The following is a 115,343-nucleotide window of genomic DNA, read 5'->3' on the forward strand; positions in this document are numbered from 1 at the left end:
AGCGCTTCTGGTTCTGGGTAACGTTTCGATCCCATCAGCACCATGTGTTCGAGGTAATGCGCTAATCCCAGTTGATTATTGGGGTCGTCCAGCGAGCCAATAGGCAGCGCCAGTGATGCCAGCGATTTGGGTGCCTGCGGATCGGAAACCAGCAGAACGGTCATTCCATTATCCAGTTTGATCGCCTGATAGTGCCGCGGATCTTTTTCGCTTTTTCGAATCGTCTGAGCCAGCGGCTGCCAGCCCGTCTCAGCCCAACTCGCCGGAAGCCAGAATGTGAATAAAAGAAACCACCCGGTAATCCAGACCCACTGTTTACGCATGCAATTCTCCAACCTCATATCCATCACTTTTCACGTTGCAGTGCGTTATCTTCTCGCACCTCGAAATCGACTCGGGCATTACCCAAAACAAACTCATCACGCCAGATTAGAGCGGAACGGTGGCAGTAGCCAGATTTGCGCCGCTTCAATCACCTCATTCATTCGCTTTTCATCCAACTCACGGATAATACGTTGCAGGTAATAATCCTCCCCTTCACCCCGCATTCCCATGTTGCCCTGCCAGGCTTGCAGTAAACGGGCGCGCGCTTTGTTCTGCGCCTCCTCATCCGACCGCAGGCTATCGCTTTCGCGATCATAACATTCAGCCAGCCAGGCACTCCCCGCTTTATTGAGCAATAACAGCGGCTTGCTCATTCCTTGACGATAGCCATCCAGCATGACAGATAAATGTTCTCTGGCCTGCAATTCCGACAAGACAGCAAAGCGCCACGCCGTCTCTTCCCGCCCATACAGTCGACTTTCACCCTGCCCGCCCGTTGCACAGTAGGCCAGATGCTCCAACCACAGCGTAATGCCATCCTTCATCGAAAGCGTGCCGGGACGCCAGCGCAGCAAACCATCCGGCTGCACCTGATTCAGCCAGCCGCTGACGCGTACACCGTCGAGGAGAATATCCACTTCCCGACTCACCGACAGCGACGGCGTTAATTCATCACGCACACGCGCAGCCAACTGCGCCATCTCCTGCTGCTGTTCCTGCCAGTAAATTTCGCCGAACGCACCATAGGGCAACTCACCCGCGGCTCTGGCACGGCGATACAGTTTTTCCGTATCGCCTTCATTAATCAAGGTATTAAGCAACTCGCTATTCAATTGATAGCGGTTAAGACTATCAACCACAAAGGGCTCTTCATCCAACAGCTCATCGCTGTGCAGCATGAAACTCACACCAAGCCGCAGTTGAAAAAAGGCTCGCACAGGATGACGATAAAAACGCTTCAAATCGTCCAGGCTGACATCCCTATCACTCGCTCTTGCGGACAGCGCTTCGCGATCGAAATCAGGCTGAGCTTCCCCTTTTCGGTTCGCCGCCGCCAGCCACTCGGCCGCAAAACTCAACGGCTGCGGTGCAGACAGGAAGTTATTCGCATCAAAAGGCATACGGCTATGTTCGCGGCAAAGGTGCTTCACCACGCGCTCCGCGCTGCTATCGATATCCAGCGCTTCATCGCCCGGCAGAACGTAACTTTGCGCGATATATTCCGTCAGTTCGCTGACCAATACGGAAGGATAGCGGCGCGTATTATCCTGAATTGAGCGCCCGATATAGCTGATATAGAGTTTGTGCTGCGCCGACAGAAGCGCCTCAAGAAACAGATAGCGGTCATCATCACGTCGGCTACGATCGCCGCGCTTGATTTTCCGCCCCATCAGATCGAACCCGAGCGGTGGCAGCGTTCGAGGATAAACGCCGTCATTCATGCCCAACAAACACACGACCTTGAACGGAATGGAACGCATCGGCATCAGCGTACAAAAATTGATCGAACCAGCAAGAAAACGCTGGCTGAGCCGCTCCTGATCGAGACGCCGCGACAGTTCATCACGTAACCGGGAGATTGGCACCTGTTGCGGATAATGCGCCATCGTGCCCATACCAATCACGTACTGCCACTGTTTTTCAACTAACGCCAGCGCCGCTTCGGTCTCACTGTCAGCGTCAAAGAAGGTTTCGATCAGCTCTCGACATAACGGTAGCCAGTCGACAAGTACGCGCGGCTGAGATAGGCGCTGACGCCAGTGATGGATCTGCATCAGCAGTTCGGCCAGTTGACCGGCCAGTTCGGCAATCAGGCCGCTGGATTCATCATAAGGCAGTACGCCCTGCCAATCGCCGGCCTGACTGTCCATCGCATAGCCCAGCAGCATTCTCGTCAGGCCGAAACGCCACGTATGTTGCCCTGTTGGCGGCAGCATCAGATCGCGCACGTTGTCGTCATCCAGTCCCCAGCGCACACCGGATTCCACCACCCACAGACGCAGACGCCGTAGTCCTTCTTCCTGAATACCGAAACGCGCGGCCAACGCAGGCACTTCAAGCAATGCCAAAACCTGTTCCGCCGTAAAACGGCTCGTCGGTAAATCCAGCAGGCTGATTACCGCCTGCAAGGCGGGATGCACATGTCGCGCACGCTGATCGGAGATGGCAAAAGGCAGGTAGCGGTTATCTGGCGCGTTGCCAAACACCGCCTGAATAAACGGCGTATAGCTGTCGATATCTGCCATCATCACAATGACATCACGCGGCATCAGTTCAGGATCGTCAGCCATCATGGCCAGCAGCCGATCGTGAAGCACTTCCACTTCACGCTGCGGGCTATGGCAAGCGTGGAAATCGATCGAACGATCGTCGAGAGCCAGCAGGCGTTTTTGCATGCTGGTGTTCTGCGTTTCGTGACTGACGGCCACTACCGCGTGGTCTTCCAGCTCAAGAATGTCGCGCTGCAAGGTTTGCAGCAGATTTTCGCCATCCGACTCAACAAAAGCGTCGATCTCCTGCACGCTATCCAAATCAGCCAGTAGATACAGGTTATCGCGCCCCAGCTTTCCCCACGATGCCAGCAGCGGATTATTAATCGACTGTTTACCGTCGTCGTTGAACAATGCTTCTGCCTGTGAAGGATCGCGAAAGAGCGGGCGGGTTTCATCAGTCTGTTTGCCATCAAAGCGATGTAAGCGGCGGTTGCGGGCTTTTAGCTTCGCCAGAAATTTATAATCCTGAATGTCACTCCAGTAATGGCGACAAGGATTGGTAAATAGCAGGTGCACATCAATATGACGCGCCAGCGCGTTCAACGCCTGTAAATAGATGGGGGGTAACGCCGAAATACCGCAGATAAAAACGCGTGGCGGCAGGCCTTTCGGGCACGTTTTTGCCTGTTCTAACGCAGTAATAAAGCGTTGATACAGAATCGCATGGTGCCATTCGGGCTGCGCCAGTTCACGCGTGTAATCTACCAGAGCGCGCCACAGCGCGGACTGCCACAGCTGGTTACCACCAAGATCGTCAACCTGTTTCCCTTCTTGCCATGCCTTGATCCATTCCGGGCGATAAATCAGATATTGATCGAAAAGATCCGCTACGCGTCCAGCAAGCTGATGCAGCTTGCGCTGGTTATCGTCATCCTGCAAATAGTGGTTAAGGGCCGCAAAATCAGGCTGAGCCAACAAATCGGGCAGCAAATGCATAAGCTTCCACGTCATCGCATCCTTGCTGAAGGCACTTTCTTTTGGAATATCCGGCAGCACATGGCGACACATATTCCACAAAAAAACACCGGGCAGCGGGAATTGAATATTGGCAGCAATCCCGAAGTGTCCAGCCAGTTCAATTTGCAGCCACTGCGCCATCCCCGGGCTTTGAACTAAAATCACTTCCTGCTGGAAGGGATCCGCAAGCGGCTGACGTTTTATCAGCTCAACCATCAGTCTTTTCAAGATATCTAACTGATTAGAGTGATAGATTCTAAACATTCTGGCTCCTGCTCGCCGCGGCTTACGATTTATAGTTCATAGTTTACCCAAGTATGCCTGCCCAACAGGCGATGACAGGCAAAACCAACGGTTTAGTGTAGCCTGATAGCGGCGTGGCGTCATGACTCTTGCCATTACCTGACGGCATTCTCCATTCTGGAACTGCTCTGACATACTAAACTGCCAGTTTTTGCTAAGAGATTCTTCATGACCAAGCGCGAACGGATCATACGACACACCCGCTTCATAGGCTTCCAACTGCTGCATCGCAAATCGCCAGGCCTGACGCTGCTGCAACTGGTGTTGAAATGACTGCTGCAAGATTTGGTGATATTGCAGTAGCCCCATCAGCGACACGGCAAACAAAAGCGCCGCCACCAGTGTCTCCGGCAGGCTAAAGCCAGATTGATGGCTCACAATCCTCTTGTTCAGCGCGTTATTCCGTTGCATCACAGCGTGTCACCTCCTTATCAGGACAAAAATCTAGCCAGCCATTACCCAATGGTTGAATCGCAATCTGGTTCGACGACAGTGCCGAAAAGGATACCCGTTGGTACAACGTCAACGGTCGCGCTGAAGCGGGAAGCGTTCCTTCGCCACGCAGTAATCCTTGTTCCCCATCCGAGGCCGCACGCAGACACACCACAAGCTGTTCTGCCGACAGCCGCTGACACTGCCAGTTTTCTGTTAGCGTTCCCCAACGCTGCCCCCTTCCCCAGTTCAGCGAGGACAATGCCTGATTGAACGCGCGCAGATAGTGCCGTTCATCGTTCCCCACCTGAATGGCAGCATCAAGCTGGCGTTGCAAACCGGACATCAACAGCAGGCCAATAATGGCGATGAGCAGCACCATAGCCAGCGTTCCACTTCCCTCCTGGTGTCCTTTTCTCATTGGTTACGACCCAGAATAAGGCGGGAGGTATGCTGCTGAACGGCAGGACGTTTGGCCCAATAACCAGCGAGCTGTAATTCATATAACGCCGCATCATTTTGTCCAGACAGGCGCTGTAACCGGAACACCGTGAGCACCACCTCTTGCGGATCAAACAGCTTCTCCCATCTGTCGCCCTGACAGTTATGCGCCCCGCTCTGAATTTCCAACGACCGACCGCGCAGGCGATAGCCAAAAGACTCGGCATCCTGCTGTTCCCCACCATCCCAAACCCCATTTCGGTTCAGATCGTAAGAAACATTCAGACAGCTGTTTTCCGCCTCGCCCAGATACTTCCCTATGCTAATTGCCTTTCCCTGACAGGTTCCCGCACAAAAACCGGCCCGACGAATATCTTTCTCAACCCCCATCGCCACCTGACTGAACAATTGCTCCAGCCGGAAAAGCTGTGCGCTGTCCTGGCTTTGACTGCGTAGCAGAGGATACAACTGCGCCGCCGACAGCATAATCAGGCTCCCTAAACTCAGTGCAAGCAGGATTTCCGGCAGAGTGAATCCACGCTGCTTACACTTCGGCTTTGGTTGCCTCAATTTTGTTCGTGTCAACACGAGCGGTTTCAGCATAGGGGAATCGCCAGGACAACCTGCGCCTCGCTGCACAGACGTATCCGCCCTCTTACCGAGATGATGAGGCGTAGCTGACCCGCAGAATTCGACAACGAGATATGTCCGGCCTGTGCCGCGTTGCGCAAGCCAAAGAACGTAAAAACGTTGCTTGTGAACTTTGTCAGCACAACATCCTGCGTGCGGCGAACGAACTGCCCCGGATGATTCTCACGGCACGTCTCCTCTGCCTGCTTTTCATTCTGCCCTGCCACCATGCACCATAGCTCTCCCTGCGATATGAGCTTCGCTGTGCGGGTTTCGTTATGCCAGTAGGCATTCGCCTGAACCCGCCCCAAAAAGTCCAGCAGTTGCTGCGCACTCTGCTCCAGACGGATTGCCTGCTGATACTGAATCCAGCCATGCAGGCCGCTCCCCGCCATTAGCGCCACAATCGTCAGCACCACCAATAATTCAAGCAAGGTGAACCCTCGCCGTTGTCGATTCCCTGTTTTCATGGCGTCAGGATAGTGAATCTTATCTGTAAAAACAGCGTGTTAACCGCGTTATACGCGGCGGCCCGCAATGTTTTACTGCAACGGTGTAACAACAGAAAAAGCGTGCGGGGAGGTAGGGAAAATACAATGAAAAAACGGCGCCTGCTTGTATGGAAGACGCCGTCTGATAGGGTATATCGTTAAATCAGTGCTCGATACGCATCCAGTTCTTTTACCGTCATAGGTAACCCCTGACGCAGGAGACAATCCAGATACTCGTCCACATCAAATGGAGGCTTTCTGAAAGCTGTGCGTGAAGTTCGAACGGCTTTAAGTACCAGTGCAGAATTGAGATCAAATAAATCGGCAATAAACTCGTCTGGGTGCATGGCTTCCACCGCAAACTCGGAAAGTGCCGTTGCTGGAAAATCTTTCAGATTTGCCGTGACGATAACTTCTGCATTAGCGCGTATCGCAGCGGCCAATACATGTCGATCATCCGCATCAGGTAAAACCAGAGCAGGGATAAGTTGTTCGAAACCAGTCACATTGGCATCAGGTAATGCCTTATTCATCAAATGCTCAATGTTCCTGAGCTTATCCATCGTTACGTCTGCATTATTTAGCAACAAATTTCGCTGCCACTCTTCCTGAATTAGTGCCGTCCACTTTGGCTGATATAGCCCTGTTAAACCAAGATGCATGAGCAAATCCCGTAGCAAAGATGGATAAATGACACACGCATCAAGTACCACGGGATAGGGGGAGTGATTCATTAGTAAAACCCGAGTTCCTGACTTCGGTCTGTCAGTTCCTGCATGGCTTGCATACTTTCACTTTCACGCTGTTCTTTGTATTGCATCAAATCAGCAAAAAGCACGCGGCGATGACGACCTGTTTTATGGAAAGGAAGATGCCCTTCTTCCAAAAGCTTCACCATATGTGGCCGTGAAACATTCAGAATATTTGCCGCTTCTTGTGTCGTTAACTCAGCCTGCACGGGGACAATCTGGACAGCATTACCCGCCGCCAGTTCGCCAAGGATGCTCATCAAAAGCGTGAGTGCTGAGGTAGGCAACTCGATCCGATGGGCAATATCATGTGCATCCTGAATCGAAATTTCCTGTGTTTCCAGCTTCGTAGACAAGTAGGTTGCAAGCTGCCTTTGTCCACGAATAGCGGCCTCCATTTCTTTTGGAGCCGGAAGGCTCAAACTATTTAGAGGAGTATTTTTCATCAAGTATTCCAGCGTTCTTCGGTTCGTAAGTTTCAGAGTAGCAATATCAGCCCCAAGGACTGACATCGTTAAAACAAACATTAATCGAAATAAACGAAAATCGCAATATTCGAAACGATTGATTTTCACATACGGTAGATTCAGGAAGCAGTATGTCCGCTGCACGAAGAGCAATAACAAAAAGGGCCGCATGACGCGGCCCTCGAAAATAGAGAGAGGCTTTAGATCGCAACCGATGCTTTGATGGCGGGATGTGGGTCGTATCCCTCGATTTCAAAGTCCTCGAAGCGGTAGTCGAACAGCGTATCCGGACGGCGCTTAATCACTAGTTTAGGCAGCGCGCGCGGCTCACGACTCAGCTGCAATTGCGTCTGTTCCAGATGGTTGTTGTACAGATGCGTGTCGCCGCCAGTCCAGACGAAATCACCGACATCCAGATCGCACTGCTGCGCCACCATATGCACCAGCAGCGCATAGCTGGCGATATTGAACGGCAGACCGAGGAAGATATCGCACGAGCGCTGATAAAGCTGGCAAGAGAGTTTGCCATCCGCCACGTAGAACTGGAAAAACGCGTGGCACGGTGCCAGCGCCATTTTGTCCAACTCACCCACGTTCCAGGCAGACACGATAATACGGCGAGAATCTGGATCTTGTCTCAACTGGGTCAGAACATTCTTCAACTGGTCGATCTCACGACCGTCGGCAGCGCCCCATGAACGCCACTGTTTACCGTAAACCGGCCCCAAATCACCGTTCTCATCCGCCCATTCATCCCAAATACTGACCTTATTTTCATGCAGATAAGCAACATTGGTATCGCCGTTCAGGAACCAGAGCAGCTCATGAATAATCGAACGCAGGTGGCATTTTTTGGTGGTCACCAGCGGAAACCCGTCCTGCAAGTTGAAACGCATCTGATGGCCGAAAATAGAACGCGTGCCCGTGCCGGTACGGTCGGCTTTCGGCGTGCCCTCTTCAAGCACTTTTTTCATCAGATCCAGATACTGTTTCATACTACCTCACCACAAATATTAAAGAAGGACGGCGGATTATTGCTGTGCAGGCTGACGGCGGTAGGCCCAGACCATCATCAGAATACCAGCGATCACCATCGGCAGAGACAGAATTTGCCCCATGCTGAACAGGCCGCCGAACAGCCCCAGTTGCGCATCCGGCTGGCGGAAGAATTCAGTAATGATTCGGAACATGCCATAACCGATCAGGAAAAGCCCTGAAACGCTGCCCATCGGCCGAGATTTACGAATAAAGAGATTCAGAATGATAAACAGCGCCACACCTTCCAACATCATTTGATACAGTTGGGAAGGATGACGCGGCAGCATGCCGTACTGATTGAAAATCGCCTGCCATTGCGGGTTGCTGACGGCCAGCGCCATATCTTCGCCGCGCGAGCCAGGAAACAGCATGGCCCACGGCGTATCCGTCGTCACGCGTCCCCACAGTTCGCCATTGATGAAGTTACCCAGTCGGCCAGCACCCAACCCGAAAGGAATCAGAGGGGCAATAAAATCAGCAACCTGGAAGAAATGGCGTTTAGTGCGATGAGCGAACCACAGCATGACGCAGATGACGCCCATTAAGCCGCCGTGGAACGACATGCCGCCATCCCAGACTTTGAAAAGATAGAGCGGGTTTTCAAGAAATGATGGGAAGGCATAAAACAGGACATAACCCAGACGCCCGCCGACGAAGACCCCAAGGAACCCCATATACAGCAGGTTTTCGACTTCATCTTTGGTCCAGCCGCTACCCGGTTTATTCGCCCGACGCACCGCCAACCACATGGCAAATACAAAACCCACCAGATACATCAGCCCATACCAGTGCAGCGCCAGCGGGCCGATTGAGAAAATCACGGGATCAAACTGAGGAAACACCAGATAGCTTGTCGTCATCATTCACCACATATTTTATTGTGTTATCCCTACTTTTGGGATCGTCATTGATAGGCAAAAGGCAGGAGAATGAATCTGTTCCTGCGAACCGCGGTGGCGAATCATAGCATACGCGCCCACGCTCGTTGATCGCAGAGGGGAAAAGTTCTGTAAAACATTGAGTCGTTGTTAAACATTTACTCGCAATTAAATCTTGATGTCTCCGTCAATACCGCACCGCGACGAATTAGCGTCCGCCGCGAATCAAGCCGCCCAGCCCGCGCTCTTCCATGAAGATCGCCGCCCACTGTCGGACTTCCGTCGCGCTCTGCGCACCGAGCAATTGCTTCACCAACGCCTGCGATTCCGCCAGCGTAATTTGGCGCAGCAGATATTTAATTCGTGCAACGCTACGTCCGTTCATACTGAGCGAGCGATACCCCAGCCCGGTTAGCAGCAGTGCACCAAGCGCTTCACCCGCCATTTCACCACACACGGAAAGTGGAATATTATGCCGCTCACACTCGACGGCGATCATATTCAACGCCTGCAACATGGAAGGATGCAGACTGTCATAAAGCGATGCCACATGAGCGTTGTTACGATCTACCGCCAGCAGATACTGTGTCAGATCGTTCGTACCAACCGAAACAAAATCGATGCGGGAAGCCAGATGAGGGAGCAGGAACAGCATCGACGGCACTTCGATCATGATCCCGATTCGCGGCTTGGGCTGCGGGAAGCCCAGCAATTCTTCTACTTCGCTCGCGGCCTGATCGATCAGGCGACGCGCTTCGCTGATTTCATCCAGACTGCTGACCATCGGCAGCAGGATGTTGAGGTTGCCAATATGTGCGTTAGCACGCAGCATCGCGCGAACTTGAATCAGAAAGATTTCAGGCTGATCGAGCGTAATACGAATACCGCGCCAACCGAGACATGGGTTCTCTTCGCTAATAGGCAGATAAGGCAGCGGTTTGTCTGCACCGATATCCAGCGTGCGCAGCATCACGGGACGCGTAGGGTAAAGTTCCAACATGTTTTGATATTGCGCCATCTGCTCATCTTCGGACGGAAATCCGCTTTGCAGCATAAATGGGATTTCCGTCCGATACAGCCCCACGCCATCAACCTGATTGATAAAGCGTTTTTCGTGTTCAGCGCTTAGGCCAGCATTCAGCATGACCTGAACGCGTTCGCCGCTTTTCAGTACGGCAGGCTGTTCCATTTCGCCTTCGGCCAGGCGAGTCAGCTCATTTTCTTCCGTCAACAGACGCTGGTATTCCTGTACCAACACGGGTTCAGGATCGACCAGCAGCTCACCGCGATAGCCGTCGATAATCAGCTGTCGCTGATGCAGCATGTCAGGCTGAATGTCCGCGCCTACCAGCGTCGGAATGCCCATGGCACGGACGAGAATCGCCGCATGCGAATTCGCGGCACCGTCATAGACAACAACGCCCGCCAGACGCTCCGGCGGCAGTTCCGCCAGCAGCGTGGCGGTTAATTCATCCGCTACGAGGATAAAGCGCTCAGGCCATTGCCCCATGATTTGCGCGTTATCGTCGAGGTGGAACAACAGTCGTTGCCCCAACGCACGCAGATCGCCCGCCCGTTCGCGTAAATAAGTATCCTGCAAGTTGGTGAACTGCGCGGCAAAGCGCTCGATCACCAGCTTCACGGCCCACTCGGCGGCATTGCCCGCATCCACTTCCTGAAAGAGTTCTCGCTTGAGCCGCGCATCGTTCAGCAAGTGCGAGTACAAATCGAAAATCGCCGCACTCTCTTTCTGCGCGCTGGCGCTAAACCGCTTGCTGAAGCGACGGAATTCCGCCGTTGCCTCTTCCAGCGCCTGCGTTAAACGGGAGCGCTCACGCTCGCTGTCCAGACTCGATGCGGGGAAAACCTGTTCCAGAGAAGGCTGAGTACAATCCTGCCAGCCGGGGGCAATCGCCACGCCGGGTGCAGCCACCAGCGCCTTAACGCGCGTCTGACGGTATTGACCGAAGAGCGTTTTTATCTGTGAAAGGGAAAGAATAGCGGCCATCTGCGTGGCCAGCGTCACCATGAACGATTCTTCGTTTTTATCAAACTGACGATGTTCACGCTGCTGCACTACCAGTACGCCCAGCAGGTGGCGACGGTAGATAATGGGAACGCCAAGAAAAGAGCGAAAATGTTGCTCTTTCACAGCGGGGATATATTTGAAACTGGGGTGTGCACGCGCGTCAGCCAGATTGATGGGCTCAGCACGTTGCCCGACCAGCCCGACAATACCTTGCCCAAAAGCCAGCGTAACCGTACGCCCGCGCGGCTTTTTCAACCCGCGCGTTGCCATAAGGTAATAACATTGACGATCGTGATCGGCCAGATAAATGGAACAGACTTCCGTGTCCATAGCCTGACAGGTCTCATTGACCAGAATGTCCAGCGCATCACTAAGGCGGGCCGTTGCCGCAACGTTTTCGACAATTTCTCGCAAGCGCGTGAGCATAATGTGCCTAAATTACCCTCTTTTTCGCCGAAGACCGGATGGCGTAACCACTCGAGCTGCAACACTCTCCTGAAGCAGTATCACCGGATTGATAAATTCCTTCATCACGCGACGATAGACATCTCGCTTAAAAGAGACGACCTGACGTACCGGATACCAGTAACTCACCCAGCGCCAGCCATCAAACTCCGGCGTGCCGCTGCTCTGCATATTGATATCCGATTCATTACACATCAATTGTAGCAAAAACCATTTCTGCTTTTGGCCGATACAGACCGGTTTTGTATCCCAACGCACCAAACGCTTTGGTAATTTATAGCGTAACCAGTTACGGGTAGATGCCAATACGCGCACATCCTTTTTTCTTAACCCGACTTCTTCAAACAGTTCGCGGTACATCGCCTGCTCAGCACTTTCACCGGGGTTAATTCCCCCCTGAGGAAACTGCCAGGAGTGCTGACCATAGCGCCGGGCCCACATCACCTGCCCCTGCCGATTACAAATTACAATACCAACGTTTGGGCGGTAGCCATCATCATCGATCACCGGACTACCTCGATAAACATCAATGCAAAGATGGCCTGATTGTTTCACACTCCCGTCAGGTGGTAAACCACTGCTTAGAAAGCATGTGATACGAATAAAAGTAAGATAACCCACAGATAAGATCAAAGTTATAAACATGTGAAGACAAGAATCGGCAATTTATTCACTTTTTCTGTGGACATCTTTGTGCAGAACCCATGAAGAAGTGAGTAAAACTCATTTTTAATGAAGAAAAAATATTAATGCGAATTAAAAATTAATGCTTTTTATTCATAAAATTACAAACCATTTTACTTGAAATGCCGCTCCCTTATTTTTTGTTCAAATGACATACAATACAAGGTTGGCGAAAGATCGCACTATGCCGATTTTATCCACAGGCAATACCTCAAAGTCAGGCAATAAATAGGCAAAAACAGCAAAAAGGCCGAGCGTCAAGGCTGTAAATCGAACCAGTAATTCATGTTTATGTGGGTTATCCAAGAAATCTGTGGATAACCTAGTGTAAGATCCTGTTTATTGTCGGTGGCTATACGTGCACAATTTGCAAAACGGAGTTAAGTGATCGTCATCACACTAAAAAAAAGCACTACGAATCATGCTATTATTGTTTTTCTCCACAGTCTTGCAGGCTGTGTATGGGTATTTTCTATCTATTGTATTTTTTTTGAGCGGAAAAACATCGGGCTATACGCTATGAATTCACCCACGGTTCACACGACTGTACCACCAAGTGAGCACACGTTGCTGGAGCGCGCGCAATCCCTCGCGGGCTATAATCTCGCTGAATTAGCGGACATCGCTCGCCTGCGCCTTCCTGCCAACCTGAAACGTGATAAAGGTTGGATTGGTATCTTGCTGGAGCGTTTTCTCGGCGCAAGCGCAGGTAGCAAGCCCGAGCAGGATTTCCCCGACATCGGCGTTGAGCTAAAAACTATTCCTATTGATGAACAGGGCAAACCGCTGGAAACCACGTTCGTCTGCGTCGCGCCGTTAACAGGCAACAGCGGCGTGACATGGGAAAGCAGCCACGTTCGGCATAAGCTCGCGCGGGTATTGTGGATTCCGGTGGAAGGCTCACGCCATATCCCGCTGGGAGAACGCCGCATTGGCACACCGCTGATCTGGAGCCCCAATGAAGAGGAAGAGGAACAGTTGCGCTGCGATTGGGAAGAGTTGATGGACCTGATCGTGCTTGGCCGGGTAGAAAGCATCACCGCCCGACATGGCGAAGTACTGCAACTACGCCCAAAAGCGGCAAATAGCCGAGCATTAACCGAGGCAATTGGCGAGTTTGGTCAACCGATTCTGACCTTACCACGCGGGTTCTACCTGAAAAAAACCCTCACCGCGCCGCTACTCGCCCGCCACTTTATGCAGCTAAGCCGCTGAGTTTCATTCGTATCGTGTTTCATTAGCACGATGCTTCATCATCGCCCCGCTTCATCGTACACTAGCCTCATACGCCGCACGCTATTACGCAGCAATAGAGCGGCAAAGGAAACAACGGGGAAAGGCCTGACGCCAACCCAGAGCAAAAGGGACGCCAGCACACGGCCGCAATGCGAAGCCTGACGAGTATATTTCTACGACATCACACTTTCGCTTGCCTACGCCCCGAGCTGGCAGAGTATAATATCGTTTACGTTTCGTTTAAGGTGTATTGATATAATGTTTGATTGGATTGTTGATCCGAACGCATGGTTGGCATTGGGAACGCTGACTATTCTGGAAATCGTTCTTGGGATCGATAACATTATTTTCCTGTCTCTGGTTGTCGCCAAACTGCCTAAAGCCCAGCAAAACAAAGCTCGCCGCATCGGGCTGATGGGCGCGATGTTAATGCGTTTGGGACTGCTCGCTTCTATTGCCTGGGTCATGCGTCTGACCGACCCGCTATTTACCGTCGCTAGCAATGAAATATCCACACGTGATCTGATCCTGTTCTTCGGGGGACTCTTCCTGATCTGGAAGTCGAGTATGGAAATTCACGAAACCGTCGAAGGCGGTTCAGAAGACCATACTTCCAGGGTGTACTCTTTCTTTGGCGCGATTGTACAGATCATGATGCTGGATATTATCTTCAGCCTGGATTCGGTGATCACTGCTGTCGGCCTGTCTGACCATCTGTTTATTATGATGGCAGCGGTTGTTATTGCCGTTCTCGTGATGATGTTCTCTGCGCGCCCTATCGGCGAGTTTGTCGAACGCCATCCGTCCGTCAAAATGCTGGCCTTGTCATTCCTGATCCTGGTCGGGTTCACCCTGATTCTGGAAAGTTTCGACATTCACGTACCGAAAGGCTACATCTACTTCGCCATGTTCTTCTCGATGTCCGTCGAGGCGTTGAACCTGCTGCGCAGTAAAAAAGAAAAAGCAGCGCACTGATCGCCGCATAGCGAGTGCTCACGATAAAGACGTCATAATCAGGCGGCGACCTGTCGCCTGATTACACAATATTAATTCCCTCCAAACACACTTTTTCCATTATTCCTACGTTATCCCCCACAACCATTTGCTAGACTCACTTTAAGATTTTGCATTTATGAACGGGTTAATAGGATGAAAGTACGGATTAAAATGGCAATCACACTAGCGTTATTATTCACTCTGGCAGGCTGTTCCAGTGACTACGTGATGGCGACAAAAGAGGGGCAAATGCTCCTGACGCAGGGAAAACCCGTGCTGGATAAAGATACCGGGTTGCTCAGCTATACCGATGAGCAAGGTAATCAGAAACAAATCAACAGCGATCAAATCTCCCAGATCGTGCAGCGCTAGCCTCAGCTTTAGCCCGATATTCCCACCATCGGGCGACGTCTTCCAGCAAAATCCTGCTAACGGCAATAGAAGAGACTTCCCCACTCGCCACGGCTTCGTTATAGTCGAATTCAGGTGTGTCTTCCCAAAATCATTGGAATCGCAGCAAATCATGCGGAGATGACGGGAAATGCGCCTGCTATTTTCAGACATAAGGAAGCTGGCAATGCAATATCACCGTATACCTCATAGTTCTTTAGAAGTAAGCGTGCTGGGCCTTGGTACGATGACCTTTGGCGAACAGAACAGCGAAGCAGACGCTCATGCCCAGTTAGATCACGCCATTGCCGCAGGTGTTAACCTGATTGACACAGCAGAAATGTACGCCGTTCCTCCGCGCCCTGAAACACAGGGGCTAACCGAGAGCTATATCGGTTCCTGGCTGAAATCCCGTGGCGGACGTGAAAAATTGATTGTGGCCAGTAAAGTCTCCGGCCCCGTGCGCGGAAACGATCACAGCATCCGGCCACAGCAGGCGCTGGACAGAAAAAACATCCGTGCCGCGCTGGATGCCAGCCTGCAACGCCTGAACACCGACTATATCGATCTCTATCAGTTGCATTGGCCACAGCGCCAGACCAACTGCTTTGGCAAACTGAACTATCAGTATACGGATGACAAACCGCAATATACTGAAGATAAATCGGTCGTGACGCTGCTGGAAACGCTGGAAGCACTAAATGAACAGGTGCGTGCCGGTAAGATCCGCTACGTTGGTGTATCCAACGAAACCCCGTGGGGCGTGATGCGCTATCTGCATCTGGCGGAAAAGCACGACCTGCCACGTATCGTGTCGATTCAGAACCCCTACAGCCTGCTGAACCGCAGTTTCGAAGTCGGATTAGCGGAAATCAGCCAGCATGAAGGCGTGGAACTTCTCGCCTATTCATCACTGGCATTCGGTACGCTGACGGGGAAATACCTGAACGGCGCAAAACCGGCCAATGCGCGCAACACGCTATTTAGCCGCTTCACCCGCTATACCGGCCCACAGGCTCAGGCAGCCGTTGCCGAATATGTGGCACTGGCGCAAAAGCACGGTCTGAATCCGGCGCAAATGGCATTGGCGTTTGTGCGTCAGCAGCCGTTCGTCGCCAGTACGCTGCTGGGCGCGACGACACTGGAACAGCTGCAAACCAACCTCGACAGCCAGAACCTGACGCTGGACGGCGAGATCCTCGACGAGTTGGAAGCCATCCACCGTCGTTTTACGTTTCCGGCACCATAAACGCAAAACCGGGCAATGCCCGGTTTTCTTTAATGCATGCACAAGAACGCTGAACAATTACTTCAGCGTCTGCAACAGACTCTTGCGCTGGTTTTCCAGCGATGTGACGCGGCTACATACGTCATTGCCGAAGCGCTGGAACTCCAGTTCCTGATTGTTCCATTCGGCCTGAATCGCTTTCTGCAAACCACCAAGGTTGCCCATCATCGCCTGTAGCGGGTTGCCGCCGCTGGACATCTGTTTCACGCCCATTTCGTTCAGGCTGTCCTGCAAGACGCCGCCCATGCTTTGCTGCACGAGCTGCTTGCCGTCTTGCTCAACTTGCTTAATTGCCTGATGGTGAAACGTCAGGCCATCGGTGCGGTGTTCGATAATTCGATTCATCTGCTGCTTGAGCTGTTTATCCAGCGTAGTCAGACGATTGCGCACATTGCTGTCGCTGCCAAGCTCCTGCACGATCACGTTATCCAGCGCGACTCGCGCTTTTTCAAGATGCTGCTGCGCGCCCTGATCGATCCACGGCAGTTGCTGGCGTAAATCTGCCTGATAGGCTTTGGCCTTCTGGCGCTGTTCGGCATTCAGAGTCAGTGGCGTACCGTTACGGACGATATCGCCCTGCGGGGAGAGTTGTAAATTGCCGCTGGCACCCACGACCTGTACGTGCTGCGGACTGATAATGATGTCGTCCTGCGGGTTCACGTTGCACTGGTAGGCCGCCTGCGCTTGCCAGGACAGCAACATCAATAAACCCAGGGTTATTTTACGCGACATATTTTCTCCTGAAGAAAACAACGGCAGTAGCGGGAGAGCGGTAATCCGCCCGTTGAGGAGGCGGATAACGCCTGAGCCAGAATCAGCTCAGGCATGCCTTGATAAGACCAAGGATTACAGCAGGTGTTCTGGCAGATCCCACCAGATATCGAACAGGTTGCTGACTTTCACGTCCGTCAGTTTCTGCTCTTCCAACCAGCGGCTAACCAGTTGACGATGCTCTTCGGTGCAGTGACCAATTTTTTGCAGACAGATCAGACCTTCCCAGAGCAAATAACCGCTGCCTTCAAATGCCAGTCCTTGTGGTTCAATGACGTCGTCAACGAACTTATCCATCAGTTGATCGATATCTTCTACGCTAGTGCCTTCTGGAAAGCGGAAGCTGACAGAAAAACCTAATTCCTGAAACTCATCGATATGAAGCTTTTTACGTAAACGACGGCTACGAGCTTGTGCCATTTTATTTTATCCTCTCAAACATCAGATCCCACACGCCATGCCCCAAACGCTGGCCACGTGCTTCAAATTTCGTCAGCGGACGGGACTCCGGCCGCTCAACGTACTCATTATTATTGGAAAGATTACGGTACTCGGTGACAGAGGTCATCACTTCGAGCATATGTTGCGCATAAGGTTCCCAGTCTGTTGCCATATGGAACACGCCGCCGACTTTCAGCTTACTCTGTACCAGTTGGACAAAAGGTACCTGGACGATACGGCGTTTATTATGGCGGGCTTTATGCCACGGGTCTGGGAAGAAGAGTTGAACCATGGACAGTGAGCCATCTGGGATCATATTCATCAGCACGTCAACCGCATCGTGACACATCACGCGCAGATTGCTGATTCCCGCCTCCTGTGCGGCAGCGAGACAGGCACCTACGCCCGGCAGGTGAACTTCGATACCGAGGAAATTCTGCTCAGGATGCTGTGCCGCCATCGTCACCAGCGAGGCGCCCATCCCAAACCCAATTTCCAGCACTACCGGCGCGTCACGACCAAATAGCGCGTTAAAATCGACCAGCTCGGTCTGATATTCCATGCCCATCACCGGCCAATAGTTATCCAGCGCCAGCTGTTGCCCGTTCGTCAAACGCCCCTGACGGCGGACAAAACTGCGGATACGACGCATCGGGCGCCCATTTTCATCAAATTCCGGTGAAATGACGTTGTTAATCATAAAGAGTGCTTACTTGCTGTCCGATTTCATTAAGGAAACGCGCATTATGCAAGGATACCGTGGTTTAGCAAGCCCACTGCCTCGGAAAGTTCCGGTTTACAGCACATTCACTCTGTGCTGGAATCGCTGTCAAACTTTTTATCTGTCGGATAGTGACCCCATTTTATGATGCAAGCGCAACAGTTCGCCCATCAGGTGCTGGACTGGTATCAACGCTATGGCCGCAAAACCCTGCCGTGGCAGCTTGAGAAAACTCCCTATAAAGTATGGCTATCCGAAGTGATGTTGCAACAAACGCAGGTCACCACGGTTATTCCCTATTTCCAACGCTTTATGGAACGCTTTCCGAACGTAAACGCACTGGCGGCAGCGCCGCTGGACGAAGTGCTCCACTTGTGGACCGGGCTGGGCTACTACGCCCGCGCGCGCAACCTGCACAAAGCGGCACAAACTATCGTGTCACGTCACGGCGGCGAATTCCCCACCACCTTTGATGAAGTCGCGGCATTGCCAGGCGTCGGACGCTCCACCGCCGGCGCGGTGCTGTCGCTCGCTCTCGGCCAGCATTACCCCATTCTCGACGGTAACGTGAAGCGCGTGCTGGCACGCTGCTACGCCGTTGACGGCTGGCCGGGCAAGAAAGAGGTCGAAAAGAAACTGTGGGCGCGGAGTGAAGACGTCACGCCAGCCGAGGGCGTCAGCCAGTTTAATCAGGCGATGATGGATCTCGGTGCGATGGTCTGCACCCGCAGCCGTCCCAAGTGCGAGCTGTGCCCGCTGAACACCGGCTGCATTGCCTATGCCAACCACAGCTGGGCGCAATACCCTGGCAAGAAACCGAAGCAGACGCTGCCGGAAAAAACCGGCTGGTTCCTGCTGATGCAACAAAGTTCTCAGGTCTGGCTGCAACAGCGACCTGCCGTCGGCCTGTGGGGCGGGCTATTTTGCTTCCCACAGTTCAGCGAACGTCGGGAATTGGAACTCTGGCTGCAACAACGCGGTCTGAATCCTGATGGATTGCAACAGCTTGTCGCGTTTCGCCATACCTTTAGCCATTTTCATCTGGATATCGTTCCGCTCTGGCTAGACGTATCGCAGACCGACCGCTCACAAAACCGGTCCTGCATGGATGACGGTGCAGGTCTCTGGTATAACTTAGCGCAGCCGCCGTCTGTCGGACTGGCCGCCCCGGTAGAACGCTTGCTGAGGGAGTTGGCTCACCCGCAGTCAACACATTTGAAAGCCTGCGAAATTGATGAGGAAGAAGCATGAGCAGAACCATTTTTTGTACTTTTTTACAACGCGACGCCGAAGGACAGGATTTCCAGCTCTACCCCGGCGATCTGGGCAAGCGCATCTATAACGACATTTCCAAAGAAGCCTGGGCGCAGTGGCAAACCAAACAAACCATGCTGATCAACGAGAAAAAACTCAGCATGATGAATGTTGACGACCGTAAGCTGCTGGAACAGGAAATGATCAAATTCCTGTTTGAAGGGAAGGACGTACACATCGAAGGCTATACGCCTCCGAGCCACTGAGATTGCGGGCTTTCGGGCCCGCTTACGTCCCCATTCCGACACGGCTTGTTATATGAAGAAAATGTTAGCGCTGCTGGTGATTGCACCACTGCTGGTTTCCTGTTCAGGAAACAAAGGGAATGCCAACGACGAAGAGTTTCTCAAGGATACCAACGCCTTCGATATTTTGATGGGCCAGTTCGCCAACAACATCGAAAATATCTGGGGGATGAATGAAGTACTGATCGCCGGCCCGAAAGACTACGTCAAATACACCGATCAATATAAGACGCGTAGCCACATCAACTTTGATGCCGGTTCAATCACGATCGAAACCATTTCGGCCACCAATTCCGTTGCCAGCCTGCGCCAGGCGATTATCACGACCCTGCTGATGGGCGATGACGCCAGTAACACCGATCTGTATTCCGACGCTAACGATATTCAAATCAGCCGCGAACCGCTGCTGTACGGACAGGTGCTGGACAACACCGGACAGCCGATCCGCTGGGAAGGCCGTGCCGCCAGCTTTGCAGATTACCTGCTCCAGAACCGTCTGCAAAAACGCACCTCCGGTATGCACGTTATCTGGTCGGTCACGATGCAGCTTGTCCCTAACCATCTGGATAAGCGTGCGCACAAATACCTGCCGCTGGTGCGTAAAGCCTCCGAGCGTTACGGTATTGAAGAGTCGCTGATTCTGGCGATTATGCAGACAGAATCGAGCTTCAACCCTTACGCCGTCAGCCGTTCCGATGCGCTGGGTCTAATGCAGGTGGTACAGCACAGCGCAGGACGTGACGTCTTCAAGATGAAAGGGAAATGGGGACAACCGAGTCGCAGCTATCTGTTCGATCCAGAACAAAACATCGACGCAGGTACCGCCTATCTGTCGATTCTGAAGAACAGCTATCTGGCCGGCATCGAGAACCCGACGTCGAAACGCTATGCCGTCATCACCGCGTATAACGGTGGCGCAGGCAGCGTGTTGCGCGTCTTCTCCAGCGATCGCGATCGCGCCGTGGGCATTATCAACAACATGTCACCGAGCGATGTCTACCAAACGCTGACGACGAAGCACCCGTCTGGTGAATCACGTCGCTATCTGTACAAAGTGAACACGGCACAGAAAAATTACCGCCGCTAATTCACGCGCACCACAGAACGCCGTGCTACCGGGTTTACTCCGGTAGCACGGTTTCATCAGACCAGATATCTACAATAACGTTGTTGATAAACACGATGACCGCGATCCCTTTACCGTTGATTACCGCACTTCTGCTGGTTATTTTGTTTTTTCGCATCCAGTTTCTGGCTATTCACAACCATTCCCATAACAAGAACACTAAAAAACGCAGTGCAACGGCAGAAGCGATACTCATCGGCGTAAGCTGTCTTGCCCTGACGCTGGTGGCGTTACGCTGGGGCAGTCATGTTGCCTTACCCGCGTTTATTCAACCCGCGATTGCCGCATTAATTCCGCCGCTGCTATGGCTGTGCCTTTTCCCCCACGGCGACAAGGCATCTGAGGACATAACCCGCAGACGCCGACATTCTCTCTGGCATCTGTTACCGCCTTTACTCATCCTTGGCGCAGGCGCGATCCAGAACAGAACACCCGTTCCGCTTATCGATCTGATGCTGGTGAGTATTTACTTCGGTTATGGGGCAGCGCTGATTTACCGCGCTCGCCGTCTACAAACGTCATCACCCAGATGGAAAAGCGCGCCGTTTATCGCCGGGCTGTATGTGCTTATCTCCGGCGCTATCGACACCGTCATTGCTCTGGATATCGCGTTCTACAGCGGCAATAGCGCAGCAACCATCATCACCGCATTCCACATCATCATGCTGGCGATATTGACCCTGCTGATCGTCACATACCGCACGTCTGCGCAGGCAGGGCTTGTCGCGCCGCCTGACCAGAAGCATGAAGCCATACCCGCCACCGAAGACGAGCACCAGCTCGCGAAAGCGTTAGATGATTTCATCCGCACTCACGCGCTGTACACCGATCCGAGCATGACGCTTCAGCGTCTGAGCAGGCGCATGGGCATACCGCTCAGACGCTTGTCCGAAACCATCAACCGCGTTCACGGTCGTAATTTCTCGCAGGTGATGAACGAATACCGCATCGAGGAGGCTAAGCGCCTCCTCGGCCAAACGGATGACCGAATCACAGATATCATGCTGGCCAGCGGATTTCAGACTAAATCAAACTTCAACCGCGAATTTTTGCGGCTAACGGGGATGAGCCCCAGCGTCTGGCGTAGTCAGTACCCACTTCAGGAACAGACTACGACTTCCGCCACGCCGCCTGAAGAAAATCGCTGACATCCTTCCCAACTTCCTGATGGATCTGCTCACGCGAACGCTCACCGCCGTCGAGACAAATCATGCCGTCGCCCGGGTTCTCGGCGTTGATAATCTCAACGGCGCCCGGCTTACAAAGCTGCATAAAACTAAAATGCGTTGCGTCGGCAATTTCTTTATACGCTGAATGCGCTGGCGACAGCTTCTGCGCCAGATCGTGGGATTCCAGCTTGGCAGGCAGCTCGTCATTGGGATACCCCGCCGCCATAATCAAGATAGGAATGTTTATCGCCGCCAGACTCTCTGCGGTAAACCCTCGCGCCAGCCCCATATCCAGCGAAATCACGGCGCTAATACGTGGATCCGCGAGTGCTTTATCAAGCTGCACACGCGATGCGGCATTTTTTTCGACCTGCATCTTTTCATACACCTTGCAGGACGCCAGCCCAGCGTGCGTCAGACAATCCTTCTCAAATTGCTCCGTACTAAAGCGCCCACCAGCCAGCGCCAGCACCGTCCATCCCCCCAACGAGTGACCCACAGCGGCAATGCGCTTCGCATCAACCAGCCCCGTTTTTTCTGGCGTGGCGAGTAACGCCGTAATCACGCGACTGAGGTCATGAGGCCGTTGCCATAGTGCCTGAGCCTTCTCGGTCCGCATATCTTTAAAGGTGGTTCCGGGGTGGTTGGGCGCAGCGACAATATAGCCTTGTTTAACCAACACCTGCGCCAGCCAGAATTGATTAAACCAACTCCCGCCATAGCCGTGTGAAACGACAATCAAGGGATGCTCACCGGACTCAGGCACGGCATTTTTACTCACGGCGATGCCGGGAAAAACGGCATTGTCACCCATGGTCGTGGTCTGTGAGGATGACGATGCAGGATAAAAGACGGCGACGTCTAACGGCCTGTTATTGCCTTCATCCGCTAACGTGATGTGTTGAAAGCCAATGCCAGTGTTTGCCATAACAGCAAAACTGAGTAGTAAATTCGTTATCAACCCTATCGTGATACGCCATGTCATACCTATTTCTCCGAAGTTTCTGCACTGTGAAAAATAGCATTTATAACAATGACTTTATGACCAATGCGACCTAAAACGCTATTTAGTACCTCTGTTTAATACACAAAAAACTGCGGCCAGCATGTGCTGGCCGCATTCCCTGATAGTGGCGCAAAATTTACCTGCCTTCTTCCTACTTTTGGACATCAGCTTAGGTATATAGCCAAAAAAGTCTGTTATCGCTTAATTTTTTTGAATTGCTGTGTAGTCGCCGTTAATGCGGTTTCTGTCGGCAGCCGCTCCATAGAGCTGGCACCGTAAAAACCATCGCACTGCGGGCAGTGATCCATAATGAACTGTGCGTCCTGCGGTGTTGAAATCGGTCCGCCGTGGCACAACACAATCACATCTTTACGGATGGATTTCGCTTCATCCGCCCAGTGATTAATCAACGGAACGCAATCTGCCAGATTAAGCGCGGTTTCCGCGCCAATGTTGCCGCCGGTGGTTAACCCCATGTGTGGCACAATAATATCCGCCCCTGCTTTCGTCATCGCGACGGCATCTGCCGCACTGAACACGTAAGGCGTGGTCAGCATGTCTTTTTCATGCGCCAGACGAATCATGTCCACTTCCAGCGCGTATCCCATGCCGGTTTCTTCCAGATTGGCGCGGAAATTACCGTCAATCAGCCCAACGGTTGGGAAGTTCTGCACGCCAGAAAAACCCAGCGCTTTCAGGTCATCCAGAAACTTATCAAACTGACAGAAAGGATCGGTTCCGTTTACACCCGCCAGTACCGGCGTGTGCTTCACAACGGGCAGCACCTCTTTCGCCATATCCACGACAATCTCATTCGCGTTGCCGTAAGCCAACAGGCCAGCCAGCGAACCTCGTCCTGCCATGCGATAGCGTCCGGAGTTGTAGATCACGATCAGATCGATACCGCCCGCTTCTTCACATTTCGCGGAAAGGCCTGTTCCTGCACCACCGCCGATAATCGGTTCGCGGCGCGCGATCATGTCGCGGAATTTTGCCAGCAATTCCTGACGATTCATGCCTGACTTCATACTTTTTCCCTTCTTATTTCACTAATTCCCGAAACGCATCGACAGCGGCATGGGCAAATAAAGGATCGTTAATATGGAAAGGCAGACGAATAATCTGTCGTCTTGCCGTTTGCTGCACGACGCTCTCCAGCGTGCTGATAAACGCGTCGCGTGCTTCCGGGTGCCAGAATGCTTGATCCGGTGCATCCAGCGCGGAGAAGCCGCCTTCCGGAATCAGGAAGCGCACCTCGCCTTCACAGCGGTTCAGCTTCTCCCCAATCCAGCGCGCCATCGCGATATTCTCGTCTATCGTGGTCCGCATCAGAGTGACCTGCGCGTTGTGGTTGTAAAACAGGCGATGCGCGTATTTCTCCGGTATGCTGGCTGGTGCACCAAAATTCACCATGTCCAGCGCGCCGCAGGACGCCACATAAGGCACCTGCGTCTTGGCGATCGCATCAAACCGTTCCGGCCCGCAGGCCAGCACGCCATCAAACAGTAAATCGCACACCTCAGTCGTGGTGAGATCGAGCACGCCAGTGAGCAAATGGCTGTCCACCAGCTTTTCCATCGCTTTCCCACCGCTGCCCGTCGCGTGAAAGACCAGACAGTCAAACTCCGCTTCCAGTAATTTACTGGCTTCCTGAATGCACGGCGTCGTGACACCAAACATGGTCAGGCCAATCGCGGGCTTATCGTCATGATGTTCCTGAATATGAAACGTCACGGCGCCGGCGATCTGGTGCGCGGCGTTGCCAAGAACCTGACGAGAAATGCGGTTCAGACCCGCCACATCGGTAACGGAATACATCATGCTGATATCGCTGGCACCGATATAACCGGAGATATCGCCGGAGGCCATCGTCGAGACCATCAGCTTCGGCATACCAATCGGTAACGCCTGCATCGCGGGCGTAATCAGCGCGGTTCCGCCGGAGCCGCCGAGACCCAGCACCCCAGCAATATCCTCGCGGGACAGCATGAAGTGCTCAAACGCAACGGCCATGGCGCTAATCGCCCGACCTCTGTCATGGCAAAACACCGCCGATGCGCCCTGTGGGTGGTACGATGCCACCGTTGCGGCGCTGATATCTGTCGCCTCTGACACGCGTGTATCTGCCGACGGCGGTGTCGTTGACAGATCGACCGTGACAGTTTTTAAGCCCGTAGCGGCAATCAGATCGCGGACGTAAATCTGTTCTTTTCCTTTAGTATCAGCGGTACTTGCAATATAAACGCTGCCAATTTCACTTCCCACCTGGTATCCCTCCCATCGTTAGCGAAACAATTAATAGATTGATATAATTGGAAATTAAGAGAGCCAAAAAACAGAAAAGATTAATTTACCACCATATTGAGACTTAAGTATCATAAAAACAAATCATTAAATATACAAATGAGACAAAAGTCTCAAAATGTTATGTATGGCATTACATTAACAGTAAGAAAGCTTGACGTGGCACAAGAATCACTCAATTTGCTATAGTTCAGGCGACAACGCCGTGCTGCCCGATAGCGTCCGGCCCGAAAATTCAATGAGGTCTATGTGATTGAACGGGATGAAAAACTGACATCAACACGGGCGAAAACCCGTCGTTTACTGATTGATACTGCCATGAATATGTTCGATCAAGGCATATTCCCTTCCATTACGGATGTTGCCGCTGCGGCTCAGCTTTCACGCGCGACGGCCTACCGCTATTTTCCGACGCAAAGTGCGTTAGTCTCCGCTGTTGTCGGCGAAAGCCTGGGGCCGATTCTGGCGTGGCACCCGGCACAGCCGGATGCCAGCGAACGCGTGTCTGAACTGCTGCGTTTTGCTTACCCGAGAATGCTGGAGCATGAAGGTGCGCTGCGTGCCGCGCTGCATCTGTCACTGCAACAATGGGCCGATCGCCGCTCCAACCGCCTGCATACGGATACGCTGACGCGCGGCAATCGTAAACGCCTGCTCAAGATTGCCACTGAACCACTGGAAGGAAAAATCACGCCGGAAGCACAACAGCGGGTAATTTATGCCTTATCGCTTATTTATGGTTCGGAGGTTTTCCTGGTGCTGAAAGATATCTGGCATCTGGAAGAAGACGGCATTCAGGGTGTCACGCAGTGGGTCGCCAAAGCCATTTTACGGCAGGCAGAAGAAGACGCTGCACAGGCAGCTTCACAGAAAACCTAACGAACACATCTATGCTGCGTCCCGCCCTGTCACCGGATACGCAGCAACGGAAGAACACACGTTGCCAAGGGAACACATGATGCTGAAAGGTAAACGCGCGATTGTCACCGGCGGTGGCCGCGATTTTGGACAAGCGGTATCCGTCTGGCTGGCTCGCGAAGGGGTGAAGGTCGATCTTTGCGCCCGCAAACTGGCCGATGCACAGGCCAGCGTCGACATCATTTATCAGGAAGGCGGCACAGCACGCGCGTATCAGTGCGATATTGCCAACCCTGATTCGGTTAGAGATTTTTCCGCACAGCTGCTGGAAGACAGCACGCCCGTCGATATTCTGGTGCTCAGCGCCGCCCAATGGCTGGAAGGCACATTGGGGGAAGAAGACACCGATACGGATATCGTCAGTACCATCAACTCCGGTCTGACCGGTTCTATCCTGCTCACCAAAGCGCTATTACCAAGCTTACGCCGTTCACAGGGTGCCGACATTCTGGCGATGGTTTCCGTCTGCGGCATCCCGCAGTTCCACGACTCTATCGCCCACCCCGCCTTCTTCGCCGCCAAGCACGGCATGAGCGGTTTTAGCCAGAATCTGGCACATCATGTCGCGCAGGAAAACATTCGCGTGACGGGGTTTTATCCACCAGATTTTGAGGTTACCGGCCTTGATGACAATCCCGCTAGCGGGGAAAAAATGGGCGAGCATCTACTGAATGCCCGCTCGATATGGGAAGCCATGCGTTTCGTGCTCATCCAACCGCGCAGTTGCCATATCAACGCCATCCATTTTCAGGGGCCGACGCGCGCAGATATCGGCGTGTAACCCATCGCCTTTTGTTCTCCATCCCGCTCCGGTATTTATCATATAACTGGGGCGGTGAAGGGTTTTCCCCGACTAATGCCCCACGTTCCCCCACGCATCATGCTCTGACACACTTTCCTTCTCTCCATTTTTTGCCACAGAACACAGGAAAAGGTAGCATCGCTGCCGTTGTTTTCTGCCATGCGGCTTACCGCGCTCAGCGCACTATAAAAAAACTCCGGGAGCGTTTTTCAACGTTGCGTAGCAACGGCCCGAAGGATGGCGTACAGGGATGTACGACATAAAAAAACGCCACAGGCAAAAACATAACCAGTTGAATTAGAAATAATCATATCAAACGCATCATCACAAGATGCGTGACAGACAGGAAAACACGGACACCAATGACACAACATTCCTCCCCTCACGGCAAGCGTCATGCCGCTGAACAGCGTCTCCACGAAAAGGGTTACCACCAAAGTCTCGGCAATCGCCATGTGCAGATGATCGCCATTGGTGGTTCCATCGGCACCGGGCTGTTTCTTGGCGCGGGAGCCCGTCTACAAATGGCGGGGCCTGCATTGGCGCTGGTCTATCTGGTTTGCGGCATCTTCTCTTTTTTCATCCTGCGCGCGTTGGGCGAACTGATCGTGCATCGCCCCACCAGCGGTAGCTTCGTGTCGTACTCGCGTGAGTTTCTGGGGGAAAAGGCCTCCTACGTTGCAGGCTGGATGTACTTCCTGAACTGGGCGATGACTGGGATTGTCGACATCACCGCCGTCGCGCTCTACATGCACTACTGGGGCACGTTTGCCGACGTTCCACAGTGGCTGTTCGCGCTGAGTGCACTGTCCATCGTCACGCTGATGAACCTGATTGGCGTGAAGTGGTTTGCCGAAATGGAGTTCTGGTTCGCGCTGATTAAGGTTGCAGCTATCGCCATTTTTCTGGTGGTCGGCACGGTCTATCTCGGCACGGGCAGCCCGCTGGATGGCAACACGCCAGGCCTGCACCTGATTACCGATAACGGCGGCCTGTTCCCACACGGCATTCTGCCTGCGCTGGTGCTGGTTCAAGGGGTGATATTTGCCTTTGCCGGTATCGAGATCATCGGGACGACGGCAGGCGAATGTAAAAACCCAGAGCAGGTGCTGCCGAAAGCGGTCAACAGCGTCATCTGGCGTATCGGCCTGTTCTACGTCGGCTCGGTCGCGCTGTTGGTCTGCCTGCTGCCGTGGAATGCGTATCAGGCCGGACAAAGCCCGTTCGTGACCTTCTTCAGCAAGCTGGGCGTTCCTTATATCGGCACGATCATGAATATCGTGGTGCTGTCCGCCGCGTTGTCCAGCCTGAACTCCGGTCTGTACTCAACGGGGCGCATCCTGCGCTCGTTGTCGCTGGGTGGTTCGGCTCCCGCTTTCCTGTCGAAAATGAGCAACCAGTCCGTACCCTATACCGGTATTTTAGTCACGGTCGGCATCCACATTATCGGCGTGGTGCTGAACTACGTGGTGCCGTCGCAGGTGTTCGAGATTGTCCTGAATATCGCTTCGCTCGGCATTATCTGCTCCTGGGCATTCATCATTCTGTGCCAAATGCAGCTGCGCAAAGCGATTCGTCAGGGGAAAGCCAAGCCGGTGGCGTTCAAAATGCCTGGTGCGCCTGTGACATCATGGCTGACGCTGGCTTTTCTGGTGAGTGTGCTGGGATTGATGGCGTTTGATTACCCGAACGGCACCTGGACGGTTGCAACAATTCCGGTACTGGCGATCATGCTGATTATCGGCTGGCGTGGGCTGAAAAAGCAGCGAGAAGCCGTGAAGCTCACCGACCAGCAGGAATCCAGCCTGCGTTAAGGTTAAGACAGAAAAAACGCAGGCTCGTTTCCGAGCCTGCGTTTCTTAGCCTATCTACATCCGTAATTACTCTTCTACTACGTAACCATACAGACGCTTGCTGCCATCTTCTTCTGCGACGCTGTAAACGCCCTGCAATTCTGGGGAAAAGCCCGGCAGCAGGTTAATGCCCGCTTCCAGCGCCAGAAAATAGCGCTGTACCGCCCCGCCCCAAGTTTCACCCGGCACGACACACAGTACGCCCGGCGGATAAGGCAATGCCCCTTCTGCCGCGATACGCCCTTCTGCTGCGTCGATAGGAATCAGCTCGATATTCCCGCGCACAAATTCCCTGTTGGCATCCTGCGGCAACATCACCACGGACGGAAACTCGGTTTTGCGGAACATCGCTTTTTGCAGATCTTTCACGTTGTGTTGAGCATAAAAATCATGCATTTCCTGACACAGCCGACGCAGCCGGTAACCGCGATAACGCTCTTTATATTTCTGATACAGGCTAGGCAGCACTTCACTCAGCGGTGCATCGCGGGCGATCAGCGTTTCGAAATGCACCAGCGCATTCACCAGCTCCTGCATTTTTGCAGCGTCTTCTGCTGGCGTTAGCAGGAACAGGATCGAGTTCATGTCGCATTTTTCAGGGATGATGCCGTGCTCGCGCAGGTAGTTGGCCAGGATCGTCGCCGGAATACCAAATTCGGTATAATCGCCGCTAATCGCATCAATACCCGGCGTGGTCAGCAGTAACTTGCAAGGATCGATAAAATACTGATCCTCCGCGTACCCTTCGAACGCATGCCATTTCTCGCCCGGCTCAAAGTTGAAGAAGCGCACGTCCTGCGCGATCGTCTCCGTATCGTGATCCTGCCAGAGCGCGCCGCCCACCGTCACAGGCACGAACGGTTTGATGAGCGAACAACGCGTCAGCAGTTGCTTACGTGCTTCAATGCCCAGCTTCACGCAGTCCATCCACATCCGACGCCCACTTGCTCCTTCGTGCATTTTGGCATTGACGTCTAGCGCGGCGAACAGCGGATAAAACGGGCTGGTCGACGCATGCAGCATAAAGGCGTTATTCAGCTGTTTATGGTTGCAGAAACGGCGCTGACCTTTGATGTGCGTATCTTTCTTGTGGATCTGCGAAGTCTGGGAGAATCCCGCCTGCTGCTTATGCACCGACTGCGTCACGAAAATCCCCGGATCGTTCTCATTCAGATCCAGCAACAGCGGCGAACACTGCTCCATCATCGGGATAAACTGCTCATAACCGACCCAAGCGGAGTCAAACAGAATGTAGTCGCACAGGTGCCCGATGCTATCGACCACCTGACGCGCGTTATAAATCGTGCCGTCATAGGTGCCAAGCTGGATAACGGCCAGACGGAACGGGCGCGGCTCGTTGGCGCGTTCCGGCGCGACTTCCGCGATCAGCTTGCGCAGATAGTCTTCATCAAAACAGTGCGCATCTACGCCGCCGATAAAGCCGAACGGGTTGCGCACGGTTTCCAGATAAACCGGCGTCGCGCCCGCCTGAATCAGCGCACCGTGGTGGTTGGATTTATGGTTGTTGCGGTCAAACAGCACCAGATCGCCGCGCGCCAGCAGCGCGTTCGTCACCACTTTGTTCGCCGAGGAGGTGCCGTTCAACACAAAATAGGTTTTATCGGCATTAAACACGCGCGCAGCGTGCTTCTGCGCCTTCTTCGCCGCCCCTTCGTGGATCAGCAAATCGCCCAGTTTGACGTCCGCATTACAGATATCCGAACGAAACACGTTCTCACCGTAAAACTCAAAAAACTGGCGCCCCGCCGGGTGCTTGCGGAAGAACTGGCCGCCCTGATGCCCCGGACAGGCAAAGGTCGTGTTTTTCATGTTGACGTATTTGGTCAGCGTATCGAAAAACGGTGGCAGCAGCGTATCCTGATAGGCTTTCGCCGCTCGCTCCAGCACGTTGGCGTGCTCGCCGTCGTCATCAAGAAACAGCCATTCGCTGCCCGCAGGCAGAACATCTAACTCTTTATCTTCATCGGGCTCTTCGACAAACGCCGGAATGCTAAAACCGGTGTGCTGCAATATCGACAGAATGCCGCTACGGGCTTCCTCAATAGAAACCACGACCGCCGCCACATCCGTGAAGTCAGTCTGACTCAACGCGACAATCTCGCGCGTTGTGGTTAAACGGGTGGCAACCGCTGCATTCGCCGCAATTTTTAACTGTTTCATGTAACCAAACCCAAACGGTTAAAGGTAAGTGTACGTGCCTGGAAGACACCGTTCAGGGATAACAATCCCGACCAATCACAATGCCAATCAATAACGACAAGCGTATGATCCCTACAGGTAAACTGTAGGCTAAGAATGGAAAAACTGGAGCCAGCACCATCCGATAGACATCAGTAAAAGCAGAGCCGTACTCTATTTTTACTCATGCCTAACAGCGAGCGAACGAACGCCTCACCGCATGGTGAAGGAGGATAATCGACGGGGAGAAAAGTAAACCGCGCAGCGGTGATAAGAAGAAACGCGCAGCGACGTCATCAACGAACTGGCGCGAGCATACGACACCATGAGCAATGAATCTGACATATCGGCGATCCTCTTTAGCTAACGCTAACTACGCTTAAAGGGGCGTTCAGGTGAACGAGACGTTAAAAACCGCGCAATAGTGGCATTATTCTTCATCAAATTCAACAATCCAGCCCGCACTCAAGGTGGTAAAAAGTGCAACGAAACATGCCGCGCGAATCAGGAATAAACGTTACCACGCTAAGCGTGCTGAAAGGATCGCCAGAAACTGGCTAGCAAATAATACAATTGCCTGAAAATAGCGCAGGTGCTCCGCTTTGTGACAGAAACCCGTTGACGCCACGCGGCCAATACGGTTTAATGCGCCCCGTTGCCCGGATAGCTCAGTCGGTAGAGCAGAGGATTGAAAATCCTCGTGTCCTTGGTTCGATTCCGAGTCCGGGCACCATATTTTTGTTTTGGGACGTTCCTATGCGTCCGGGAACACAGAAAAATCAGTGAGTTGATGAAAATCTGGAGTACCTCAAGGTACTACCAGATTTTTTGACATCCGTAGTTTTTGGGGGCTTAATTGGGGCCTGTCGGTTCGATAAACTACGGAGCCCCCACCATGCCTCTGACTGATACCGCCATCCGCAACGCCAAGCCGCTCGATAAACCTTACAAACTCAGCGACGCGCAGGGTCTGTACCTGCTGATTAAACCTAACGGTTCCAAGCTCTGGCATCTCAAGTACCGCTTCGGCGGCAAGGAGAAAAAGCTGGCGTTTGGCGCTTACCCAACGGTATCGCTTGCCAGTGCCCGTAAACTGCGTGAAGAAGCCCGAACTATTCTCAGCGCAGGGGACGATCCCAGCGTAAAAAAACAGCACGACAAACAGGCGAAGAAAAACGGCAATACCTTTGAAGCCGTCGCCCGTCAGTGGGTGGCCGCGAACATTCGCTGGAGTGAGGCACATGCTGCCAAAGTCATGCGTTCACTGGAACTGCACGTTTTCCCGCTCATCGGCAATGTCCTTGTCACCGACCTGAAAACCGCCAACCTGCTGATCCCGCTGAGGGTAGCGGAGAAAAAGGGTTGTCTGGAAACGGCTGCACGGATACAGCAACGCACGACAGTTATCATGCGTTACGCCGTACAGGAAGGACTAATTGCCAGCAATCCGGCCAATGACCTCTGCGGCGCAATCACCCCGCCGCCGAAAAACCATTACCCTGCCCTACCGCTGGAAAAGTTGCCGGAACTGCTGGAAAGAATAGAAGGCTATTCCGGCAGACTGCTAACAAGGTTGGCGGTACAGCTTAATTTGCTGATCTTTATCCGCTCCAGTGAATTGCGTTTCGCCCGTTGGGTAGAGATCGATCTGGATAACGCCATGTGGACACTTCCCGCACAGCGGGAGCCCATTACGGGTGTGCGTCACTCAGAGCGTGGGGCAAAAATGAAAACACCGCATCTGGTGCCGCTGTCAAAACAGGCGGTAACGGTACTGAAGCAGCTAAAACTACTATCCGGCAACGGGGATTTGCTCTTTCCGGGCGATCACGATGCGTGTAAACCAATGAGTGAGAACACCATCAACAAGGCGCTGCGAACGATGGGGTACGACACGCAGGCAGATATCTGCGGGCATGGCTTCCGCACGATAGCATGTAGCGCGTTGATTGAATCAGGTCGATGGTCAAAAGATGCCGTGGAGCGGCAGATGAGCCATCAGGAGCGCAACCACGTTCGCGCCGCCTATATTCACAAAGCGGAACACCTCGACGAACGGACTCAGATGATGCAATGGTGGTCAGATTATCTCGATGCCTGCCAGCATCAATTCATCCCGGCTTATCGCTTTGAGAAGTCGATTAAGGTTGCCTGAGCCAGACTGATACACCGATGGAATAAGTCACTTCTAATCGAACAGAGGCGGCTTATCTTGTTTCTCTACGCCGCTGTTGTATCAGGGCTGAGGCGGAGCGCAGCAGAGCGAGCACCGAACATCCCTGATACAACAGCGGATTTTTCACCATCGCAATTACCCGTGTTTACAGGGACAAACGATATGACAGGCCGCGCTTGTATGGCTTTTTAATGGGTGCGAAAAGCAGAAATTAAAAAGTGGCGTAAGGCGAGTAAATTCCATTTCGCAGAAATGGCTAATTTGCGTCGCCCGAACCCACCGGCGAGCGTTTCCCCCAAGGGAAACCGAGCAGGCCGGGGGGAGCCGAATAAATTTTGCCGCCCCAGCGAGCAAAAAGACGCGCCCACGCGTCGGTTTATTTGGGGGGCTTGCCCCGCACACCGTCGCCGCTAAGTCTCCGGCCACAAGCCGGTAGCGAGGCGCGACTACCCGCTTTGAAGGCGTTTTCCCATTTTTTCGCTGACCGGCACGGGCAAAAGAAAAAGTGGGCTAAAAACGGCGTCTCAAAGGGGGTAGTCGCGCGTAGCGTGCGACGGTGTGCCGCTGTTGACGTTGGGGGTTTTGGCGTGGCGTCCAGCCGCGACATTACCCCCATGCGACAGGCAATAAGGGCGTCCAGCCCGCATGAACTGGCGCACGCCGTTTTGTGCCGGGAAATGTATTTTCCGGCACAGGGCTGCATTGCTGCCACCGCATTCGCCTCATGCGCTCGCCGCATATACTTGCCCCATACCATGGGGCGAAGTCACGGGGTGAGAGCATGGGGCGAACAACAAAAGTAAACTGTCGCGCTTCGCTTGCCTTCTCCCGAACCGTTACCAACCTAGGTCGATAACGGTTAGGGAGATCCTGTTTTACTTTAACGATCTTCTGATTTGCGGTAACGGGAAGGCCAGATTTCCGCAGGTGAAACCCCCAGCGCTTCCGCAATCAGCTTTTCCCCTTTCGGCCAGTGTTTTGTTAACGCGTTTGCCAGCGTGGAAGAAGCTAATCCCGCTTCTCGGGAAACGGCTGCCAGTGTTGTTCCCTTCTTTCTTAACCCGGCGATGATATCTGCCGGGTGCCAATCCTTATCAATCATCTCCATGATCCTTATTTTGTGGCCTCACATTAAACATCATTTGTTCAGATAGTCTAAACAACCACAATGTTAAGTAATGCTAAACACTAAGTCAATGTATGATCATTGATGGTGTAATGAATGCTGCCTAATCGTCTCAAAGCCGCCCGACTACGGGCTAATCTAACTCAGGAAAAATTGGGAGTTCTTGCTGGCATTGAGGAAGAAACTGCGCGTTCCCGCGTGTCTCAATATGAAGGTGGGATACATCGTCCAACGTTTGAAATGATGTGCGCATTTGCAAAGGTACTTAATGTGCCGGAATGCTACTTTTACACCGTTAACGATGATTTTGCTGAGATGGTTCTGGGGCTTTACCTTAAATATCAGAGTCATTCTTAACGAATGCAAATAAATCCCCTCCTCTATTGTTCAGGAAGTCTAAGCAACCTACATGTAAAGTAGTGCTAAACATGCTATCAGTATCCTTATTGATGGTGCCATCATGTTGCCCATTCGTCTTAAAACGGCTCGCTTACAAGCCAATCTCACTCAAGAAAAGCTAGGCGTGCTGGCTGGCATTGAAGAAGCCACTGCACGATCACGCATATCCCAATATGAAAGCGGTATACACCGCCCAACATTTGAGATGATGTGCGCGTTTGCTAAAGTGCTTAATGTGCCGGAGTGTTATTTTTATACGGTTGATGATGATTTTGCTGAAATAATTTTAAAATTACATAATGGTGAAATGGTTCAATGGAAAAAATAAATTAATCTATATAATGATTTTAAAAATTAAACTAATCATATAGCAAATAGTAGAATACAGAAAATAAACGCTACTTACCAATAGCCCCCATTTTATTCATTCAGTAACCTAAAATATAATCCAGAAAACACATCTTGAGGATCTGAATATGAGGATCACCGCGACCCAAATCGAACAGTGGGCGGACACAAGAGACGCTCAGGGAATATTGCCCATTTTGATCCGGCGATTAATCAGTGCGACCACAACAATAACAGCATTGAGTATGCCCGGCGGTGATTCTGTTTCAGGCAGCGGCTGGGATGGTATTGTCCAGGCTGACAAAGGCAATATCTGGGTTCCTGGTGGTTCCTCTTTCTGGGAAATGGGCTGTTCCTCCGACATCATTACTAAAGCCCGCTCAGATTTTCGGAAACGAAATCAACAAATTTCACCACAGGAAGCGGCTCAAAGCCGCTTCGTTTTCGTATCACCACGTCGGTGGCCAAAAAAAGATAACTGGCTCAAAGAAGCCCAAGCTGAAAACATCTGGTCCAACGTTTATGCATTTGATGCTGACGATCTGGAAACGTGGCTGGAAAACGCACCGGCTGTAGCTCTCTGGTTCGGTGAACTAACGGGCCATACTGGCGCAGGCATTGAATCCATTTCCCATTTCTGGGAACGATGGCGCAATCAGTCACAATTTCCGTTAACAAAAGAAACCTTACTGACGGGTAGAGAAGAAGAAAAAAATACGCTGAACGGCTTTCTGTCAGAGAAAAAAGAACAAATTATTATCCGGGCAGACAGTCAGGAAGAGGCTATCGCTTTTGCCTGTGCCAGCCTAATAGAAATGGGTCATGAAAATATAGCAGCCTGTATAACTACTGATGATGGATGGCGCTTTATTGATAAAAATCCCTCAATTCAACTTTGTCTGGCGATGAACAGTGATATTTCCAGACAAAGCCGATGCCAGCCTGAACGAACTGTTTTTATTCCATTTTCCCTGGGCGATCACAATACGACAGGCAATAAACAAAACGATACCATTACACTGGAGCGTCTTACCCGAAGTGATTTTGAAGAGAAGCTCATTGCTTTAGGAGAAGAAGAATCCGATGCAAGGCGGTTATCACGAACAACCGGGCGGTCCTGGTCAGTTTATCGACGCCTTAGGGCCAGAAACCCGACAATTTCATCTCCCGTATGGCTGACCACATCGCCAGCAAAAGCGTTAATCACGTTGACCCTGGTGGGATGTTGGAATGGCAAAAAGGAAGGCGATAAATATTGCGTTGAAACTATTGCGCAAAAAGATTACGAAGAACTGGAACAGGAACTACGCGAAATATCTCTTCGGGATGACTCTCCGGTTTTACAGATTGGTGATGTATGGAAAGCAAAATCTCCCATTGAGCTACTGTATCAGCTTGCCCCCCGACTAACAGAAAGTCAGCTCGAACGTTTCTTCTTGGTTGTAAAACAGACGCTACTTAAACCCGATCCGGCCCTGGAGCTTAAAAACGAAGATCGCTGGATGGCATCTATCTATGGAAAAGTTCGTTCAGAATCAGATTTTATTCTGAAATCAATCGCTGACTCACTGGTGAAGCTCAGAATCTACGCTGAAAGCAGTGAAGGGATTAATTCAGACTTCATCATTGCTGCCATCGACAATCTGGTTAGAGATCTGCTGATGGATGCCGATGGTGAGAGATGGCTGTCATTAACAGATGTATTATGTTCATTAGCTGAAGCATCACCAGAGGTGTTCTTAAAATCCATAGAAACAAGCTTACAGTCAACAGAGGTTGCCGTTACTCGCCCACTAACGGAAACGAGTGAAAGCACTGGCTTTGGTATGCGTTGTTGGCATGCTGACTTATTACATGCGCTGGAAATCCTGGCATGGAATCCAAGGCGATTATTCAGAGTCAGCCTTATTCTGGCAACGCTATCATCATTAAGAATTCAGGGAAACTGGGCCAACACGCCGGAAAATACCCTGAAATCGTTGCTCAGGCCCTACTGGCCTCAAACAATGGCTACTGATGAACAAAGACTTATCGTACTTGATATGCTTATCAAAAAACACGAGAGCATTATCTGGCGTTTTCTCTATGAACAAACCGATCCTATGGATGGTATGTATATGGAAAATGCCAGACCAAAATGGCGGGATGATGATGCTGGCAGTGCGCAAATGAGAGGGATTTTTCTTAGTGCATATTATTCTGCACTGGGTGAGCGAATACTGAATCTGGCAGAAAATAATGCTGAAAGAATAGCAGCTCTTATCAGGCGAATAGATCATTTTGAAGGTGCCTACCAGGAAAGGCTTATTACATTAATTAAAAGCACAATTTCTTTTTCCGATGGAGATAAGGAAATTGTGAGAGAAGCACTGTATCACTATCTGAACTGGCATAATTCGTATAACACAGATGGAGATAAAAAAAGCAGAGCGGTCGCAGAAAACCTCATGGCATTTGTCAGTTTATTTACTCTCCAGGATATTATTCTTGATAAACGTCGATTGTTCACTTCTCAATATCCCGTATTGGCCGAAGGGAGTGAGCGAGATTATGAGGTTCACAGCAAAGAAATAATAAAAATGCGAACCAGTGCAATAGAAGAGATATATTTCCAGCAAGGATGGGATGGAATATCATCTTTACTTTCATTAGCACAATCGCCGTCTGTAATAGGTGAGTCCCTGGCTACCTGCAACTTAAATTTGATTGAGTCATTCTCATGGATTGTTGAAAAATTTAAAGACAATGGTTTCCCATTTCACGATCCATTGATAAGTTCATTTTATACCTGGCTCCCTGAAGAAAAACAACTTATTCTGTTAAATTCTCAAGAGTTCGAAAATGAGATGGATAGTGATGAGAAAATTGCCGCATTCCACTCAATACTCCCACCCAATATGGCTACATGGCACAACCTTGCGAGTTACCCCGAGAGCGCCCAAGCCCTGTACTGGAAAAGGATAAATTATCCACATATCTGGAGTGATGATGCTGATGAAATTGACTACTTTATCGGAAAAATGATGCTTTCTGAAAGGTATATATCGGCATTTAATCTCGTAAAACATCGTATGGAAAAAATTTCCTGGCAAAACATCTTGAAACTGTTACATGGATTCAGAACTAGCACCGAAAAAGATGTACCAATACCAAATGGCTGGCATTTATCCAAGGCTATAGAATACCTTGAATCATCAGGCCAGGTTTCACGTTTAGATTTGGCCTTACTGGAATTCTTTTTTTTCTCAGCATTCAGAAATTGTGAAAAAGGAGCGAAAAATCTTTACGCTGAGTTACTTTCCAATCCACCACTCTTTATTCAATTAATATATCTTGCTTATAAACCAGAATCCGAGAAAGAATATAAACAGGATGAATCCTTAATGGCTGCGGCACAACAAGCAGGCAGAGTTCTGAATCAAGGAAAAGGGATCCCCGGTCTGAAACCAGATAATAATATTGATGAATTCGTATTTAATAACTGGATTAAGGAAGTAAGGAAACTGGCGACAGAAAATGACAGAAGCAATACTACCGATTATATAATCGGCGAATGGATATCCCGCTCAAAAAATATAAATAATGCACCATGGCACAGCATAATAATCAAAGATTTACTGGAAGAAACAGAACGGGATGAAATCAGAGAAGGTTTCTATTTTGGCACTATTAATAGCCGTGGCGCAACAGTAAGAGCTTATTATGAAGGCGGTGATAAAGAACGAAAACTAGTTGACCAGTACAAAGAAATTGCCAACCAGTTATATTTTTCTCATCCCAAACTAGCAAGTGTCTTTGATGATCTTGCTTCACATTATGATTTTGATGCTGCAAATAATGATCGGCATGCAAAGTTAAGACTTGAAGGATATTAAATCCAGCATATCGATACACCTAGTTCTCAAAAGGATTTTAAAATGGGAAAGAACAGCAAGGCAAAACGAGATTTAAAAAAGAAAAAAAGCAATAACAAATCCAGAGAAAAATCTCCTGGCAAGGGAAATAGAAACTATGAAGACGTTATGCCAAAAATAAAATATAATTTAACATCTGTTTATAAAGAGTATAACCTTGCAGAACTTTTTCTCACATTAAGTATTTCCGAATTATGGCTACCTAATATCTCATCACCTGTAAAACACACTATAGCTTTCAACACCTTGCTCTCCATGGATGTTAGTATGTTTGATAACCAAAAGGAACTTAAAACATATCAACAAGCAAGCGAATTTTTTAGCATTATTTATAAGATATTACCTGACATTCCTCAAATGGAAGACTTTGTCCCTGAACAAGACTGGGGAAAAATAAGAATACCATGGGGAGATAATATTTATAGAATTTTTTACGGTAGCTCAGTCGAACGCTTATATGATTATATTCAAGCTTTTGGAATTAGATACGCGAAATATCCAATTATTCTTAAGCAAATGGAAAATGTTCTTATTTTACAGGATAAATTTTTATCAAGCATAAATCCAGTTGATACTCTCTCAGAGCAAGAACTCTCGCCCGGCCATGTCGAAATCCCCCCAGAAACGTTCTGGAAAGCTTGCCGGCAGGCTTTAACGGATACAAGTCATGCGTTTGAACAATTAATAAGTCAGACAGAAAAAATATTTATTAAAAAATCCGGGGAGTTTAAAAGCATTAACTCCCTCTCTGAATTATCAAATATAATAATGGAAGGTGTAGCACTCCCTGCTATTGGCGTCAGCATTGATAATCATGTTTATCCATTGTCATTCAGGAATATGGCAAATGTAATTATTGAGCACTACGCTTCCAAAAAAATGGATATCGATTGTTCTGATGCCATTTCAAATTTCATATCACAGTGTTTTGAAAGCATAATTGAGGGACCATTTCTGCTCCTGAGCAAAAAAAAGGTCCTACCTTATAAATTCTCAGGATTATTACAGGGTAATGATAAGTTTTATTTATTTGCTCTTTTTGATATTGATTCAGCAAGTAAGTTAAAAAATATAGAAGAAGACGTTTTTGAACTTTTTAATCAAGGTAAGTGGGCTTTATCACCGATTTCATCATCACAATTGTTAGGTATTCGAAATGGCTCAGGGGAACAACTATCAATTAATGATATTGAATTTATTTTCATAAATTCTAATCTTACTACTGCCATGCATTTTTTTGAGCCACCGCGACTAAAATATAGTTACCACATTCTCTTTTTGACAGAATTTATTGCATTATTTGACTCAATAGATAATCTAAATGAACTATCATTGTTTTTTTCATATTTAGATCAAAATAAATCAAAAACAAATCCGTTCCTTATTTCAATAATAGATAAGTTTGCATCATTCAAAGGAACTCATTCTGTATTAGAAGATGGTGCCATAAATTTTAACATGATTACTCTTGATCCTCATTGGGGTTCTAATTGGAGATATGAAGAACTGGAAAAATACTGGTCACAGGTTCCCTCAAATTTCCCTGATGCCAATGTGAAATGGAACATCAGTAGTAGTTACCAAGGAAATATTTCATTAATATCGAAAAGTCATTTCTATGTATCCTGGTCTACAACGATTAATAATTGCACAATTCATTTTTGTGCCGATTGCAAGCCATTACTAAACGAAGATCATCTTAACGGTCAGCTTCTGACATTATTTTTAGAATGTGCCAGTGATGCTTTATCGCAACGAAAAGATATTTTTAAAAACATATCATTCCAGAACATAGACAGAATCACTGTTCATTGTGCTGTTGACAAAAAATACCTGGTAAATAGTAATTCTGATATTGCAGAACATGTTTCCCCTGAGCTGTTCACTCATACATCGTTAATTAATAATTATAATTCTTCTGCGAACATACAAATTTGCATTAATTTACCTTTCATGCAATATCGTCTTAACAGACCACAAAATGCCAGTTTCCAGGCTGATGTCTGCATTACATTCTTACAATTGCTATCCAAAATACTTAATATCGAGTTCTCCGAAGACATCAGGCAACAAATAGTCAACACAGGTAACAGACCTGCCAGGATGGCAATATCCAGCGAAGAGCGCACCTTTGATACTCTAGAAATAAAACCCAATATTCCTGAAGCCAAACACTTTAAACTAGCCAGAAAAAAATTAGCTAACTTAATTAAAGAGTCTGGAATTAAGGAAGGTAGTTATGAGCTACAAAATGCCAAGGACATCATTAACCCTTTAGCCGATTTTTTCAGAGAAAAAATCCACGCAACAATACTCTCTATGAACAGAGAGCACTTGCTACAATTTGTAATTGAAAACTATGATGCTTATGTAGCCGAAGACCATAGAAAAAAGAAAAACATTATGTTAAGCCTTCAACATGAGGTTAATTATAATAGAACAGAAAAATTAGCAAACCAGAGTAATGAATTCAATCGTATGTCAGCAAATTATAGATACTTGCTTGAATGCACTTTAAGTCTTAACTCAAAAAATGAAACCATACCTACTACCGATGATATCTTACAATTACTCGCTGATATCGATTGGTTAATCGTACTTTATAATGCAAGTGACATCTTGCATAATGATATTGATGTAGGCGGTTTGAATATAGATAATTTTTACATCCCACAAGTATTTTTTTCCGAAGATCGTGAAATTAAAGAAGATAAGTTTAGTGAAGAACAGGCTGGCTATAAGTTAGGTTATAATTTAAACGACACTGACTCTGTAGACTCCGATATTATAAATGAAAAAGTGGATGTTCTTGATCGTGCATTTCAACAAGATCTAGGCTTCAAATACTCTAGTTTACTTTCTGTTTTCTCTATTCTGTTTCAATGGGCCAGATTTAACCAAATTGAATTAAATCCTTCATATCAGACGACAAGGGCTGATATGGTAAACATATTGCTTAAAAACAATACAAACTTGGTTAATGACGAAGTAGAGAAGATAATAGACTTTCTTATTCTCAATCCCAATAAGATAAGAAAGTTACTTGGTACTGATTCTGAATGTTTTGATGTTCCTATATCCGATCACAATAAACGAGATCATCGATATAATATTCGCCCACTAATAGAAACAAGCAATAGTAATATAATCTGGGGCGCTGCGGCAGCTTATCGAGCTGGGACAATATGGATTGCTCATACTGCAAATGGATATCTTCCTGCCGAGTTTGAATGGAGCCACATTTCACATGAGGTTGGCAAGATAAAAGAGGGTATTGAAAAGCAATTAGAAATAACCACTTTTAATATTGTAAAAAGGTTCGCAACCCAAATTGAACTTGGCATCGAATTTAAGAAACGCTTTCCAAAGAAAAAATTCCCTGATGTAGGTGATTTTGATACTTTAGCCTATTTTCCTGATAGCAACACTTGGTTGAATATAGAGTGTAAGTATAATCAGCCCTACTATTGCATTAAAGATATGCGTCGTTTACGAGAGAAAATATTTGGTAGAGGTGATAAAAGAGGACAGATTGGGAAAATAGAAAAAAGAATTAATTTTCTAGCGGAAAATTATAATGATATTCTTACCCTACTAAACTGGAATAACTCCAGAGATAAGCATGACGTCAAATTCATTAATTTGTACATTAGTAGACAAATTTACTGGTGGTTGAGATATCCACCCTATGAAACTAATATTAACTTTGTACAAGTAGATGCGTTAGAATCTTGGTTACAAGAAAATTTATAGCATATTAATTAACATATATTAAATTAAGGTGGTTTGGGAAATAACCACCTTAATATTTATAGAAGACAAAAACATGGAGCCTGTAATTTAATTTACTCATTAAGATTATAGGTTAGGAATAAACCCTTCTTCCCGCAAAACCCTAATCACCCCACGAATCAGATATGAGTTAGAAAACTTCGCCGTATAGGAACGAGCACCTTCTTCCACTGGTTGGAGCAGTCCCCGGTCAATCAATTTACCGAGCTGATAAGTCACCTGCGCTGGTTTCATGTCAGGTAAAGCGGTACGGAGATCACCCGCTTTTATCGTCCCTAGCTCGACAGCGCGTTTAAGAACTTTAGATTCCAACGGGTTTATTAGCCCTCTTTCAGATGAAAAGTCGATCGCCGGATACAGTATTTTTGTACTCAAAAAAGCATGGTTTGTCAGTTGATCGACTTTCTTCAACTCAGATGAAATTCCCGAAAGTACATATAAACACCATTCTTCTAAGCCCCGCTCTGTTCCCTTATCCGCTAACGAAAGCATGGCGTAATAACGCTCACGATCATTACAGAATACCGCTGTCGGATTAAGAACCCGGCCACCTGCCTGCACATTAAAACCATACTTGATCAATAACGCATAGGTCAGCAATCTGACCGTTCTGCCATTACCGTTGCCAAAGGGGTGTATCCAGCCGAAGCGGTGATGCACCAGCGCAATTTTCATCAGATCATATTTTGGTTTATCAGCACGGTTAATAAAGGCGGTCAGTTCTGACATATAGTCAGGAACATGGATATGATCCGGTGGTAAATGGTCAGACTGAGCGATGCTGACGTTATGCTGCCGATAGGCACCGGGAGTTTTATCACCTTCCTGTTGCAATCCGACAACCGCCAGACTATGTAGCTCGCGGATAAAATATTCCGTTATCTCATCACCATTATTTAGATGCTCGTCGATGAATTCCATCGCAGCTTCAATATTATTGATTTCTTTGAGCTGATCCGTTGAACTCTGTGTTCCTTCAACTTTGCTTTCAACATAGTCGGCAAGCGTGGTGTGGTTTCCCTCAATCCTCGCAGAGCCCAGACTCTCCAGCATGTGGAAAACGGCTTTCAACTGCGCAAACAGAATAGGGTGAACATCCGTTTCCAGCTTCAGATGCCGGAGTAACTCCAGTTCCGTCAGCGCATCGACCAAAGGGGAGTCAAAACTGGGATTCAGGAGCGAGAGTTCAAAGTGATTAAATTGAGCCATGATATGTAGTTATCTCAAATCGAGAATGAGAACATCTCAAAATAATAGCAAAAATACCAATATAATCCATATATTATAAATCACACTTTTTATGATTATCTCAAAAATTAAAAATCCAACATATCAAATCTACGTTTAGAAGATATTCAATACAGAGAGCTGTCGACTGTTGCCTGCATAGGAGATGGAACGACGTTTTTAGCGCCGTTAGCCGCTAAAACACCGATTCATCATGACAACCATCACAAAAACAAAGCGATTTTTTATGGGGGCTTTCGTGGGGGGCGCTGCTTACGATAAATATCAACAAAATAGATAATTAACAGCAAGTTAATCGTGAGTACGATCCCGAGTCCGGCACCACCTTTCCTTTTTTATGCTTCCTTATCAATCCCTATGTTGTTGCGATTCAATAGGTTGGCGTGAAAATCTTTTCCGATGCGTTTTGATTTATCCCTTCGTATCGGGGAATTTGTGGGTCAGATTGCGGGTCATTCAGTTCGATGAACGGGAGTGACCCTCATATGTTAACTGACAGCAAAGTCCGATCCGCGAAACCTCTCGCAAAATCTTATAAGCTCACTGATTCGCAAGGCCTGTACCTCACGGTATCACCCAGCGGCGCTAAGCTATGGTATTTCCGTTATCGCTTCGGCGGTAAAGAGAACCGTCTGGCCTTTGGCCACTATCCTCAAACCACACTGGCAGAAGCCCGCGAAAAGCGCGATGCAGCACGTAAGCTACTGGCGTCTGGACTCAGCCCTTCTCAGCTTCGTAAATCGAACAACCCCGCCGTTGAGGAATCCCGCACCTTTCAGTATGTCGCTCAGGCGTGGCACACCAGCAGTCTCAAGCTCTGGTCGGACGCCCATGCAGATAAAATCCTCATCTGCCTGAAACGCTACGTTTTCCCCGCCATTGGCGCGATGGATATTGCTCAGGTTGAAACCCGCCATCTGGCGCAGTTGGTTAAGGCGATTGACGATAAAGGCGTGCATGACGTCGCCGGACGGGTGCGCCAGCATCTGACTAAAATTATGCGCCACGCCGTGCAGCAGGGCGTCATCAAATACAATCCGGCTTACGATTTAGATGGCGTCGTGACCCCGGTGGCGACCCAACATCACCCCGCCCTGCCGCTTAAACGCCTGCCTGAGCTGCTGGCTAAGATTGAGAACTACAAAGGCCGGATGCTGACCCGTCTGGCGCTGGAGCTGAATCTGCATGTTTTTCTGCGATCCAGTGAGCTGCGTTTTGCCCGCTGGGATGAATTCAACCTGAAAGCGCATATCTGGAGCGTGCCTGCCCAGCGCCAAGCGGTAGACGGCGTGCGGTTTTCAGAGCGTGGTGCAAAGATGAAGGATGAACATCTGGTGCGGCTGTCACGGCAGGCGGTCGCCCTGCTGAAACAGATTCAGGCGATTTCCGGCGAATCGGTCTTCGTTTTTCCCGGCGCACATACCCTGAACAAGCCGATGAGTGAAAACACCATTAACAAAGCGCTGCGCGTGATTGGCTATGACACCAAAACCGAGGTCTGCGGCCACGGTTTCAGAACCATGGCCTGTAGCGCCCTGAACGAGTCCGGACGCTGGTCAAAGGATGCCATTGAGCGGCAGATGAGCCACAAAGAACGCAACGGCGTGCGGGCTGCTTACGTGCATAAAGCGGAGCATCTGGAAGCCAGAATCGAAATGATGCAATGGTGGTCAGATTATCTGGACGTCAACCGCGAGGGCTACGTCGCGCCGTATATTTATGCGCGAAGTTATACGGCTGGCTAACGCGCTACGCTTGTTGGCTCCTGACGGGCTTTCTATGTGATAGAAAACCCGTCAGGAGCGTAGTCTTAAAACCATCTGGGCATTCGGCCAACCGCCTTTTGCTACGCCAGGATTTGCTACATCGACTGACTTTAACCACCGCTCAGCCTTTTGGTTCAATACCGCGCGTCTGGAGTTCCTTACGCAGAACACGCTTTATCCACGTAGCCAATGTCTTGTCGCCATCCTTATGGGCTTGTTCTTCTAATTGCGCACGAAATTCGTGGGATAGCCGAATTTGATACTGGTCTGTTTTTGATTTTTCACTTGACATTGTAATTACAAATTCCATAGCATGGTATAGTTGTAATTACACCGCAATTACATGGTGCTTTGCAACAGTAAAGAACGAAGCCCGGCAGTGCTAGGAACACTCACCGGGCCTCTGACCACAACATTAAGGAGACTAATGCTATGGCTGACACCGATAGTAACACGGGCTCGTCTTATCAATCACTGCCGGATTATGAGAACCGTTACTCAGCCATGAGTGCCGCGCTGACGCGTCTGGACTTTTCAAATATGGACAATGACGAACTCTCGCTGGTCACAGAGTATTGCGCCGAAACACAGGCCGGACTTTGCCATTGCCTGAATTTCATTGGCGATGCGCTGATTACTTTTGCCGATAATGACGTGTGTGAATCGACACCAGAAAGTTTGTGCCAATTGGGACATGGGCTCACGGCAATCAGTTTACTCATCCCTGCCCTTACCGATATGCAAAAACGCGCACATTCACTCACCGCCAGATAGCCATCTGAATATAGCCTGCCTGATTAAAGCTCTGCCGTTAGGTCAGAGCTTTTTTGCTTTCATGGCTCAATAACCATAATTCTCCCTATCCGATATTGAGTTGTTTGCAGGCAACACTGTCCTTTCCCGATAGCCTTCCCTACTGGCTAATTCCAGCGTGGGAGAAGACATGCCAACACGTTTTATTTTCGCAATGCTGACAGCGCTCAACAGACCATTCAGGCACAACGCAGGACGCGACGGGGTTAGGCGGGTGAATGCCTGCGCCTCGCGGGCATTCATCCGTGGTGTGAGGCGAGTAAATGCCCTTTCGCAGAAAGGGCTCATTTGCGTCGCACGAACCCACCGGCGAGCGCTTCCCCCAAGGGAAACCGAGCAGGCCGGGGGGAGCCGAATAAATTTTGCCGCCCCAGCGAGCAAAAAGACGCGCCCACGCGTCGGTTTATTTGGGGGGCTTGCCCCGCACACCGTCGCCGCTAAGTCTCCGGCCACAAGCCGGTAGCGAGGCGCGACTACCCGCTTTGAAGGCGTTTTCCCATTTTTTCGCTGACCGGCACGGGCAAAAGAAAAAGTGGGCTAAAAACGGCGTCTCAAAGGGGGTAGTCGCGCGTAGCGTGCGACGGTGTGCCGCTGTTGACGTTGGGGGTTTTGGCGTGGCGTCCAGCCGCGACATTACCCCCATGTGCCAGGCAATAAGGGCGTCCAGCCCGCATGAACTGGCACACGCCGTTCTGTGCCGGGAAATATATTTTTCGGCACATGACCGCATCGCGGTCACCTATTTATCCCCACAAGATCGCCTCATGACGTCGACTCATGCCAGTGGGCGAAGGTATTCCCCCATGCAATGAGGCGATAAAACCGAAAGAGCAAACACCCAGTAAAATGCGAAGGAGGAACCATGCTGATTTCTGATTACCGTGAACGCCGGGCGCGTAGTCACGAAAAAATGCAACGTCTGCTCACCTTTCTGAAAGAAGAAACCTACAGCGATTTTAAAACCCTGATGCTGCTTTTTGATTATAAAAATCACAAGCCGCTGTATCTGTTGCTGGCAAAAGCCATCGACATGGGATTGATCCAAAAGCATGAAATAAACACCAGAATGGTGAAAACCTCTCTGTGGGGTATCACCAATGACGGATTAGCCGTTGTCGTCACACCCCATGAGGATGGTTTTCCTGCACGGTTTGAGCCCTCGAAAGTCACTGGCTGGACGCTGATGCAGCGCCTTGATCGTCAGCTAGCACGGCTCCTTCTTGAGAAGAAAGGCGCTTATGGGTGGATCAGCGGCGCTGATTCAACATTCCGCAGCCGCTATGAGGTATATCATCGCCCGGCCGGGGTGATAACGTTACCAGACGGGACAGTTATCGCTGTTGAGACTGAGCGCCGTCTGAAAACCAAGGCCCGTTATCAGGCAATTATCACCCAGCATTTGATAACTCGTACTCAAAAACTTTGGATGTATATCTTCTATATCGTGCCCAATCCGCGGATAAAGCGAGCTATTGAACGGATGCTCAATAGCGTGAAATACGCCATCGTGGATCATCAGCACATCCCGCTGGAAACTAAGCACCGTAATGTTTTTCGGGTTTATACGGTTGAGGAGTTGAAAGGGTTGGATTTGAATCTTGGCTAATTGTTGAACAATCATTTGAAGTATATACTCAAAGTATGTACAAGAGAGGGGCACCATCATGAAACACCGCGTCAGCGTTACCGTGGACAAAGACAATTATCAGGTTCTGAGTGCTGCCGGAGTCAATATTTCCGGGCTGGTGAATGATGCCATTGGCAAAGAAGCCCGCCGCATCAAGGCTGAGGAGTGGAAGAAGGAAAACCGCGAAGGGATGGAAGAAGTCGCCCGATTTATCGCACAGCATGGCTCCTTTGCGGATGAAAACAGGAACTGGTGATCATGCAATTCATTGTTTATCAATACAAACGAACCAGTCACTATAAAATGTTTGTCGATGTGCAAAGCGATCTTGTCGAGACGCCCAAGCGGCGCATGGTCATTCCGCTTATCGAATCACATCACTTGTCTGAGAAAGTGAATAAAACATTGTTCCCTCAGCTCCGCATCGACGGCGAAGATTATCGGCTGATGACCACTGAGCTATCGAGCGTTCCCGTTGAGGTCATTGGTGAAGTGATTGCGGATCTTGGCGACTACGCGGATGAAATAAAGGATGCTATTAATCTGATGTTTTGGGGGATTTGAGAGGGGTTTAGAGTATTCGCATCTAGCCTTACACCTAGAGCCATCCGCAGCGTCAAACCAAAGAAGTACACAATTTTTCCAATAAATTATTTTCTAATGAAAATATTGAGTGACTAGAGAAAATTACTTACTATGATCTTACCCATCCCCCTGGGATCCTTAGCCTCCACACGATAGTCATGCTCGTACGAGGTGTACGGGGCTCGCTGGCAGCTTGTCGGCGTCGAAAGAAAGGAGCCCGGAATGAAACAGAAAACTGTGCTGGTTCACCAGTATATGCGTTTCCGTTTTGGTCGCTGGGAGCACGTGTGCCAGCACATGCGCTCTTTGCCGAACTGCTAACGGTTAATCCCAGGGGTGATGGTCTTTTCACTTTATTTTTAGCTTGTTCTCTCCGTCTTTTCCATCATCAAAGAGTAATGTTCTTCATCCTGCGCTGCCTCAAAGACTTTCTTGAACCAGACAAGATAGCGCTCTACAGAAACGCTATCATGTAGTTTTATATTACGGGCATCGTGATGAGAGTGTCGATTTAGGTAGCGAGCAAAAATCCGAAATCCCGGCTCCCCTTCTGAACCACTGGCGAGCGTTTCAAGCGCCTTATACAACGTTTCACTTTTTCCTGAAAATCCAAAGTAATACTCAAGAATCTGCCTCATCGTATTTGGGATCACGACACTTGCAACATCATTTTCCTTAGAGTGGCGCAGTACGTACCACAATGCTTGATAGTCATTTAGTAACTCTTTTTCAGATACTGGAGCTACCGTACTGTGCTGCGATTTGGAGATACGGTAAAGCGCCCAGTCAGAAGGGCAACTCCCTACAGGTTTTTTCCCAGAAGACAACAACAGCTCCTGAAAGAAAAACAAACTGTGTGTCAGAATGATAATTTTAGCGGCTATAGTTTTACGTATAACTTGGTGTTGGATAAGCGAAGCTATCTCAAATACGTAGTTTTGTGACAAGCTGGAGATAGGGTCATCAATGACGATTAAGCGCTCTCGACGGTCTTCATCATTACGGCTTTGACGTCCACGGCAAGTTTCCAAAAAGTAAAGAAAAGCAATCAAAGTCTTTTCCCCCTCACTCAGACTACTAAACACAAGTGCATTACTACCTTGCCCCTCTCGGACTAAACAGTAGTCATCTTTATCATCATATGGTGCAATGTAAAAACCAGTAATTCCAAGGCTAATAAGGGTTTCGTTGATTCGATCAATAGTCTCTTTCGTATTAACAATTTGGCTGGACTTATCTTGGATCATTACAACCAGATCTTTAAGCCGTCCCGTTATTTCTTTCTGAGAAGTCATCAAACTCGCAGACTTTTCGGCTAATTCAACTAACTGTTCATCATGATTAACTATCGTATCCGTAGCCAATTTTCGAATATGACCACGAAGCCGTTGTTCCAGTTTTTTTCGCTCGGCCTGATAGTTCTCCGACTTTCGATTATGCTCATTGATCGTCGCATTAATATTAGATATCTGAGTAGAAATACTATCAACCAACAGAGAAAGATCTTCAATTACGGTCAATTTAGAGGGGGCTGCTATTTTCTCATCAATGAGAACATTGTTTCTACGATACGCCTGTTCTAATTCGAGTAAGCTTAGATAAACGGGATGTTCCTGACCGACGAGTGGACATTCATTCACGGCTTGGCGTAGACCTTCAGGTACTTCTCGCCACTGCTGGTGCCGACCTTGAAGTTCCCGTAAATCGCATATTGCCTTTTCCCATGAGGTATCAAAAAGCGCAGCAATTTCCTGCTGAAGGTGTTGTCCATCCACTGAGCTCTGACAAAATGGGCAAGTATCATTTGTTAGCCATTTCTGTCCTTGTGCCACCCAATCTATATTGCCTAACTGATTAATAGCAGCGGCTAGGCGGCTGTCACCAGTCGGGATAAGAGGTTGTTTCAATAATTCAATGTCACTTTCATTCAGTGGAAAAACTGGAAATGGTGCAATCAAAGGATATGGATTTCCTTTACTAGATTCCAGAGTATGCAATTCCTCATTCAGTTCCTGAGTGGAGGTGTCTTCAAATTTAGGATGGGTAAGAATAGCCTGATAAAGGCTGCTTGTTTGTTTAGACCCTGCCATTAAATCCCATAAATCTGTTCTCCTGATCTCAGCCGCAGTGCTATAGATCTGTCTCGCACATTCAGTTTTAACGAGCTCTACCATCCTGTCAGTTTCATTTATTTCTGCATCTAGATTCCTTATTTCGGAATTTAATCCTTCCCGCCTCTCCTCTAGAGCTTCAATTTCTGCTTTTATCTCAGAATTTTCGCTATTTAAAGAAAAAATACCCGGTTGAGATGGCTGAGTGAAAATATCATTAACATATTCTTGATTGAAAACCAGATAATTCATATCCAAAGGAGGTATAAGCCTACATTGATAATATTCTGGTCTACCATGTTTATAAAAATATCCAGAAATTGTTGATTTACCTGAACCGTTCTGTCCATAAATGAGAGTAACGTATTTATTCAGATCTAATTGAGCGGGATTTTCACCTTGGTAACTACGAACGGCATTAATAGAGAGAATCGACATACAATACCCTTAGTATATTGTTTACACTGTTCCGAGCTATCTTATCCTTAATGACGCAGACGACAATAGAAGAGGCCACAACTCGGCTATCTTTTTTCTATTACGATTTTAAAAAACATAGAGTTGAAAAATGATATTTACTTTTTAACAAAAAATCTTAAACACTCCCCACCAAATCCCCCAACGTCACCATCAGTATCATCGGATCTATCGGCGAAGGCTCAAACCCCACCCGCAGGTAAAAATCTCGAGCTTCGTCGGACAGCGCATGAACCAACATCCCGCGAATGCCGATAGTATCAGCAACCTGAATCACTCTTAGCCCAGCATCACGTACCAGAGCACGGCCAACACCCTGACCATGCAATGATTTATCTACTGCCAGACGACCCAGCACCACGACCGGGATCGGATCGGGCATATTGCGGCGAAAACGTCCGGGAGCGGCATTCGTTGCCACGGCGCTGGAAGCCAATGAGTAATACGCCAACACTTTTGAATCATCGCAACTAACGAAAGTCCGTGATGCGCCAGATACCTGATTTTTCATCGCCCGTTGTTTCAGCCAGTTGTCCATAGACTCCACGCCGCAACAGAATGAGGACAGTACATGTTCGGCGTGGAGAGGCTCAGGGGCGGAGATCATTTTTTCTGTTCCCACGGTGCAGGTGTTTGCATGGTTTTTCGCAGCGCAGCATTTGGTGCAGGAGCCTGATCCAAACGGGCGAGGAATTCCTGATAAGCATCGGGATCTGCCATGATGATACGTTGATCGATCAATGCTTCCTCTGCGGCAGCACGCGCGGCCTCAAGGACAAAATCAGTGCGATTTTTTCCCCTAGCCTTTGCTGCACGATCAATAAGATCGCGTTCGGCGGGTTTGATGCGTAAATTCAATGTTTCGCGTTTAACAGAAACGCTGTTCGTCGCTGGCATGATGTTATCCTCCGGCTCACTCTCTGGATATTAATCATACAGCAAACGTAACGCTGATGTCATTACGATTTATTAGTACTACGGGGAATCGAACCCAAGGAACGAACCGGAAATTTCTTTATCGCATGTGACCCATCATTCTGATCTATCAATGAAAATACGGGTCAACCTTCGGGTCTTGACAATAGGCAAGAATAAAATTTATGCTACATTTCAACTTAATAGAAAGCTGAATGATTCCGAGTCTGGGCACCATATTTTTGTTTTGGGACGTTCCTATACGTCCGGGAACATAGCAAAATCAGTGAGTTGATGAAAATCTGGAGTACCTCAAGGTACTACCAGATTCTTTTACATCCGTAGTTTTTGGGGGCTTAATTGGGGGCCTGTCGGTTCGATAAACTACGGAGCCCCCGCCATGCCTCTGACTGATACCGCCATCCGCAACGCCAAACCGCTCGATAAACCTTACAAACTCAGCGACGCGCAGGGTCTGTACCTGCTGATTAAACCTAACGGTTCCAAGCTCTGGCATCTCAAGTACCGCTTCGGCGGCAAGGAGAAAAAGCTGGCGTTTGGCGCTTACCCAACGGTATCGCTTGCCAGTGCCCGTAAACTGCGTGAAGAAGCCCGAACTATTCTCAGCGCAGGGGACGATCCCAGCGTAAAAAAACAGCACGACAAACAGGCGAAGAAAAACGGCAATACCTTTGAAGCCGTCGCCCGTCAGTGGGTGGCCGCGAACATTCGCTGGAGTGAGGCACATGCTGCCAAAGTCATGCGTTCACTGGAACTGCACGTTTTCCCGCTCATCGGCAATGTCCTTGTCACCGACCTGAAAACCGCCAACCTGCTGATCCCGCTGAGGGTAGCGGAGAAAAAGGGTTGTCTGGAAACGGCTGCACGGATACAGCAACGCACGACAGTTATCATGCGTTACGCCGTACAGGAAGGACTAATTGCCAGCAATCCGGCCAATGACCTCTGCGGCGCAATCACCCCGCCGCCGAAAAACCATTACCCTGCCCTACCGCTGGAAAAGTTGCCGGAACTGCTGGAAAGAATAGAAGGCTATTCAGGCAGACTGCTAACAAGGTTGGCCGTACAGCTTAATTTGCTGATCTTTATCCGCTCCAGTGAATTGCGTTTTGCCCGTTGGGTAGAGATCGATCTGGATAACGCCATGTGGACACTTCCCGCACAGCGGGAGCCCATAGCTGGCGTGCGCCACTCAGAGCGTGGCGCAAAAATGAAAACACCGCATCTTGTGCCGCTGTCAAAACAGGCGGTAACGGTGCTGAAACAGCTAAAACTGTTGTCCGGCAACGGGGATTTACTTTTCCCCAGCGATCACGATGCCCGTAAGCCAATGAGTGAGAACACTATCAACAAAGCGCTGCGCACGATGGGTTATGACACACAGGTGGACATCTGCGGACATGGGTTCCGCACGATCGCGTGTAGTGCGTTGATCGAATCAGGTCGCTGGTCAAAAGATGCTGTGGAGCGGCAGATGAGCCATCAGGAGCGCAATCACGTTCGTGCCGCCTATATTCACAAAGCGGAACACCTCGACGAACGGACTCAGATGATGCAATGGTGGTCAGATTATCTCGATGCCTGCCAGCATCAACTCATCCCGGCTTATCGCTTTGAGAAGTCGATTAAGGTTGCCTGAGCCAGACTTGGAATAAGTCGCTTCTAATCGAACAGAGGCGGCTTATCTTGTTTCTCTACGCCGCTGTTGTATCAGGGCTGAGGCGGAGCGCGGCAGAGCGAGCACAGAACATCCCTGATAAAACAGCGGATTTTTCACCATCGCAATTACTCGTGTTTACAGGGACAAACGATATGACAGGCCGCCCTTGTATGGCTTTTTAATGGATGCGAACAGCAGAAATTAAAAAGTGGCGTGAGGCGAGTAAATTCCATTTCGCAGAAATGGCTAATTTGCGTCGCCCGAACCCACCCGCGAGCGTTTCCCCTAGGGAAACCGAGCAGGCCGGGGGGAGCCGAATAAATTTTGCCGCCCCAGCGAGCAAAAAGACGCGCCCACGCGTCGGTTTATTTGGGGGGCTTGCCCCGCACACCGTCGCCGCTAAGTCTCCGGCCAAAAGCCGGTAGCGAGGCGCGACCAACCCATTTAAAGCAGCGTTTCCCGTTATTTCGCACCGAGCTTGCGAGAAAGAGAAATAACAGGCTAAAACGCGCGTCTTAAAGGGGTTGGTCGCGCGTAGCGTGCGACGGTGTGCCACTGTTGACCTTGGGGGTTTTGGCGTGGCGTCCAGCCGCGACATTACCCCCATGCGACAGGCAATAAGGGCGTCCAGCCCGCATGAACTGGCGCACGCCGTTTTGTGCCGGGAAATGTATTTTCCGGCACAGGGCTGCATTGCTGCCACCGCATTCGCCTCATGCGCTCGCCGCATATACTTGCCCCATACCATGGGGCGAAGTCACGGGGTGAGAGCATGGGGCGAACAACAAAAGTAAACTGTCGCGCTTCGCTTGCCTTCTCCCGAACCGTTACCAACCTAGGTCGATAACGGTTAGGGAGATCCTGTTTTACTTTAACGATCTTCTGATTTGCGGTAACGGGAAGGCCAGATTTCCGCAGGTGAAACCCCCAGCGCTTCCGCAATCAGCTTTTCCCCTTTCGGCCAGTGTTTTGTTAACGCGTTTGCCAGCGTGGAAGACGCTAACCCCGCTTCTCGGGAAACGGCTGCCAGTGTTGTTCCTCGCTTTTTCAGCGCCGCAATAATATCGGCGGGATGCCAGTCCTGTTGATTCATGCCGCCTCCTCATTAATACACTTCACACCATCGGCAGTACGTATCCAGCGGGGGGCTTTCAATTCAGCGGCGAAATAATCAACCAGTTCCGCCAAGAGCCAGCGTAATTGTTCTTCCTCTTGTGGCGGAAACATCCGGCAAAGCAGAAGCTGAGTCAGGGTAAAGCAGTAATCGCAAAGCGTATCCGCATCGGGGGCAAAACGAGGAGAGTTTTTGGGCAGCGTATCTACGGTCAGGCTGTCTATCAGGTGAGGCGGAATGGGATCGCTTAGGCCCGGTTTCAGCAGCGCAAGACCGGCGGCAAGCCGACCACAGAGAGCCATCGTCAGTACAGGATCGTAGCTTTCCGCCTGAGTATCTGCGCACTTTTCACAATGTTCGGCCAGTACGGTGAAATCTGTAGCGGTGCTAAAGGGAATGGTAAGTAACGGGTGAGTCTGGGTGAGGGTTGTAGCCATAGTAGCAGCCTCCGATGAGTAAGGAATATTACCACCACCGAAGAGACCAATCTTGCGGGTGGTGGACTGAACGGAGTTGGTCTTACCGGCCTCATCGGACACCGGCGCACCTTGCGGTGCCCCCGCCCAGCCCACCATAATTCGGCATAGCTAAGCATACGACATAAAAAAAGACGCTGGCGCGTCCTATGTCGCCGATGAAGTATTTCAGGAGACCAATCCCGGCACCTGATTTTGCAGGTGCGGATAAAAGATATCGCGATTAGCGGTTAACAGCAAGGATGTTTTATAGAATGCAGATCGCAGATTGATATAAATAATCGATATATATAATTGCAAAATCAAATGTTATGCTAGTGCGGCTCAGATAGCTAAAAGTGGTCATCAATGGACATGAAACCAGTTAGGCACAGGAAAGATAAACACCATACAACAATTATAGACTCAAACGCTCAATGCTATCCTGTTAAGATTATAGCGATTTTTTTGAAGAGTAGTTATTTACCATGACTGGCATAGTTATATCCATTCTTATTATTACATATAACAACTACGATTCTGAAAGATTTAAACTTATTATTTAAAAAGGAGATCACATATGGCTAAACATAATGTCTTTATTAGCTATCATCACGATAATGATCAGTACTATAAAGAAGAGCTTTTAAAGCTAAATAAAGAGTATCAAATCTTTATTGATAAGTCTGTTTATACGGGCGATATTGCTGAAAATCTTGAAGATCAGGTTATTCGTGAAAAAATTCGTGATGAATATCTTAGAGACTCAACAGTGACAATATTACTGGTTGGTACAGAAACAAAAAAAAGAAAACATATTGATTGGGAACTGTATTCGAGTATGTATGATGGGAAAATAAACAAAAAATCAGGCATATTAGTGATAAATCTACCAACCATTTCAGGTAATATCTTCGCCGCGCATGATGAACAGCAAAGTTACTCTGGAATCAGTTGGACAACATATAGCTCCCGATCTGAATACGAAGAAAACCATCCCTACTTACCGGCAAGAATAATAGACAATATGTTAAGATCACAAGTAAAAATATCAGTAACTAATTGGAACAACATTGAATCCAACCCAGACTTCCTGTCAGAGCTAATAGATAAAACATGCAAATCAAAGATTAACAATGATTATGACTTATCCAGAGAAATGAGAAAAAACAACTCTTAAGAGATATCATATATGTCATCAAAGCAAAGTATTGCAATATATTTCATCTATCATAATAAAGACCGAAACGAGAATGTTGATAATGGTATAGATTATAGTTTTAATTTACTGAAGAGAGATATACAGAGGCCATTTTCCAGAGCACTTAACTTACCTGTATTCTTCAGAACATCTCTGGATGAAAGTCCTCCATCAGATACCCCCGAGACGGCAGATAAAACGCTAGTATTTGCTTTCATTGGCAACTATCTATTAACCAATAATGATTGGGTTAGTTATCTATCAAAACTTCAAAGCAAAAAAAACCATTACGTTATCCCCATCGCGATTAACCCACATGCTTATAATATAACCAACAATCTAAACTATGTAAACTTCATAAGAGCATACGATTTTCCCATTGGTTTTTTTAATGAAAATTTATTTATATCTATTGCTCATGAGATTTACCGTATAACGCTAAATGAGAACTTCGAAGAAATAAAAAAAGGAACAGATACAACTATTGAATTTTTCCTTAGCCATACAAAAGACGGTAAACAAGGAGAAAATATTGCTAAACAGTTGAAGCAATTTTTAGATCAAAGTCGATTATCGTGTTTCTTTGATGCTACTGATATCGCTCATGGATATGAATTCTCAACAGAGATAGAAAATCATATTAAAAACTCATCTTTAATAGCGATTCATTCAGATCCTTACTCCTCTCGATACTGGTGTCAGAAAGAGTTAGAATACGCCAAAAAACATAATCGTCCTATTATTGCAGTAGATTGTCTTGAAGAGTACGAAGATCGGCGTTTTCCATTATTCTCTAACATCCCAGCTATTCATGTCCCACACTCTCAGGAAAATAAAATATCAGATAAAGACTGTTATAGAATAATCATTACTGCTTTATTAGAAACGATTAGGTTTTTTTATTCTAAAGTTCAGTTCAAAAAATACAAGCAAAGGGGATGGATAGATAGCGATATCACAGGACTATATCGACCACCTGAACTTTTAGACATATTAAAAATCATACAAAAAGGTGTAGAAAATAAAAAAATAATATACCCAGACCCTCCGGTATATGAAGATGAACATCAAATACTAAAGGAATTAAACATTGATGCAAAAACCATATTGACATATCGATTCAATAAAATAAAAGATAAAAAAATCGGTATATCTATTTCAGATATTGAAGATCATGAATTAATAAAAATAGGAAAACGCCCTGACAACCTTATCTTGTTGTCACAAGATTTAGCTAGGCATATTTTATCCAGAGAGGCAATCCTTATTTATGGTGGGGATTTACGCCCAGACGGATTTACATCATTTTTATTAGATGAAGCAGAAGCAATTCAAAACCGTCTAAAATCCAGAAAGATATCTATCAAAAATTACATCTCTTGGCCAATTTATTTAAATGCGAGCATTGATTTATTAAACTGGCAAGCAAGATATAATAGAGTTGCAAAATTTGAGAAATGTAATTTACCCAAACAGCTAATCACCAGTCAATTGACTGTAGACGAAAATATTTTCATTCCTCCAGATACTGAAGAAAATAAATACCTTTGGTCTAAGTCACTTTCCCAAATGAGGAATGAAATGATACAGAATTGCGATGCAAGAATTTGTGCTGGAGGAAGACTAACGGGCTATAAAGGCTGTATGCCTGGAGTGCTGGAAGAAGTACTCTATGCGATAGAGAATAAAAAACCGCTTTTCCTCTTAGGTGGTTTCGGGGGTATTACAAGTTACATATGTAATTGTATCAAAACAGGTAATATACCAGAAGAGTTAACTAGAGACTGGCAAATTTACAGAAATGGTGGATATAAAACACTACTCGATTACATAACCAAAATTGACAATAAATATTCACCTAATTACACTAATTTAAATGAAATACTAAATTATAAAAACCTTAACAATGGATTATCAGAAGAGGAAAACGATAAGTTATTTAACACTGAATACATGGATGAAGCAATTTATTTGATATTAAAAGGATTGGATGATTTATATTAAGTGTGTTTAATCAAACAGATTTGATAAAAAAGCCAGTGAGACCAAGATCATATTAAAGGTGATCATTCAAATGATCACCGAATCCAATGATAAAAGACACATCACTCAGTTTATAACATTGACCGATAAGCTGACCACACAAGATGAATTTATATCTAGAAATATAATTTGTTTAAATAAGATATTTTTCAAATATCATCTGGTTTACACGAATTCTAAATATCACAAATCAGGAATAAACCCTTCTTCACGCAGTACCTTAATCACCCCACGAATCAGATATGAGTTAGAAAACTTCGCCGTATAGGAACGAGCACCTTCTTCCACTGGTTGGAGCAGTCCCCGGTCAATCAATTTACCGAGCTGATAAGTCACCTGCGCTGGTTTCATGTCAGGTAAAGCGGTACGGAGATCACCCGCTTTTATCGTCCCTAGCTCGACAGCGCGTTTAAGAACTTTAGATTCCAACGGGTTTATTAGCCCTCTTTCAGATGAAAAGTCGATCGCCGGATACAGTATTTTTGTACTCAAAAAAGCATGGTTTGTCAGTTGATCGACTTTCTTCAACTCAGATGAAATTCCCGAAAGTACATATAAACACCATTCTTCTAAGCCCCGCTCTGTTCCCTTATCCGCTAACGAAAGCATGGCGTAATAACGCTCACGATCATTACAGAATACCGCTGTCGGATTAAGAACCCGGCCACCTGCCTGCACATTAAAACCATACTTGATCAATAACGCATAGGTCAGCAATCTGACCGTTCTGCCATTACCGTTGCCAAAGGGGTGTATCCAGCCGAAGCGGTGATGCACCAGCGCAATTTTCATCAGATCATATTTTGGTTTATCAGCACGGTTAATAAAGGCGGTCAGTTCTGACATATAGTCAGGAACATGGATATGATCCGGTGGTAAATGGTCAGACTGAGCGATGCTGACGTTATGCTGCCGATAGGCACCGGGAGTTTTATCACCTTCCTGTTGCAATCCGACAACCGCCAGACTATGTAGCTCGCGGATAAAATATTCCGTTATCTCATCACCATTATTTAGATGCTCGTCGATGAATTCCATCGCGGCTTCAATATTGTTGATTTCTTTGAGCTGATCCGTCGAACCCTGTGTTCCTTCAACTTTGCTTTCCACATAGTCGGCAAGCGTGGTGTGGTTTCCCTCAATCCTCGCAGAGCCCAAACTCTCCAGCATGTGGAAAACGGCTTTCAACTGCGCAAACAGAATAGGGTGAACATCCGTTTCCAACCTCAGATGCCGAAGGATCTCCAGTTCCGTCAGCGCATCGACCAAAGGGGAGTCAAAGCTGGGGTTCAGGAGCGAGAGTTCAAAGTGATTAAATTGAGCCATGATACGTAGTTATCTCAAATAGAGCATGACGATATCTCAAAATAATAGCAAAAATACTAATATAATCCATAAATTATAAATAAGACTTTTTATTATTATCTCAAAAATCACGAATCCGACATATCAAGTCTACGTTTGAAAGATGTTCAATGCAGAGAGGAACAGGCCATTGCCAGCATGGGAGATGAAACCACGTTTTTAGCGCCGTTAACTGTTAAAACACCGATTCATCGTGACAACCATCACAAAAACAAAGCGATTTTTTATGGGGGCTTTCGTGGGGGCGCTGTTTACAATAAAACCAATTATAAACAGCATGTTAATCGTGTATACGATTCCGAGTCCGGCATCACTTCTTCTTAACCCTCGCCTTTGGCGGGGGTTTTTCGTTTCTGGCGTGTGGACTCTTCATCGAATACCGTTCGATTCTCTACAAGCGCGTTATCCCGCCTCCCCTTCCCCATGATTCGGTCTCATACTCTGATAGCGTGACGGCCAGATCTCCTCAGGCCGCTTTCCCAATGCGCAAGCAATTAACCTCTCGCCTTTGGGCCAATGTATTGTTAAGAAATTATCTATGGGGTTAAATCGATGGATTCTGTTTACTCTGAAGAATATCAAACCGTTATCAAGGCATTACGTGAAGCACGCATTGCCAAAGGGGTCACGCTGGGAAATCTGGCGCTCACGCTGGATGGGTAACCAGATATAAGCAAGATGGTGCGGGAAACTGATTCTTTCTGGCTCGTAGTAAAGTGGAGCCTTATCAGATCTTATGAGCTAATACGTAATCCACAAAAGCGCGCAGTTTTGGAAGAACAGTACTCCGGCTGGGGTAGTAGAGTGCTAATCCAGGAAACTTCTGCGAGAAATTGCTGAGAATAACTTCAAGCGTTCCTGCATGGATGTTGCGTGCGACGATAGAGCGTGGGAGCCTGAACAACCCTACCCCTTGCTCTGCAGCGTGGACACTAGCGGCAACGTCGTCAAGAATTAATGCTCCGCTGACGTGGATGCTACGTCGCTCTCCATCAACATTGAATACCCATTCGTCGAGCAAGATTCCTGCCTGTCGGAACGTGATACAGGGAACGTTTTGGATGTCTTCCGGTCTTGCTGGACGCCCGTAGCGCGCCAGAAATGCAGGTGAACCAACCACCACTTGCGGCTCTTCACGAGTGAGCGGCACAGCTACCATGTCCGCATGCACAAATGACCGAGGCCGTACCCCAGCATCACACCCCTCAGCCACAATATCTACCAAGCGATCGTCTCCGACGAACTCCAGTTGCAGTTGGGGATGCTCAACAAGGAATCCCGCAACAAAACGCTCGGTTAGTAGCTGGACACTCGCTCTGGGAACGCTGATGCGCAATAGTCCAGTAACTGAGTGCCCCAGACTGCGAGCGGACTCTATTCCGTTGAGCAACTGCTGTGCTGCTGGCCGAACTTGCAGTAGCAACCTTTCCCCAGCTTCAGTCAGTCCGACGCTCCGCGTCGTACGTGCCAGCAAAGTCACTCCGATACGACCTTCAAAAGCGCGGATTGCCTGACTAACGGCGGATGGGGTAATCCCCAGACGTCTGGCAGCCGCGCGAAAGCCGCGCTCCTCAGCAACTGCCAGAAACACCACCACGCCATCCAGATCATTTCGACCAATTGTGTAGTTCATCTACACAGTATGAGCAGTTGGAGGTGGATTCTCAAGATCTGTTTGCTGATGAACAATAGAGACCTCAACTATCGAGGATATTTTCATGACGAAAAAAACTAAACAATCTCGCGCTTTTAGCATCAATGAAACCATCGGCATTTCTGGCCTATCCGTTCGTCCAGCGCCTATTCCCACGCCAGCGCCCGGCGAAGTTCTTGTGCACGTGCGGGCGTCTTCATTGAACTACCGGGACCTGATCATTCTGGAGGGCAATTACAATATCTCCATCCCAGCAGGCCGCATTCCGCTTTCAGATGGTGCTGGCGAGGTTGTAGCCGTCGGGCAGGGTGTCACCCGATTCAAAATAGGTGACCGGGTTACCAACTCATTCTTCCCAGAGTGGATCGATGGCCCCTTTACTGGAAAGTACTCACAATACTCTGGAGATGTAGACGGTTGGCTTGCGGACTATCGTACGGTGGCAGCTGATTCATTGATCTCGATTCCAGACAGCCTGGATTTCGACGCCGCCGCTACGCTGCCTTGTGCAGGCGTCACAGCATGGTCTGCCATTAAAGGTGTGAAAGCGGGCGACACAGTACTTACTCTGGGAACTGGTGGTGTGTCGCTGTTTGCCGTCCAACTGGCGAAAGCGATGGGGGCCAGAGTCATTGCCACCACGTCCAGCGACACAAAAGCCGAGCAACTCAAAGCCTTGGGCGCAGACGAAGCGATCAATTATAAAGAGCATCCAGAATGGTCTCAGCAGGTTCGAGAGTTGACTGATGGGTACGGAGTGAACCGCATCGTGGAAGTCGGCGGCCCAGGCACATTTGAACAGTCGATCAAGGCCATCGCAGTGGGAGGACAGGTATCAATAGTGGGTGTAGTGGCTGGCTTGCAAGGAACGATCGAATTCATGTCTATGTTCAGGAGCCACGCTCACTACCAGTGCATCGCGCTAGGCAGCCGCCAAGACCTCGAAGATCTGGTGCGATTCATTACCGAACATAATATCCACCCCATCATCGACAGCCGTTTCGCATTCGACGATGCAAAACTCGCGTTCGAGCGGCTGATGACACGCAACGTTTTTGGAAAAATAGTGGTCAATAACTGACAGTGAATCACCATAATGAAACCGGACGGCGAATTATTGCTGGTATCAGCAATGGTGATTGTTTTTGCGGGCGTGCGAGTTCGCGCACAATAACACGCTATGCCACACCTGAGAGTAGGTGTGGCATCTGTCACTTACCATCCTGTTTGCTCCGTTCGCATCGCCAGATCGACCCGATGATTCGAGAATCCTCGAGTTGCAGAAACACCTGAAATAACGGCTTGATATCGCAACACGCCAAATGATAAAAGCCCTGACTATATTAGCCAGGGCTTTTAGGGTACTGCATATTTAAGATTTAACATTCATTGACTTAATAACACTTACTACTATCGGTACAGCTTCAAATGTACACGTTTATAACAGATAATATTGGGCACTAAAATTAACTAAACCTCCCTATATTTACTGATTTAAACACTCTGCCAACCTTATCACCATTCAAAGATATGGCAGATCAACAAGTACATCCCCCTGCGCGATATAGACTCTTTGATGCGTGGCCTTACTCCCGTTGCGATATTTTTCACATCACTAAACCAACACGTAATCGCAACCAAAAATAACAAAATCATGGCCTTACATCATCGCGCTTTCACCCCATTTTTGCGATTGTCGATACTGACTACGTGGCCTTAAAGCATCATCGAGTGAGAGTATGAATTCTTCTCAACATCGACTCCCCATACAAAAATATTTCGTGACCTGTATCGCAAAATATTTATTAAAGAACATATTCGATGTCTTTAACATTACAGCAAGCTGAAACTTTACTGCTGTAATTCCAATCTACGCATTTTAAAAACGGTGTCAATACTGTTTTTAATAACATGGCTTTAATAACAGTGTTCATTAGTTCAGCACGAGGAAAAAGTAGAAAAAAAGAGCACCCACGGTATTCAACCCTACGCCGCTGCGTTTAATTTAATCTCAACGACCGTATGGCCAGTGGTTATTTTCTTTGTACCAACGATGATTAATCCACTTAACTTCAGAATATTTTCCATATCTTTCAACGTTCTGTATCGCGTGCCATCCTGGCAGATAACGGATTGAAAAAGCGCATTCATCAATAACCTTGGTGAGGATTCTTCATGATCCAGCAAAGGTTCGATGATTAATAGCGTCGAATGCCCAATTGATTGCGCGATGGCTTTTAATATTTTCAGGCAGAATTCGTCGTTCCAGTTATGCAATATGTTTTTAAGCAGATAGATATTATAACCAGAAGGAATCGCCTCAAAGAAACTGCCGGGAATGAAAACTATTCTTTCTTTCAATTCAGGATAGTGCTGTGCGACACGCTTTTCACTTCTGGTACAGACACCGGTCATGTCGAAAAGACAACCCGTTAAATGATGATACTGCTTTATCAGCTCAGTCAGAATAACACCGCTACCACCGCCAATATCAACAACGCTGCCAGCCGTTTTAAAAAGAGACGCATATTCTTTCGCCAGCACATATCCCACCGGGCGAGATAAATCCCGCATGGCAAGATCGTAAATGTCTGCTCGTGATGCGGAGTGCGCCAGATGATCATATAATGTCAGCCCAAAGACCTGCTTAAACCCCGACTCCCCTGTACGACTCGTATGCAATAGTCCATCAAACCCCTGATAGTATTCATTACCGAACAGCATACAGAAATGCTTCATTGAGCTGATGTTATCCGACATCAGCAGCGCAGAACGTGCATTATTTTTAATAATACTTCCATTTTTCACTTCAAAAAAGCCAAAGACCTCAAGCACCTTGATAATATCAAAAATGTTCTTTTCACTCGCCTGACAGTCCTTTGACAATTCAGCGATGGTTGTCCCCTGCTCCCCTATTTTATCTGCTATCCCTATTTCCGCTGCAACGCATAATGCTTTTGCGGCCAAAGGCATCATCATGATTTCTGAAATACTTCTAATATGCTCAGCGGAATTCATATATTTCCCTTTATTCTCTGATTTCATAGTGAGGATGCGTTTACGAGCTAGATCGTCATTTATGCCGATACGCAAAGTATGCTGAAATCAGGCTAAAAACATATCATCCGTTTGACCGAACGGTAATCAGCCATCTACCATCCAGCCAGAAGTAATAAGGAATTAAAACGTCATGATTTAATGATAACCATACGAATTATTATTGTTATTTCAACGCAAGGATTAATTCATTTAGAATATAATCAGATAGAAAAGAACCGATCACCATGTCGTTAACAAATCATTGTTACAAAAATAACATCCGAGGAATTTACAGTAGGCCACTCAGCCCAAGGACTGCCAGCGGCAGCGCGACGCCCGCTACCAGTGTCTGAACCGCAATGATACCCGCCATCAACGGTGCATCACCACCTAACTGACGAGCCATAATGTAAGACGACGATGCCGTCGGCAGCGCCTGAAACAGCAGTGCGGCAATCGCGGCCGAGCCAGACAGACCAACGAGGTAGCAGGCAGCAATCGTCACCAGCGGCATCGCAACAAATTTCGCGCATGATGCCATCACAACAGGCCGCAGCCAGCTACGCGCGGCAGAGAAATCCAGCGCTGCGCCCACGCACAGCAGCCCCAGCGGCAGCGACGCCTGTCCCAATGATTTCATTACTGGCTCAATCCCCGGTGGCAAACCTAATCCGGTAATCTGCAAAGTAATGCCAATCGCACAGGCCACCACTAGCGGGTTCAGCGCCAGCAGCCGCACGATATTCTTGAATGACGGCGTCCCGGCATTGCCGTAGCGGGCAAAGACCAAGACACAGAGAATATTGACCGTCGGCACAATCGCCGCGTTCGCGACGGCTGCAAGCGCCACGCCATGTGCGCCAAACAGCCCAGCGGCGGCAGACACACCTACGTAGTTATTAAAACGGACGCCGCCCTGAAATACCGAGGTAAACGCCGCATCATCAACGAGAAAAAAGCGACGCACCGCGACCAACCCGACAGCAACGGCCAACGTTGAGCATACCAGCGTCAGGATCATCGCTGTTACCGGCACGCCATCCAGACGTGCCGTCGCCAGCCCATGCAGAAATAGTGCGGGAAGTAGAATGTAATAACCCAGCCTTTCAGCCTGTGACCAAAATGTCGCAGCCAAAAAAGATCGCTGGCGTAACCACGATCCCAGCACGATCAGTAGCGCGATAGGCAACAGCGCCAGCAGGAGCGAGACGATCATAAGCTGACACGCCACGGCACAGAAGGTGAAAGCGGGAAGGATTGCGGGTTGGACACCATGACTCAATACCTGAATTGAAGAAACAGGCACTACCATAGCGGGACTTCTGATGAGAAAAAAACGAGATTAACTCGACATTAGCTCAATTATTTCTCATGAATGGCATCGTCACCAGACTGTTTTCGGATCGCTTCCGCCAGCGCCGCAGCGAGGCGCGCTGCCGGACGATCTTCACGCTCCAGCAGCACAACGCGCCGCTGCTGTTGAGGCTCACCGAAGGGGATACAGACCAGATTATCCAAACGGTTCTTCTCCCGTTCGGACAGTGGAATCACCGCTACGCCAAGCCCACTGGCGACCATCTGAATAATCGCGTCCTGACTGTCCAGCTCCATATCAGTTTGTACCCGCAGCCGCTGGCGGCGCAGCTCGCGATCGATAGTTCGCCCAGCCCAGGCACGACGATCGAAACGAATGAAAGGACGATCTTGCAGGAGCTGTCTGGCATCCAGAGACGCCAGCGCTGGTGGGGCAACGATCCAGAATCCCTCCTGATACAGCGGCGTACTCACCAGACCAGTTGGGTAAGGTTTTACCGGCTCAGTGGTCACGGCAGCGTCCAGTTCGCCAGCATCAATACGAATTGCCAGCTCTGCTGACATCCCCGAATTCACCAGAACACGCAAGCGTGGATGAGCGTGACGCAATGCAGCCAGCGCGGCGGGCAAAACACCAGCCAGCGCAGTCTGGATCGCACCAATTCGCAGGCGTCCGGCCAGTTCCCCACTCTCGCCTAACTCGGCGGCAATGCCGTCATACTGCGCAAGGATATCCCGCGCCTGCTCCACCGCACGATGTCCGGCTTCAGTGAGTACTGGGATGCGACGTGAGCGATCGAAAAGCGACACCTTGAAGTCTTCTTCCAGGCTGCGGACATGCAGACTGACGGCCGATTGCGTCAGGCATACGGCTTCAGCCGCGCGGGCAAACGATCCATACTGAGCAATCGCAACCAATGTGCGTAAGGCTTTTAACGACATGCAACCCACTCTCCAGCCTATGTACGTGAAAAAACATGAATAGAAAAAACGTGAATGGCAAAATGGCGCGCTATTGAGCTGTCCGTCAGAACAACGTCATGAGAAACCGTTACCATGCCATGATAGGCAGTCACAATGTCGCCTTTTTGCATAGGTTGCAACATACGCAGGCGAAGGGGATGAACGGGAGAAGGAGGCCAGTGAAGCGATAATGCATTTCGCTGGCATAAACCGAGCTGAGTGATAAGTTAGTTAAGGACAAAAATAGAGGAGTAACCTATTCATAAAAAATATCTTTCGAAAAAATATACACTTTTATTATAAAAAATCTGGTATTTTCCCTGGTGAGGCAAATACGTGCTTATTTTCTGATTTTCATCACAACACAATCAATGTCTATCAGATTATGTTTCTTATCATAGAACACTATAGCAACCTAAGAACGAGTGAAATCCACTCTTGCCTAAATATGTTTTATATGATAAAGAAAGATTCATATTGAAAGTATAATTTAGCGTGCTAATAATGAGGTTTTATTGTAATGAATCTACATATTACTAACACACCAGATTCAGATGAAGAAGAATTTGTAATAGCAAGCCTTTGGAAACACAATGAACAGTACGACACGGTTGATATCTCCCCTCTATTCTTAAATTTCAAAGACGATGAAAATAATATTATCGCAGGGTTAATCTCCAGAACCTGGTGGGGTGCATTAGAAGTTCAATATCTTTGGGTTAGTGAGAAACATCGTAAAAGTGGGCTTGGCCGTCAACTCATGCAGACTGCTGAAAAAGAAGCATTAAAGCGTGGTTGCCATCTGGCTTATGTGGATACATTCGGATTTCAGGCTAAGGGATTTTACGAAAAGTTGGGCTACAAAGAATATGGGAACCTACCAGGATATGCGCACAAGCATACTCGACATTATTTAGCTAAATTGATCCGCTGAATTAATTCCGGCCTATTAAGGAGGGCAGGATGCCATCATCACAAGCAAACATGACTGATTATATTCGTAATTTGATTATTATGATGGAATGTTTAAATGAACCATGGGGTATTAAAGATTTATCATCACGCCATGTTTACATGAATAAAGCCGCTTACCTTTATACCAATACGCCAATGCGTTTTGATATTGAAGGACGACTAGATGATGAATTTCCTGCCAGTTGGGCGGAGCTTTCTGACGATTTAAAAGAACACGATAGACTAACAGAAAATAGTGAACAGAGAGTCACGGTTATCGAAACACACTATTGGTATGGAAAGAAAACACTGACGCCCTTCGTCAGTGAAAAGATCCCCATCTTTGATGAAAATAAGCTTTGCATTGGTACGATGTGGAATGCCAGGCCTCTGGATACGCGGTCTCCGCTCATCTATATAGACCAAAAGAAGCCGACCACGTTACAAACCGAATTAACAACCAGTATTTTCACTCAATCAGAACTGGATATTATCTTCTTGATACTACAGCGCTTATCAAATAAAGAAATAGCAAGAAAAATGAACGTATCACCAAAAACAATAGAGAACAGAATATATAATATGTATCAAAAGGCAGAGGCGCATTCATTACCTCAGTTTGAGGAATTTTGTCGCCATCTTGGGATCGATGGTTATATTCCTAACTCTCTCATCGAGAAAGGCATTCAATTTATATAAGAGAACCTATCTACATGGAAAAAATAGATGACTACCCAGTCAGTCGCGTTCCGCTTAGTGTCCGGCTGCCTTTTTTAAATGTGGCATTAGTGCACATCGGCATGTTAACCGCGCTAGACCAGTTTATGTTAGGCGCGGTACTCGGCCATTCCATGACGCTAAGTCAGGCATTCATCGCCATCTTTATTGGCAGCACCATTTTTGGCGTGGTGACCGTAGGGCTGGGCTATGCGGGAATGAAAGAAGGCATGTCGGGCAGCCTGCTCGCACGCTGGTGCGGCTTTGGCCGTATTGGTTCCGTCCTGATTGGGCTGGTGATCGCCGTTAGCCTCATCGGTTGGTTCGGCGTCCAGAATGCCGTATTCGCCAAGGCGCTTAACTTTGCGATGGCGGATAAGCTCGGTTTTGGCTGGTCTGCCACCTTGTCCGGCATTGCGTTGACGCTGCTGGTTGCCTTTGGTTTCAGGGCGTTACGCTTCACGGCCAAAATCGCCGTGCCCATGTTTGTTATCGTCGTCGGCTATATTTCGATCATGACGCTCTCCGGCCACAATATTGCTGAACTGCTCGCCTCCGCACCTAACGGTGAAGCCATTTCCATTAGCGCTGGCGCGACGATGGTTGTAGGCGGCTGTATCGTCGCGAGTTTAATTACTCCCGATATGACGCGCTATTCCCAAAAAGGAAAACACGTTTTCTGGATGACGATGCTATCAATTATCGTCGGGGAATTTGTGGTGAATGGCCTCGCCATCATTATTGCCCGTGCGCTCAATACCGCAGACGTTGTGACGATCATGTCTCAGGCGGCTGGCGGCATCGGGCTGATTGCCGTGATATTTTCGACACTGAGAGTAAATGATATCAATCTTTATTCCTCCTCTTTGGGAATCGCCAATGCCATAGAGGGCGTCACGGGGAAGAAATTACGCTATGTCTCAATCACGCTAGTGATTGGGCTCATCGGCACACTGCTTTCAGTTGCCGGTATTCTGGATCGCTTTATCGATTTCCTGACGCTATTAGGCGTGCTGTTCCCACCGATTATCGGGGTGATGCTGGTTGATTATTATATTTTGCGCACCCACAAGACATTGCTCGAAACCAGCCGTGCCGAAGGCCAATTACCCGACAGCGCACAAACGCCGCTGATTGGCTGGCCGGCTATTATTGCCAGCACTGCCGGAGCCATCGTCGGATTAGCCTTTGAGTGGGGCGTACCCGCATTTAATTCGTTACTGGCCGCTAGTCTGCTTTATTGGGTAATACAGCATCACATCAATAACAATGTTTATTTTAGGAAACTAAAGCATAACCAAAATTTAAAATGAAATAGGTAACAAGATAAAATTAATCTATAATCCTATCGGCCTCTTCTTACAGAGGCCGATAGTTTTTTACTTAAGAAAAAATAGGCCATGATGGCCTTGGGATGGGCCTTATCTATCAACGAGAAATACACTCTCAGGAAATAATAAGGCTGATTAGCAATAGTCATGCTAGGAAAAGGATTTATGCCAAAAATAAAAACATGTCTCACGCCGCTAAACTGTCTACTCGTTTTAAGTGGCGCACTACTGGTCAATACGGCAAACGCTGCTGAAACCTGTGTCGCAGGTAACTGGCAGGTGGATAATTCCATCACTGATATGCCTTCCGTGAAATACCAGACTGAGCACTTTGCCTTCCGCTGGAATAATAACGACGTTAACCGCAATGATGCGGTCGCCGCAGGCCAGAAATTGGAACAAATTTGGGATAAGTTTATTAAACAAATTGAGTTCCCCGAGCCTTATTGCAAACAGACCGTGAAATATAAAGCCAATATTCACATCGACCCGACCTTTGGGCTCAGCGGGGGAGTTGCGGGTGGTGGCAGCATGGGGATGTGGATTGGCCCTGCGTCACTCAAGGATAACTGGGGGCTGGCGCACGAATTTACCCATGCGCTGCAAGGGCAAACCGGCGGCTTCCAGAGTTCAGGCGATAACTACGTTGGCTGGATTTGGGAATCCCACGCAAACTGGATGACGCACCAGTTGGATGAATTCCGCGGAACGTCGGCACACTGTTCGGAAATGCAGGTCAACTATTCGCATATTTATCTGGGTTCAACGCGTAACCGTTACTGCAACTGGCAGTTTATGGAACACCTGAAGAACCGCTTTGGCTATGGCGCGATCAACGATATGTGGGCAAAAGCGCCGAAATGGGGCGAAAGCGGTCAGTCGACTGCCGATCCATTGTCCGTTCTGCGTACCAACATGGGCTGGAGCCAGTCTGAATTCAACGACGTCTTCGGCGACTGGGCAATGCACAACGTCAACTGGGATTACATCGATCCAGACGGCTTCGATCGTGGTCGTTTCTATCGCTCAACCTACGGAGGCTATGGTGCGGTACAACCCAACCAGAATAACGCCGACCGTTTGCTGAGAACCACGACGCTTGAGCCGGTTGTTGGTGCCAGCGCTAGCCTCCGTCGCTTCTCCGTACCGTTCGATCAAGCGCCGCAGCAACTGGGCTACAATATCGTCCGGCTGATCCCGGAAAGTGGCGCGACACAAATTACCGTCAAATTCCGTGGCATGGTGCAGAGTAAATCGGCCATTACCCGTTTCCCTGGGCTGAAAAACGATCCGGCCACCATGCCGCAGCCGAATTCCGACTGGCGTTGGGGGATTGTCGCTATCGGTTCGGACGGCGTTTCTCGCTACAGTGAATTGCAGCGCGGCGCGTCTGCCACGGTGAAAAATTTCACGATTCGTCAGGACGATCGCGGCATTTACATGGTGGTCATGGGCACACCGTCGCAAATGCAGAAGATCAAGTGGGATCAGGCTTACTATTCCCTTTACCGCTACCCGTGGATGGCTGATTTCACCGGCGTCTGGCCGGAAGGCAGCCAGCCTGGTGCACCGAATCCAACCGCTAACGGTTCTCGTCACGCCAACGGCGGCGGCTGGGTGTCCAACTCAGCCAATGTTGCCCCTACCGCCTACGTCGGGCCTTACGCGCGCGTCATCGGCGGGACGGTGAGAGATAACGCCAGAATTGAAGATCGTGCAACGATTCTGAGCGGGACAGTGGAAGGACGCGCCGTTGTCAGCGGCCTGACGGTGATGCAGGGTAATACCATCGTGCGCGATAACGCGCGTCTGCATACCGTCTTCATGGGGCCGGGTGCGTTTGAGCGCGGCATTGTGCTGTCAGGCAATGCGCAGATGCGTGGCGATGCGGAAATTCGCGGCGCTTCCGCGTCGCAGGGCGTGTTCTATGGCTTTATTGATGAAAATGAAGTCAGAAGCAGCGAAGCCGGTGCTTACCTGACCGAAGCCGTTCCAGAAGTAACGGCCGTTCCGGTCTACAGCACGAAGTAATATCACCACAAAAAGGGAACCGACTCAGAACCACGTTACGTGGCTCTCAAAATAAGTCGGCCCCATAAAAAACAGGCCGCCAATAAGGCGGCCTGTTTCATACGATGCATAGCACAGACTCTTAGAACAGTGCGCCGGGCGGCACGTCTTTATAGGTATTCAGGTAAGCCGCCAGCATTTTTTTAAAGAAGTTACGCACTTTTTTCACCTTGGTTTTACTTAACTTATTGTTTAACTAAGCGATGGAATGACTGTTTAGCGATGACTTGTCTTAATGGCAGCGCCCCGCTTGATGCGGGGGGAATTGTACACGCTTGTTGAGCAAAAGCACATTTTTTGTGATGCAAGTCACACAATAAAATTCACTGGCCCTCCCCCCAATCCAGCTTATACCCACGCTGATTTTCTTTTGTTGCGAATCATTATCCTCAGTGACCAATATGCCGCTAGCTATGCTATGCTCATGATGAAAGACGAAATTTTAGTCACTGTCCGTTATTAACTGAGCGCCATTCACTGTCGGTTAGCACACTTTTCACGCGCAGTCACCACGGTTTCGCCATTGGTTATTCGCTGACGAAGGCCCATTCCTACCCCCATGGAAACCTGGAAACTTAACCTCTTCTCTGCCTGGCTGGGATGCTTTTTCACCGGGCTGGCCATGAGCCAGATATTACCCTTCTTGCCGCTGTACATTGAGCAGCTCGGCGTTCACTCGCACGAATCACTGAGCCTGTGGTCCGGCTTGATCTTCAGTTCGTCCTTTCTCGTCTCCGCCGCCGTTGCGCCACTATGGGGAAGTCTCGCCGACCGTAAAGGTCGCAAACTTATGCTGCTGCGCGCCGCGCTGGGCATGGCGATCGTGATGTCGTTGCAAGGGCTGGCAACCAACGTGTGGCATCTGTTTATCCTGCGCACGCTCATGGGGCTGACCTCCGGGTACATTCCCAATGCGATGGCGCTGATCGCCTCACAGGTTCCACGTGAAAAAAGCGGCTGGGCGCTGGGAATGCTATCGACTGGGCAGATCGCCGGTGTCATTCTCGGCCCCTTATTTGGCGGCTTTATGGCCGACTACATCGGGCTACGCATCGTCTTTTTCATCACCGGTGGCATGCTGTTTACCAGCTTCCTGATTACGCTTTTCGCGATTAAAGAGAGCGTGGTTAAAGTTACCAAAGAGAATCGGCTCAGCGGAAAAGCCGTCTTCGCGTCGCTGCCGTATCCGGCGCTCATCATCTGCCTGTTCATTACGACAATGATGATCCAGATGGCGAACGGCTCCATCAGCCCCATCCTGACCCTATTCATCCGAGATCTGGCCCCCGGCACCGACAATATTGCCTTTATCAGCGGCGTGATTGCCGCGATTCCCGGCGTATCCGCCCTGCTATCCGCCCCGCGACTTGGCCGGTTAGGCGACCGGATCGGCGCACATCGCGTCCTGATCGCCGCATTGGCGATCAGCGTACTGCTGTTTCTGGTCATGGCGATGGTACAAAACCCTACACAGCTCGGCATCCTGCGCTTTCTACTGGGTTTTGCCGACGGCGCACTGATGCCAACCGTGCAGGCACTGCTGGTCAAATACAGCAGTCAACAGGTGACGGGTCGCATCTTCGGCTATAACCAGTCATTCATGTATCTGGGCAACGTACTGGGGCCGCTGGTGGGTTCCGGCGTGTCCGCCCTGATGGGATTCCGCTGGGTTTTCGTCATCACCGCCTTTCTGGTGCTGTGCAACACAATCCAACTCTTTTTCGCCTTCAGGAAACCGCGCGGAAAAGGATAACGCCCCAGTCAGCAATTGATATTCAATGAAAACCGCATGCTTCATGGCAAAATCAAGTGTGCGGTCACAAAACTGACATGATGATTATCTATGCTCCGACGATACTTCTGTCAAATCGCCCCACATCAAAGAGCTAATCCCATGAAACACACGTTGTTAGCACTGCTGGTTGCCGGATTTTTGCCGTTCAGCGTTCAGGCCGAAGGTGAGAAAGTGACGCGCTACGTCGTTACCTTCCCAGCCAGCGATCATGTTGCGTATCAGGGCAAATTCGCCCAGAACTTCCCCAACGGCCTGCCTGTCGGCATTGGCTCCGGCCTCTATTTCACCGGCAAACAGGGCGACGATCTGATGTTCACCACCGTCACCGATCGCGGCCCGAATGCCGATGCACCGCTGGTCGGTGAGAAAGAAGCCAAGATCTTCGCCAGCCCTGACTATGCGCCGCTGATGATGAATATTCGGGTCAGCGCGAAAGCCGCCGAGGCGATCAACGCCCGTCCGCTGCACGATGCCGAGGGCAATATCACTGGCCTGCCGCTGCCCGCGGACGTTATCGGTACCACCAACGAAGTGGCGCTGAATGACGCACTGCAACCGCTCAGCACCAGCCAGCGCGGGCTGGACACCGAAGGAATTACGCCGGATGGCAACGGCGGCTTCTGGCTGTGTAACGAATACGGTCCGTTCCTGATTCACGTTGATGCCAGCGGGAAGATCCTGCAAAAATTCGGGCCGACGCCTGCGGGCAGCGAACACTCGGTTGCCAGCGGCTTACCGAATATCATCAAGTGGCGTCAGCCGAATCGAGGTTTTGAAGGGCTGACGCGCCTGCCGGACGGTACGATCGTCATGGCCGTGCAAAGCACGCTGGATATCGACGGCAAAAGCAAAAACAAAGCGCAGTTTACGCGTCTGGTGATGTTTAACCCGGAAACCAAAACCAGCCGTATGGTGGGCTACCCCATCAACATCGACAGCTACAAGAAAGCGAAGGATGCCAAGATCGGCGATATCGTCGCGCTGGATAATCAGCGTATTCTGCTGGTCGAGCAAGGTGCGGATAAAGACAAGCAAATGCAGAACCGCATCTATCTGGTCGATCTCAGCAAGGCGAGTGACCTGACACCGTTCGATGCTGACGGTAAATCACCGGAGTTTGACGATCTCGCCCAGTTGGAAAAACGTGGCATTACGCTGGCGAGCAAGCAGGAGCTGGTGGATCTGCGTAAGCTCGGCTGGCAGCAGGAGAAAGTGGAAGGTCTGGCACTTGTCGATAAGCAAACGCTGGCTGTCATTAACGACAACGATTTTGGCCTGCAATCCGTGCTGCAATCCCCGGTGAAAGCGAAAGATAAGGCGGACGACTATCAGGTTACTGCCGATGGCAAACTGACGCGGGACGGCAAGGCAGTCGAGACTACGTTAGCCATCAAACCGCTGGAGAAGCCAGAAGCCGATAACGAACTGTGGGTGATTACTCTGCCACAGCCGCTCAAGTAGTCTTCTGTGAAATGGCTTCCACCGGAGACGGGGAAGCCACTAGTCAACACACTCAGGTCAACGCGTTCAGGCGTGCTCGAACCAGTCGCTATTCTGTTGCGCAATCGGCGTGATCGAATAGATCATTTCCTGCAAATGTTCACGAATCGCTTTTTCGGCAGCATCAGGATCGCGCGCTTTCAGGGCGCTAAAAATCAGGTAGTGCTGTTGGATCAGGCTGGGCGGTGGTGAAACCTGGCTCAGGCTGAGAAAACGCACGCGGTCCATCGTCGCTTTAATCGATTCGATGGTTTCCCACGCCAGCGGACAGTTGGCAATCTGCGTCAGAAGCTGGTGGAAGCTGTCGTCAAGGCTGAGAAACTCGCGCACCTGATCATTCTGCGCGGCCAGTTCCTGACGGCGTAAGTTGTGCTCCAGCGTCAGCAGCTGTTCTTCCGTCACCATTTCTGCCGCCCGGCGCGCAATCGCACACTCCAGCGCCTGACGGATAAAGCGGGCATCCGCCACGCGCTGCTCCGAGATCTTCATCACAAACGTGCCGCGCTGCGGCATAATTTGCACCAGTCCGGCCTCTGCCAGCTTGATAAAAGCCTCTCTGACCGGCTGGCGGGAAACGTCAAAACGCACAGAAATTTCTTTTTCAGACAGCAGCTTACCCGGCGGAATATTGCATTCCACAATGTCTTTGCGCAGTACGCGATAAATTTGCTGGTTGACTGGTTCGTTGTTGTTGATCTGAAAAGAGGTATCCATGCCGCTATGCTTGCCCGAGAAATTTACCGCTTATGATACACGCTTAGCGCAGCGAGTGTCAGTGTTACAACGCCTGTCGTGGTGAGATCGGGAGGCACAGGGCAAGGCATCGTCGGCATTGGCCTTGCCCTGTGTTGTTTTATGATTTACGGCTATCTCATTCAGTTACGCGACGGCCGCCGCCGCGCTTTCATCCTACCAGTTGGTATCCTGCAATGTTCCCTTCACGCCCTTCGCTAATAGCGACAGGTAGTGCTGCGTCACCGCATCAACAAAGACAGGGTTCTTCGGCAAGTCCTCACCAAAAATCGCCGTCAGCGTCAGCAGCGCCGAAACTCGGCTTTCGCCTTCCGGGCTGCGTTGCACCGTTTCAGCGATCAAATCTTTCAGTGGATCGCTAATTTCAATCGGTTTTCCTTGCTCATCCACGCCGCCCACATAGCGCATCCATCCCGCCACACCGAGCGCCAGCGCATCAAAACGGCTGCCGCGTGCCAGATGCCAGCGGATCGAGTCCAGCATCCGCTGTGGCAGTTTTTGCGAACCGTCCATCGCAATTTGCCAGGTGCGGTGTTTTAACGCACGGTTGCGATAGCGATCCAACAGCGCATCCGCATAGGCGGCGAGATCGACACCCTGTGTACGCAGCGTCGGAGCCTGTTCACGCAGCATCAGATGATGCGCCGCCACGACCAAGTCACTGTCCTGCATGCACTCGCTGATATGTTGATAGCCAGCAAGGTAGCCCAGATATGCCAGAAACGAGTGGCTGCCGTTCAGCATACGCAGCTTCATTTCCTCAAACGGCAGCACATCCTGTACCAGCTCCGCACCGGCTTTTTCCCACGCAGGACGACCGTTGACGAAGTTATCTTCAACCACCCACTGGAAGAACGGTTCACAGGCAATGCCCGCGGGATCGACTACGCCCAGCTGTCCCTGAATCGTCTCCAGCGTTTCTTCGGTGATAGCCGGAACAATTCTGTCCACCATCGTGGAGGGAAAGGTGACGTGCTGTTCAATCCAGCGCGCCAGTTCGATATCCTGCAACTCAGCCAGTTGCACGATCACGTTACGCGTGACGTGCCCGTTTTCCGGCATATTGTCGCAGGACATCACGCTGAATGCCGGTAGCTGGCGTTCCCGTCTGCGTTTGATGGCAGCCAGAATCACACCGGGCAGGGAGCGTGGTTCTGCGGGTAACCCCAGATCGTGGCAAATCAGCGGATGTTCACTATTTAACTGCCCCGTCGCCGGATGGTGGCAATAGCCTTTCTCCGTGACCGTAATCGACACAATGGCGATATCCGGCGCGCTCAGCGCTTCCAGCACTGCCTCGATGCCTTCGACTTCCGCGTGCAGCGCGCGGGTTGCCACGCCGATGACCCGGCTATTCCAGCCGCTGTCCGCCATTTCGGACACCGACCACAGCAAATCCTGCTGGCGAATGGCTTCAATCTGCTGCTCGCCGCCAATCAGGTTAATTTCGCAATAGCCCCAATCGCCACCGTGCTCCGCCGCCAGCTTATCGGCACAGACAGCCTGATGCGCACGGTGGAATGCGCCAAAGCCAATATGCGCAATACGTGTTTTTAGCAGGCGTCGGTCGTAACACGGCACCACAACCTGCGGTTTAAGCGTAGAAAATTCACTGATACTCATCGTTATCCCTGATAGGTGATTCAAAAAATACGTCAACTGCTGGAAACCTGAGAGGAACGGGGATAATGGGTAGATCGTAAAGACGCTGTGAATACATCCCTGTACGCTCGGATTGCGCCATCCATGGCGCAAACGCTTTACTCTTCTATCCCATTCCCCCCGTTTTCGCTCCGCAAACAGGAGCGATGTAGTGTTCTGTTACGCCGCGTCTTCTAATGCATCCAAGTCGCGGTCTTTCACTTCCGGCATACAGATAGCCGCGACTAGACCGATCGCAGAATAAACCATCATCATCGCGACAATCGGCCACCAAGAACCAGTCATGTTGCAGAAAATACCCGCTAACACCGGACCAAAACCAACGGCAACCAGACCACCGGTTTCTTTGGCAATCGCCATTTGCGTAAAGCGGCTGCGTCCACCGAATATTTCCGCCATGGTGATATTTTCCAGCGCAAATAATCCCAGTACCGCGAAGTTATGAATAATGATAATACTGACGACAATCACGTTAACGCTATTCTCTTTATCAACGATAAGAGACAGCATTGGGTAGGCTAACAATATCGCCGAGATATTCAGAATAATATACGGTACGCGGCGGCCAATTTTATCCGAGAGCCAGCCTAATAATGGAATCGTGATAAAACCAATAATGGAGCTGATCATCAATGCATCGGTCGGAATAGATTTATTGAACAAGAGCGTTTGGACTAAATATCCCGCAAGGAAGGTCTGAATTAATCCTGAATTTCCCGCCTGCCCAAAGCGTAATCCTGCTGCCAGCCAAAACGCCTTGCTTTTGAACATGGACAGTACTGATTTTTGCTCGCTTTGCTCAACCACCAGAGCAGGTGACGGATCTTCAGTACCCGAGACATCATTACTCACTTTTTCGAAGACTGGGCTTTCTTTCAGATTCATACGCAGCCAGATCGCGAAGATCATCACGACGACGCTGGCCAGGAACGGCACACGCCAACCCCACGCCAGTAACTCTTCTCTTGAGAGGGCAAAAAACATGACGGCCCAGATAGCCGTAGCACTGAGCGTGCCACAGTTGGTACCCATTGCAACCAGTGAGGAAATAATCCCGCGTTTCCCTTTCGGCGCGTATTCAGCCAGCATGGTCCCGGCACCGGAAATCTCGGCACCCGCCCCTAACCCCTGCACGATACGCAAGGTCACCAGCAAGATGGGCGCGAAAATACCAATCTGTGCGTAGGTCGGTAGTACGCCAATTAACGTGGTACAGATCCCCATCATGGTAATGGTGATAAAGAGTACTTTCTTTCTACCGATGGAATCCCCCATGCGACCGAAAATAAAGGCACCAACGATACGTGCGACATAGCCTGCGCCGTAGGTTCCCATTGCCAGAATCAGCGCCATCGCTGCCGATTGCTCAGGGAAGAATATTTCATGGAAAACCAATGCCGCACCGAGCGAATACAGTTGGAAATCCATGAATTCCAATGCGGTGCCCAACCAGCCGGACACCGCCGCTTTAACTAAGTCAGAGGTACTTCTTGCAGGTTTTTCTTGTCCAGATGCTATTTTCGTATTCATATATACTCTCGACGATTTGTAATTATGGTATATCCGTCATACTTCAAGCTGCATGTGCATTAGCTTCCTGCAACTCGAATTATTTAGGGTATAGATCACAGTAAGTAAAATTACCGTTCATCATGGTGTCGCAATCCACTCCAGCCCGTTATTAATGGTCTGGAGTGATTAAGAGAGAAATAATTACTTCAAAGGAATCATTATAGTTTTCTGTAATCGATAATGTGTTTCCCTTTTATATATCCCTGTTGCCAATAACGTGTCATGCATCATTAAATGTCAGCAGGACTTTGCAGCAGCATTTTTGATCTTTTTCAAAAACTTCAATTGCCTGTACAACCTCCTGATAATCAAACCGGTGGGTAATCAGTTTGGCCGGATCGATACGTTTCTCTTTCAGCCACGCAATCACGATAGGGAATTTATTGGCATTCAAGCGCGATGAGAAAATGGAAATCTCTTTGCTGGTTATTCCCTGTTGGCTGACCTGACAAGGCTCGCTGGAAAAGCCCATGATGGCGATACGTGCCGCAGGAGAAGCAATCGTAATCGCTTCCTGCAAAATAGATGGATGGCAGGCAGCATCAACAATCAGCGTAGGCTTGATATTCAGCGCTTCCAGCTCGTCTTTTAATGACAGCGATGCGTTGTTAATGACCCTGTCCGCGCCGCTGCGTAATGCCATATCCAGACGTTCAGGAATGCGATCGACGACGATAACTTCCTTCACGTTGAACACACCTTTGAGCACTTGAACCGAGGTCAACCCCATCGGTCCCGCACCATAAATCAGGGCGACATCCTGCTCCGTCGGCTTCACCTGTGCGGTCACGTTGGCTGAAATCGTGAAGGGCTCGACCATCACGGCGAACTCATCAGGGATCTCATCCGGGATGATGTGCGCGTTCTTCGCCGGTACGGCAGCGTACTCGCTGAACCCGCCGTCACGATGCACACCCAACACCACCAGCGAAGTACAGACGTTCGGCTTGCCGATTGAGCAAGGGTAGCAGTGGCCGCAGCTCACTACCGGGTCGACCGAGACGCGCTCGCCCAGCCGGGATGCCTCCACGCCCTCACCCACCGCCTCAATCACGCCGAAAAATTCATGCCCGATCACGCGTGGGTATTTGGCAAAAGGGTTATGCCCGCGATAGATGTGGCTGTCCGAGCCACAGATACCGGCCAGCTTTACCTTCACCCGAACTTCACCTGCCGCTGGCTGCGGAATAGGACGTTCTTCAATCACCAGCGAATTCGGCTGCTGTATCACAATGCTTTTCATATTTTGGTCTCTGATTACCTATTCCGCTCTTACCAGTTCCACAACGTGCCGTCTTCAAGACGGGCAACTGGGAGATAAGCGGGGTCATAGGGGTATTTGGCCGCCAGCTTTTCATCAAACTCAATGCCTAACCCCGGTTTTTCGCCTGGGTGCATGTAGCCGTTATCGAATGTCCAGTTATGCGGGAACACTTCCAGCATTTGCTCCGAGTACCCCATGTATTCCTGCACGCCAAAGTTTGGCACCCAGAGATCAAAATGCAGCGCCGCCGCCATGCAGATAGGCGACAGGTCCGACGGCCCGTGTGAACCGGTGCGCACCTGATAGAGCGAAGCAAAGTCGGCGATGCGACGCATGCCAGTAATCCCGCCCGCGTGGGTAATCGTGGTACGGATGTAGTCGATCAGCTGTTCTTCGATCAGCTGTTTGCAATCCCAGATGCTGTTAAAGACTTCACCCACCGCAATCGGCGTAACCGTGTGCTGACGGATTAAGCGGAAGCACTCCTGATTTTCCGCAGGCGTTGGGTCTTCCATCCAGAACAGACGATAGTCTTCAATGCTTTTACCAAAGCGCGCCGCTTCAATCGGCGTCAGGCGGTGGTGCATGTCGTGCAGCATATGCTCGTTGAAACCAAACTTGTCACGCACCGCTTCAAACAGCTTAGGCGTGAAATCGAGGTATTTTTCCGTCGACCACAGTTGCTCTTCCGGCAAGTTGCCTTTCGTCGCTGGCTCATACGCCAGCCCTTTGCCTTTCGCCATGCCGTAGGTGGTTTTCATACCCGGCACGCCGCACTGCACGCGAATCGCCTTGAAGCCTTCATCGCGATGCTTAGCGTAATCATCCAGCACTTCATCAATCGAGTGGCCCGTGGTGTGGCAATACACCATGACGCCCGTACGCGATGCGCCGCCCAGCAACTGGTAGAGCGGCATGTTGGCGGCTTTGGCCTTGATATCCCATAGCGCCGTGTCTACCGCCGAAATGGCAGACATCGTCACCGGGCCACGACGCCAGTACGCGCCTTTGTAGAAATACTGCCAAATATCTTCGATCTGGTGCGCATCGCGGCCAATCAGCTGCGGACACACATGATCTTTGAGGTAAGAGGCGACCGGCAGCTCACGCCCGTTGAGCGTCGCATCGCCGAGGCCGGTTAATCCGCTATCTGTCGTAATTTTCAGGGTGACAAAGTTTCGCCCCGGGCAGGTGACAAACACTTCAGCGCTGACAATCTTCACGTTACTTATCCTTCTGTGCATGTAGCTATTCGTTTATGCCGACTACCATACAAGTATATTAATCAAGATAATTTGAATCACCTCACATTTATTCACATCTGCAACATTTATCTAAAATTCATGAAAAGCGGGAGGAAGAACCAGAGTGCGCCGCAGGGATAAAACGTGGGCAGATAAAAAGGTTGGCGGCGGCTTGTGCGCTCAGCGCTGCTAGGGCTGGATACGCACAGAGCATGTTATCTGTTGCAGTGCATGCCTTGGATATCGGCACCTTTTGAACAAGGAAAATCTCCTAACGGGCAGACTTGCTGTTGTAGTCTTGCAGGAAATCCAGAAACAGGCGCACCATGGGAATGTTCGTGCTACGCTTCAGATAGCTAATAGCAAAAGTCCTTTTCAGTTGCTCTTCAAGCGGAATCACCGCGACGTCGTAAGCAGTCAGGCTTTTGGCAACGGACGAACAGAGGAAGACCACGCCGGATAGGTTAATCACCAGATCCATAATGATGTCCATGTTGCTGCATTCGCGGAAGTAGCTGGGGTTGATGCCCTGCCGAGTGAAAGATTCAGAAACAGCGGCGTGTTCCCCCGTCCCTTTCTGCGGCACGATCAGCTTTTCTTTTACCATCTGCGGCAAGCTAAGCGTCTTACTGTCGGCAAGCGGGTGCGACCTTGCCATCACCGCAACAACGTCATCGATCTGACAAATGGTGTGATGAAATAACGGATCGTTCAGGTATTCATCAAAAGGCGTCGAGAAAGACAGGTGAATCTCTCCATTGCGCACTCTTTCCAGCAAATCGGTGCTCACGCCGTCAATGAAAGAGATATCGATATTGGGATAGGCTTTCTGAAACAGGTTAAACATATTGTAGTGAGCTAGACGGTTAAAAATCGGGATCACGCCAACCAGTAGCGCACCATCCGTGCTTTCCTCATAGCTGCTGACGAACTGCGCCAGCTCATAATGCTCCTTAATCATCCCCTGAATTTTGTCCGCAAAGATCTCCCCAAATGGTGTAAGAGAAAACTGCCGGGTGGTTCGGTTAATCAGCTTTCTTTCCGTTTCAATCTCTAGGCGGGCGATCTCCTGTGACAAAAAAGCCTGAGAGATATTCAGCGCCTTTGCCGCCTTAGTGAAACTCCCGACTCGGATGAGCTCCTGATAATAAATCACACGCTTTATGCTGAACATTGTTTTATATTACGCATCAACGATAACTTCTATAATCGGCCATAATAACAATTATAATGATTTGTAAATAATCAAATGTGATTAGATGCACATTTAATTCATGAGAAATAACGTTAATAGTAGAGATAGTCAACTTATTATCAACGAGGAAATAATTCATTCATTTAAGACGAAACACCAATAATATTAAAGATTTTTTAATATTACCTTTACAAATATGACATCACCTTTTTCAAACAAAAAAATTTACATACCACTAACAAAAGGACTTAAGATATGGATTATTCGAAAACGACAAAAATAGGGTTAGCGACCTTGGCAATGATGAGCGCGACGGCAATCAATGCAGCACAGAACCAGCATGAAATCACCGTCAAGCAGGAAACGACATCCGTGAAGTTAATCTCTGACGTCGTTTACTCTCAGGTATCGGTGCGGGGCTATCCTAACGTCGCATTAAAAATGGATATCCTTCAGCCTGAAGCGAAAACCGCACTTCCCGTCGTATTATTCATTACCGGCGGCGGATTCGTTAATGCCAATAAAGATAATTACCTGCAACAGCGTCTTAACCTCGCCGAAGCCGGTTATGTCGTTGCCAGCATGGAATATCGTGTCGCCCCCACCGTGCTTTTTCCCTCTCCGCTGGAAGACGTCAAGTCCGCCATTCGTTATCTGCGTGCCAATGCGAAAAAATTCGGCATTGACGGACAACACGCTGCGGTTTTCGGTGCGTCTGCGGGAGGCTATCTGGCAGCATTTGCCGGGACGACAAATGGTTCAAAGGACTATGATAAAGGCGATAATCTCGATCAAAGCAGTGATGTTCAGGCCGTGATTGATTTCTATGGCTTATCCGACCTGACGCTTGTGGGTGAAGGTTTCCCTGACGATGTCGTTCAGAAACACGCATCACCTTCCGCGACAGAAGCAATTTGGGTCAATGGCACCTCGGTATTTAATGAAGGAGGCGCAATCACCCGCTACCCTGAAAAAGCTGCTGCCGCTAACCCTATTAACTTTATCAACAGCGCGACGCCCCCATTCCTGATTATGCACGGCACGAACGATACCGTAGTTTCTCCACGTCAGACCGAGAGGCTGCATCAGGCACTAACAGAGAAAAAGATCGCGTCAACCTACTATAGTGTGAAAGGCGCAGAGCACGGTGGACCGCATTGGCTGCAACCGGAAATCATGAAAATTACCATCCGCTTTCTTGATAAGCACTTAAAACCTTGATGCCTGCAGACAATTAAAATTTTATACCCGAATAACTCATGTTGCATAAACGTTAGAGCCTAACAAGCACTAACGTTTTTTATTTGTTACCAAAAATGCCATTATCAATTCCCCTCTCATTTATTATCACATAAAAAAACGTATAATCTGATATACATCAATTATTCAAAATCACCGTACATAGAGGAAATAAAAAAATCACCCTAGTGGAAGCCTTGATGACTAAAAACAGGAAGGACTAAGAATAAAGCGATAACACAATAAAATTTCATTTATAACAAATCTATATTTGTTATATACGGATCTACAAAAAAATAAACGTGACCAATCGCACACTTACCCGTTACTTCCCATGTTTCAATAAAACCACAATAACAACGTGGTCTGCTTATTATTTTCATCGTAATAACGGAGCGTTATTCCTATTAGCGCCACACTGAGAAATATTAATGCTATTGCTGGATGCATAATATCTAGCCGTCGCGCGGCTATCACCCCAATGTGAAGATTTATAATATGGAAGACTTATCTCGCCGTCGTTTTATTGCCTATATGGGAGGTACGATTGCCATTAGTGGGCATATCGGTCTCGCACAAGCGCAAAATGAACCCGAAAAAACGCAGGGTAAAGTAGCCGTTAAATATGGCTTATTGCATAACGAAATGCGCTGTATCGGCTGCAAAGCCTGTATCAAGGCCTGTAAAGAGACCAATAACGTGCCCGATGGCGTAACTCGGCTGGATATACTGCAAACCGTCGATATTCCTGCCGTCGAGAAGACGCGCGCCATCAAACAATTTTTCCGTAAATCCTGTCAGCACTGCGAGAATCCGCCCTGTGTTGCCGTCTGCCCAACGGGAGCCTCCTTCAAAGACGCGCTTACCGGTATCGTCGACGTCAACGATAAACGCTGCGTGGGCTGCCGCTACTGTATTGCCGCCTGTCCTTACCATGTGCGTTTTATCAATCCCGTCACGAAAACGGCAGACAAATGCAATTTTTGCCGGGAAACCAATCTGGCCGCTGGGAAACAGCCTGCCTGTGTCGAAATCTGCCCCACCAAAGCGTTGGTATTTGGCGATCTCAACGACCCTGAAAGCAACATTGCCAAGATGATCGAGAGCAACGCGACCTACCGCTCCAAGGTCTATTTGGGTACTGAACCCCAGCTCTACCGTATGCCGGGGAAACGAGGAGAAATCGACAATGCATAATGCCTTCACGTTCGACACGTTGGTATGGGATTGGCCCATCGCCGTTTATCTTCTTCTGGTCGGCATTTCAGCGGGAATGGTATCGCTCTCGATGCTCCTCAGGCACTACGTTCCCAGCGAATATCGCGGCAGTAATCTTGTCATCAAAACCACGGCTATCGTCGCACCGCTCGCCGTGATCCTCGGGCTGGGGATTCTGATTTTCCACCTGACCAAACCCTTTACCTTTTGGTATTTGATGGTCTTTTACAACCCGACCTCCATCATGTCGCTTGGCGTGATGCTCTTTCAGGTGTATTTCGTCGTGATGCTGTTATGGCTGATCACGCTTTATCATGATACATGGCTGACGCAGCTTGAAACCGTCTGGCACCGACCTGCGCTGGCGACGCGAGCCCGTCAGTTAACAGCGGTAATCGTCAAACAAGCGGCGGTGATTGAGAACCTGCTGCTGGTGCTGGCAGTCTTGCTCGGCTGCTATACCGGCTTTCTGTTGTCCGCGCTGAAATCGTTCCCGCTGCTGAATAACCCTGTTCTGCCCGTCCTGTTTCTGGTATCCGGCACCACCTCCGGCATTGCCGTCATGCTGCTGGCCAGTGCATGGGGGCGCAATACGTCGGGGCATTCACGCTCCCTGCATTTCATCCACCGCGTGGAAACGCCAGTGGTGTATGCCGAATTGTTCCTGCTGTTTGCGTTCTTTATCGGGCTGCTGCTTGGCGGCGGGCAAAAGGTTGTCGCCGCACAAACCGCACTATCGGGTTTCTGGGGCGGCGTATTCTGGATCGGCATTATCGGCATCGGTATTGTGATTCCCGCTATTGCCAACCGGGTACGCAAGCCCTCTTCCCATTCCGGCAAAGGGCAAGTGATTACGTTAGCCGTCATGAGCCTGTTCGGCGTGTTCCTGCTACGACTGTTCGTGCTTTATGCCGGACAAATGACGGTGGCCTGAATGAATACGTCATGGGTCTTATTCTGGATTGCTTCTGCCACCTTTTTCATGCAATCGCTGGATACCACCATGGTGTATGTCGCCATCCCCGCCATCGCGCAGTCGTTACACCAGCCGGTGTTGCATATGGAGACGATCGTGATCGCCTACATTGTCACGGTCGTCGCGTTTACGCCTGCCAATAGCTGGCTGGCGGAGCGGCTAGGGGAACGGAAAACCTACCAGATCGCGATTGCCATTTTCACGCTCGGCTCGCTGCTGTGCATGACAGCAACCACACTCGGCAGCTTAAGCATTTTCCGCTTTATTCAAGGCATCGGCGGTGCGCTCATGCTGCCCATCATCAGAACCGTGATATTACGCACCACACCGCAGAAGCTGAAATTACGCTTCCTGAATCGGGTGACCTTATTGGGATTACTCGGTACCCTGATCGGCCCCGTTTTCGGCAATATTCTGGTTAGCTTTATCTCGTGGCAGGCTATTTTTCTCGTTAATATTCCGCTGGCTTTACTCTGCTTTTTTCTGGCAACCTACTATATTCCTGCTGCAACGATAAAAGAGACATCACGCACGGGTGCCTATGAAGTCGCCTTTCCCATTTTGATGTTATTTCTCGTGGCCTTCATGTTAACCACTGCCACGAAAAATATATTGCCAACGTTCGTCATGCTATTCCTGTCTTGCAGCACGCTGGGCTTGGTGTTTATTTACTATCGACAGCATCTCATTGCAGAGACGGCATTATTTCCTCGTGCCCTGTTTGGCATCAGAACCTTTTCTGTCGGCGTTATTGGCGGCGTCGCAACGCGCACATTACTGGCATCAACGCCCGTCGTGCTTTCGTTAATGCTGCAAACGACGCTGGCCTGTAAACCTGCGGAAACCAGCTTGGTTTTGCTGCTCTTTTCCAGTGGTGCACTGCTGTCAAAAATACTGTTCGAACCGCTGGTCACGCGTATTGGCTACCGTCGTTTGTTGATGCTGACAACCAGCGTAACGTCTCTGTGTATCCTCGCGTTGAGCGTCGCCGTGCAAGAGAAATTAATGCCGCTCATCGGCATCATCGCCATGATACTAGGCGTGCTGATTTCAACCTTATATTCAGCAGAAAGTACGCTGGCCTTTAGCAACCTGAATAACAGCACGTACCACAGCGGTAATAATCTTTTAACCATTAGCCAATTACTTTCCGTCATGCTCAGTATGACGCTGACATTTCCGATATTACGTTTTCTTTCTCAGTTTGAAATCCTCTTCAACCTTAATCACTTCAGTCTGTTGTTTTTATTACTCGGCATTGGCTTACCCCTTTGCTGCCTGATATTCAGGCCCCTCAATAACGACGATGGTTATCACTTTATTCATGGGAGATAGCGTTATTTATGGGAAATAGATTTGTGATTCACCGTATTCATTCAAAAACTACTGGAACTATTGATATGAAAATCTGCTCAGGAATCCTTCCACTCTGCCTGTTATTCGCAATGGGAACCGCGGTGGCGCAAGAAGGAAATTTTAAAGCGGGCACCTATTCCGCCGCGAGACAGGGTATCGGCGGGGACGTCACCGTTACGCTTGATATCGATGCGCAGGGGAAAGTCCTTAAATCGACGATTGATGCCCCAGAAGAAACGCCGGAAGTCGGCGGGGAAGCCGCCATAGAACTCGCGAAAACCATGACCGAAAAGCAGAGCATCCAGGTTGATGGGGTGTCCGGCGCCACGATGACCAGCGGTGCGGTGAAAGAAGCGGCGGAAGACGCGTACTCGCAGGCTAAGGCGAATTAATACCGTGTGGTAAGAATACTAATAATATTAAGGAAAACATCATGAAACGCTTCAGAAAAAGTGTACTCGCAACGCTCTGCCTCTCGATGATGAGCTGGTCTACCGCACAGGCGGCGGATGCGGCAACGCCGGAAATCCCGAAAAGCGCCGATATCGTGATTATCGGCGCGGGTGCGGCGGGCACCTCGGCAACCATGGCCTCCGCAGAGAAAGGAGCGAAAATCGTCTTACTGGAAAAACAACCGATTGTCGGCGGCACGGGTAACTTTGCCGAAGGCATCTTCGCCGCCAACAGCAGTATGCAGAAGCGTCAGGGGATTGTGGTCACCCCGGATATGGCCTTTAAAACCATCATGGAATACAGCCACTGGATGGCCAATCCCTTTGTAGTTCGCGCTTTCGTCAACCGTTCTGCAGACACGATTGAATGGGTGAAATCGAAAGGCATCAAATTTGAATATATCGGCCCCGGTGGCCCTGGCGGCATGCTGACCTGGCATGTGATCGACGGCCCCGGCCACGGACGCCACTTGATCAAGACATTCCACGAGCAGTTTAAAACGATGGATGTCACCACGCTGGTGAAGACGGCAGGTAAAGATCTGATCGTGAAAGACGGCAAAGTCACGGGCGTCGTCGCACAGGATAGCGAAGGCAACACCTTCCAGATCGACGCCAAGGCCGTCATCATCGCAACCGGCGGCTACGCCAACAATAAAGAGATGTTGCAAAAATACGCCGCCTTCCCCGATACCATTATGGTCGGCAACGTCGGTAAAGACGGCGACGGGATTAATATGGCCTGGAAGGCCGGTGCCAAACCGGACGGTCTGGGTCTCCTGCAAGCCTATCGCCCAGGCCTGCCAGACTACGCCCCGAACTCTCACCTGCTGGCCGCCGCGCGTCAGCCTTATCTGTGGGTTGATCAACACGGCCGCCGCTTTACCGATGAATCCAACGTCATTATCTGGCCACACTCCGGCAACGCGCTGTCCAAAGCGGGCGGCATCATGTACTCCATTTTCGACGAAACCTCCCGTAAGCATTACGTCGAAGACGGCATTGATGTGCCGATTGGTGAATGGGTAATCGCCAATACCAAGCTGACTAAATTTGATAGCGAATTTACCAAGGAAAGTCAGAAAAATCGCGGCTTCGTCTTCAAATCCGCCACCATTGACGGGCTGGCCAAAGAGATGGGCGTTGATGCCAGCGTGCTGAAGAATACACTGGAAGAAAACAACAAATTTGCGACGCAAAAGCGGGATGACGTGTTTAACAAAAACATGGATTACCTGCGTCCGGTAAAAACCGGCCCGTTCTATGCGGTGAGAATGCAGCCCGCCGCGCTGGGTACGTTAGGCGGCGTGAAGATTGACGAGAAAATGCAGGCAATCGATAAATCCGGCGAGGTTATTCCGGGCCTGTACGTCACGGGTAATGATGCTGCTGGCATGTATGGCGACACCTATGACCTGCTGTTAGGCGGCGGCACGTTTGGCTTTGCGCTCAACTCCGGTCGTATCGCGGCAGAAAGCGCCCTCGATTATATGAAGTTCAGCAAGAAATAAGCGCCAGCGCTTAAGCCTGATGCCGATCGTTTGAGCATCGAGATACACGGGCAACCACTGGGGAAGTATCCCTGTGGTTGCCCTATCCAGCTTTACGAAACGTCAGGTTAAAACGGCATTCTTCGGACATCCCTTCCGGCACGCTGCCGCTTTTCAACGGCAGAATGCCGTGAAAATAGAGCCGCGATTCACCGCCCCAGACCACAACATCGCCATGCGTCAGCGCAACACGCTGCGCTTTATCACTGCGCGCCATGCCGCCAAACAGGAATGTCGCGCTGAGCCCCAGCGAGACGGACACGATAGGCTGGTGAAAATCCCGTTCGTTTTTATCCTGATGCAGGGACATGCGCGTGCCGACATCATAGCGGTTGATGAGGCAGGCATCCGGTTCAAAATCAGCAAAACCCGCTTCGCTCGCCGCCTGCTTCGCCAGCCGGAAAAAAACCTCTGGCATGGCGGGCCACGCCTCTCCGCTCAGCGGATCCTGTGCGGTATAGCGATAGCCGCGTTCATCCGTCACCCAGCCAAGTGGCCCACAGTTGCTCATTGCCACCGACATCACAAAGCCGCCCGGCGTCACCATATTCCGCAGCGGCGCTCGCGTGGTGACGGCTCTCAGTGCAGCAAGCAACGCCGGAGCATCGTCATAGGCGCGACCGCGCAGGATGAGCGCGCCTGGAGCCAGCGTTTCCGTCCAACGGCGCGGCGCTTCATCGGCAAATAAATCAAAATTCACGATGGCGACTCCCCTTGTTGATCCGTAGCCAATTCGTTCTCCACCAATTCTTTCTCCAACAGGGCGCGTTTACGCACGATGCCCCAGCGATAGCCAGATAGCGCACCGTCATGCCGAACCACGCGATGACAGGGAATCGCGACCGCCAGTCGGTTCGCCGCACAAGCCCCCGCGACAGCGCGCACGGCGGCCGGCGCGCCAATGCGCTCAGCGACGTCACGATAGCTCAGTGTTTCTCCTGCGGGGATCGCGCGCAGCGCCTGCCAAACTCGTTGCTGGAATGCCGTACCGCGAATATCCAGCGGCAGCGTCAGCCCAATTGCAGGATCGTCAACAAACCCGACAACCTGCGCCATGCGTTGTTCAAACACCGCATCGCCACCGATCAGCTGTGCGTTAGCAAACATCTCCTGAAGCGAGTTGAGCAGAGAGTCAGGATCGTCCCCCAGCAGGATAGCGCAGATCCCTTTCTCGCTTTCCGCCACCAGCACTTCACCGAGTGAACAGCGGCCAACGGCAAAGCGGATCGTCATCCCTTTTCCACGATTCTGAAACGCCGTCGGCGTCATCCCTAAATGTGCGCCCGCTTCGGCATAAAAGCGCCCGCTGGCGTCATAGCCCGCCGCCGTAATCGCTGTGGTCACCGTGCCGCTATCAGCCAACTGTTCGCGTAGCTGCCGATGACGATGGGCACTGGCATAGTGTTTGGGCGTCAGACCGGTTATGGCTTTGAACACGCGATGAAAATGGAACGCGCTGATCCCCACGGCCTGAGCCAGCACCGCTAGTGTCGGCTGATGCTCCGATTGCTCAATCATCCGGCACGCGCGGGCAATCTGCTGCGCCTGCTGTTCCTGCCGCGAAAGTGTTCCCTGACGACAGCGTTTACACGGGCGGAAACCCGCTGCCTGCGCCTCGTCGGCCGTCGCGAAGAACACCACATTTTCACGCCGAGGCTGGCGTGATGCACAGGAGGGCGCACAGTAAATCCCCGTCGTCTTCACCGCATAGATAAAGCAGCCATCAGCCGCTTGATTGCGCGTCACTACCGCCTGCCAGCGCGAATCGGCATCCTGAAACGGCGTATCACTCAGCATCGTATCGTTACGCATTTGTACACCTCACTCCAATCTCGGCATTACTGCCAATCTTACTATTACTGAAAGTCATGCCATGCGCTAACGCTAAACCGAAGCGACCTTGTGCACACGTCCCACTCTTGCTTTTTCATTCGGATCGCCCCGATGTTGATATTTCTTCCGACATTACCGGTTACTTTTTAAACAAATCTGTAATGCGAATAAATGGTACACGGTGAGACTCAGCTTTTTTCTGCAATCAGGGGGCGATATGAGCGGCAGTGTGTAATCCCCCTCGCCACGTCTTGCTTTTTCATCCGAATAGCCCTTCCCACATGGCGCGCCATGCGGCAATCTCCTATGCTCATTTTCTGCCCTTTGCATTCTCATCACGGAAGCCGTTTATGCCATCCCATCCGCCGTTGGATTTCACTCAGCAGGCCAAAAACCATCTCAGCGCCATCAATGCGCGCTGGGCCAGCCTGATCGAACAGATTGGCGATTGTCGCCATCAGACCTCGCCACATCGGGAACCTTATGAGGCACTGATGCGTGCGGTTGCCTATCAGCAGCTAACGACGCGTGCCGGAGATGCGATGGTCGCAAAACTCCTGCGGGTACATGGCGATGTCTTTCCCACCCCGGAACAGATACTGGCCTGCTCCACCGACACGCTACGGCAGTGCGGTTTTTCTGCGCGTAAAGCGGATACGCTGCACGGCATCGCACAGGGTGCGCTAAGCGGACTGGTGCCCAGCCTCGAACAGGCCGCAGAGCGGGATGACGACACGCTTATTCAGCAGTTAACATCGCTCAAGGGGATCGGACGCTGGACGGTCGAAATGTTTTTGATTTATTCACTGGAACGCACCGACATCATGCCGCTCGACGATCTCGGTATCCGGCAGGGGTTACGCTATGTTTATGATTTGCAGGACATGCCGAAACCGCGCGATTTGCAGGCACTGAGCCTGCACTGTCAGCCTTATCGCACGGTGGCATCCTGGTATTTATGGCGAGCGCTTGAGCTACCGGCGTATCAGAGCGTTAAGCTGACACACCGGTAACGCGCAGCATTACCGCAGGCGAGTTAGCGCAGACGAGAGCTGGTCGATACCTGCTGAACGTGGCGACGGCGATTCATAATGCGTTCCCGCAGCGTATCGTAGGCCCAGTTATACACCACGGTGTACGGCAGGAAGAACAGGAAGAAACCGATCTCCACCATCAGTGCCTGCCACAGCGTGACATTCAACATCCACGCCGCCAGCGGCAAACCAATCAGGATAAAGCCGCCTTCGAACCCCAGCGCGTGAGCGATACGAATCGGCAGCCGACGCTTAACACGGTCCGCAGGCCACAGGCGATCGAATATCGAGTTGTAGATCATGTTCCAGATCATCGCGGCGCTGGACAGCATGATGGCCAGTGCCCCCATATCGAAGAGCGGCTTATTCAGCAGCCAGGCGCCCGCTGGCGCACAGATCGTCAACGCGATCAGTTCAAAACCCACCGCATGGCCCAAGCGTTCACGTAAAGTTTTGCTGGTTTTGTTCTGCATAACACATTCACTTTTATTTATTGCACGTTGCTGGTCAATTTTCGCCATGACCCTGGATGGCATCGTATTACGGCCTTATTTTCATCGTATAAGGTGGTAGAGTACAGTTAGATTCCATCGATAAAAACGATATACTCGTCATACTTCAAGTTGCATGTGCGTTGGCTTTCCTGAAACTCGAATTATTTAGGGTATAGATAAAGATGCGATATTCACCGGAATCCCTGCTGGCTTTTGTCACTACCGTTGATGCAGGCTCGTTTTCCGCCGCCGCACGGCGCTTGCATAAAAGTCAGTCCACCATCAGCGCGGCCATCGCCAATCTGGAAGCCGATCTGGGGCTGACGTTATTTGATCGCACCGGCCACCAGCCGGTGCTCACGCTGGCGGGCAGAAAAGTGCTTTCCCACGTACAGGCGATCTTATCCGCCAGCGAAGAGCTGGATGGGCTGGCGATCCGTCTGGCCGACCATATCGAACCCCGTCTGACGTTTGTATTGTCCGATATCTGGCAAGCGCCTCACTACGAACTCGTGCTTCAACGTTTCGCCCAGCATTTTCCTGATATTGAGTTTGAATGCCTGATTGCAGAAGGTGATGACGTGATCGATCTGCTGCAAATGAACCGTGCGCATGTCGGGCTAGTGCGTGCCCAGACGGATTACCCGCCCGATATTGCCGCCGCACGTTTGCAGATTAAGACCGACATGGCCATCTTCGTGTCGGCAGCGCATCCGCTGACAACGGAAAAAACCGTGACGCGCAGCCAACTGGCGACAGTCCGCCAGCTCTATCTCAATACCTATAAACGCAGCGACCGACTGCAACCGGAAGGGATCGTCTGGTCTGCGCCGTCCTACCTGATGCTACTGGAAATGGCACAGCAGGGGCACGGCTGGAGCATTCTGCCACGCTGGCTGGTGGCGCAATACGACCAGCAGAAACTGGTGGAGCTGCCTGTCGCGGGCTGGCCGCAGTGGATTGACGTGGACGTTGTCTGGTCCAAACCTCATCCACCCGGCCCGGCAGGACTGTGGATGATCGACAATCTCCTTGCTCAACAAGAGAGTGCGCCGCCATAACTCCGTTACTGGATTGGCAAAATCACATCAGTAATCCTACCGGCCACCGCACCGTGGCTTTTGTGATCGGTCTGTTTTTTCATGAAGCGATAAAAAACCAATAACGGTTTCTTTATATCGCCAATGAATAACATTAAAGATGAAATGGTTATTGTTTTTAATTTCACCATTTACTTTACTTAATTAAGCCAATTAAAAGAGAAATATTTTCACGCTAAACCATGAGCATTTTCCTGTGTTGTCTGCACACGGAAACCCGAGCCGCGCGGCGGTTTCGCACGTCTGTCACAGAAAAAATAATGCACGACATCATTATTATTGTGATGTACCAAAGTAGTACTTCCCGACAAAAAACCATACTATTATGGTGATTACTACTTTTGTATTCGAGACATCCCTGTAGTGCTGCGGTAATACGCCTTAATAATAAGATGCTGAATCCTATAAGGTGAAAATTTACTAATTGATGCAATTGCAAGTGAGAAAAAAATGTCGAATAAACCCTTCTATTACCAAGATCCGTTTCCACTCAGTAAAGATGATACCGAATATCGCCTGTTGAGCAGCGACTTTGTCTCTGTCGCACAGTTTGAAGGTCAGGACATCCTGAAGATCGAGCCAGCCGCGTTGACCCTTCTGGCCCAGCAAGCCTTCCACGATGCCTCTTTCATGCTCCGCCCCGCTCACCAGCAGCAAGTTGCCGATATTCTTCACGACCCGGAAGCCAGCGAAAACGACAAATACGTAGCTCTGCAATTCCTGCGCAACTCAGAGATTTCCGCCAAGGGCATCCTGCCGACCTGTCAGGATACCGGTACGGCGATCATCGTCGGTAAAAAAGGCCAGAACGTCTGGACTGGCGGTAATGATGCCGAAGCGCTGTCTAAGGGCGTGTACAACACGTTCGTTGAAGACAACCTGCGCTATTCGCAAAACGCCGCGCTGGATATGTACAAAGAGGTCAACACTGGCACTAACCTGCCCGCGCAGATTGACCTCTACAGTACCGAGGGCGAAGACTATAAATTTCTGTTCGTCACCAAAGGCGGCGGTTCAGCCAACAAAACCTACCTGTATCAGGAAACCAAAGCGCTACTGACGCCAGGTAAACTGAAAAGCTTCCTGATCGAGAAAATGCGCTCGCTGGGTACCGCGGCCTGCCCGCCGTACCATATCGCGTTTGTCATTGGCGGCACCTCAGCAGAAACCACGCTGAAAACCGTTAAGCTGGCGTCGACCAAGTACTACGACGAACTGCCGACCGAAGGCAACGAGCACGGTCAGGCGTTCCGCGATGTCGCGCTGGAGCAGGAGATTCTGGAAGCCGCGCGCGATCTGGGTCTGGGCGCACAGTTTGGCGGGAAATACTTTGCACACGACGTGCGAATTATCCGCCTGCCGCGCCACGGCGCCTCTTGCCCCGTCGGTATGGGCGTGTCCTGTTCCGCTGACCGTAACATCAAAGGCAAGATCAACCGCAAGGGCGTCTGGCTGGAGCAGTTAGAGCAGAATCCGGGCAAATATATCCCTGAACACCTGCGTGAAACGGGCGAAGGCGATGCGGTTAAAATCGACCTGAACCGTCCGATGGCCGAGATCCTGAAAACGCTGTCGCAGTATCCGGTATCCACCCGTCTTTCCCTGACCGGCACCATCATCGTGGGCCGTGACATTGCTCACGCCAAGCTGAAAGAGCGTCTGGATAACGGCGAAGGCTTACCGCAGTACATCAAAGATCACCCGATTTACTACGCGGGCCCGGCAAAAACGCCAGAAGGTTACCCGTCCGGCTCGTTAGGCCCAACGACCGCTGGCCGTATGGATTCCTACGTCGATTTATTGCAGGCCAACGGCGGCAGCATGATCATGCTGGCAAAAGGCAACCGCAGCCAGCAGGTGACCGACGCGTGCCATAAACACGGCGGCTTCTACCTTGGCAGCATCGGCGGCCCGGCTGCGATTCTGGCGCAGAACAGCATCAAGAGCCTGACCTGCGTCGAGTACCCTGAACTGGGAATGGAAGCCATCTGGAAAATCGAAGTCGAAGATTTCCCAGCCTTTATTCTGGTCGATGATAAAGGCAACGACTTCTTCCAGGTTATTCAGAGCGCCAAGTGCGTGAAATGCGGTTAACCAAGTCCTGTTGTAATTAGGGGGTTAGGGAATATTTCGTGTGCGATAACAATCGGTATTTTCATGCAGATTCTCTGCACGCACCCGACAAGGAGCAGCCAATCGCCGCTGCTCCTTGACCTCAGGCTTTTTGGCGGAACGGGGTCGCTACGCGATGCCTTCACCGCCAGAGGCTTCTTACCGGACCACCAGTGACGCGATGACTCGTCTCATGAATGAGACTCGCCCTTCGGCCAGCACATGTGCTGTTCAAAAACGTCTCTGACGTTTTTGTCCGACGCGGCACTGGTTTTCGCCGCATCCATGCGGCTCATCCTGAAAGCCTCTTTCGGTTCAGCCCCTTTTACGCCACTAAAAATCAGCGATCTTTTTTATCTAAAAGTGATAGCTGCCGAATTAAAAAACATCTTTTTTTATTTTTAGTCGCTTTGCCAGACGATGCAGATTGCCGCTGTCCATTTCCAGTTCTCTGGCGCAGGATGACCAGTTGCCTTCGTGGCGCGCCAGCGTGTGTTGGATGATCCGGCGCTGATAGTCGTCCGTTGCCTCCCGCAACCCACCGCTGATGAAATAGGCGGGTTAGCAGAAAAAATCCTTTAGAGATAGAAACTTAATATTGTGATAAGAAAAAAAACAATACAGATCAATAACATGGTTCATATAACTGTGACTACATTCACGTATTCTTAATACGAATGTGAAACATTACCCTCCGATGAGGTATTTTTAGCCAACATCAAATGGAGGTGTTTATGGAAAAACTGGACGATGTCAGTGTGTTAAATGAAATGGTTTTCAGCGCATCAACGGAGAATGAACTACAGGAACGGTTTAAAGATATTTACCGCAGAATTAATGATGAGAATGAATATGATGGCTCCGGAGATATTGCATTTCTGCCTCTATCAAGACTCAACTCACGTCAAGAACGGCAGGAATGCCGAGACATTATTTCAGATGTCATTGAAAGCGGATTATTTACCAGCGGGCCTTATATAGGGAAAATAGAAGAGGCGTTAAGAAGCTTTTATAATGCACATACATGCATTGCCACCAGTAGCGGGACTGATGCGTTAAAAATCGCACTTAAATCTGTTGGTGTTGGTCCCGGTGATGAAGTGGTTGTCCCTCTGAATTCCTTTGCTGCTACTGAGAATGCTGTAATGGCTGTCGGGGCAGTACCGGTGTTCGCAAATATTGATAAGTCTTTCAATATGCTTCCAGATGAAGTTGCACGCCTTAAGACATCTAGAACAAAAGCGGTATTACCGGTCTGTCTTTACGGCTCGTGCCGGCATATTGATGCCATTTACCGCATAGCCCGCGAGGCCGATATTCCGGTTATTGTAGATGCAGCACAGTGCTTCGGAATCCGGTCACTCATGAATTATTGTGACTTGCTGATTCTAAGCTTTAACCCGTTCAAGAATATTGGTTCCTTTGGCAAGTCCGGTGCGATACTGACTCAATCTCCCGAGCTGGCCCGCATGGCGAGACAATATTCCTATCATGGATTTGCTGAAGGTAAAAAAAATATAAAAACCCAAGACTGGGGTTCAACAGCCGCATGGATAACATGCAGGCTGCCACGCTCAGTGTCAAACTCAGACACTTTGAAAATAACGCAAAGAAACGCTCTCTACTTGCCGCACGCTACCATCTTCTGCTGGCAGATCTGTCGCATAAAATAGCGCTTCAGCCTGAGAAAAATCAGAATACTTGGCATCTATTCCCTGTACTGATCTGTCAGGAGGAGCGTGATTCTTTGTTCTCATTTGCGCGTGAAAGAGGAATTGAGTTAGATATTTACTACCCAATCCTTTCTCATTGTGGGGAGCATCCACTAGCTACAGGTTATTCCAGTCCTGAACAGTTCATCCCTTCAGAAATTATTCATTCTGCATTGTTTCATCTTCCGCTGCATAACCACATGTCGATTCAAGAACAGAACAGAGTTATCGAGGTACTGTATGACTATTTTAAATGAAAAATGGCCATCTGAATTTCCTTTCCCAACGGTGATTCGTACTGTTGTTTGCTGCGATCTTGACGAAACATACATCCCCTCGTCCATTGACAAAAAGGCATTAGGGGAGTCGACTTACTGGAGTCTTATATTGTATCCAATGCTGTTGAAAAAGGAATCATCGCAGGTTGGGTGACGGGAACTAATCTGGATTCGGCCTGGCGTAAGTCCAAAGGCTATATTTCACGGAGTCCCCATTTTATCTGTTGCAGCCTAGGTACTGAATTCTACTGGGTAAGAAATGGCATGCTCTGCCCATCGGATGCCTGGTCTGAACGGATACAACGTTCAGGATATAGCCGTGAAAACGTCGACGTCATAGTCGGCATGCTGATGGAAAAAGGTATGCCCCTGCGCAAACAACCTGAGGATTATCAGGGCCCCTATAAAATCAGTTATTACTATCCTGAAGGTCCGGCAATGGACAGTGATTTTTCCTTCATACAGGCATTGGCTGATGAACGACGTGTTCGTGTCGTGTTTACCCGCTGTAATCCGAGCGCCGGAGACCCCCGATTGCTATGATATTGAATTTATTCCCCTTTGCTGTGGCAAGGATCAGGCGGTTTCGTTTCTCATGGAAGAAACCACTCTCCCGAAAGAAGCCGTTATCGCATTTGGGGACAGCGCGAATGATTTCGCCATGTTTGCGAAGGCAGGGAAAGGTTATCTGGTGGGTAATGCTGACCCGTTCGCGATTAAACAGTACGGCAGCAGTCTGGATGATGCTTATTGCCACGGAATACTGAGCGTACTTAGGGAGTTAAAGGGATGATTATTGGTATTGTCGGTTGTGGCGGTATTGCCCGCGCCCATGTGTATGCACTTTCCCTCAATAAGCTGGTCACTGGGCTTGCCCTGTATGATGTCAGTGAAGATAACATGCGCGAACTCAGCGAGATCAGCGCCCTGCCGGTAACTCGTTGTCAGCACCTGAAGCAGTTGGCGGAGATGAGTCAGGGCTTCGTCATCTGCACACCCAATCATCTCCACGTCAGTGTAGCTGAAGAGGTTCTTCGCTATAAACCGATACCGTTTGTGTGCGAAAAACCGCTCTCAACGGATCTAAGCTCCGCCCGTTATCTTAAAACAATTGCGCCGGAAGGCAGTATCGTGTCCTTTAACTACAGATATAACCGGGTTATCGACACGATTATGCACCTGATAAAAGACCGTGAATTAGGGGATCTGCATTTCTTCTCTGCAGAGTTCAATAAAAATTCGGCACTGACTCGCCATCGCCTTACCTGGCGTGACTCTGCCCAGCAGATCAAGAGCAGTGGTGCACTGGGCGATCTCTCCTGCCATCTCTTGGACCTGTTTTGTTTTATAGGCGAAAGCCCAGTTGCTCTTAACGGGATCAGGACGGTAAAGGGAACACGTGTGGGCGAAAAATCAGATGGTCTGGTTGAAGTGGATGATAACGGGTATGTGATGGGGTGTTCAGAGAAGGGAGCCTATTTCAGAATTCATGCCAGTAAATCTGAAACAGGGCAGAATCTGGGGCTGCACATGCAGATCGTGTTTGAGAAGGGAGAGATACGATATACCACTCATCAGGAAAACAGTCTGGTTCTGAGCCTGTTTAATGAGACCGGTACTGAAACTATTCGTTTCGACGGTGTGAAACGTTTACCTGACCCTCCACGAGAACTTCCGTTCTGGTCGGATTCATTTATTCATCTTCATGACGATTGGTGTGCCCTTGTTAAACAAGGCACATCAACCCCGATGCTGGCGGATTTGTCGTCAGGTATTCACATCCAGGAAATTATCGAGGCATTCTGAAAGAAAATGGACACTATTCTTTTTACTGGGCTGTTTGCCGCATTTTTTACGACGTTTGCGTTTGCACCTCAAAGTATCAAAACGCTCCGGACGCGCAATACCGAAGGTATCTCCCTTGTAATGTACATTATGTTCCTCATCGGGGTTATTTCATGGATTGTTTATGGCATCCAACGCTCTGATTTTGCTGTGCTCGCCGCTAATATTGTCACATTGTTTCTGGCGGCACCGGTGCTGATCATGACACTTCTCAACCGCAGGAGAAAACACGTATGAATATTGCGATCATCGGTGCAGGTCCCGCCGGATTGATATCAGCTCGCAACGCTATTCAGACAGGTCATTCTGTTGTTTTGTTTGAGAAAAATACTCAGATAGGAGGGATATGGAACCCTAGGAGCGGTGGTGCTTATCGTAACGCTCGAATGCAAAATTCTCGGGATGCGTTTCATTATACGGACTTCCCTCCGGGATCTATCGATGCATTTCCCGGTGTGGAGGAGGTGTTCGGATATCTTTCGGCGATGGCCGGTTCAGATGATATTCGTGAGGCTACCCGGCTGAATACTGAAGTGATTTCACTCCGAAAGACATCAGAGAGTTGGTTGATCAGCAGTGATTGTGAAGGACGATTCAGGGAGGATGTTTTTGACAGAGTCATCATTGCAACAGGTGAACTCTGGCAACCACGTACGCCGGCTTTGTCCGGAGCTGAACACTTCTCAGGAACGGTGATCTCATCACGGGAATACCACGAGCCGGAAAAATTTAAAGGGCAGAATATTCTCGTCATAGGTGGTGGTGTCAGTGGAGCTGATATTGCTTCAGATCTTGTTCCCTATGCAAATACAGTGAGTATTTCGGTAAAAAAAATGGGGCTCTACCTCCCAAGACAATTCCGAACTGGTCCGAATGATATGATGCATTCCTATTTGGGCAGGTGGATGTTGAGTCACATGAATTATTCAGAATTTATCGATTATCTCGATAACATTATGCCTGACTACATGCAGACCTACCGTGCATCTGGTTTATTGCCAGACCTTGCGAATAATAATGCGGTTCACGTTAACGAAAAGATCATACCTAACGTGGCCGCTGGCCAGATAAAGGTTAAACCTCAGGTAGAGCGTTTCACGGATAAAGGGTGTATCGAATTCGTTGACGAAACTCAGGAAAAATATGATGTCATCATTACCTGTACCGGTTACGAAATGCCTGATTATTCGTTCGTTCCAGGTTTTGACAGGAAACAGCTGTATGAACATTTTTTTTGGACGGAAGATCCTACTCTCGCTGTCATCAATCCTCCTGTAGATACTGCTGGTTTCGGTGCTGCATTTCCCTACTTTGATATTATCAGCCAATGGGTTATTAATGTTTTCACTGGGAATTCAGAACTTCCGGAGAAAATTGTTATGCAGGACTGGTGCGCTGAACACATGGCTTCACTGCATGTTAAACGCTTTTATGACAGCTGGCTGGAAACCATCCGTATAGGGTTGCGGGCGGGCCTCATCCCAGATCCTTCTAGGGACTTTTCCTCTTACTGGAACATAATTACCAGTGTGGTTAAACCTGGCTATCTGGCTAGGTCGCCGGTAACTCCGGAGCCAGGTATGATAGATAATATGTTTGATTTCAGTACTGCAAAAATACAGATACTGTCAGGGCTGGGGAGAGAAGTTCTCAGTCATTTGCTTAGCAAAGGTGATATAACTGACGCTGAATACAGGGCGGCAGTTGGTAAAGAACCACAAGAATCCATTTCCGCATATCTACCATACTCACAAATCTATCTCTGATAAAAAGGGCCGTAACAGGCCCTTTTACTTTTCATAATAGCCTGATTAATTTTGCTGGGTTTCCTGCATAAATCCCTTTTACCTCAATCTGTTTAACCACGACGGAACCTGCGCCGATGACGGAACCACTGCATATATATGGTGACAGAATGGTGGCTCCGCTTCCCACAATGACCGAATCTCCGAGGGAAATGGTGATCCAGTTATTCGGTGAAGGGTCCGGCGCACCGGAATGAAACAGATCGTTTGCGAACGTCACGTTATGGCCGATGAAGCAGTTCATGCCTAATGTTACGTTTTCACAGATAAATGTGTGTGACTGAACCCGGCTACCACTACCAATTAGACACCCTTTCTGTATCTCAACAAAAGGGCCAATGAATACGTTATCCTTGAGTTCACATTCATAAATATTGGCAGGTCTGATGATGGTGACGTTATTTCCTGAAATCACGTCGCGAATTTCGCTTTCTAACAATTTCATAGAATTATCCAGAATAAGGTCTAATTAATAAGGTTCATCGCACTTTACTGGGGAACGCTGCTTTTATCTTCATAAAAAAGTAGTCGTTATCCCAGTATTCGTATGCCATCCGTTTTATCACTTTGATCCTGTTGTTCATTCCATCAAGTACGCTGGTATTCAGACGATGCGTGACACTCGCGATTATGCCGCTCACGTAACCCTCCAACTTATCAGCGAACTACTGCAACGCCCTGATGCAACTTTTCTGTGCCTACCTGTATCACTCATTCCAGCGACGCTGCGCAACATCTTTATCCGAGGCATACCACAGCTCTTTCAGCGCTGTTTTCATCATATACACCGTATTTAACGGCTCCAGTAACTCTGCCAGTTTCACCTCATGCCCAGTCGGCTGATTCGCCTGGTCACCCCTCACCCTGTCGATAACTTCCCGGCCAAACTTCGCCACAACATGGAACAGGTCATACACCACTTCCGCCTGCAGGCCCGGCAAAAACGCCAGAAGGCTACCCGTCCGGCTCGTTAGGCCAACGACCGCTGGCCGTATGGATTCCTACGTCGATTTATTGCAGGCCAACGGCGGCAGCATGATCATGCTGGCAAAAGGCAACCGCAGCCAGCAGGTGACCGACGCGTGCCATAAACACGGCGGCTTCTACCTTGGCAGCATCGGCGGCCCGGCTGCGATTCTGGCGCAGAACAGCATCAAGAGCCTGACCTGCGTCGAATACCCTGAACTGGGAATGGAAGCCATCTGGAAAATCGAAGTCGAAGATTTCCCGGCCTTTATTCTGGTCGATGATAAAGGCAACGACTTCTTCCAGGTGATTCAGAGCGCCAAGTGCGTGAAATGCGGTTAACTCATTCCTACCGTGATTAGAGGTTAGCCACTAACGCCAGCCGAGCGGGAGTAACGGATAGATCGTAAAGTCGCTGTAAACACGTCCATGTGCGCTCGGGTTGCGCCATCCATGGCGCAAACGCTTTACTCTTCTATTCCGTTACTCCCGTTTTCGTTCGGTAAAGAGGTTTGTCTACGGTCTACAGCGCCCCGATTTTCGGGGCGTTTTTTATTTGATGCCCAACCGCTTCGCCAGACGATGCAGATTGCCGCTGTCCATTTCTAGTTCTCTTGCGCAGGATGACCAGTTGCCTTCATGGCGTGCCAGCGTGTGTTGGATGATCCGACGCTGATAGTCGTCCGTTGCCTCCCGCAGGCCACCGCTGATGAAATAGGCGGGTGCCGTGTCGATAACGCCCGATGAACCGGAGGTCGCATGAACGGGCTGAGAGGGAAGTTCAAGATTGAAATGTTCAGGGCCTAACAGCACCTCACCCGATTCCTGTCCCGCTCTTGCCAGCACGGTAGCACGGTAAATGGCGTGTTCCAGCTCGCGCACATTCCCCGGCCAGTCGTATTGTTCCAGTAGCGCGCCCGCATCTGCCGTCAGCGCCAGCCGTGCCAGCCCCAGTTGCACGCGGCTGCGCTCGCAGAAGAATCCCGCCAGCAGTGCCACATCCTGACTGCGCTCACGCAGCGGGGGTACAGACAGCGGAAACACGCTCAGACGGTGGAACAAGTCAGCACGGAAAGCGCCATCCAGCACCGCCTGCCGTAGATCGCGGTTAGTCGCCGCCAGCACGCGCACGTTCACTTTCAGACTGCTGTCATCCCCCACGCGCTGGAGATCGCCATACTGCAATACGCGCAGCAGCTTCGCCTGTAGCGTCAGCGACAGTTCGCCAATCTCATCCAGAAACAGCGTGCCGTTATCCGCCATTTCAAACTTGCCGGTTCGATGGTGGATCGCACCGGTAAACGCGCCCTTCACATGACCAAACAGCTCGCTCTCCGCAACCGACTCCGGCAGCGCGGCGCAGTTCAGGTACACCAGAGGATGACTTGCCCGGCTGGAACCACGATGAATCGCTCTCGCCACCAGCTCTTTACCAACGCCGGTTTCTCCCATAATCAGCACGTTCAGATCGGAGCCCGCGACAATATCGACCTCTTTCTTCAACCGCTGCATCGGTTCCGACAGCCCGACCATTTCCTCGACGCTTTCCGCCGCCGGACTTTCAGCCCGCACCGGCGCGGGCAACTGCCGCTCAAGACGCTCCATCAGCAGCGCGTTACTCAGCGCCGCCGCCGCCATCGCCCCCACCAGCCGCAGCTCTTCATCGCTAAAATGGTCGAACTGACACGGATCCATGCCGTCCACAGTCAGTGCCCCGATCAGGTTTTGATTGGCAAACAGCGGCAGGCCAACGCAGGCGTGCACCTTAAGATCCTCCTGACTGGGGATCAGACCGTCATAGGGATCGGGAAGCTGGCTGTCTGCCGGAAAGCGCACCACGTCACCCGCGCGGGCAATCGCCTCCAGACGGGGATGATCGGACAGACGAAAGCGTCGTCCCAGTACATCCGGTGCCAGACCGTCGATCGCCAGCGGGCGGAACAGCTGATTCTCGTAACGCAACAGCGCCGAGGCATCACAGCGCAGCAGTTGGCGCAGGCTGTTGATTAAGCGCTGGAAACGATCCTGATTCGATAGCCCCATTTGCAGTTCGATAGCGATACGGGCAAGGGCGTTAATAGAGAGTGTCATGGTGTGTCCTAATGACAGAACCTGTGTCATTAAGACAATAAATAAAATATGTCATTTTGACAATCAATATTTATTAAAGCGTTATAAATCAATAAATTAAAAACTGGCACACTTCCTGCAATCTCTACAGCATATTCCCGTATACGACTATTGAGGTTTCAGAACATGACGATTCACGTAAAGAACAATATCCACTGGGTTGGACAACGCGACTGGGAAGTCCGTGATTTTCACGGCACTGAATACAAGACGCTGCAAGGCAGCAGCTACAACAGCTACCTGATCCGTGAAGAAAAAACCGTGCTGATCGATACCGTCGATCACAAATTCAGCCGTGAGTTTGTGCAAAACCTGATGGCGGAAGTGGATCTGAACACGATTGACTACATCGTGATCAACCACGCCGAGGAGGATCACGCTGGGGCACTGAGCGAGCTGATGGCGCGTATTCCCAACACGCCAATTTACTGCACCTACAATGCGATCGATTCCATTACCGGTCACCATCACCACCCTGAGTGGAATTTTCACACGGTCAAAACCGGCGACACACTGGATATCGGCAACGGTAAGCAGTTGATCTTTATCGAAACGCCGATGCTGCACTGGCCGGACAGTATGATGACCTACATGACCGAGGACGCCGTGCTGTTCAGTAACGATGCGTTCGGCCAACACTACTGCGATGAGCACCTGTTCAATGATGAAGTCGATCAGACTGAACTGTTCGAGCAGTGCCAACGCTATTTCGCCAATATTCTGACGCCATTCAGCCGCCTGGTGACCGCCAAGATCCACGAAGTGCTGGGCTTTAACCTGCCGCTGTCGATGGTTGCAACCTCGCACGGCGTGGTATGGCGCGACGATCCTGCCCAGATCATTCACCTGTATCTGAAGTGGGCAGACAGCTATCAGGAAGATCGCATCACGCTGTTTTACGACACCATGTCCAATAACACCCGCATGATGGCCGACGCTATTGCGCAAGGTATCAACGATGTCGATCCCGGCGTAGCGGTAAAAATTTACAACGTCGCCCGTCACGACAAGAACGAGATCCTGACACAGGTCTTCCGCTCGAAAGGCGTGTTAGTCGGTTCATCCACCATGAATAACGTGATGATGCCGAAGGTCGCTGCCATGCTGGAAGAGATCACCGGTCTGCGTTTCCAAAACAAGAAAGCCTCGGCGTTCGGCAGCTACGGCTGGAACGGCGGCGCGGTAGACCGCGTACAAACCCGTCTGATGGATGCCGGTTTTGAAACCACGCTGGCGCTGAAAACCAAATGGCGTCCTGATGGTTCCGCGCTGGAAATTTGTCGCGAGCACGGTCGCGAAATCGCGCGTCAGTGGGCACTGCATCCTCTGGATGATACGCCTGCCCGTCGCGTCATCTCTCCCGTAAAACAGATCGCTGCGGCACCGCAAACCACCACCGCCCCGCAGAATGTGAGCGCCCCAGCCGAGAGCGCCTGCGGATGCAATGAAGTCGCTGCACCACAGGCAACCACACAGCCGGCGGCACAGTCAGAAAACGGCTGTATGCAGTGCAGCGTCTGCCAGTGGATCTACGATCCGGCGCTCGGTGAGCCGATGCAGGATGTCACCCCTGGCACCATGTGGTCGGACGTACCAGACAGCTTCCTCTGCCCGGAATGTGGGCTGGGCAAAGACGTTTTCAATCCGATTCGCTAAGGAGAGGATGATGAAAGATATCGTGATTATTGGCGCGGGCTTTGCCGCCCGCCAGCTCATCCGGCAGCTACGCAAGCTGGATGCACACTGCCCTATCCGCCTGATTACTGCCGACAGCGGCGATGAGTACAACAAGCCGGATCTAAGCCATATGATGAGCCTGCAACAGCATGCTGACGATCTGACCAAGATGTCAGCAACCGCGTTTGCTGAAGAAAACCGCATTGCGCTGCTGGCCAATACGCGCGTCACCGCCATCGACCGCCATGCACAACAGGTCATCTGCGGCACGGATCGTTACGATTACCACAAGCTGGTGTTCGCGACCGGTGCCAGCGCGATGGTGCCGCCGATTCCGGGACGCGAACATATGTTGACGCTCAATAGTCAGCAGGAATACCGCACCCACGAAAGTCGGCTCTGGCAGGCCGAACGCGTACTGGTGCTCGGTGCAGGACTCATCGGTACTGAGCTGGCGATGGATCTAGGGCGCGCAGGAAAACAGGTCACGCTGGTTGACTGCGCCAGCAGCATTCTGCCCGCGTTGATGCCGCCCGAAGTCAGCTCACGCCTGCAATTCACGCTGACGCAGCAGGGCGTTTCTCTGCTGCTGAACACAACCCTGCAACAGTTGGAGAAAACCGAAACCGGCGTACAGGCTACATTTACCGATGGCCGAGCTGTCGAAGTGGACGAAACTCTCTCCGCTATCGGTTTGCAGGCCAACACGCAGCTGGCAAAAGCGGCGGGGTTAACGGTGCAGAAAGGTATCCAGACCAATGCGCAGTTACAAACCAGCGATCCACAGATTTATGCGCTGGGCGACTGCGCAGAGATTGGCGGTAAGCTCCTGCCCTTCCTGCAACCGATTCAGCTCAGCGCGATTACGCTGGCGAAAAACCTGCTGGGTGCCAACGAGATGCTAACGCTGCCGCCGATGCTGGTTAAAATCAAAACGCCGCTGTTTCCTTTACAGATGGCTGGCGATACCACCAGCAGTGATTTGCACTGGCAGCAGGAATGGAACAAACAAGGGATGGTGGCGAAAGCGCTGGATTGTCAGCAGGTGCTGCGCGCCTTTGTGGTCGGTGGCGAGCGGATGAAAGAGGCATTTCCGCTGCTGCGGCAGCTTTCCACCGTGAGTTCAACCACTGCCTGACACAGCAAAATAAATAATGCATTTAAAATACATATTTCTGGTCAGCCTGCGTGCGGATTAATAGAATGCGGCCATCGCTTTTGGAATTTACAGAGGTAAAAATGCAAGATCTCATTTGTTATAAGAAGATGCCGCAGTGGAACAGCCAGACGTTGCCTGCCGCCTTTCAGGAAAAGCACAACACGCAGGAAGGCACCTGGGCGAAACTGACCGTGTTGAAGGGAGAAATGACCTTCTCCATGCTGACCGAAGACGGCGATACGCTGGAGACATTCCAGTTCTCCGAGCAGAACCAGCCGCCGTTTGTTGAGCCACAGGCGTGGCACCGCATCGTCTCGTTCTCTGACGATTTGGAATGTCAGCTCAGCTTTTTCTGTTCGGCGGAAGATTTCTATCATAAGAAATACGGTCTGACGCGCACCCATTCCGAAGTGATCAACGCCGTGCAGCACATCAAACCGGGAAAAGCGCTGGATTTAGGCTGCGGCGGCGGGCGTAACTCGCTGTACCTGAACCTGCGCGGGTTTGACGTCACGGCCTGTGATAAGCATGAGCAAAGCATTGATTCACTGAATAACATCATCAAGAGTGAAGCGCTGGAAAACATCCGGGCGGGCGTTTACAACATCAACCTGGCGGAAATCAAAGAGCGGTACGACTTTATCCTGTCGACCGTCGTGCTGATGTTCCTGGAACGCGATCGCATTCCGCACATCATCAGCAATATGCAGGACAGCACCGTTAACGGCGGCTATAACCTGATTATCGCGGCGATGTCGACGGAAGATTGCCCGTGCCCAATGCCTTTCTCGTTCACCTTTAAAGAAAGCGAGCTGAAGAACTATTACGCCGATTGGGAGATCCTCAAATACAACGAGGATATGGGTGAGCTACACAAGACCGATGCGCAGGGTAACCGCATCAAGCTGCGCTTCGCCACGCTGCTGGCAAGAAAGCCGTAAGCACCGGCTAGCCGTTAAAAAATCTAACCCCGTAAAATACAAAAGGGCCGATTACTCGGCCCTTCTTATTTCTATACGCTGCGTGAATCAGCTGGCTTTGCGCGCTGCCGCAATACGGTAAGCCACCAGATCTTCAATCGTCAGTACCGGCATATCGTGCTGTTTAGCAAACGTGATGACTTCCGGCGCGTGCGCCATTGAACCATCATCGTTCGTCAGTTCACACAAAACACCAGACGGCTTCAGGCCCGCCAGCGTCATCAGGTCAACCGTCGCTTCAGTGTGACCCCCGCGCGTTAACACGCCACCCGGTTGGGCGCGCAGCGGGAATACGTGACCAGGGCGATTCAGATCGCTCGGCTTGGCGTTATCCGCAATCGCGGCACGAATGGTGGTCAGACGGTCGGCAGCGGAAACCCCCGTCGTCACGCCTTCGGCGGCTTCGATCGTCACGGTGAATGCCGTTTGGTAATGGCTGGAGTTCTTCTCCACCATCATCGGCAATTCCAGCTGCTGGCGACGCTCTTCCGTCAGGCACAGGCACACAATGCCACTGCCGTGACGAATCGTCAGCGCCATTTGTTCAACGGTCATATTTTCAGCGGAAAAGATCATGTCACCTTCGTTTTCACGATCTTCGTCATCCAACACCAGCACGCCGCGGCCATGACGCAATGCATCAAGTGCGCGTTCTACGCGTTCGGTAGGATTGCCAAATTCAGAAAGTAATGTCTGATTCATGGTAAAAAACCTCAATGTTATTATGGATTACCAGAATCAGGGCGAGCTTGAGGAGTAACCACTACTACTGGTTGCATAGTAATAGCTAACAAAAATAACGCGAGCGAGCATATAGCTCGAGATACCGTTACTCTCTCCCATCCGGACTTTAACCGTCGGCCCCGGAATCACACCGGATCTGCTGACCCCACGCTGCGAAACCGATAATAAAAACCGGAAAACACAGCGAGAGCGCTCGCGGGCTTCCAGTGCGCAGAGACTGCGTTCACTGGTTTACCGCCGGTGGGGAATTACACCCCGCCCTGAGAATAAGCGGGTTTACTATAACGCTAATACCTCGATAGGGCAATTGATCCACAACAGGAAATAGGGCAAAACGTCTGCTGGATTACAGTAAAACTATTCTGAATTACAGTAAAACCATGCTGAATATGTGCAAAGCAGATGTCAGATTTCATTTATACCTATTACACTTGCTATAGTAGTAACTTACATAACCTAATCAGGAAAGCGACATGATTGACCCAAAGAAGATTGAGCAAATCGCCCGTCAAGTGCATGAATCTATGCCAAAAGGTATCCGGGAATTGGGTGATGATGTGGAGAAAAAGATTCGTCAGGTCTTGCAGGCACAGCTGACCCGATTGGATTTGGTGAACCGTGAAGAGTTCGATATTCAGACGCAGGTTCTGCTCCGCACGCGCGAGAAGATTGCTCGCCTGGAACAGCGTATGACCGAACTGGAAGCGAAACTGTCTACGGAAGAAAAGCCCGCCACCGCGCCGGAAAACGACCAATCGTCATAACACTCGTCTCATCATCATCGCGATACAACGCCCTAATCAGGGCGTTGCTCGATTCCCTACTCTGCATATCCAAAAATACAGGTTTCACATCACGGGACTCTGTATACGATTCTGTGTAAATGCCTTTCTCAGAAATGACCGTCTAGGCGGTACTAAACTCGATAATAAAGCGGCTCATCGCCATATCGACAATTTTTTCCCAGTTTATGGGCGTTTTAGCAGTAGTTAATCTGGAAAGTACGACGACAATGTTGACAGGAGTATCGAGGAAATCCTGCCTTTCCTGTTCCATGCTTACGGACGGGTTCTGTTTGCTGGCAATATCGGCAGGCAACGTCGATAGTGACTGTCATAAAGCGCATCCTCAAAAGAGAATATCCTGTCAAAATAACGTTTTTAAGTCGCTACCTAAACGCCAAAGAGGACAACAGGGTCAGAACACTTTGTCGCCATTAACTAGTTTGATCAGCGATGTAAGGACGTTGACTGCAGCCGGGATATCTTCTGCATGAGTATTTCCGTAGCCTATGACCAGCCCGCTAGCTGAGTCGGTACTCGCGCTGTATGAAGACAATGCCTGAACGCCAAGGCCTTTCTGGCGGGCAAGCTCGGCGATCCTTTTATCATCAGTTCCTGATGCGAGCTTCAACACCAGGTGAATACCTGATTTACCGCCAAGTATCTGGTCATGAGCGAAGTTTGCTGTCAGCGCATCCCGTAAAATACGCTGACGATCTCGGTAGAGGCGACGCATTCTTCCCAGATGGCGGCCAAACTCTCCGCTTTTCATAAAATCAGCCAGAGCCAGTTGTTGAAGATGTTGGCCGTTTCGCAGTACTTCATTAAGAATATTTCCTGCTTGCTCAATGATGCTTGCCGGTAGCACTACAAATCCAACTCTCAACGAGGGAAACATAGTTTTACTGAACGACCCTATGTAAAGGACAGACGCGTTTTCAAGCAGTCCCTGCATACACGATATTGGACTGCCAGAGTGCCTGAAATCGCCATCATAATCGTCCTCAATGATCCAGGCCCCTGTCTTTTCTGCCTCAGAGATAAGCGCAAGCCTACGCGAAACGGACAGCACAGCGCCGGTGGGATATTGATGTGCTGGCGAGGTGTAGACCAGTTTTGGAATAGGAGTCTGCCAGGCTTCATCAGGCACCCGCATGCCATCCTCGTCAACGGCCATCATAACCGTCCTGAGTTTACTCGCATTGAATGTCGCTCTTGCACCGTAATAACCCGGATCTTCCATCCAAACCGTATCACCGGGGTCCGTCAGCAAATTCACGCAGAGTTCCAGTGCCTGCCTTGCCCCTTCGGTAATGATTATAGAGGATGCCTCACAGCGAACCCCTCGCGCAATAAACAGATGTGTTGCGAGTGCTTCACGAAGGGTGCGTTCGCCCATTGGCTCGGCATAGCCCAAGGAGCTTGGTAACAGTTGCCTGGCTGCGCGGTCAAGGGAGCGTCGCCAAGCAGAGAGAGGAAACTCCCTGAGCGCAGGTATACCGGGGGACAGAAGGGTATCTGCTGGCAGGCTACGCGCATTATCCACAAACGGGCTCAGACGTTCGGCTAGCTTAACGTCAGACATGTGCAGTTTTAACGCGGGTGCTATTACACGATCGGAACCAGACAGAGCAGCCACACGTGTACCCTGGCGGTCGGCCAAGATATATCCCTCAGCCGCCAGTTGATCATAAACATTCACAACAGTATTACGAGATATGCCCAGCTCTTTCGAAAGCGCACGGGAGGACAAAAGCTCTTTCTCCGGAGGCAGAAAACCGCTCAGGATCGCATGACGGATACGCTCTTTGAGCTGTTTCTGTAAGGATATCCGCTCACCATCCGCAGTGGTCGCTCCCGGATGCAGAGGTTCAGTTATATCAAACATTTTATGGCCCCATAAAAATGAGACTTTGTGGACCTTTTTATAATACCACAAATACTTCATTCTCTTTATTTGGTGATTTCCTTACGGTGATAGAGGAGTTAATAATATTCATGAATCAGAGAGTAAATAACTTTCAACAGCCAGTCGGTGCAGACTTGCCAGACTGGCGCGGCGCGAACGTTCCCGATGGGAAAAACCTGAAAGGACGCTACTGCCGCGCTGAGCGCATCAATGTTGAACGCCATGCTGCTGAACTTTACGAGGCCTACGACGAAGCAACGGATGGACGTGACTGGACGTATCTCCCAGCTGGACCTTTCGAAACATTTGAATCGTGGTGTGCTTATCTGAGGAACATCGAGAAAGCGACGGACCCTATGCATTATGCCGTCATCGATTTAGCCACGGATCAAGCTGTGGGTACTTTTGCTCTAATGCGTATTGACGCGTCTAACGGAGTCATTGAGATGGGCTATGTAACCTATTCTCCTCTCATGAAACGTACACGGATCTCAACAGAAATCACCTACCTCGTGCTCAACTACGTTTTCGAAGAGCTTGGCTATCGACGGCTTGAGTGGAAATGTGATTCATTGAATGCACCTTCAAGAGATGCCGCAATACGCTATGGTTTTACCTTGGAAGGTGTCTTCCGTCAGGCAGTCGTCACTCATGGGCGCAATCGTGACACAGCCTGGCATTCCATAATAAATAGTGAATACATAGCGCTGTGCAATGCTTATGAAAAATGGCTCTCACCTTCAAACTTCGACGAAAATGGATTTCAGCAGGAAAAGCTAAGTAAGTTCATGGCCGAAGAACGGCCTGAGTACTGAGGAAGCGCTGCACAGGAAATGGTTCAGCGCAGCCAACACCATTCTGGCCAGTGGCGGAGTTTAGCTTCCGAGCAACGTCGGTAATGCGAAAATTGGGCGTTAATCTCGGCTTTAGATGTTTGCCAAACTTCATTTAGGCCGGTTGATGAGAGGTCTTACACTCAACATTGAAAGGAAATTTACGTTCAGCTTCGTCACGAACAGCTCGGTTATAGGCGAGATAAAGCATTCTGCGGTAAGGATTGGCCTGCGCGTAGCGAACCAGCGTTGTCGTTTTACCCGTGCCAGCAAAAGCGTTAACGACCAAATGACGGAAGAAATAACCAGCATATTGGCTAATGCAAAAATGCCTTCATCAACCACATTACATATCACTATAGTGATAATGATAAAACGATATTAGAAATCATTATTGATGCGGAGAAAACCACTGTTACATGGCTTTGTTGAATAAATCGAACGTTCAGGTGATTAGCGAATCTGAGCACGACAGTTCGTTTCAACACAGGTCCTCATGGCAAAAAATCACCAACGGGTCTGCCTACAACAACGCGCTCAGACAACGTGGTTCAATGACGATCTGGCTTGATGAATCAGCGAGACAATGACGCGCAGGTGGGTGAAGCGATGGCGATGGTTAACGCGCTGAACCGGATGACGTCGTTGGGTATGCCGCATAGCGTCCGGACCGCATAACAGGTGCACCAGCGGGATCTGTCCTGTCGACTAACTCTGATTTATTCAACAAAGCCCACCTCATAAAGCCCCTGTACACGACTCAGTGGGAAACCAGTTCGACCTGCTTACGCGGCAGGAACAACCACAGCACAACCAGCATGATTAACGCATACAGCGATTTCCAGCCAATCATCAGCAACAACGCACAGCAGAGTATTCCACCTATTGCCGCCATCACGCGCGCCCGCCCTTTCAGCAGACGCCATCCTGCTAGCATACACAGCAGATAAATCAGCACAAAGATGCCGTTCGCGTACACAATCAACATATCCAGCGGCAACCTAAGCCAGTAAATTAACAGGCAGCACACCAGACAGCAGGCCACCACAACCGACAGCGCATTCACCGGCGCTTGCCCTGCGGACAGCTTCGCCAGAGCACTTCCTTTCGATGCCTGCGACCAGACTAAACGCGCAAAGCCCTGCGTATAGATATTCACACTGGCAAAGCAGGCCAGATACCCGACAAAGCAGGCAATCCACAGCGCGTGTTCGCCAAACAGCTGCACAACGATGCTCGGCAGTGAGGCCGTTGCGGCAATTCCCTCTCCGTAAGCCTTAAAATGCAGCACGGCTACCGTACATCCCCAATACACCGCGCCAGCGACCAGCATGCCGATGAGTAAAGCCCGTGGGAAATCCCGCTCCGGCACCCGAAACTCCGTCGACATGTGGGCAAAGGCTTCAAGGCCGACGAAGCACCAAAACATCACAGCCAGCGCACCGAAAGTGTTAGACCACGACAGTTCACTCACCGACGGCCAGGGAATGTGTGCAGGCGTGATATCGCCCTGCCACCAGATCGCGGCAACCAGCCCCACCACTAGCATTGCAATGACAATCTGAATGTTGGCGCTGGATCCCGCACTGCGCAAGCCAAGCAGCCAGATACCACCCAGCGTCAGCAACTGTACGCAGAGCAGTTCCAGATCGCTCCAGCCAAACGCCGCCTGCCAGAACCCAGCAGCAATCTGCAAAGCAGCAGGCAGACCCAGCGGAATAACGGACAGGAATAGCCAGCCAGTTACACGCGCCATACGCGGCCCAAAAGCGAGGTTAACAAAGTGCGCAGCCCCGCCCGCATTCGGGAAATGTTGACCTAGCGCGGCAAAGCCAATGGCGATAGGAAAAACAAGCAGGATCAAGATCGGCCACGCCCATAGGCTGTCTTGCTGTGCCAACTGTGCGACCAGCGCGGGAACCGCAAACACCCCAGTCCCCAGCAGAGAAGTAGAAAGCAACCCCACGCCCTGAATCAGCCCAAGCTCTTGTTTTAATCCTTTTGCTTCACTCACTACGTTTCACCTTTTGTTGCTT

The 115,343-nt window shown here is 49.8% G+C and carries 99 protein-coding genes, 1 tRNA gene, 10 pseudogenes and 1 riboswitch (1 of these 111 only partly in view); of the genes and pseudogenes, 56 read left to right on the plus strand and 54 right to left on the minus strand.

Annotated elements, in window-relative coordinates; translation table 11 throughout:
* The 12 genes from ptrA to rppH all read right to left on the minus strand — a co-directional run.
* A protein-coding gene (gene ptrA, locus IG609_RS15545) for a pitrilysin (RefSeq protein ID WP_193397976.1) crosses the window boundary here: on the minus strand, positions 1-323 show its beginning. Its footprint begins 2,614 nt before the window's first position; only the first 323 of its 2,937 coding nucleotides appear in the window; it begins with the start codon at positions 321-323; its stop codon lies beyond the left edge, outside the window.
* Between the two features lie 96 nt (positions 324-419).
* The gene (gene recC, locus IG609_RS15550; protein ID WP_193397975.1) at positions 420-3,818 is read right to left on the minus strand and encodes an exodeoxyribonuclease V subunit gamma; all 3,399 of its coding nucleotides are present in this window, start codon (positions 3,816-3,818) and stop codon (positions 420-422) included.
* A gap of 36 nt (positions 3,819-3,854) precedes the next feature.
* Complete coding sequence (locus IG609_RS15555; protein ID WP_193398011.1) at positions 3,855-4,268, minus strand: prepilin-type N-terminal cleavage/methylation domain-containing protein; 414 nt, start codon at positions 4,266-4,268, stop codon at positions 3,855-3,857.
* Positions 4,255-4,710, minus strand: a complete 456-nt coding sequence (locus tag IG609_RS15560; protein WP_226374262.1) for a YgdB family protein — start codon at positions 4,708-4,710, stop codon at positions 4,255-4,257. The genes IG609_RS15555 and IG609_RS15560 overlap by 14 nt, the downstream gene beginning before the upstream one ends.
* Entirely contained in the window at positions 4,707-5,333 is a 627-nt protein-coding gene (locus IG609_RS15565; RefSeq protein ID WP_193397974.1) for a prepilin peptidase-dependent protein, read from the minus strand. The genes IG609_RS15560 and IG609_RS15565 overlap by 4 nt, the downstream gene beginning before the upstream one ends.
* On the minus strand, positions 5,327-5,830 hold the full coding sequence (locus tag IG609_RS15570) for a prepilin peptidase-dependent protein (RefSeq protein ID WP_193397973.1): 504 nt from the start codon (positions 5,828-5,830) through the stop codon (positions 5,327-5,329). The genes IG609_RS15565 and IG609_RS15570 overlap by 7 nt, the downstream gene beginning before the upstream one ends.
* 179 nt (positions 5,831-6,009) lie before the next feature.
* The gene (locus tag IG609_RS15575; RefSeq protein WP_235204923.1) at positions 6,010-6,513 is read right to left on the minus strand and encodes a PIN domain-containing protein; all 504 of its coding nucleotides are present in this window, start codon (positions 6,511-6,513) and stop codon (positions 6,010-6,012) included.
* A gap of 71 nt (positions 6,514-6,584) precedes the next feature.
* Entirely contained in the window at positions 6,585-7,046 is a 462-nt protein-coding gene (locus IG609_RS15580) for a helix-turn-helix domain-containing protein (protein WP_193397972.1), read from the minus strand.
* A gap of 221 nt (positions 7,047-7,267) precedes the next feature.
* On the minus strand, positions 7,268-8,062 hold the full coding sequence (thyA, locus tag IG609_RS15585) for a thymidylate synthase (RefSeq protein WP_193397971.1): 795 nt from the start codon (positions 8,060-8,062) through the stop codon (positions 7,268-7,270).
* A gap of 36 nt (positions 8,063-8,098) precedes the next feature.
* Entirely contained in the window at positions 8,099-8,965 is an 867-nt protein-coding gene (lgt, locus tag IG609_RS15590; protein ID WP_193398010.1) for a prolipoprotein diacylglyceryl transferase, read from the minus strand.
* 226 nt (positions 8,966-9,191) lie between these two features.
* Positions 9,192-11,438, minus strand: coding sequence for a phosphoenolpyruvate--protein phosphotransferase (gene ptsP / locus IG609_RS15595; RefSeq protein WP_193397970.1), 2,247 nt, complete (start codon positions 11,436-11,438; stop codon positions 9,192-9,194).
* Between the two features lie 12 nt (positions 11,439-11,450).
* Positions 11,451-11,984, minus strand: a complete 534-nt coding sequence (rppH, locus tag IG609_RS15600; RefSeq protein ID WP_102118309.1) for an RNA pyrophosphohydrolase — start codon at positions 11,982-11,984, stop codon at positions 11,451-11,453.
* 696 nt (positions 11,985-12,680) lie between these two features.
* Between rppH and mutH the strand changes: the two genes are divergently transcribed.
* The 4 genes from mutH (at position 12,681) to IG609_RS15620 (ending at position 16,032) form a co-directional block, all read left to right on the plus strand.
* Positions 12,681-13,376, plus strand: coding sequence for a DNA mismatch repair endonuclease MutH (gene mutH, locus IG609_RS15605; protein ID WP_193397969.1), 696 nt, complete (start codon positions 12,681-12,683; stop codon positions 13,374-13,376).
* 279 nt (positions 13,377-13,655) lie between these two features.
* Positions 13,656-14,372 carry a TerC family protein gene (locus IG609_RS15610; RefSeq protein WP_193397968.1) on the plus strand — a complete coding sequence of 239 codons (717 nt, stop codon included), beginning with the start codon at positions 13,656-13,658 and terminating at the stop codon, positions 14,370-14,372.
* 174 nt (positions 14,373-14,546) lie between these two features.
* On the plus strand, positions 14,547-14,765 hold the full coding sequence (locus IG609_RS15615) for a YgdI/YgdR family lipoprotein (RefSeq protein WP_193397967.1): 219 nt from the start codon (positions 14,547-14,549) through the stop codon (positions 14,763-14,765).
* Between the two features lie 205 nt (positions 14,766-14,970).
* Positions 14,971-16,032: an NADP(H)-dependent aldo-keto reductase gene (locus IG609_RS15620; protein ID WP_193397966.1), complete on the plus strand. Its 1,062-nt coding sequence runs from the start codon at positions 14,971-14,973 to the stop codon at positions 16,030-16,032.
* A gap of 57 nt (positions 16,033-16,089) precedes the next feature.
* Here IG609_RS15620 and IG609_RS15625 read toward each other — a convergent pair whose 3' ends face one another.
* The 3 genes from IG609_RS15625 to trmB form a co-directional block, all read right to left on the minus strand.
* Positions 16,090-16,803, minus strand: a complete 714-nt coding sequence (locus IG609_RS15625) for a YggN family protein (RefSeq protein ID WP_010282855.1) — start codon at positions 16,801-16,803, stop codon at positions 16,090-16,092.
* A 114-nt stretch (positions 16,804-16,917) separates the two neighbouring features.
* Entirely contained in the window at positions 16,918-17,262 is a 345-nt protein-coding gene (locus tag IG609_RS15630; RefSeq protein WP_014914389.1) for a YggL family protein, read from the minus strand.
* 1 nt (position 17,263) lies between these two features.
* Positions 17,264-17,983, minus strand: coding sequence for a tRNA (guanosine(46)-N7)-methyltransferase TrmB (trmB, locus tag IG609_RS15635; RefSeq protein ID WP_193397965.1), 720 nt, complete (start codon positions 17,981-17,983; stop codon positions 17,264-17,266).
* Positions 17,984-18,148: 165 nt separating this feature from the next.
* Between trmB and mutY the strand changes: the two genes are divergently transcribed.
* From mutY to IG609_RS15655, 4 genes are all read left to right on the plus strand, one after another.
* On the plus strand, positions 18,149-19,255 hold the full coding sequence (mutY, locus tag IG609_RS15640; protein ID WP_180784919.1) for an A/G-specific adenine glycosylase: 1,107 nt from the start codon (positions 18,149-18,151) through the stop codon (positions 19,253-19,255).
* Positions 19,252-19,524: an oxidative damage protection protein gene (locus IG609_RS15645; RefSeq protein ID WP_014700955.1), complete on the plus strand. Its 273-nt coding sequence runs from the start codon at positions 19,252-19,254 to the stop codon at positions 19,522-19,524. The genes mutY and IG609_RS15645 overlap by 4 nt, the downstream gene beginning before the upstream one ends.
* Before the next feature lie 52 nt (positions 19,525-19,576).
* Positions 19,577-20,650 carry a membrane-bound lytic murein transglycosylase MltC gene (gene mltC, locus IG609_RS15650; protein ID WP_010282844.1) on the plus strand — a complete coding sequence of 358 codons (1,074 nt, stop codon included), beginning with the start codon at positions 19,577-19,579 and terminating at the stop codon, positions 20,648-20,650.
* A gap of 95 nt (positions 20,651-20,745) precedes the next feature.
* Positions 20,746-21,837 carry a helix-turn-helix domain-containing protein gene (locus tag IG609_RS15655; RefSeq protein WP_193401139.1) on the plus strand — a complete coding sequence of 364 codons (1,092 nt, stop codon included), beginning with the start codon at positions 20,746-20,748 and terminating at the stop codon, positions 21,835-21,837.
* On the opposite strand, the gene IG609_RS15660 is transcribed toward IG609_RS15655, so the two are convergent.
* The 3 genes from IG609_RS15660 to IG609_RS15670 all read right to left on the minus strand — a co-directional run bounded on the left by IG609_RS15660 (position 21,800) and on the right by IG609_RS15670 (position 25,129).
* On the minus strand, positions 21,800-22,843 hold the full coding sequence (locus tag IG609_RS15660; RefSeq protein WP_193401137.1) for an alpha/beta hydrolase family protein: 1,044 nt from the start codon (positions 22,841-22,843) through the stop codon (positions 21,800-21,802). The two genes, IG609_RS15655 and IG609_RS15660, sit on opposite strands and share 38 nt — an antisense overlap.
* A 215-nt stretch (positions 22,844-23,058) precedes the next feature.
* Complete coding sequence (locus IG609_RS15665; RefSeq protein ID WP_193397962.1) at positions 23,059-23,892, minus strand: phosphoenolpyruvate hydrolase family protein; 834 nt, start codon at positions 23,890-23,892, stop codon at positions 23,059-23,061.
* Positions 23,893-23,905: 13 nt separating this feature from the next.
* Positions 23,906-25,129: a Tm-1-like ATP-binding domain-containing protein gene (locus IG609_RS15670; RefSeq protein WP_193401136.1), complete on the minus strand. Its 1,224-nt coding sequence runs from the start codon at positions 25,127-25,129 to the stop codon at positions 23,906-23,908.
* 288 nt (positions 25,130-25,417) lie between these two features.
* On the opposite strand from IG609_RS15670, the gene IG609_RS15675 reads away from it, so the two are divergent.
* The 3 genes from IG609_RS15675 (at position 25,418) to ansP (ending at position 28,702) form a co-directional block, all read left to right on the plus strand.
* Entirely contained in the window at positions 25,418-26,047 is a 630-nt protein-coding gene (locus IG609_RS15675) for a TetR/AcrR family transcriptional regulator (protein WP_193400066.1), read from the plus strand.
* A 79-nt stretch (positions 26,048-26,126) separates the two neighbouring features.
* Complete coding sequence (locus IG609_RS15680; protein ID WP_193400065.1) at positions 26,127-26,867, plus strand: SDR family oxidoreductase; 741 nt, start codon at positions 26,127-26,129, stop codon at positions 26,865-26,867.
* A 383-nt stretch (positions 26,868-27,250) separates the two neighbouring features.
* Positions 27,251-28,702, plus strand: coding sequence for an L-asparagine permease (gene ansP, locus IG609_RS15685; protein WP_116164000.1), 1,452 nt, complete (start codon positions 27,251-27,253; stop codon positions 28,700-28,702).
* Between the two features lie 66 nt (positions 28,703-28,768).
* On the opposite strand, the gene IG609_RS15690 is transcribed toward ansP, so the two are convergent.
* Entirely contained in the window at positions 28,769-30,922 is a 2,154-nt protein-coding gene (locus IG609_RS15690; protein WP_193397958.1) for an ornithine decarboxylase, read from the minus strand.
* Between the two features lie 675 nt (positions 30,923-31,597).
* Between IG609_RS15690 and IG609_RS15695 the strand changes: the two genes are divergently transcribed.
* Positions 31,598-31,673: transfer RNA gene (locus IG609_RS15695), tRNA-Phe, on the plus strand.
* Positions 31,674-31,835: 162 nt separating this feature from the next.
* Positions 31,836-33,095 (plus strand): tyrosine-type recombinase/integrase, encoded by a 1,260-nt coding sequence (locus tag IG609_RS15700; RefSeq protein ID WP_250127220.1) that lies wholly within the window; start codon positions 31,836-31,838, stop codon positions 33,093-33,095.
* A gap of 397 nt (positions 33,096-33,492) precedes the next feature.
* Here the strand turns inward: IG609_RS15700 and IG609_RS15705 are convergent, their stop codons facing one another.
* Positions 33,493-33,855, minus strand: coding sequence for a hypothetical protein (locus IG609_RS15705; protein ID WP_193398421.1), 363 nt, complete (start codon positions 33,853-33,855; stop codon positions 33,493-33,495).
* Between the two features lie 141 nt (positions 33,856-33,996).
* Positions 33,997-34,218 (minus strand): helix-turn-helix domain-containing protein, encoded by a 222-nt coding sequence (locus IG609_RS15710; RefSeq protein WP_010301503.1) that lies wholly within the window; start codon positions 34,216-34,218, stop codon positions 33,997-33,999.
* Positions 34,219-34,338: 120 nt separating this feature from the next.
* On the opposite strand from IG609_RS15710, the gene IG609_RS15715 reads away from it, so the two are divergent.
* From IG609_RS15715 to IG609_RS15730, 4 genes are all read left to right on the plus strand, one after another.
* Positions 34,339-34,599, plus strand: a complete 261-nt coding sequence (locus tag IG609_RS15715) for a helix-turn-helix domain-containing protein (RefSeq protein ID WP_193398420.1) — start codon at positions 34,339-34,341, stop codon at positions 34,597-34,599.
* Positions 34,600-34,702: 103 nt separating this feature from the next.
* Positions 34,703-34,969 (plus strand): helix-turn-helix domain-containing protein, encoded by a 267-nt coding sequence (locus tag IG609_RS15720; protein ID WP_012883608.1) that lies wholly within the window; start codon positions 34,703-34,705, stop codon positions 34,967-34,969.
* Between the two features lie 148 nt (positions 34,970-35,117).
* The gene (locus tag IG609_RS15725; RefSeq protein WP_193398419.1) at positions 35,118-38,864 is read left to right on the plus strand and encodes a hypothetical protein; all 3,747 of its coding nucleotides are present in this window, start codon (positions 35,118-35,120) and stop codon (positions 38,862-38,864) included.
* Between the two features lie 42 nt (positions 38,865-38,906).
* Positions 38,907-42,656 carry a hypothetical protein gene (locus IG609_RS15730; RefSeq protein ID WP_193401150.1) on the plus strand — a complete coding sequence of 1,250 codons (3,750 nt, stop codon included), beginning with the start codon at positions 38,907-38,909 and terminating at the stop codon, positions 42,654-42,656.
* Between the two features lie 105 nt (positions 42,657-42,761).
* Here the strand turns inward: IG609_RS15730 and IG609_RS15735 are convergent, their stop codons facing one another.
* On the minus strand, positions 42,762-43,904 hold the full coding sequence (locus IG609_RS15735; protein WP_113867823.1) for a Fic family protein: 1,143 nt from the start codon (positions 43,902-43,904) through the stop codon (positions 42,762-42,764).
* Positions 43,905-44,428: 524 nt separating this feature from the next.
* Here IG609_RS15735 and IG609_RS15740 point away from each other — a divergent pair.
* Positions 44,429-45,688 (plus strand): tyrosine-type recombinase/integrase, encoded by a 1,260-nt coding sequence (locus IG609_RS15740; protein WP_193401176.1) that lies wholly within the window; start codon positions 44,429-44,431, stop codon positions 45,686-45,688.
* 142 nt (positions 45,689-45,830) lie between these two features.
* On the opposite strand, the gene IG609_RS15745 is transcribed toward IG609_RS15740, so the two are convergent.
* Positions 45,831-46,001 (minus strand): hypothetical protein, encoded by a 171-nt coding sequence (locus IG609_RS15745; protein WP_164669135.1) that lies wholly within the window; start codon positions 45,999-46,001, stop codon positions 45,831-45,833.
* A gap of 140 nt (positions 46,002-46,141) precedes the next feature.
* Between IG609_RS15745 and IG609_RS15750 the strand changes: the two genes are divergently transcribed.
* The 4 genes from IG609_RS15750 to ccdB all read left to right on the plus strand — a co-directional run bounded on the left by IG609_RS15750 (position 46,142) and on the right by ccdB (position 48,713).
* Positions 46,142-46,483, plus strand: a complete 342-nt coding sequence (locus IG609_RS15750) for a hypothetical protein (RefSeq protein WP_193401174.1) — start codon at positions 46,142-46,144, stop codon at positions 46,481-46,483.
* A gap of 901 nt (positions 46,484-47,384) precedes the next feature.
* Positions 47,385-48,128 (plus strand): MobC family replication-relaxation protein, encoded by a 744-nt coding sequence (gene mobC, locus IG609_RS15755; RefSeq protein WP_193401172.1) that lies wholly within the window; start codon positions 47,385-47,387, stop codon positions 48,126-48,128.
* 58 nt (positions 48,129-48,186) lie between these two features.
* Complete coding sequence (gene ccdA, locus IG609_RS15760) at positions 48,187-48,405, plus strand: type II toxin-antitoxin system antitoxin CcdA (protein ID WP_012773205.1); 219 nt, start codon at positions 48,187-48,189, stop codon at positions 48,403-48,405.
* 2 nt (positions 48,406-48,407) lie between these two features.
* Positions 48,408-48,713, plus strand: coding sequence for a type II toxin-antitoxin system toxin CcdB (gene ccdB / locus IG609_RS15765; protein WP_193398415.1), 306 nt, complete (start codon positions 48,408-48,410; stop codon positions 48,711-48,713).
* Between the two features lie 380 nt (positions 48,714-49,093).
* Here the strand turns inward: ccdB and IG609_RS15770 are convergent, their stop codons facing one another.
* From IG609_RS15770 to IG609_RS15780, 3 genes are all read right to left on the minus strand, one after another.
* Positions 49,094-51,283, minus strand: coding sequence for an AAA family ATPase (locus tag IG609_RS15770; protein ID WP_193401170.1), 2,190 nt, complete (start codon positions 51,281-51,283; stop codon positions 49,094-49,096).
* 157 nt (positions 51,284-51,440) lie between these two features.
* Positions 51,441-51,929 (minus strand): GNAT family N-acetyltransferase, encoded by a 489-nt coding sequence (locus tag IG609_RS15775; protein WP_193401168.1) that lies wholly within the window; start codon positions 51,927-51,929, stop codon positions 51,441-51,443.
* Complete coding sequence (locus tag IG609_RS15780; RefSeq protein WP_038921611.1) at positions 51,926-52,219, minus strand: type II toxin-antitoxin system TacA family antitoxin; 294 nt, start codon at positions 52,217-52,219, stop codon at positions 51,926-51,928. The genes IG609_RS15775 and IG609_RS15780 overlap by 4 nt, the downstream gene beginning before the upstream one ends.
* Positions 52,220-52,637: 418 nt before the next feature.
* Between IG609_RS15780 and IG609_RS15785 the strand changes: the two genes are divergently transcribed.
* A complete protein-coding gene (locus tag IG609_RS15785) occupies positions 52,638-53,897 on the plus strand; it encodes a tyrosine-type recombinase/integrase (protein WP_250127221.1) in 1,260 nt (419 codons plus the stop codon).
* An 892-nt stretch (positions 53,898-54,789) separates the two neighbouring features.
* Here the strand turns inward: IG609_RS15785 and IG609_RS15790 are convergent.
* The 3 genes and pseudogenes from IG609_RS15790 to IG609_RS20650 all read right to left on the minus strand — a co-directional run.
* Complete coding sequence (locus IG609_RS15790; protein WP_012822470.1) at positions 54,790-55,011, minus strand: helix-turn-helix domain-containing protein; 222 nt, start codon at positions 55,009-55,011, stop codon at positions 54,790-54,792.
* Positions 55,008-55,469 carry a hypothetical protein gene (locus tag IG609_RS15795; RefSeq protein ID WP_250127222.1) on the minus strand — a complete coding sequence of 154 codons (462 nt, stop codon included), beginning with the start codon at positions 55,467-55,469 and terminating at the stop codon, positions 55,008-55,010. Before IG609_RS15795 ends, IG609_RS15790 begins: the two co-directional genes overlap by 4 nt.
* Positions 55,470-55,499: 30 nt before the next feature.
* Positions 55,500-55,607: pseudogene (locus IG609_RS20650) on the minus strand (Rha family phage regulatory protein); the annotation flags it as partial.
* 460 nt (positions 55,608-56,067) lie between these two features.
* On the opposite strand from IG609_RS20650, the gene IG609_RS15800 reads away from it, so the two are divergent.
* Together IG609_RS15800 and IG609_RS15805 are read left to right on the plus strand one after the other, a co-directional pair.
* Positions 56,068-56,667 carry a TIR domain-containing protein gene (locus IG609_RS15800; RefSeq protein ID WP_193400061.1) on the plus strand — a complete coding sequence of 200 codons (600 nt, stop codon included), beginning with the start codon at positions 56,068-56,070 and terminating at the stop codon, positions 56,665-56,667.
* A 12-nt stretch (positions 56,668-56,679) separates the two neighbouring features.
* Positions 56,680-58,692, plus strand: a complete 2,013-nt coding sequence (locus tag IG609_RS15805) for a TIR domain-containing protein (RefSeq protein WP_193401184.1) — start codon at positions 56,680-56,682, stop codon at positions 58,690-58,692.
* Positions 58,693-58,914: 222 nt separating this feature from the next.
* Here the strand turns inward: IG609_RS15805 and IG609_RS15810 are convergent, their stop codons facing one another.
* Positions 58,915-60,057, minus strand: coding sequence for a Fic family protein (locus IG609_RS15810; RefSeq protein WP_250127223.1), 1,143 nt, complete (start codon positions 60,055-60,057; stop codon positions 58,915-58,917).
* Positions 60,058-60,234: 177 nt separating this feature from the next.
* Here IG609_RS15810 and IG609_RS15815 point away from each other — a divergent pair, with 177 nt between their 5' ends.
* On the plus strand, positions 60,235-60,420 hold the full coding sequence (locus IG609_RS15815; RefSeq protein ID WP_193400196.1) for a hypothetical protein: 186 nt from the start codon (positions 60,235-60,237) through the stop codon (positions 60,418-60,420).
* A gap of 78 nt (positions 60,421-60,498) precedes the next feature.
* Here IG609_RS15815 and IG609_RS15820 read toward each other — a convergent pair.
* Positions 60,499-60,630: pseudogene (locus IG609_RS15820) on the minus strand (helix-turn-helix domain-containing protein); the annotation flags it as partial.
* Positions 60,631-60,648: 18 nt separating this feature from the next.
* Here IG609_RS15820 and IG609_RS15825 point away from each other — a divergent pair.
* Positions 60,649-60,753, plus strand: a pseudogene (locus IG609_RS15825) (helix-turn-helix domain-containing protein); the annotation flags it as partial.
* Between the two features lie 70 nt (positions 60,754-60,823).
* Here IG609_RS15825 and IG609_RS15830 read toward each other — a convergent pair.
* On the minus strand, positions 60,824-61,729 hold the full coding sequence (locus tag IG609_RS15830) for a LysR family transcriptional regulator (RefSeq protein ID WP_102118400.1): 906 nt from the start codon (positions 61,727-61,729) through the stop codon (positions 60,824-60,826).
* Positions 61,730-61,814: 85 nt separating this feature from the next.
* On the opposite strand from IG609_RS15830, the gene IG609_RS15835 reads away from it, so the two are divergent.
* The gene (locus IG609_RS15835; protein ID WP_102118401.1) at positions 61,815-62,831 is read left to right on the plus strand and encodes a zinc-dependent alcohol dehydrogenase family protein; all 1,017 of its coding nucleotides are present in this window, start codon (positions 61,815-61,817) and stop codon (positions 62,829-62,831) included.
* Positions 62,832-63,736: 905 nt separating this feature from the next.
* On the opposite strand, the gene IG609_RS15840 is transcribed toward IG609_RS15835, so the two are convergent.
* From IG609_RS15840 to IG609_RS15850, 3 genes are all read right to left on the minus strand, one after another.
* Positions 63,737-64,768: a methyltransferase gene (locus IG609_RS15840; RefSeq protein WP_193398408.1), complete on the minus strand. Its 1,032-nt coding sequence runs from the start codon at positions 64,766-64,768 to the stop codon at positions 63,737-63,739.
* A gap of 310 nt (positions 64,769-65,078) precedes the next feature.
* Complete coding sequence (locus tag IG609_RS15845) at positions 65,079-66,101, minus strand: AEC family transporter (protein WP_226374083.1); 1,023 nt, start codon at positions 66,099-66,101, stop codon at positions 65,079-65,081.
* Positions 66,102-66,151: 50 nt separating this feature from the next.
* On the minus strand, positions 66,152-67,045 hold the full coding sequence (locus IG609_RS15850) for a LysR family transcriptional regulator (protein WP_193398407.1): 894 nt from the start codon (positions 67,043-67,045) through the stop codon (positions 66,152-66,154).
* 541 nt (positions 67,046-67,586) lie between these two features.
* Here IG609_RS15850 and IG609_RS15855 point away from each other — a divergent pair.
* From IG609_RS15855 to IG609_RS15870, 4 genes are all read left to right on the plus strand, one after another.
* Positions 67,587-68,000: a GNAT family N-acetyltransferase gene (locus IG609_RS15855; protein ID WP_193398406.1), complete on the plus strand. Its 414-nt coding sequence runs from the start codon at positions 67,587-67,589 to the stop codon at positions 67,998-68,000.
* A gap of 29 nt (positions 68,001-68,029) precedes the next feature.
* Positions 68,030-68,719, plus strand: a complete 690-nt coding sequence (locus tag IG609_RS15860) for a helix-turn-helix transcriptional regulator (RefSeq protein WP_193398405.1) — start codon at positions 68,030-68,032, stop codon at positions 68,717-68,719.
* Between the two features lie 14 nt (positions 68,720-68,733).
* Positions 68,734-70,050, plus strand: coding sequence for a purine-cytosine permease family protein (locus tag IG609_RS15865; protein ID WP_193398404.1), 1,317 nt, complete (start codon positions 68,734-68,736; stop codon positions 70,048-70,050).
* A gap of 183 nt (positions 70,051-70,233) precedes the next feature.
* Entirely contained in the window at positions 70,234-72,099 is a 1,866-nt protein-coding gene (locus tag IG609_RS15870; RefSeq protein ID WP_193398403.1) for an Svx/AvrXca family virulence/avirulence protein, read from the plus strand.
* A gap of 121 nt (positions 72,100-72,220) precedes the next feature.
* On the opposite strand, the gene azuC is transcribed toward IG609_RS15870, so the two are convergent.
* A complete protein-coding gene (gene azuC, locus IG609_RS20655; RefSeq protein ID WP_125176151.1) occupies positions 72,221-72,277 on the minus strand; it encodes a stress response protein AzuC in 57 nt (18 codons plus the stop codon).
* A 420-nt stretch (positions 72,278-72,697) separates the two neighbouring features.
* Here azuC and IG609_RS15875 point away from each other — a divergent pair, with 420 nt between their 5' ends.
* A complete protein-coding gene (locus IG609_RS15875; RefSeq protein ID WP_193398402.1) occupies positions 72,698-73,891 on the plus strand; it encodes a multidrug efflux MFS transporter in 1,194 nt (397 codons plus the stop codon).
* A gap of 141 nt (positions 73,892-74,032) precedes the next feature.
* Positions 74,033-75,394: an esterase-like activity of phytase family protein gene (locus IG609_RS15880; protein ID WP_193400157.1), complete on the plus strand. Its 1,362-nt coding sequence runs from the start codon at positions 74,033-74,035 to the stop codon at positions 75,392-75,394.
* A gap of 66 nt (positions 75,395-75,460) precedes the next feature.
* On the opposite strand, the gene IG609_RS15885 is transcribed toward IG609_RS15880, so the two are convergent.
* The 6 genes from IG609_RS15885 to IG609_RS15910 form a co-directional block, all read right to left on the minus strand.
* Positions 75,461-76,147, minus strand: coding sequence for a GntR family transcriptional regulator (locus tag IG609_RS15885; RefSeq protein ID WP_014914316.1), 687 nt, complete (start codon positions 76,145-76,147; stop codon positions 75,461-75,463).
* Positions 76,148-76,342: 195 nt separating this feature from the next.
* A complete protein-coding gene (locus tag IG609_RS15890; RefSeq protein WP_193400160.1) occupies positions 76,343-77,809 on the minus strand; it encodes a mannitol dehydrogenase family protein in 1,467 nt (488 codons plus the stop codon).
* Between the two features lie 198 nt (positions 77,810-78,007).
* Positions 78,008-79,378, minus strand: coding sequence for an MFS transporter (locus IG609_RS15895; protein WP_193398399.1), 1,371 nt, complete (start codon positions 79,376-79,378; stop codon positions 78,008-78,010).
* A 262-nt stretch (positions 79,379-79,640) separates the two neighbouring features.
* A complete protein-coding gene (locus tag IG609_RS15900; protein WP_193400056.1) occupies positions 79,641-80,663 on the minus strand; it encodes a Zn-dependent oxidoreductase in 1,023 nt (340 codons plus the stop codon).
* A 29-nt stretch (positions 80,664-80,692) separates the two neighbouring features.
* Entirely contained in the window at positions 80,693-81,907 is a 1,215-nt protein-coding gene (manD, locus tag IG609_RS15905) for a D-mannonate dehydratase ManD (protein WP_039283781.1), read from the minus strand.
* Positions 81,908-82,199: 292 nt separating this feature from the next.
* Positions 82,200-83,102: a LysR family transcriptional regulator gene (locus IG609_RS15910; protein ID WP_193398397.1), complete on the minus strand. Its 903-nt coding sequence runs from the start codon at positions 83,100-83,102 to the stop codon at positions 82,200-82,202.
* A gap of 276 nt (positions 83,103-83,378) precedes the next feature.
* On the opposite strand from IG609_RS15910, the gene IG609_RS15915 reads away from it, so the two are divergent.
* The 6 genes from IG609_RS15915 to IG609_RS15940 all read left to right on the plus strand — a co-directional run bounded on the left by IG609_RS15915 (position 83,379) and on the right by IG609_RS15940 (position 89,875).
* Positions 83,379-84,344: an alpha/beta hydrolase gene (locus IG609_RS15915; protein ID WP_102118246.1), complete on the plus strand. Its 966-nt coding sequence runs from the start codon at positions 83,379-83,381 to the stop codon at positions 84,342-84,344.
* A 516-nt stretch (positions 84,345-84,860) separates the two neighbouring features.
* Positions 84,861-85,559: a 4Fe-4S dicluster domain-containing protein gene (locus IG609_RS15920; protein WP_193400054.1), complete on the plus strand. Its 699-nt coding sequence runs from the start codon at positions 84,861-84,863 to the stop codon at positions 85,557-85,559.
* Positions 85,552-86,514, plus strand: coding sequence for a cytochrome c nitrite reductase subunit NrfD (nrfD, locus tag IG609_RS15925; protein ID WP_193398395.1), 963 nt, complete (start codon positions 85,552-85,554; stop codon positions 86,512-86,514). The genes IG609_RS15920 and nrfD overlap by 8 nt, the downstream gene beginning before the upstream one ends.
* On the plus strand, positions 86,515-87,891 hold the full coding sequence (locus tag IG609_RS15930; RefSeq protein WP_193398394.1) for an MFS transporter: 1,377 nt from the start codon (positions 86,515-86,517) through the stop codon (positions 87,889-87,891). It begins immediately after the preceding gene.
* A 65-nt stretch (positions 87,892-87,956) separates the two neighbouring features.
* Positions 87,957-88,304 carry an FMN-binding protein gene (locus IG609_RS15935; protein WP_102118242.1) on the plus strand — a complete coding sequence of 116 codons (348 nt, stop codon included), beginning with the start codon at positions 87,957-87,959 and terminating at the stop codon, positions 88,302-88,304.
* Positions 88,305-88,345: 41 nt separating this feature from the next.
* Positions 88,346-89,875 (plus strand): FAD-dependent oxidoreductase, encoded by a 1,530-nt coding sequence (locus IG609_RS15940; protein ID WP_116186759.1) that lies wholly within the window; start codon positions 88,346-88,348, stop codon positions 89,873-89,875.
* 82 nt (positions 89,876-89,957) lie between these two features.
* Here the strand turns inward: IG609_RS15940 and alkB are convergent, their stop codons facing one another.
* Both alkB and ada read right to left on the minus strand, forming a co-directional pair.
* A complete protein-coding gene (gene alkB / locus IG609_RS15945) occupies positions 89,958-90,614 on the minus strand; it encodes a DNA oxidative demethylase AlkB (RefSeq protein WP_193398393.1) in 657 nt (218 codons plus the stop codon).
* A complete protein-coding gene (gene ada / locus IG609_RS15950; protein ID WP_193398392.1) occupies positions 90,611-91,726 on the minus strand; it encodes a bifunctional DNA-binding transcriptional regulator/O6-methylguanine-DNA methyltransferase Ada in 1,116 nt (371 codons plus the stop codon). Before ada ends, alkB begins: the two co-directional genes overlap by 4 nt.
* Before the next feature lie 371 nt (positions 91,727-92,097).
* Between ada and IG609_RS15955 the strand changes: the two genes are divergently transcribed.
* The gene (locus tag IG609_RS15955) at positions 92,098-92,760 is read left to right on the plus strand and encodes a DNA-3-methyladenine glycosylase family protein (RefSeq protein ID WP_193398391.1); all 663 of its coding nucleotides are present in this window, start codon (positions 92,098-92,100) and stop codon (positions 92,758-92,760) included.
* A gap of 23 nt (positions 92,761-92,783) precedes the next feature.
* Here IG609_RS15955 and IG609_RS15960 read toward each other — a convergent pair whose 3' ends face one another.
* The gene (locus IG609_RS15960) at positions 92,784-93,254 is read right to left on the minus strand and encodes a multidrug/biocide efflux PACE transporter (RefSeq protein ID WP_193398390.1); all 471 of its coding nucleotides are present in this window, start codon (positions 93,252-93,254) and stop codon (positions 92,784-92,786) included.
* Positions 93,255-93,457: 203 nt separating this feature from the next.
* Here IG609_RS15960 and IG609_RS15965 point away from each other — a divergent pair, with 203 nt between their 5' ends.
* On the plus strand, positions 93,458-94,336 hold the full coding sequence (locus IG609_RS15965; protein ID WP_193398389.1) for a LysR family transcriptional regulator: 879 nt from the start codon (positions 93,458-93,460) through the stop codon (positions 94,334-94,336).
* Positions 94,337-94,825: 489 nt separating this feature from the next.
* Positions 94,826-96,469 carry a class I fumarate hydratase FumA gene (fumA, locus tag IG609_RS15970; RefSeq protein ID WP_010305867.1) on the plus strand — a complete coding sequence of 548 codons (1,644 nt, stop codon included), beginning with the start codon at positions 94,826-94,828 and terminating at the stop codon, positions 96,467-96,469.
* A gap of 396 nt (positions 96,470-96,865) precedes the next feature.
* On the opposite strand, the pseudogene IG609_RS15975 reads toward fumA, so the two are convergent.
* Positions 96,866-97,048, minus strand: a pseudogene (locus IG609_RS15975) (helix-turn-helix domain-containing protein); the annotation flags it as partial.
* A gap of 161 nt (positions 97,049-97,209) precedes the next feature.
* Between IG609_RS15975 and IG609_RS15980 the strand changes: the two are divergent.
* The 5 genes and pseudogenes from IG609_RS15980 (at position 97,210) to IG609_RS16000 (ending at position 102,088) form a co-directional block, all read left to right on the plus strand.
* A pseudogene (locus tag IG609_RS15980) lies at positions 97,210-98,456 on the plus strand (DegT/DnrJ/EryC1/StrS family aminotransferase).
* Positions 98,440-99,270, plus strand: a pseudogene (locus IG609_RS20530) (HAD-IIB family hydrolase). Before IG609_RS15980 ends, IG609_RS20530 begins: the two co-directional pseudogenes overlap by 17 nt.
* The gene (locus IG609_RS15990) at positions 99,267-100,283 is read left to right on the plus strand and encodes a Gfo/Idh/MocA family protein (RefSeq protein ID WP_193398386.1); all 1,017 of its coding nucleotides are present in this window, start codon (positions 99,267-99,269) and stop codon (positions 100,281-100,283) included. The pseudogene IG609_RS20530 and the gene IG609_RS15990 overlap by 4 nt, the downstream one beginning before the upstream one ends.
* 6 nt (positions 100,284-100,289) lie before the next feature.
* The gene (locus tag IG609_RS15995; RefSeq protein WP_145569485.1) at positions 100,290-100,559 is read left to right on the plus strand and encodes a SemiSWEET family sugar transporter; all 270 of its coding nucleotides are present in this window, start codon (positions 100,290-100,292) and stop codon (positions 100,557-100,559) included.
* Positions 100,556-102,088: a flavin-containing monooxygenase gene (locus IG609_RS16000; RefSeq protein WP_250127225.1), complete on the plus strand. Its 1,533-nt coding sequence runs from the start codon at positions 100,556-100,558 to the stop codon at positions 102,086-102,088. The genes IG609_RS15995 and IG609_RS16000 overlap by 4 nt, the downstream gene beginning before the upstream one ends.
* Positions 102,089-102,119: 31 nt before the next feature.
* Here the strand turns inward: IG609_RS16000 and IG609_RS16005 are convergent, their stop codons facing one another.
* The 3 genes from IG609_RS16005 to IG609_RS16010 form a co-directional block, all read right to left on the minus strand.
* On the minus strand, positions 102,120-102,572 hold the full coding sequence (locus IG609_RS16005; RefSeq protein WP_193398384.1) for an acyltransferase: 453 nt from the start codon (positions 102,570-102,572) through the stop codon (positions 102,120-102,122).
* A gap of 34 nt (positions 102,573-102,606) precedes the next feature.
* Positions 102,607-102,768: a transposase gene (locus tag IG609_RS20660; protein WP_193398383.1), complete on the minus strand. Its 162-nt coding sequence runs from the start codon at positions 102,766-102,768 to the stop codon at positions 102,607-102,609.
* Positions 102,769-102,834: 66 nt separating this feature from the next.
* Entirely contained in the window at positions 102,835-103,044 is a 210-nt protein-coding gene (locus IG609_RS16010) for a hypothetical protein (RefSeq protein WP_193402002.1), read from the minus strand.
* Between IG609_RS16010 and IG609_RS16015 the strand changes: the two are divergent.
* Positions 103,044-103,435 (plus strand): annotated as a pseudogene (locus IG609_RS16015) (fumarate hydratase C-terminal domain-containing protein); the annotation flags it as partial. The gene IG609_RS16010 and the pseudogene IG609_RS16015 overlap by 1 nt on opposite strands.
* A 210-nt stretch (positions 103,436-103,645) precedes the next feature.
* Here the strand turns inward: IG609_RS16015 and norR are convergent.
* Positions 103,646-105,184: a nitric oxide reductase transcriptional regulator NorR gene (gene norR / locus IG609_RS16020; RefSeq protein WP_193400164.1), complete on the minus strand. Its 1,539-nt coding sequence runs from the start codon at positions 105,182-105,184 to the stop codon at positions 103,646-103,648.
* A gap of 165 nt (positions 105,185-105,349) precedes the next feature.
* Here norR and norV point away from each other — a divergent pair, with 165 nt between their 5' ends.
* The 3 genes from norV (at position 105,350) to tehB (ending at position 109,000) form a co-directional block, all read left to right on the plus strand.
* Positions 105,350-106,879 (plus strand): anaerobic nitric oxide reductase flavorubredoxin, encoded by a 1,530-nt coding sequence (gene norV, locus IG609_RS16025; protein ID WP_193400166.1) that lies wholly within the window; start codon positions 105,350-105,352, stop codon positions 106,877-106,879.
* A 10-nt stretch (positions 106,880-106,889) separates the two neighbouring features.
* Positions 106,890-108,038: an NADH:flavorubredoxin reductase NorW gene (gene norW / locus IG609_RS16030; protein WP_193400168.1), complete on the plus strand. Its 1,149-nt coding sequence runs from the start codon at positions 106,890-106,892 to the stop codon at positions 108,036-108,038.
* 101 nt (positions 108,039-108,139) lie between these two features.
* Complete coding sequence (gene tehB / locus IG609_RS16035) at positions 108,140-109,000, plus strand: SAM-dependent methyltransferase TehB (RefSeq protein WP_193398379.1); 861 nt, start codon at positions 108,140-108,142, stop codon at positions 108,998-109,000.
* Between the two features lie 87 nt (positions 109,001-109,087).
* On the opposite strand, the gene ribB is transcribed toward tehB, so the two are convergent.
* On the minus strand, positions 109,088-109,741 hold the full coding sequence (gene ribB, locus IG609_RS16040; RefSeq protein ID WP_102118232.1) for a 3,4-dihydroxy-2-butanone-4-phosphate synthase: 654 nt from the start codon (positions 109,739-109,741) through the stop codon (positions 109,088-109,090).
* Positions 109,742-109,866: 125 nt separating this feature from the next.
* A riboswitch (FMN riboswitch) is annotated at positions 109,867-110,055 on the minus strand.
* A gap of 201 nt (positions 110,056-110,256) precedes the next feature.
* Between ribB and ubiK the strand changes: the two genes are divergently transcribed.
* Entirely contained in the window at positions 110,257-110,547 is a 291-nt protein-coding gene (ubiK, locus tag IG609_RS16045) for a ubiquinone biosynthesis accessory factor UbiK (RefSeq protein WP_039507662.1), read from the plus strand.
* 433 nt (positions 110,548-110,980) lie between these two features.
* On the opposite strand, the gene pdxR is transcribed toward ubiK, so the two are convergent.
* Complete coding sequence (gene pdxR / locus IG609_RS16050) at positions 110,981-112,453, minus strand: MocR-like pyridoxine biosynthesis transcription factor PdxR (RefSeq protein WP_193398377.1); 1,473 nt, start codon at positions 112,451-112,453, stop codon at positions 110,981-110,983.
* Between the two features lie 110 nt (positions 112,454-112,563).
* On the opposite strand from pdxR, the gene IG609_RS16055 reads away from it, so the two are divergent.
* Positions 112,564-113,289: a GNAT family N-acetyltransferase gene (locus tag IG609_RS16055; protein WP_193398376.1), complete on the plus strand. Its 726-nt coding sequence runs from the start codon at positions 112,564-112,566 to the stop codon at positions 113,287-113,289.
* A 3-nt stretch (positions 113,290-113,292) separates the two neighbouring features.
* Here IG609_RS16055 and IG609_RS16060 read toward each other — a convergent pair.
* Positions 113,293-113,629: pseudogene (locus IG609_RS16060) on the minus strand (DNA helicase); the annotation flags it as partial.
* 130 nt (positions 113,630-113,759) lie between these two features.
* On the opposite strand from IG609_RS16060, the pseudogene IG609_RS20665 reads away from it, so the two are divergent.
* Positions 113,760-113,888 (plus strand): annotated as a pseudogene (locus IG609_RS20665) (IS5/IS1182 family transposase); the annotation flags it as partial.
* A pseudogene (locus tag IG609_RS16065) lies at positions 113,887-113,985 on the plus strand (IS5/IS1182 family transposase); the annotation flags it as partial. The pseudogenes IG609_RS20665 and IG609_RS16065, both read left to right, overlap by 2 nt.
* A gap of 82 nt (positions 113,986-114,067) precedes the next feature.
* Here the strand turns inward: IG609_RS16065 and yjeH are convergent.
* Positions 114,068-115,321: an L-methionine/branched-chain amino acid transporter gene (gene yjeH / locus IG609_RS16070; protein ID WP_193400170.1), complete on the minus strand. Its 1,254-nt coding sequence runs from the start codon at positions 115,319-115,321 to the stop codon at positions 114,068-114,070.
* Positions 115,322-115,343 lie beyond the last annotated feature (22 nt).

Source organism: Pectobacterium quasiaquaticum (genome assembly GCF_014946775.2).
In the GTDB taxonomy this organism is placed as follows: domain Bacteria; phylum Pseudomonadota; class Gammaproteobacteria; order Enterobacterales; family Enterobacteriaceae; genus Pectobacterium; species Pectobacterium aquaticum.

Coding starts and splice junctions, on each gene's coding strand:
- IG609_RS15805 (WP_193401184.1), top strand. CDS start 56,680: ATGTCATCAAAGCAAAGTATTGCAATATATTTCATCTATCATAATAAA.
- IG609_RS15720 (WP_012883608.1), top strand. CDS start 34,703: ATGTTGCCCATTCGTCTTAAAACGGCTCGCTTACAAGCCAATCTCACT.
- IG609_RS15910 (WP_193398397.1), bottom strand. CDS start 83,102: ATGTTCAGCATAAAGCGTGTGATTTATTATCAGGAGCTCATCCGAGTC.
- IG609_RS15625 (WP_010282855.1), bottom strand. CDS start 16,803: ATGTCGCGTAAAATAACCCTGGGTTTATTGATGTTGCTGTCCTGGCAA.
- IG609_RS15750 (WP_193401174.1), top strand. CDS start 46,142: ATGGCTGACACCGATAGTAACACGGGCTCGTCTTATCAATCACTGCCG.
- mobC (WP_193401172.1), top strand. CDS start 47,385: ATGCTGATTTCTGATTACCGTGAACGCCGGGCGCGTAGTCACGAAAAA.
- IG609_RS16055 (WP_193398376.1), top strand. CDS start 112,564: ATGAATCAGAGAGTAAATAACTTTCAACAGCCAGTCGGTGCAGACTTG.
- IG609_RS15800 (WP_193400061.1), top strand. CDS start 56,068: ATGGCTAAACATAATGTCTTTATTAGCTATCATCACGATAATGATCAG.
- lgt (WP_193398010.1), bottom strand. CDS start 8,965: ATGACGACAAGCTATCTGGTGTTTCCTCAGTTTGATCCCGTGATTTTC.
- IG609_RS15860 (WP_193398405.1), top strand. CDS start 68,030: ATGCCATCATCACAAGCAAACATGACTGATTATATTCGTAATTTGATT.
- IG609_RS15870 (WP_193398403.1), top strand. CDS start 70,234: ATGCCAAAAATAAAAACATGTCTCACGCCGCTAAACTGTCTACTCGTT.
- norV (WP_193400166.1), top strand. CDS start 105,350: ATGACGATTCACGTAAAGAACAATATCCACTGGGTTGGACAACGCGAC.
- IG609_RS15835 (WP_102118401.1), top strand. CDS start 61,815: ATGACGAAAAAAACTAAACAATCTCGCGCTTTTAGCATCAATGAAACC.
- IG609_RS15665 (WP_193397962.1), bottom strand. CDS start 23,892: ATGAAGTCAGGCATGAATCGTCAGGAATTGCTGGCAAAATTCCGCGAC.
- IG609_RS15935 (WP_102118242.1), top strand. CDS start 87,957: ATGAAAATCTGCTCAGGAATCCTTCCACTCTGCCTGTTATTCGCAATG.
- trmB (WP_193397965.1), bottom strand. CDS start 17,983: ATGATTAACAACGTCATTTCACCGGAATTTGATGAAAATGGGCGCCCG.
- mutH (WP_193397969.1), top strand. CDS start 12,681: ATGAATTCACCCACGGTTCACACGACTGTACCACCAAGTGAGCACACG.
- IG609_RS15710 (WP_010301503.1), bottom strand. CDS start 34,218: ATGATTGATAAGGATTGGCACCCGGCAGATATCATCGCCGGGTTAAGA.
- IG609_RS15815 (WP_193400196.1), top strand. CDS start 60,235: ATGGGAGATGAAACCACGTTTTTAGCGCCGTTAACTGTTAAAACACCG.
- IG609_RS15990 (WP_193398386.1), top strand. CDS start 99,267: ATGATTATTGGTATTGTCGGTTGTGGCGGTATTGCCCGCGCCCATGTG.
- IG609_RS15915 (WP_102118246.1), top strand. CDS start 83,379: ATGGATTATTCGAAAACGACAAAAATAGGGTTAGCGACCTTGGCAATG.
- IG609_RS15955 (WP_193398391.1), top strand. CDS start 92,098: ATGCCATCCCATCCGCCGTTGGATTTCACTCAGCAGGCCAAAAACCAT.
- thyA (WP_193397971.1), bottom strand. CDS start 8,062: ATGAAACAGTATCTGGATCTGATGAAAAAAGTGCTTGAAGAGGGCACG.
- norW (WP_193400168.1), top strand. CDS start 106,890: ATGAAAGATATCGTGATTATTGGCGCGGGCTTTGCCGCCCGCCAGCTC.
- ada (WP_193398392.1), bottom strand. CDS start 91,726: ATGCGTAACGATACGATGCTGAGTGATACGCCGTTTCAGGATGCCGAT.
- IG609_RS15655 (WP_193401139.1), top strand. CDS start 20,746: ATGACCGCGATCCCTTTACCGTTGATTACCGCACTTCTGCTGGTTATT.
- IG609_RS15840 (WP_193398408.1), bottom strand. CDS start 64,768: ATGAATTCCGCTGAGCATATTAGAAGTATTTCAGAAATCATGATGATG.
- IG609_RS15565 (WP_193397974.1), bottom strand. CDS start 5,333: ATGCTGAAACCGCTCGTGTTGACACGAACAAAATTGAGGCAACCAAAG.
- IG609_RS15875 (WP_193398402.1), top strand. CDS start 72,698: ATGGAAACCTGGAAACTTAACCTCTTCTCTGCCTGGCTGGGATGCTTT.
- IG609_RS15725 (WP_193398419.1), top strand. CDS start 35,118: ATGAGGATCACCGCGACCCAAATCGAACAGTGGGCGGACACAAGAGAC.
- IG609_RS15735 (WP_113867823.1), bottom strand. CDS start 43,904: ATGGCTCAATTTAATCACTTTGAACTCTCGCTCCTGAATCCCAGTTTT.
- IG609_RS15790 (WP_012822470.1), bottom strand. CDS start 55,011: ATGAATCAACAGGACTGGCATCCCGCCGATATTATTGCGGCGCTGAAA.
- IG609_RS15795 (WP_250127222.1), bottom strand. CDS start 55,469: ATGGCTACAACCCTCACCCAGACTCACCCGTTACTTACCATTCCCTTT.
- tehB (WP_193398379.1), top strand. CDS start 108,140: ATGCAAGATCTCATTTGTTATAAGAAGATGCCGCAGTGGAACAGCCAG.
- IG609_RS15575 (WP_235204923.1), bottom strand. CDS start 6,513: ATGCATCTTGGTTTAACAGGGCTATATCAGCCAAAGTGGACGGCACTA.
- norR (WP_193400164.1), bottom strand. CDS start 105,184: ATGACACTCTCTATTAACGCCCTTGCCCGTATCGCTATCGAACTGCAA.
- IG609_RS15715 (WP_193398420.1), top strand. CDS start 34,339: ATGCTGCCTAATCGTCTCAAAGCCGCCCGACTACGGGCTAATCTAACT.
- IG609_RS15560 (WP_226374262.1), bottom strand. CDS start 4,710: ATGAGAAAAGGACACCAGGAGGGAAGTGGAACGCTGGCTATGGTGCTG.
- IG609_RS15570 (WP_193397973.1), bottom strand. CDS start 5,830: ATGAAAACAGGGAATCGACAACGGCGAGGGTTCACCTTGCTTGAATTA.
- ansP (WP_116164000.1), top strand. CDS start 27,251: ATGACACAACATTCCTCCCCTCACGGCAAGCGTCATGCCGCTGAACAG.
- ribB (WP_102118232.1), bottom strand. CDS start 109,741: ATGAATCAGACATTACTTTCTGAATTTGGCAATCCTACCGAACGCGTA.
- IG609_RS15630 (WP_014914389.1), bottom strand. CDS start 17,262: ATGGCACAAGCTCGTAGCCGTCGTTTACGTAAAAAGCTTCATATCGAT.
- IG609_RS15890 (WP_193400160.1), bottom strand. CDS start 77,809: ATGAGTATCAGTGAATTTTCTACGCTTAAACCGCAGGTTGTGGTGCCG.
- IG609_RS15745 (WP_164669135.1), bottom strand. CDS start 46,001: ATGTCAAGTGAAAAATCAAAAACAGACCAGTATCAAATTCGGCTATCC.
- mltC (WP_010282844.1), top strand. CDS start 19,577: ATGAAGAAAATGTTAGCGCTGCTGGTGATTGCACCACTGCTGGTTTCC.
- fumA (WP_010305867.1), top strand. CDS start 94,826: ATGTCGAATAAACCCTTCTATTACCAAGATCCGTTTCCACTCAGTAAA.
- nrfD (WP_193398395.1), top strand. CDS start 85,552: ATGCATAATGCCTTCACGTTCGACACGTTGGTATGGGATTGGCCCATC.
- IG609_RS15830 (WP_102118400.1), bottom strand. CDS start 61,729: ATGAACTACACAATTGGTCGAAATGATCTGGATGGCGTGGTGGTGTTT.
- IG609_RS15775 (WP_193401168.1), bottom strand. CDS start 51,929: ATGATCTCCGCCCCTGAGCCTCTCCACGCCGAACATGTACTGTCCTCA.
- IG609_RS15705 (WP_193398421.1), bottom strand. CDS start 33,855: ATGCGGCGAGCGCATGAGGCGAATGCGGTGGCAGCAATGCAGCCCTGT.
- IG609_RS15770 (WP_193401170.1), bottom strand. CDS start 51,283: ATGTCGATTCTCTCTATTAATGCCGTTCGTAGTTACCAAGGTGAAAAT.
- IG609_RS15730 (WP_193401150.1), top strand. CDS start 38,907: ATGGGAAAGAACAGCAAGGCAAAACGAGATTTAAAAAAGAAAAAAAGC.
- recC (WP_193397975.1), bottom strand. CDS start 3,818: ATGTTTAGAATCTATCACTCTAATCAGTTAGATATCTTGAAAAGACTG.
- ubiK (WP_039507662.1), top strand. CDS start 110,257: ATGATTGACCCAAAGAAGATTGAGCAAATCGCCCGTCAAGTGCATGAA.
- IG609_RS15580 (WP_193397972.1), bottom strand. CDS start 7,046: ATGAAAAATACTCCTCTAAATAGTTTGAGCCTTCCGGCTCCAAAAGAA.
- IG609_RS15700 (WP_250127220.1), top strand. CDS start 31,836: ATGCCTCTGACTGATACCGCCATCCGCAACGCCAAGCCGCTCGATAAA.
- IG609_RS15780 (WP_038921611.1), bottom strand. CDS start 52,219: ATGCCAGCGACGAACAGCGTTTCTGTTAAACGCGAAACATTGAATTTA.
- IG609_RS15995 (WP_145569485.1), top strand. CDS start 100,290: ATGGACACTATTCTTTTTACTGGGCTGTTTGCCGCATTTTTTACGACG.
- IG609_RS15555 (WP_193398011.1), bottom strand. CDS start 4,268: ATGCAACGGAATAACGCGCTGAACAAGAGGATTGTGAGCCATCAATCT.
- IG609_RS15615 (WP_193397967.1), top strand. CDS start 14,547: ATGAAAGTACGGATTAAAATGGCAATCACACTAGCGTTATTATTCACT.
- IG609_RS15645 (WP_014700955.1), top strand. CDS start 19,252: ATGAGCAGAACCATTTTTTGTACTTTTTTACAACGCGACGCCGAAGGA.
- IG609_RS15690 (WP_193397958.1), bottom strand. CDS start 30,922: ATGAAACAGTTAAAAATTGCGGCGAATGCAGCGGTTGCCACCCGTTTA.
- IG609_RS15940 (WP_116186759.1), top strand. CDS start 88,346: ATGAAACGCTTCAGAAAAAGTGTACTCGCAACGCTCTGCCTCTCGATG.
- pdxR (WP_193398377.1), bottom strand. CDS start 112,453: ATGTTTGATATAACTGAACCTCTGCATCCGGGAGCGACCACTGCGGAT.
- IG609_RS15930 (WP_193398394.1), top strand. CDS start 86,515: ATGAATACGTCATGGGTCTTATTCTGGATTGCTTCTGCCACCTTTTTC.
- IG609_RS15960 (WP_193398390.1), bottom strand. CDS start 93,254: ATGCAGAACAAAACCAGCAAAACTTTACGTGAACGCTTGGGCCATGCG.
- IG609_RS15845 (WP_226374083.1), bottom strand. CDS start 66,101: ATGGTAGTGCCTGTTTCTTCAATTCAGGTATTGAGTCATGGTGTCCAA.
- IG609_RS15810 (WP_250127223.1), bottom strand. CDS start 60,057: ATGGCTCAATTTAATCACTTTGAACTCTCGCTCCTGAACCCCAGCTTT.
- IG609_RS15850 (WP_193398407.1), bottom strand. CDS start 67,045: ATGTCGTTAAAAGCCTTACGCACATTGGTTGCGATTGCTCAGTATGGA.
- IG609_RS15740 (WP_193401176.1), top strand. CDS start 44,429: ATGTTAACTGACAGCAAAGTCCGATCCGCGAAACCTCTCGCAAAATCT.
- IG609_RS15660 (WP_193401137.1), bottom strand. CDS start 22,843: ATGACATGGCGTATCACGATAGGGTTGATAACGAATTTACTACTCAGT.
- IG609_RS16005 (WP_193398384.1), bottom strand. CDS start 102,572: ATGAAATTGTTAGAAAGCGAAATTCGCGACGTGATTTCAGGAAATAAC.
- ccdB (WP_193398415.1), top strand. CDS start 48,408: ATGCAATTCATTGTTTATCAATACAAACGAACCAGTCACTATAAAATG.
- ccdA (WP_012773205.1), top strand. CDS start 48,187: ATGAAACACCGCGTCAGCGTTACCGTGGACAAAGACAATTATCAGGTT.
- ptsP (WP_193397970.1), bottom strand. CDS start 11,438: ATGCTCACGCGCTTGCGAGAAATTGTCGAAAACGTTGCGGCAACGGCC.
- IG609_RS15885 (WP_014914316.1), bottom strand. CDS start 76,147: ATGGATACCTCTTTTCAGATCAACAACAACGAACCAGTCAACCAGCAA.
- IG609_RS15895 (WP_193398399.1), bottom strand. CDS start 79,378: ATGAATACGAAAATAGCATCTGGACAAGAAAAACCTGCAAGAAGTACC.
- IG609_RS15900 (WP_193400056.1), bottom strand. CDS start 80,663: ATGAAAAGCATTGTGATACAGCAGCCGAATTCGCTGGTGATTGAAGAA.
- IG609_RS15920 (WP_193400054.1), top strand. CDS start 84,861: ATGGAAGACTTATCTCGCCGTCGTTTTATTGCCTATATGGGAGGTACG.
- IG609_RS15785 (WP_250127221.1), top strand. CDS start 52,638: ATGCCTCTGACTGATACCGCCATCCGCAACGCCAAACCGCTCGATAAA.
- IG609_RS16000 (WP_250127225.1), top strand. CDS start 100,556: ATGAATATTGCGATCATCGGTGCAGGTCCCGCCGGATTGATATCAGCT.
- mutY (WP_180784919.1), top strand. CDS start 18,149: ATGATGCAAGCGCAACAGTTCGCCCATCAGGTGCTGGACTGGTATCAA.
- IG609_RS15620 (WP_193397966.1), top strand. CDS start 14,971: ATGCAATATCACCGTATACCTCATAGTTCTTTAGAAGTAAGCGTGCTG.
- IG609_RS15855 (WP_193398406.1), top strand. CDS start 67,587: ATGAATCTACATATTACTAACACACCAGATTCAGATGAAGAAGAATTT.
- IG609_RS15865 (WP_193398404.1), top strand. CDS start 68,734: ATGGAAAAAATAGATGACTACCCAGTCAGTCGCGTTCCGCTTAGTGTC.
- IG609_RS15965 (WP_193398389.1), top strand. CDS start 93,458: ATGCGATATTCACCGGAATCCCTGCTGGCTTTTGTCACTACCGTTGAT.
- IG609_RS15880 (WP_193400157.1), top strand. CDS start 74,033: ATGAAACACACGTTGTTAGCACTGCTGGTTGCCGGATTTTTGCCGTTC.
- IG609_RS15680 (WP_193400065.1), top strand. CDS start 26,127: ATGCTGAAAGGTAAACGCGCGATTGTCACCGGCGGTGGCCGCGATTTT.
- IG609_RS15610 (WP_193397968.1), top strand. CDS start 13,656: ATGTTTGATTGGATTGTTGATCCGAACGCATGGTTGGCATTGGGAACG.